The sequence below is a fragment of the Bacillus luti genome, assembly GCF_009739945.1.
GTDB classification, from domain to species: domain Bacteria; phylum Bacillota; class Bacilli; order Bacillales; family Bacillaceae_G; genus Bacillus_A; species Bacillus_A luti.
Window position 1 is genome coordinate 4,119,746 of the sequence record NZ_CP040336.1, and the last position, 115,343, is coordinate 4,235,088.

Annotated in this window: 112 protein-coding genes and 11 pseudogenes; 29 read left to right on the top strand and 94 right to left on the bottom strand. The window is 35.3% G+C overall.

Annotated elements, in window-relative coordinates; all coding sequences use genetic code 11:
- Positions 1–20 precede the first annotated feature (20 nt).
- A complete protein-coding gene (locus EUC40_RS20890; protein WP_156576463.1) occupies positions 21–662 on the top strand; it encodes an FMN-dependent NADH-azoreductase in 642 nt (213 codons plus the stop codon).
- A 73-nt stretch (positions 663–735) separates the two neighbouring features.
- Here EUC40_RS20890 and dhaK read toward each other — a convergent pair whose 3' ends face one another.
- On the bottom strand, positions 736–2,487 hold the full coding sequence (gene dhaK, locus EUC40_RS20895; RefSeq protein WP_156576464.1) for a dihydroxyacetone kinase subunit DhaK: 1,752 nt from the start codon (positions 2,485–2,487) through the stop codon (positions 736–738).
- A 178-nt stretch (positions 2,488–2,665) separates the two neighbouring features.
- On the opposite strand from dhaK, the gene dhaS reads away from it, so the two are divergent.
- Together dhaS and dhaQ are read left to right on the top strand one after the other, a co-directional pair.
- Positions 2,666–3,232 carry a dihydroxyacetone kinase transcriptional activator DhaS gene (gene dhaS / locus EUC40_RS20900; protein WP_156576465.1) on the top strand — a complete coding sequence of 189 codons (567 nt, stop codon included), beginning with the start codon at positions 2,666–2,668 and terminating at the stop codon, positions 3,230–3,232.
- 19 nt (positions 3,233–3,251) lie between these two features.
- Entirely contained in the window at positions 3,252–4,250 is a 999-nt protein-coding gene (gene dhaQ / locus EUC40_RS20905) for a DhaKLM operon coactivator DhaQ (protein WP_156576466.1), read from the top strand.
- Between the two features lie 99 nt (positions 4,251–4,349).
- Here the strand turns inward: dhaQ and EUC40_RS20910 are convergent, their stop codons facing one another.
- Entirely contained in the window at positions 4,350–4,988 is a 639-nt protein-coding gene (locus EUC40_RS20910; RefSeq protein WP_156576467.1) for a VanZ family protein, read from the bottom strand.
- Between the two features lie 267 nt (positions 4,989–5,255).
- On the opposite strand from EUC40_RS20910, the gene EUC40_RS20915 reads away from it, so the two are divergent.
- The gene (locus EUC40_RS20915; protein ID WP_156576468.1) at positions 5,256–5,696 is read left to right on the top strand and encodes a hypothetical protein; all 441 of its coding nucleotides are present in this window, start codon (positions 5,256–5,258) and stop codon (positions 5,694–5,696) included.
- Positions 5,697–5,737: 41 nt separating this feature from the next.
- Here the strand turns inward: EUC40_RS20915 and EUC40_RS20920 are convergent, their stop codons facing one another.
- The 7 genes from EUC40_RS20920 to EUC40_RS20950 all read right to left on the bottom strand — a co-directional run bounded on the left by EUC40_RS20920 (position 5,738) and on the right by EUC40_RS20950 (position 12,483).
- Positions 5,738–6,109 carry an ATP synthase subunit I gene (locus EUC40_RS20920; protein WP_156576469.1) on the bottom strand — a complete coding sequence of 124 codons (372 nt, stop codon included), beginning with the start codon at positions 6,107–6,109 and terminating at the stop codon, positions 5,738–5,740.
- 38 nt (positions 6,110–6,147) lie between these two features.
- Complete coding sequence (gene pssA, locus EUC40_RS20925; protein ID WP_156576470.1) at positions 6,148–6,732, bottom strand: CDP-diacylglycerol--serine O-phosphatidyltransferase; 585 nt, start codon at positions 6,730–6,732, stop codon at positions 6,148–6,150.
- On the bottom strand, positions 6,725–7,183 hold the full coding sequence (locus tag EUC40_RS20930) for a MarR family winged helix-turn-helix transcriptional regulator (protein ID WP_088232686.1): 459 nt from the start codon (positions 7,181–7,183) through the stop codon (positions 6,725–6,727). The genes pssA and EUC40_RS20930 overlap by 8 nt, the downstream gene beginning before the upstream one ends.
- A gap of 155 nt (positions 7,184–7,338) precedes the next feature.
- Complete coding sequence (locus tag EUC40_RS20935) at positions 7,339–8,778, bottom strand: 6-phospho-beta-glucosidase (protein ID WP_156576471.1); 1,440 nt, start codon at positions 8,776–8,778, stop codon at positions 7,339–7,341.
- 94 nt (positions 8,779–8,872) lie between these two features.
- Positions 8,873–10,765, bottom strand: a complete 1,893-nt coding sequence (locus EUC40_RS20940) for a beta-glucoside-specific PTS transporter subunit IIABC (protein WP_156576472.1) — start codon at positions 10,763–10,765, stop codon at positions 8,873–8,875.
- Positions 10,766–11,063: 298 nt separating this feature from the next.
- Positions 11,064–11,912 carry a BglG family transcription antiterminator LicT gene (licT, locus tag EUC40_RS20945; RefSeq protein ID WP_156576473.1) on the bottom strand — a complete coding sequence of 283 codons (849 nt, stop codon included), beginning with the start codon at positions 11,910–11,912 and terminating at the stop codon, positions 11,064–11,066.
- 214 nt (positions 11,913–12,126) lie between these two features.
- Entirely contained in the window at positions 12,127–12,483 is a 357-nt protein-coding gene (locus EUC40_RS20950) for a DUF4259 domain-containing protein (protein ID WP_156576474.1), read from the bottom strand.
- A gap of 371 nt (positions 12,484–12,854) precedes the next feature.
- Here EUC40_RS20950 and EUC40_RS20955 point away from each other — a divergent pair, with 371 nt between their 5' ends.
- Both EUC40_RS20955 and EUC40_RS20960 read left to right on the top strand, forming a co-directional pair.
- The gene (locus EUC40_RS20955) at positions 12,855–13,121 is read left to right on the top strand and encodes a YmzC family protein (protein WP_156576475.1); all 267 of its coding nucleotides are present in this window, start codon (positions 12,855–12,857) and stop codon (positions 13,119–13,121) included.
- 152 nt (positions 13,122–13,273) lie between these two features.
- Positions 13,274–13,384, top strand: a complete 111-nt coding sequence (locus EUC40_RS20960; RefSeq protein ID WP_000505679.1) for a YjcZ family sporulation protein — start codon at positions 13,274–13,276, stop codon at positions 13,382–13,384.
- 647 nt (positions 13,385–14,031) lie between these two features.
- Here EUC40_RS20960 and EUC40_RS20965 read toward each other — a convergent pair.
- Positions 14,032–14,277, bottom strand: a complete 246-nt coding sequence (locus tag EUC40_RS20965) for a hypothetical protein (RefSeq protein ID WP_000013663.1) — start codon at positions 14,275–14,277, stop codon at positions 14,032–14,034.
- A gap of 198 nt (positions 14,278–14,475) precedes the next feature.
- Here EUC40_RS20965 and EUC40_RS20970 point away from each other — a divergent pair, with 198 nt between their 5' ends.
- Positions 14,476–14,601, top strand: a complete 126-nt coding sequence (locus EUC40_RS20970) for a YjcZ family sporulation protein (protein ID WP_000540377.1) — start codon at positions 14,476–14,478, stop codon at positions 14,599–14,601.
- Positions 14,602–14,893: 292 nt separating this feature from the next.
- Here EUC40_RS20970 and EUC40_RS20975 read toward each other — a convergent pair whose 3' ends face one another.
- The gene (locus EUC40_RS20975) at positions 14,894–15,472 is read right to left on the bottom strand and encodes a hypothetical protein (RefSeq protein ID WP_156576476.1); all 579 of its coding nucleotides are present in this window, start codon (positions 15,470–15,472) and stop codon (positions 14,894–14,896) included.
- 141 nt (positions 15,473–15,613) lie between these two features.
- A complete protein-coding gene (locus tag EUC40_RS20980; protein WP_156576477.1) occupies positions 15,614–16,441 on the bottom strand; it encodes a hypothetical protein in 828 nt (275 codons plus the stop codon).
- A 607-nt stretch (positions 16,442–17,048) separates the two neighbouring features.
- Between EUC40_RS20980 and EUC40_RS20985 the strand changes: the two genes are divergently transcribed.
- From EUC40_RS20985 to EUC40_RS20995, 3 genes and pseudogenes are all read left to right on the top strand, one after another.
- On the top strand, positions 17,049–17,549 hold the full coding sequence (locus EUC40_RS20985) for a cupin domain-containing protein (RefSeq protein ID WP_071710709.1): 501 nt from the start codon (positions 17,049–17,051) through the stop codon (positions 17,547–17,549).
- A 174-nt stretch (positions 17,550–17,723) separates the two neighbouring features.
- Positions 17,724–17,846: pseudogene (locus tag EUC40_RS20990) on the top strand (IS6 family transposase); the annotation flags it as partial.
- 297 nt (positions 17,847–18,143) lie between these two features.
- Positions 18,144–19,235, top strand: coding sequence for a low temperature requirement protein A (locus EUC40_RS20995; protein ID WP_071710710.1), 1,092 nt, complete (start codon positions 18,144–18,146; stop codon positions 19,233–19,235).
- Between the two features lie 434 nt (positions 19,236–19,669).
- Here the strand turns inward: EUC40_RS20995 and EUC40_RS21000 are convergent, their stop codons facing one another.
- Together EUC40_RS21000 and ltrA are read right to left on the bottom strand one after the other, a co-directional pair.
- Positions 19,670–20,176 (bottom strand): hypothetical protein, encoded by a 507-nt coding sequence (locus tag EUC40_RS21000; RefSeq protein WP_071710711.1) that lies wholly within the window; start codon positions 20,174–20,176, stop codon positions 19,670–19,672.
- Between the two features lie 386 nt (positions 20,177–20,562).
- Positions 20,563–22,209: a group II intron reverse transcriptase/maturase gene (ltrA, locus tag EUC40_RS21005; protein ID WP_001097732.1), complete on the bottom strand. Its 1,647-nt coding sequence runs from the start codon at positions 22,207–22,209 to the stop codon at positions 20,563–20,565.
- Between the two features lie 817 nt (positions 22,210–23,026).
- Between ltrA and EUC40_RS21010 the strand changes: the two genes are divergently transcribed.
- Complete coding sequence (locus EUC40_RS21010; RefSeq protein WP_156576478.1) at positions 23,027–23,503, top strand: CcdC protein domain-containing protein; 477 nt, start codon at positions 23,027–23,029, stop codon at positions 23,501–23,503.
- Positions 23,504–24,387: 884 nt separating this feature from the next.
- Positions 24,388–25,320: a collagen-like domain-containing protein gene (locus EUC40_RS21015; protein WP_156576479.1), complete on the top strand. Its 933-nt coding sequence runs from the start codon at positions 24,388–24,390 to the stop codon at positions 25,318–25,320.
- Positions 25,321–26,017: 697 nt separating this feature from the next.
- Here EUC40_RS21015 and EUC40_RS21020 read toward each other — a convergent pair.
- From EUC40_RS21020 to EUC40_RS27340, 4 genes and pseudogenes are all read right to left on the bottom strand, one after another.
- Positions 26,018–26,227 (bottom strand): hypothetical protein, encoded by a 210-nt coding sequence (locus EUC40_RS21020; protein ID WP_156576480.1) that lies wholly within the window; start codon positions 26,225–26,227, stop codon positions 26,018–26,020.
- Between the two features lie 317 nt (positions 26,228–26,544).
- Complete coding sequence (locus tag EUC40_RS21025) at positions 26,545–27,489, bottom strand: acetyl-CoA carboxylase carboxyltransferase subunit alpha (protein WP_156576481.1); 945 nt, start codon at positions 27,487–27,489, stop codon at positions 26,545–26,547.
- A 32-nt stretch (positions 27,490–27,521) separates the two neighbouring features.
- Positions 27,522–27,968 (bottom strand): MarR family winged helix-turn-helix transcriptional regulator, encoded by a 447-nt coding sequence (locus tag EUC40_RS21030; RefSeq protein ID WP_156576482.1) that lies wholly within the window; start codon positions 27,966–27,968, stop codon positions 27,522–27,524.
- A 382-nt stretch (positions 27,969–28,350) separates the two neighbouring features.
- Positions 28,351–28,464: pseudogene (locus EUC40_RS27340) on the bottom strand (transposase); the annotation flags it as partial.
- Between the two features lie 139 nt (positions 28,465–28,603).
- Between EUC40_RS27340 and EUC40_RS21040 the strand changes: the two are divergent.
- Positions 28,604–28,933: a 6-aminohexanoate hydrolase gene (locus EUC40_RS21040; protein WP_156576483.1), complete on the top strand. Its 330-nt coding sequence runs from the start codon at positions 28,604–28,606 to the stop codon at positions 28,931–28,933.
- Between the two features lie 282 nt (positions 28,934–29,215).
- Here the strand turns inward: EUC40_RS21040 and EUC40_RS21045 are convergent, their stop codons facing one another.
- From EUC40_RS21045 to EUC40_RS21065, 5 genes and pseudogenes are all read right to left on the bottom strand, one after another.
- A complete protein-coding gene (locus tag EUC40_RS21045; protein WP_156576484.1) occupies positions 29,216–29,395 on the bottom strand; it encodes a hypothetical protein in 180 nt (59 codons plus the stop codon).
- 523 nt (positions 29,396–29,918) lie between these two features.
- A pseudogene (locus EUC40_RS21050) lies at positions 29,919–31,075 on the bottom strand (IS4 family transposase); the annotation flags it as partial.
- A gap of 132 nt (positions 31,076–31,207) precedes the next feature.
- Positions 31,208–31,503 (bottom strand): annotated as a pseudogene (locus EUC40_RS21055) (IS4 family transposase); the annotation flags it as partial.
- A gap of 172 nt (positions 31,504–31,675) precedes the next feature.
- Positions 31,676–32,266 (bottom strand): HAD-IA family hydrolase, encoded by a 591-nt coding sequence (locus EUC40_RS21060; RefSeq protein WP_156576485.1) that lies wholly within the window; start codon positions 32,264–32,266, stop codon positions 31,676–31,678.
- 322 nt (positions 32,267–32,588) lie between these two features.
- Positions 32,589–33,155 carry a PRK06770 family protein gene (locus tag EUC40_RS21065; RefSeq protein WP_156576486.1) on the bottom strand — a complete coding sequence of 189 codons (567 nt, stop codon included), beginning with the start codon at positions 33,153–33,155 and terminating at the stop codon, positions 32,589–32,591.
- A 339-nt stretch (positions 33,156–33,494) separates the two neighbouring features.
- Here EUC40_RS21065 and EUC40_RS21070 point away from each other — a divergent pair, with 339 nt between their 5' ends.
- The 4 genes from EUC40_RS21070 to EUC40_RS21085 all read left to right on the top strand — a co-directional run bounded on the left by EUC40_RS21070 (position 33,495) and on the right by EUC40_RS21085 (position 35,262).
- A complete protein-coding gene (locus EUC40_RS21070; protein WP_071710717.1) occupies positions 33,495–33,836 on the top strand; it encodes a PadR family transcriptional regulator in 342 nt (113 codons plus the stop codon).
- Positions 33,829–34,311 carry a hypothetical protein gene (locus EUC40_RS21075; RefSeq protein ID WP_156576487.1) on the top strand — a complete coding sequence of 161 codons (483 nt, stop codon included), beginning with the start codon at positions 33,829–33,831 and terminating at the stop codon, positions 34,309–34,311. The genes EUC40_RS21070 and EUC40_RS21075 overlap by 8 nt, the downstream gene beginning before the upstream one ends.
- Positions 34,308–34,835: a permease gene (locus tag EUC40_RS21080; RefSeq protein ID WP_156576488.1), complete on the top strand. Its 528-nt coding sequence runs from the start codon at positions 34,308–34,310 to the stop codon at positions 34,833–34,835. Before EUC40_RS21075 ends, EUC40_RS21080 begins: the two co-directional genes overlap by 4 nt.
- Before the next feature lie 226 nt (positions 34,836–35,061).
- A complete protein-coding gene (locus EUC40_RS21085; protein WP_156576489.1) occupies positions 35,062–35,262 on the top strand; it encodes a hypothetical protein in 201 nt (66 codons plus the stop codon).
- 120 nt (positions 35,263–35,382) lie between these two features.
- Here the strand turns inward: EUC40_RS21085 and EUC40_RS21090 are convergent, their stop codons facing one another.
- Positions 35,383–36,858 carry an MDR family MFS transporter gene (locus tag EUC40_RS21090; RefSeq protein ID WP_156576490.1) on the bottom strand — a complete coding sequence of 492 codons (1,476 nt, stop codon included), beginning with the start codon at positions 36,856–36,858 and terminating at the stop codon, positions 35,383–35,385.
- Positions 36,859–37,001: 143 nt separating this feature from the next.
- Between EUC40_RS21090 and EUC40_RS21095 the strand changes: the two genes are divergently transcribed.
- A complete protein-coding gene (locus EUC40_RS21095) occupies positions 37,002–37,577 on the top strand; it encodes a TetR/AcrR family transcriptional regulator (protein ID WP_156576491.1) in 576 nt (191 codons plus the stop codon).
- 49 nt (positions 37,578–37,626) lie between these two features.
- On the opposite strand, the gene EUC40_RS21100 is transcribed toward EUC40_RS21095, so the two are convergent.
- From EUC40_RS21100 to EUC40_RS21115, 4 genes are all read right to left on the bottom strand, one after another.
- Complete coding sequence (locus EUC40_RS21100; protein WP_156576492.1) at positions 37,627–38,286, bottom strand: NAD-dependent epimerase/dehydratase family protein; 660 nt, start codon at positions 38,284–38,286, stop codon at positions 37,627–37,629.
- A gap of 19 nt (positions 38,287–38,305) precedes the next feature.
- Positions 38,306–38,944 carry an SDR family oxidoreductase gene (locus EUC40_RS21105; RefSeq protein WP_156576493.1) on the bottom strand — a complete coding sequence of 213 codons (639 nt, stop codon included), beginning with the start codon at positions 38,942–38,944 and terminating at the stop codon, positions 38,306–38,308.
- Between the two features lie 68 nt (positions 38,945–39,012).
- On the bottom strand, positions 39,013–39,924 hold the full coding sequence (locus EUC40_RS21110; protein WP_156576494.1) for an alpha/beta hydrolase: 912 nt from the start codon (positions 39,922–39,924) through the stop codon (positions 39,013–39,015).
- A gap of 26 nt (positions 39,925–39,950) precedes the next feature.
- Positions 39,951–41,084: an NADH-dependent flavin oxidoreductase gene (locus EUC40_RS21115; protein ID WP_156576495.1), complete on the bottom strand. Its 1,134-nt coding sequence runs from the start codon at positions 41,082–41,084 to the stop codon at positions 39,951–39,953.
- Between the two features lie 285 nt (positions 41,085–41,369).
- Here EUC40_RS21115 and EUC40_RS21120 point away from each other — a divergent pair, with 285 nt between their 5' ends.
- Positions 41,370–41,915 carry a TetR/AcrR family transcriptional regulator gene (locus EUC40_RS21120; protein ID WP_156576496.1) on the top strand — a complete coding sequence of 182 codons (546 nt, stop codon included), beginning with the start codon at positions 41,370–41,372 and terminating at the stop codon, positions 41,913–41,915.
- A gap of 171 nt (positions 41,916–42,086) precedes the next feature.
- On the top strand, positions 42,087–42,974 hold the full coding sequence (locus tag EUC40_RS21125; RefSeq protein ID WP_156576497.1) for a DMT family transporter: 888 nt from the start codon (positions 42,087–42,089) through the stop codon (positions 42,972–42,974).
- A 110-nt stretch (positions 42,975–43,084) separates the two neighbouring features.
- Here the strand turns inward: EUC40_RS21125 and EUC40_RS21130 are convergent, their stop codons facing one another.
- Positions 43,085–43,855 carry an alpha/beta fold hydrolase gene (locus EUC40_RS21130; RefSeq protein ID WP_244322169.1) on the bottom strand — a complete coding sequence of 257 codons (771 nt, stop codon included), beginning with the start codon at positions 43,853–43,855 and terminating at the stop codon, positions 43,085–43,087.
- 173 nt (positions 43,856–44,028) lie between these two features.
- Between EUC40_RS21130 and EUC40_RS21135 the strand changes: the two genes are divergently transcribed.
- On the top strand, positions 44,029–44,922 hold the full coding sequence (locus EUC40_RS21135) for a hypothetical protein (RefSeq protein ID WP_156576499.1): 894 nt from the start codon (positions 44,029–44,031) through the stop codon (positions 44,920–44,922).
- 26 nt (positions 44,923–44,948) lie between these two features.
- Here EUC40_RS21135 and EUC40_RS21140 read toward each other — a convergent pair whose 3' ends face one another.
- The 12 genes from EUC40_RS21140 to dcm form a co-directional block, all read right to left on the bottom strand.
- The gene (locus tag EUC40_RS21140) at positions 44,949–45,194 is read right to left on the bottom strand and encodes a hypothetical protein (RefSeq protein ID WP_156576500.1); all 246 of its coding nucleotides are present in this window, start codon (positions 45,192–45,194) and stop codon (positions 44,949–44,951) included.
- 345 nt (positions 45,195–45,539) lie between these two features.
- On the bottom strand, positions 45,540–46,829 hold the full coding sequence (gene dnaB / locus EUC40_RS21145) for a replicative DNA helicase (protein WP_156576501.1): 1,290 nt from the start codon (positions 46,827–46,829) through the stop codon (positions 45,540–45,542).
- A complete protein-coding gene (locus tag EUC40_RS21150; protein ID WP_156576502.1) occupies positions 46,826–47,686 on the bottom strand; it encodes a DnaD domain-containing protein in 861 nt (286 codons plus the stop codon). Before EUC40_RS21150 ends, dnaB begins: the two co-directional genes overlap by 4 nt.
- 748 nt (positions 47,687–48,434) lie before the next feature.
- The gene (locus EUC40_RS21155) at positions 48,435–49,271 is read right to left on the bottom strand and encodes a restriction endonuclease (protein ID WP_156576503.1); all 837 of its coding nucleotides are present in this window, start codon (positions 49,269–49,271) and stop codon (positions 48,435–48,437) included.
- A gap of 14 nt (positions 49,272–49,285) precedes the next feature.
- The gene (locus EUC40_RS21160; protein WP_156576504.1) at positions 49,286–50,437 is read right to left on the bottom strand and encodes a hypothetical protein; all 1,152 of its coding nucleotides are present in this window, start codon (positions 50,435–50,437) and stop codon (positions 49,286–49,288) included.
- Positions 50,438–50,586: 149 nt separating this feature from the next.
- Entirely contained in the window at positions 50,587–51,654 is a 1,068-nt protein-coding gene (locus EUC40_RS21165; protein WP_156576505.1) for a DNA sulfur modification protein DndB, read from the bottom strand.
- Positions 51,647–52,729, bottom strand: coding sequence for a DNA sulfur modification protein DndB (locus tag EUC40_RS21170; protein WP_156576506.1), 1,083 nt, complete (start codon positions 52,727–52,729; stop codon positions 51,647–51,649). Before EUC40_RS21170 ends, EUC40_RS21165 begins: the two co-directional genes overlap by 8 nt.
- A 268-nt stretch (positions 52,730–52,997) precedes the next feature.
- Entirely contained in the window at positions 52,998–53,765 is a 768-nt protein-coding gene (locus EUC40_RS27345; protein ID WP_244322170.1) for a DUF6339 family protein, read from the bottom strand.
- 2 nt (positions 53,766–53,767) lie between these two features.
- Positions 53,768–54,613: a hypothetical protein gene (locus EUC40_RS21180; protein ID WP_156576507.1), complete on the bottom strand. Its 846-nt coding sequence runs from the start codon at positions 54,611–54,613 to the stop codon at positions 53,768–53,770.
- Complete coding sequence (locus EUC40_RS21185; protein ID WP_156576508.1) at positions 54,600–56,480, bottom strand: hypothetical protein; 1,881 nt, start codon at positions 56,478–56,480, stop codon at positions 54,600–54,602. The genes EUC40_RS21180 and EUC40_RS21185 overlap by 14 nt, the downstream gene beginning before the upstream one ends.
- 55 nt (positions 56,481–56,535) lie before the next feature.
- Positions 56,536–56,766, bottom strand: coding sequence for a hypothetical protein (locus EUC40_RS21190; RefSeq protein WP_156576509.1), 231 nt, complete (start codon positions 56,764–56,766; stop codon positions 56,536–56,538).
- A gap of 223 nt (positions 56,767–56,989) precedes the next feature.
- Entirely contained in the window at positions 56,990–58,273 is a 1,284-nt protein-coding gene (dcm, locus tag EUC40_RS21195) for a DNA (cytosine-5-)-methyltransferase (RefSeq protein ID WP_156576510.1), read from the bottom strand.
- A gap of 340 nt (positions 58,274–58,613) precedes the next feature.
- On the opposite strand from dcm, the gene EUC40_RS21200 reads away from it, so the two are divergent.
- On the top strand, positions 58,614–60,002 hold the full coding sequence (locus EUC40_RS21200; protein WP_156576511.1) for a Sau3AI family type II restriction endonuclease: 1,389 nt from the start codon (positions 58,614–58,616) through the stop codon (positions 60,000–60,002).
- 374 nt (positions 60,003–60,376) lie between these two features.
- Here EUC40_RS21200 and EUC40_RS21205 read toward each other — a convergent pair whose 3' ends face one another.
- Positions 60,377–61,387, bottom strand: coding sequence for a DUF3427 domain-containing protein (locus tag EUC40_RS21205; protein ID WP_156576512.1), 1,011 nt, complete (start codon positions 61,385–61,387; stop codon positions 60,377–60,379).
- Positions 61,388–61,845: 458 nt separating this feature from the next.
- Here EUC40_RS21205 and EUC40_RS21210 point away from each other — a divergent pair, with 458 nt between their 5' ends.
- Complete coding sequence (locus EUC40_RS21210) at positions 61,846–63,330, top strand: MutH/Sau3AI family endonuclease (protein ID WP_156576513.1); 1,485 nt, start codon at positions 61,846–61,848, stop codon at positions 63,328–63,330.
- A gap of 326 nt (positions 63,331–63,656) precedes the next feature.
- Here EUC40_RS21210 and EUC40_RS21215 read toward each other — a convergent pair whose 3' ends face one another.
- The 3 genes from EUC40_RS21215 to EUC40_RS21225 are packed head-to-tail and all read right to left on the bottom strand — an operon-like array spanning position 63,657 to position 66,908.
- Entirely contained in the window at positions 63,657–64,625 is a 969-nt protein-coding gene (locus EUC40_RS21215; protein ID WP_156576514.1) for a tripartite tricarboxylate transporter substrate binding protein, read from the bottom strand.
- Complete coding sequence (locus EUC40_RS21220; protein ID WP_078206476.1) at positions 64,622–65,299, bottom strand: response regulator; 678 nt, start codon at positions 65,297–65,299, stop codon at positions 64,622–64,624. Before EUC40_RS21220 ends, EUC40_RS21215 begins: the two co-directional genes overlap by 4 nt.
- 19 nt (positions 65,300–65,318) lie before the next feature.
- Positions 65,319–66,908: an ATP-binding protein gene (locus EUC40_RS21225; RefSeq protein ID WP_156576515.1), complete on the bottom strand. Its 1,590-nt coding sequence runs from the start codon at positions 66,906–66,908 to the stop codon at positions 65,319–65,321.
- A 223-nt stretch (positions 66,909–67,131) separates the two neighbouring features.
- Here EUC40_RS21225 and EUC40_RS21230 point away from each other — a divergent pair, with 223 nt between their 5' ends.
- The gene (locus tag EUC40_RS21230; RefSeq protein WP_000035835.1) at positions 67,132–68,454 is read left to right on the top strand and encodes an MFS transporter; all 1,323 of its coding nucleotides are present in this window, start codon (positions 67,132–67,134) and stop codon (positions 68,452–68,454) included.
- Positions 68,455–68,627: 173 nt separating this feature from the next.
- On the opposite strand, the gene EUC40_RS21235 is transcribed toward EUC40_RS21230, so the two are convergent.
- The 24 genes and pseudogenes from EUC40_RS21235 to EUC40_RS21325 form a co-directional block, all read right to left on the bottom strand.
- Positions 68,628–69,104, bottom strand: coding sequence for a DUF6985 domain-containing protein (locus tag EUC40_RS21235; protein WP_156576516.1), 477 nt, complete (start codon positions 69,102–69,104; stop codon positions 68,628–68,630).
- Between the two features lie 325 nt (positions 69,105–69,429).
- Positions 69,430–69,773, bottom strand: a pseudogene (locus EUC40_RS21240) (hypothetical protein).
- 70 nt (positions 69,774–69,843) lie between these two features.
- A pseudogene (locus tag EUC40_RS27545) lies at positions 69,844–69,951 on the bottom strand (WXG100 family type VII secretion target); the annotation flags it as partial.
- Between the two features lie 27 nt (positions 69,952–69,978).
- On the bottom strand, positions 69,979–70,272 hold the full coding sequence (locus tag EUC40_RS27350) for a contact-dependent growth inhibition system immunity protein (RefSeq protein ID WP_244322208.1): 294 nt from the start codon (positions 70,270–70,272) through the stop codon (positions 69,979–69,981).
- 82 nt (positions 70,273–70,354) lie between these two features.
- Complete coding sequence (locus EUC40_RS21245) at positions 70,355–71,005, bottom strand: Yip1 family protein (RefSeq protein ID WP_156576517.1); 651 nt, start codon at positions 71,003–71,005, stop codon at positions 70,355–70,357.
- Between the two features lie 270 nt (positions 71,006–71,275).
- The gene (locus EUC40_RS21250; RefSeq protein ID WP_156576518.1) at positions 71,276–71,728 is read right to left on the bottom strand and encodes a YrhA family protein; all 453 of its coding nucleotides are present in this window, start codon (positions 71,726–71,728) and stop codon (positions 71,276–71,278) included.
- Positions 71,729–71,885: 157 nt separating this feature from the next.
- Entirely contained in the window at positions 71,886–72,458 is a 573-nt protein-coding gene (locus tag EUC40_RS21255; protein WP_156576519.1) for an imm11 family protein, read from the bottom strand.
- A 146-nt stretch (positions 72,459–72,604) separates the two neighbouring features.
- On the bottom strand, positions 72,605–73,273 hold the full coding sequence (locus tag EUC40_RS21260; protein WP_156576520.1) for a hypothetical protein: 669 nt from the start codon (positions 73,271–73,273) through the stop codon (positions 72,605–72,607).
- A gap of 589 nt (positions 73,274–73,862) precedes the next feature.
- Positions 73,863–74,384: a SecY-interacting protein Syd gene (locus EUC40_RS21265; protein WP_156576521.1), complete on the bottom strand. Its 522-nt coding sequence runs from the start codon at positions 74,382–74,384 to the stop codon at positions 73,863–73,865.
- Positions 74,385–74,412: 28 nt separating this feature from the next.
- Positions 74,413–74,553: pseudogene (locus tag EUC40_RS27355) on the bottom strand (hypothetical protein); the annotation flags it as partial.
- Between the two features lie 109 nt (positions 74,554–74,662).
- Positions 74,663–74,854 (bottom strand): hypothetical protein, encoded by a 192-nt coding sequence (locus EUC40_RS21270; RefSeq protein WP_156576522.1) that lies wholly within the window; start codon positions 74,852–74,854, stop codon positions 74,663–74,665.
- An 11-nt stretch (positions 74,855–74,865) separates the two neighbouring features.
- Positions 74,866–74,949: pseudogene (locus EUC40_RS21275) on the bottom strand (DUF4176 domain-containing protein); the annotation flags it as partial.
- 22 nt (positions 74,950–74,971) lie between these two features.
- Entirely contained in the window at positions 74,972–75,640 is a 669-nt protein-coding gene (locus tag EUC40_RS21280) for a hypothetical protein (RefSeq protein ID WP_156576523.1), read from the bottom strand.
- A gap of 221 nt (positions 75,641–75,861) precedes the next feature.
- The gene (gene cdiI / locus EUC40_RS21285) at positions 75,862–76,242 is read right to left on the bottom strand and encodes a ribonuclease toxin immunity protein CdiI (protein ID WP_156576524.1); all 381 of its coding nucleotides are present in this window, start codon (positions 76,240–76,242) and stop codon (positions 75,862–75,864) included.
- 467 nt (positions 76,243–76,709) lie between these two features.
- Positions 76,710–76,856: pseudogene (locus EUC40_RS27360) on the bottom strand (integrase); the annotation flags it as partial.
- Between the two features lie 316 nt (positions 76,857–77,172).
- Positions 77,173–77,628, bottom strand: a complete 456-nt coding sequence (locus EUC40_RS21290; RefSeq protein ID WP_156576525.1) for an SMI1/KNR4 family protein — start codon at positions 77,626–77,628, stop codon at positions 77,173–77,175.
- Positions 77,629–77,646: 18 nt separating this feature from the next.
- Positions 77,647–78,099 (bottom strand): YrhA family protein, encoded by a 453-nt coding sequence (locus tag EUC40_RS21295; protein WP_156576526.1) that lies wholly within the window; start codon positions 78,097–78,099, stop codon positions 77,647–77,649.
- A gap of 141 nt (positions 78,100–78,240) precedes the next feature.
- Positions 78,241–78,813: an imm11 family protein gene (locus EUC40_RS21300; RefSeq protein ID WP_156576527.1), complete on the bottom strand. Its 573-nt coding sequence runs from the start codon at positions 78,811–78,813 to the stop codon at positions 78,241–78,243.
- 42 nt (positions 78,814–78,855) lie between these two features.
- Positions 78,856–80,511, bottom strand: a complete 1,656-nt coding sequence (locus EUC40_RS21305; RefSeq protein ID WP_156576528.1) for an AHH domain-containing protein — start codon at positions 80,509–80,511, stop codon at positions 78,856–78,858.
- Positions 80,508–80,870, bottom strand: coding sequence for a DUF3958 family protein (locus tag EUC40_RS21310; protein WP_156576529.1), 363 nt, complete (start codon positions 80,868–80,870; stop codon positions 80,508–80,510). The genes EUC40_RS21305 and EUC40_RS21310 overlap by 4 nt, the downstream gene beginning before the upstream one ends.
- 40 nt (positions 80,871–80,910) lie before the next feature.
- On the bottom strand, positions 80,911–81,186 hold the full coding sequence (locus EUC40_RS21315) for a TIGR04197 family type VII secretion effector (RefSeq protein WP_156576530.1): 276 nt from the start codon (positions 81,184–81,186) through the stop codon (positions 80,911–80,913).
- Between the two features lie 162 nt (positions 81,187–81,348).
- Positions 81,349–81,645 (bottom strand): WXG100 family type VII secretion target, encoded by a 297-nt coding sequence (locus EUC40_RS21320; protein ID WP_000918588.1) that lies wholly within the window; start codon positions 81,643–81,645, stop codon positions 81,349–81,351.
- A gap of 132 nt (positions 81,646–81,777) precedes the next feature.
- Positions 81,778–81,867, bottom strand: a pseudogene (locus EUC40_RS27645) (ornithine cyclodeaminase); the annotation flags it as partial.
- Positions 81,868–81,964: 97 nt separating this feature from the next.
- A complete protein-coding gene (locus EUC40_RS21325) occupies positions 81,965–82,594 on the bottom strand; it encodes a hypothetical protein (RefSeq protein WP_156576531.1) in 630 nt (209 codons plus the stop codon).
- A gap of 297 nt (positions 82,595–82,891) precedes the next feature.
- On the opposite strand from EUC40_RS21325, the gene EUC40_RS21330 reads away from it, so the two are divergent.
- A complete protein-coding gene (locus EUC40_RS21330; RefSeq protein WP_071710756.1) occupies positions 82,892–83,677 on the top strand; it encodes an ABC transporter ATP-binding protein in 786 nt (261 codons plus the stop codon).
- 181 nt (positions 83,678–83,858) lie between these two features.
- Here the strand turns inward: EUC40_RS21330 and EUC40_RS21335 are convergent, their stop codons facing one another.
- The 6 genes from EUC40_RS21335 to EUC40_RS21360 form a co-directional block, all read right to left on the bottom strand.
- Positions 83,859–84,239: a BA_1872 family lipoprotein gene (locus EUC40_RS21335; protein WP_000771852.1), complete on the bottom strand. Its 381-nt coding sequence runs from the start codon at positions 84,237–84,239 to the stop codon at positions 83,859–83,861.
- Positions 84,240–84,433: 194 nt separating this feature from the next.
- Positions 84,434–85,405, bottom strand: coding sequence for an ABC transporter ATP-binding protein (locus EUC40_RS21340; protein WP_156576532.1), 972 nt, complete (start codon positions 85,403–85,405; stop codon positions 84,434–84,436).
- Entirely contained in the window at positions 85,398–86,390 is a 993-nt protein-coding gene (locus EUC40_RS21345; RefSeq protein WP_156576533.1) for an ABC transporter ATP-binding protein, read from the bottom strand. The genes EUC40_RS21340 and EUC40_RS21345 overlap by 8 nt, the downstream gene beginning before the upstream one ends.
- 27 nt (positions 86,391–86,417) lie before the next feature.
- The gene (locus tag EUC40_RS21350) at positions 86,418–87,269 is read right to left on the bottom strand and encodes an ABC transporter permease (protein WP_071710759.1); all 852 of its coding nucleotides are present in this window, start codon (positions 87,267–87,269) and stop codon (positions 86,418–86,420) included.
- Between the two features lie 6 nt (positions 87,270–87,275).
- A complete protein-coding gene (locus EUC40_RS21355; protein WP_071710760.1) occupies positions 87,276–88,226 on the bottom strand; it encodes an ABC transporter permease in 951 nt (316 codons plus the stop codon).
- 147 nt (positions 88,227–88,373) lie between these two features.
- Positions 88,374–89,963, bottom strand: a complete 1,590-nt coding sequence (locus tag EUC40_RS21360) for an ABC transporter substrate-binding protein (protein WP_156576534.1) — start codon at positions 89,961–89,963, stop codon at positions 88,374–88,376.
- A gap of 287 nt (positions 89,964–90,250) precedes the next feature.
- Here EUC40_RS21360 and EUC40_RS21365 point away from each other — a divergent pair, with 287 nt between their 5' ends.
- Entirely contained in the window at positions 90,251–90,589 is a 339-nt protein-coding gene (locus EUC40_RS21365) for a hypothetical protein (protein WP_071710762.1), read from the top strand.
- A 156-nt stretch (positions 90,590–90,745) separates the two neighbouring features.
- Here EUC40_RS21365 and EUC40_RS21370 read toward each other — a convergent pair whose 3' ends face one another.
- The 11 genes from EUC40_RS21370 to EUC40_RS21415 form a co-directional block, all read right to left on the bottom strand.
- The gene (locus EUC40_RS21370) at positions 90,746–91,723 is read right to left on the bottom strand and encodes an ornithine cyclodeaminase family protein (protein WP_156576535.1); all 978 of its coding nucleotides are present in this window, start codon (positions 91,721–91,723) and stop codon (positions 90,746–90,748) included.
- 163 nt (positions 91,724–91,886) lie between these two features.
- Entirely contained in the window at positions 91,887–92,939 is a 1,053-nt protein-coding gene (locus EUC40_RS21375; RefSeq protein ID WP_156576969.1) for a proline racemase family protein, read from the bottom strand.
- 239 nt (positions 92,940–93,178) lie between these two features.
- Positions 93,179–93,640, bottom strand: coding sequence for a VOC family protein (locus EUC40_RS21380; protein ID WP_071710766.1), 462 nt, complete (start codon positions 93,638–93,640; stop codon positions 93,179–93,181).
- A 430-nt stretch (positions 93,641–94,070) separates the two neighbouring features.
- Entirely contained in the window at positions 94,071–94,373 is a 303-nt protein-coding gene (locus tag EUC40_RS21385) for a hypothetical protein (protein WP_244322172.1), read from the bottom strand.
- A gap of 302 nt (positions 94,374–94,675) precedes the next feature.
- Positions 94,676–95,878 carry an L-2-hydroxyglutarate oxidase gene (gene lhgO, locus EUC40_RS21390; protein WP_156576536.1) on the bottom strand — a complete coding sequence of 401 codons (1,203 nt, stop codon included), beginning with the start codon at positions 95,876–95,878 and terminating at the stop codon, positions 94,676–94,678.
- Between the two features lie 58 nt (positions 95,879–95,936).
- The gene (gene glaH / locus EUC40_RS21395; RefSeq protein WP_071710768.1) at positions 95,937–96,875 is read right to left on the bottom strand and encodes a glutarate dioxygenase GlaH; all 939 of its coding nucleotides are present in this window, start codon (positions 96,873–96,875) and stop codon (positions 95,937–95,939) included.
- A 314-nt stretch (positions 96,876–97,189) separates the two neighbouring features.
- Positions 97,190–97,318 (bottom strand): hypothetical protein, encoded by a 129-nt coding sequence (locus EUC40_RS27455; RefSeq protein ID WP_280115248.1) that lies wholly within the window; start codon positions 97,316–97,318, stop codon positions 97,190–97,192.
- Between the two features lie 93 nt (positions 97,319–97,411).
- Positions 97,412–97,765, bottom strand: coding sequence for a DUF3870 domain-containing protein (locus EUC40_RS21400; RefSeq protein ID WP_071710769.1), 354 nt, complete (start codon positions 97,763–97,765; stop codon positions 97,412–97,414).
- A 32-nt stretch (positions 97,766–97,797) separates the two neighbouring features.
- Complete coding sequence (locus EUC40_RS21405) at positions 97,798–99,240, bottom strand: aldehyde dehydrogenase family protein (protein ID WP_156576537.1); 1,443 nt, start codon at positions 99,238–99,240, stop codon at positions 97,798–97,800.
- Positions 99,241–99,259: 19 nt separating this feature from the next.
- Positions 99,260–100,579, bottom strand: a complete 1,320-nt coding sequence (gabT, locus tag EUC40_RS21410; RefSeq protein ID WP_156576538.1) for a 4-aminobutyrate--2-oxoglutarate transaminase — start codon at positions 100,577–100,579, stop codon at positions 99,260–99,262.
- Between the two features lie 17 nt (positions 100,580–100,596).
- The gene (locus EUC40_RS21415) at positions 100,597–102,021 is read right to left on the bottom strand and encodes an amino acid permease (RefSeq protein WP_156576539.1); all 1,425 of its coding nucleotides are present in this window, start codon (positions 102,019–102,021) and stop codon (positions 100,597–100,599) included.
- 308 nt (positions 102,022–102,329) lie between these two features.
- On the opposite strand from EUC40_RS21415, the pseudogene EUC40_RS21420 reads away from it, so the two are divergent.
- Positions 102,330–102,520, top strand: a pseudogene (locus tag EUC40_RS21420) (YflJ family protein).
- Positions 102,521–102,651: 131 nt separating this feature from the next.
- On the opposite strand, the gene EUC40_RS21425 reads toward EUC40_RS21420, so the two are convergent.
- The 3 genes from EUC40_RS21425 to EUC40_RS21435 all read right to left on the bottom strand — a co-directional run bounded on the left by EUC40_RS21425 (position 102,652) and on the right by EUC40_RS21435 (position 106,669).
- On the bottom strand, positions 102,652–103,605 hold the full coding sequence (locus EUC40_RS21425; protein WP_071710773.1) for a TRM11 family SAM-dependent methyltransferase: 954 nt from the start codon (positions 103,603–103,605) through the stop codon (positions 102,652–102,654).
- 158 nt (positions 103,606–103,763) lie between these two features.
- A complete protein-coding gene (locus tag EUC40_RS21430) occupies positions 103,764–105,380 on the bottom strand; it encodes an N-acetylmuramoyl-L-alanine amidase (RefSeq protein ID WP_156576540.1) in 1,617 nt (538 codons plus the stop codon).
- A 239-nt stretch (positions 105,381–105,619) separates the two neighbouring features.
- Complete coding sequence (locus EUC40_RS21435) at positions 105,620–106,669, bottom strand: M42 family metallopeptidase (RefSeq protein WP_156576541.1); 1,050 nt, start codon at positions 106,667–106,669, stop codon at positions 105,620–105,622.
- 126 nt (positions 106,670–106,795) lie between these two features.
- On the opposite strand from EUC40_RS21435, the gene EUC40_RS21440 reads away from it, so the two are divergent.
- On the top strand, positions 106,796–106,975 hold the full coding sequence (locus tag EUC40_RS21440) for a hypothetical protein (protein WP_149176410.1): 180 nt from the start codon (positions 106,796–106,798) through the stop codon (positions 106,973–106,975).
- 21 nt (positions 106,976–106,996) lie between these two features.
- On the opposite strand, the gene EUC40_RS21445 is transcribed toward EUC40_RS21440, so the two are convergent.
- From EUC40_RS21445 to EUC40_RS21455, 3 genes are all read right to left on the bottom strand, one after another.
- Entirely contained in the window at positions 106,997–107,323 is a 327-nt protein-coding gene (locus tag EUC40_RS21445; protein WP_001277350.1) for a nucleoside triphosphate pyrophosphohydrolase, read from the bottom strand.
- Positions 107,324–107,340: 17 nt separating this feature from the next.
- Positions 107,341–107,661, bottom strand: a complete 321-nt coding sequence (locus EUC40_RS21450) for a hypothetical protein (RefSeq protein WP_071710777.1) — start codon at positions 107,659–107,661, stop codon at positions 107,341–107,343.
- 65 nt (positions 107,662–107,726) lie between these two features.
- Positions 107,727–108,515 carry an enoyl-CoA hydratase gene (locus tag EUC40_RS21455; protein WP_156576542.1) on the bottom strand — a complete coding sequence of 263 codons (789 nt, stop codon included), beginning with the start codon at positions 108,513–108,515 and terminating at the stop codon, positions 107,727–107,729.
- 312 nt (positions 108,516–108,827) lie between these two features.
- Between EUC40_RS21455 and EUC40_RS21460 the strand changes: the two genes are divergently transcribed.
- On the top strand, positions 108,828–110,207 hold the full coding sequence (locus tag EUC40_RS21460) for an O-antigen ligase family protein (protein WP_156576543.1): 1,380 nt from the start codon (positions 108,828–108,830) through the stop codon (positions 110,205–110,207).
- A gap of 135 nt (positions 110,208–110,342) precedes the next feature.
- On the opposite strand, the gene EUC40_RS21465 is transcribed toward EUC40_RS21460, so the two are convergent.
- Together EUC40_RS21465 and EUC40_RS21470 are read right to left on the bottom strand one after the other, a co-directional pair.
- Positions 110,343–112,835, bottom strand: coding sequence for an S-layer homology domain-containing protein (locus EUC40_RS21465; RefSeq protein ID WP_156576544.1), 2,493 nt, complete (start codon positions 112,833–112,835; stop codon positions 110,343–110,345).
- A 563-nt stretch (positions 112,836–113,398) separates the two neighbouring features.
- Positions 113,399–115,237: an S-layer homology domain-containing protein gene (locus tag EUC40_RS21470; protein ID WP_156576545.1), complete on the bottom strand. Its 1,839-nt coding sequence runs from the start codon at positions 115,235–115,237 to the stop codon at positions 113,399–113,401.
- Positions 115,238–115,343: the final 106 nt, after the last annotated feature.

The following is a 115,343-nucleotide window of genomic DNA, read 5'->3' on the forward strand; positions in this document are numbered from 1 at the left end:
TTAAAAAAGGGGAAATACAAATGAATAAAACACTTATCATAAACGCACATCCTAAAGTGGATGATACATCATCAGTCAGCATTAAAGTTCTTAACCATTTTTTAGAATCTTATACAGAATTCATTCCTAATAATGAAACGATTGAACAGATTAATTTATATGATGATGTAGTACCAATGATAGATAAAACTGTTTTAAGCGCATGGGAAAAGCAAGGAAATGGACAAAAGTTAACTGATGAAGAACAAAAAGTAACAGAGCGTATGTCCGAAATTTTACAACAATTTAAAAGTGCAAATACGTATGTTATCGTATTACCTTTGCATAATTTTAATATTCCATCAAAGTTAAAAGATTACATGGACAATATCATGATTGCACGCGAAACATTTAAATATACTGAAACTGGATCAGTGGGACTACTTAAAGATGGAAGAAGAATGCTTGTTATACAAGCAAGTGGAGGAATCTATACAAATGATGATTGGTATACAGAAGTGGAATACTCTCATAAATATTTAAAAGCAATGTTTAATTTCCTTGGTATTGAAGATTATCAAATCGTTCGTGCACAAGGAACAGCAGTACTAGATCCAAATGAAGTATTACAAAATGCGTATAAAGAAGTTGAAGAAGCAGCTTCTAGATTGGCTAACAAATAAATTTTTCACTGGATGCATGATGGTTATAAATAAAAATCCCCTCCACCATAAGGCAGAGGGGACTTTCTAACTTCTATTTCAAACTACCCGCAATCTCCGTAAAGATAACTCCAAGTGCATGTGCACCTGCATCTGGATATCCTAAGCTTCTTTCACCAACTGTACCGGCGCGGCCCATGCGAGCTACGATTTCTTTCGTGTACTCTGCGCCTTTAACAGCTGCTTCTGCTCCTTTTTCAAAGGCAGTTTTCATATCTTCTTCGCTTGAAGCGCTGTTTAACCAAGAGTCTACACATGGAGCAAGTGCGTCAACAAGTGTTTTATCACCAACTACCGCTCCTCTACCGAACGATCTTTCACCGATAGATTGTATGCCTTGCAGTGCTCCTTGCAACATTTCAGCGAACTCTTTCACTGTTAACTCACGTTTTTCGCCTGCTGCTTTACTAGCTGCGCGGAATGCACCGCCCCAAATTGGACCAGATGCGCCGCCGCAATGTTCCATAATAATCATCGAGCAACCGTCAAGGAATGATCCAATCGTTACGTTCTCTTGATCTACAATGGAATGCCACTCACGTTTTAATTGCTTAAATCCTTTTGCCACACTCATTCCGAAGTCGCCGTCACCTGCATGTGTGTCTAACTCACAGAACGGTACTTCATTTTTAATAATAATGTCGCTCATTTTATCAACGAGATAAATCATGTTGTTTAATGTAATAACATTATCTTTTATAACAGCGTGCTCTTCCGCTGTTTCTAGTTCAAATGACACTTCCTTCTCTTCTGTCTCTTCAAGCACATTCACGTACTCAACACTTTCAACTGGTCCATCTACTTTAAACGCTGGTGTATTACATTCTTTCGATAGTAATGTTTTTAGCTCATTATCTAATTTCATTACTGTTAAAGACATACCAGCCATATCGATACTCGTCATATAGTTGCCAACGAATACTCTATTGATTTTAATGTTTCTAGCAGCTAGTTCTCTCGTAACTGCATTGTTAAATAAGTAAAGTTCTTGCAGTGGTGTTCCGCCAAAACCGTTAACTAGAAGCGCGATTTCCTCGCCATCTTTTACTCCTAAATCTTTCATTAAATCATTTGTCATACGGTTCGCTAATTCATCAGCTGACAGCATTTTTTCACGCTTAATTCCTGGTTCACCGTGAATACCTACGCCGTATTCCATTTCATCTTCCGCAAGTGTGAAAGTAGGTGATCCGCTCGCTGGAACTGTACAAGACGTTAACGCTAAACCGATTGTGCGCACGTTAGCCGCTGCTTTTTCCGCTACAGCTTTCACCGCTCCTAAATCCATACCTGCTTCCGCTGCTGCACCGGCAATTTTATGAACTAAAATAACGCCCGCAACGCCGCGGCGTCCTACTGTATACAGGCTATCTTCTACCGCAATATCATCGTCCACTTTTACATAGTCGACTTCAATTCCATCTTCCTTCGCTAAATGCGCTCCGTTTTTGAAATTCATAATATCGCCGCTATAATTTTTAATAATTAATAACGTACCTTTTTTACTAGCTGTCTCTTTAATCGCTTGATACACCTGAATTTGTGAAGGAGAAGCAAACACATCTCCGCACACTGCCGCATCTAACATTCCTTTTCCGACTAGGCCTGCATGTGCTGGCTCATGACCACTACCGCCGCCACTAATTAACGTTACTTTGTTTTCGTTCATTTCTTTCTTCTTAATCACTTTATATTTTTTCAAAAGCTCAAGCTCTGGATGAGCCATAACCATTCCGTTACACATTTCCATTACTAATGTTTCTGGTTTGTTTATAATCTTTTTCATTGTAGTTCTCCCTCAATTCCTTTAATATATTGTGATATATTTGAAATCTTCTTCTTACTACTCATGTTAAAATGAAAGCGTTTTATAGTAAACGGACAAAATGGACAATCTGTCTAAAGACACCGCTCTCATTTATGGGTAGGATTTTCATATTACTAACATTCTAGGGATGATTGAGATGACCTCTTCTATAATTTCTAAAAAGATAATCGCGAACTCATTGAAGTATTTAATGGAAACAGAGTCATTCCATAAAATATCAGTGAGCGATATTATGTTACACTGTCAAATGCGTAGGCAAACTTTTTATTATCATTTTAAAGATAAATTTGAACTATTAAGCTGGATTTATAGAGAAGAAACGAAGGAAAACATTATCGACTTTCTCGACTATGAAACGTGGGAAAACATTTTCGATTTATTATTTGATTACTTTTATGAAAATCAAAAATTTTACCGAAACGCTTTTAAAGTCATTGAACAAAACTCGTTTAATCACTATTTATTTGAGCATACGAAAAACTTATATATGAAGATTATTGATGAATTATCTGCGAGCTGTGGATTCAGTCTTTCTGATGAGACAAAAAATACGATTGCCTCTTTTTATAGTCACGGCTTCGTTGGAACGATAAAAGATTGGATTGAAAGTAAATGCGAAGTAAATCCATCCATTATGTCTTCTCTCATGAAAAATATGATAAACAATCAATTACTACTATTACTGGAGCAATCAGCAAAGTAATTAAAGGGTGGCAAAAGCAATGAAAAAGATTATGAATGATGTACAAAATATCGTTCAAGATATGCTGCATGGCTTTTATTTTGAACATAATGACAAAGTAAATTACGACGAAACACATCACATCATTTATGTAAAAGATATCGAAAAACTGAAGCAAAATGTTGTCATCATAAGCGGCGGTGGTAGCGGACATGAACCTGCTGATATTGGCTATGTAGGAAAAGGAATGCTTACAGCGGCAGTAAACGGTAGCATTTTCACTCCGCCTACAGTAGAACAAATTGTAGCGGCTACTCGCCTCATGCCAAAAGAAAAAAGTATACTATTCATCATCAAAAACTTTAAAGATGACGTTGAAAACTTTCTAGCGGCGAAGCAAATCGCAAAAGAAGCAGGAAGAAAAATTGATCACATCATCGTAAATGACGACGTTTCAATTGAAGATGATGCTTCCTTTAATAAAAGAAGACGCGGCGTCGCTGGCACTGTTTTCGTTCAAAAAATACTTGGTGCGGCGGCTCTTGAAGGACATTCTTTAGAAGAACTAACAGCACTCGGCCGTTCTATCACTGAAAACTTACACACATTAGGAGTCGCTCTTTCACCTGCCAATGATCCAGTGAAAGGAAAAGCTTCATTCACATTAAACGACGATGAAGTATTTTACGGCGTTGGTATCCACGGCGAAAAAGGTTACCGTAAAGAAGCACTATCCTCTTCTGAAATATTAGCGATCGAACTAATGAACAAACTAAAAAGCATTTATCGCTGGAGAAAAGGAGACAACTTCGCCATTCTCATTAATGGACTCGGTGCAACACCATTAATGGAACAATACATTTTCGCAAACGATATTCGCCGTTTGTGTGAACTGGAAGGATTGCAAATTACATTCGTAAAGGTCGGTACTCTTCTAACTTCTTTAGATATGAAGGGTGTTTCGCTTAGTTTGCTTAAGGTAGAGGATTTGGCTTGGGTGAAGTGGTTGAAGGCGGATGTTGGAGTGGGTAGTTGGTAAGTAAAAATTATGATGATAAAAGCCTTTAGCTATAACGAGTTAAAGGCTTTTTGCAAATTGAAATATTGCACGAGCATTAAAACGAAATTCGTAATCACCTCACTGAATGATGACAGGTCTTCCAAATAAAGCTGGATGATAAATTAACATCGCACCTACAAATGAACACACTAAACAAAAAATAGCCTCGTATTTTATAACTAGAGAAGAGTTTGTATCAAGCTTTTTCCCCTCTCTTTTACATATCATTTTAAATAAAACTCTATATAATACATACCCAACCATCGCCCCGAGGGTGTTCGTAAATAAATCATCAATATCTGTAATTCTATTATTTAGTAATTGATTTAACTCAATTGCCAATGAAAAAAGAAATCCCGCACATACGGTGTTTTTCATTTTTCTAAAATGTGGCCAAATAGTCGGTAATAAAAAACCTAACGGCATAAACAGTACAATGTTCAAAAGATACGTAGTACTACCTGCCGTATCAAATAGAGTCAAGTTGATTTGACTTACACGAATCCACGTTTCATAGTTACTTATATCCCATACAGTCGCGATTTGCGTCACCCTATACACTAACGAAAGGTAGAATAGAAAAACATAAACCCATAGAAAATGCCAAATAGATATAGTTCTTTTCACTTTAAAATAAACTCCAATTTGAAACATAATACAAAAAATAATAGTAAAAAAATAAGTATACAAATAACTAATCAAAACTTCTGTATGCATGTAGAATCCCCTAACTTTACATCTTCATCTATGACTTTGTTGTTTATAGGATAGGAGAAACTTTTAAAATAAAAAGTGGGGTAAACATAAAATTTTTCTTAAATCTTCACATGCAACCCTTATAGTATTTTCATCCATACAGTATATATAATCATATGAATCGTTTGTTCAGTTAAGATATACTTATTCTGACAAGAGGAAAACAGTAAGCATGAATGAAAAGGTACTTGATGAAATAAGAATTCGTAATGCGTGGGTGAATAAATCATGTTAAAGAAGCTAGAAAACCTTATCACTTCAGTCAATTTTAAAGAAGCTGAAAAATTATTTAAAAGCAACTGCTTTGAGGACTTCTCAGAAAAACTACTATATATTACTTACGAAAACAGTAGTATTACGAACTATAGTTTTATAAATTATTTATTACTGAAAAAAGAATCAAGTGATTTACATGACCTTGCATTTGATTTATTAGTAAATCCTCTATGCCATATTGAAGGAGCATATCACTCCGCTTTATATCATGCTAAAAGATCAGTAGAGTTAACAAAAGAAGAAAATGTAGATAGTTTATTACAATTACTATTTCTTCATTCCGTACCAGATAAATTGATTTCTGATAAAAAGGCTATTGAAATTTGTAATAAAATTTTAGAGTTGGATGCTTCTAATGAAGTTGCTAAAGAAACTATTAAGGAACTAGATTAATTAGGGGATTTCCATATGGAAATCCCTTAACTTTCTCATATTTATCCCTTCTCATCCCTCATACTGTAATACCCCAAATTAATAATAACCAAGAAATACCCACCCATAATTCCAGCTGCAAATGTCCACATGTACTCACGGTGTTCAATTTCATACATAATAATCGCGCCGAGTATTGCCGCTGCAAACCGATTCATCATGCCGAGCATCGGTGCTTTTTCTTTTTTTACAATGCTATTTCCGAATTTTTCGATACGCCTTCCTAAAATCCAGGCGCAGTACATACTAACTAAAAGGCCGATGCTTATCCCTATAAACTGGGCTGAAAAAGGTGTCACAAGCCATCCTAATAACATCACCCCTAGCAAACAATACATTTGTATGTTGAATGATCTTAGTGCCATACGAATCATGTTGTGCTCCTTATCTTTCTCCTTGTATTTCCGTATCATCAATCCCATCTTTCGGACTTCAAACTTTCCGATATATCTTTTTTAAAATGAGGGAATTTGATTTTACTCACCATTAAATACGCGAGTATGCATGTACCAAACGCCACGGAAACTGGATTCTTTAAAAAACATAAAATGAGGAGACACATTGCCGCGAATGGAATTGGCATACCGATGAATGTCGGAAGTTTACTTTGTTGCGTGTTAAATCTCGCAAGCCGAAGCATTCCGCACACACTATATGCAAGCGCGCACATCATCCCAATAGACTGTAAATCTTTTAACGCGACAGTATATGCAAGAATAGACGGTGCTACACCAAAGGTAACTAAGTCCGCAAATGAGTCTAACTCTCCGCCAATTTCTGAAACAGAACCGAGTTTCCGAGCGACCATGCCATCAAACAGATCAAATATCATACCTGTAATAATGAACATAACTGCACCGTACATATCGTGTGCGAAAACAGAATAAATGGCCAATATTCCACAAATAAAATTCGCTATCGTCATCATATTTGGTATGTAACTCATCACACGCTTCTCCTCCTTTCTACTCATTGCTTCATCTAGGTTCTTACTCATTACAATCAAGATCCTTCTGTTTTTCTTCCAATATCACTTTATTTATTTTCGTTAACGTATCCGTCATTTGTTCTAAAGCACCGATATCGATTTTTGAAAAATACTTCTCAATTAATACATCATCTAACTCAGACAACTGCTCCATATACTTACTACCGTTTGGACCAAGTGTAAGGAAATACTCCCTTTTATTGTTAGGATTAACTTGTTTTGAAATCATCTTCTGTTTTTCCAATTTCGATAAAACTTGGCTCACAGCGCTTTTCGATATATTAAAAGTAGTCGCAATGTGATTTGCTGTCGTGTTTTCATTTAAATTAATATGAAATAGCATACTCTCTTGCTGTCCTGTAAGACCGTACTCATCTTTCAACTCCTGAAATAGTAAAATGTAGAATTCATTATAAGCTCGGTTCATTTCATTAATTATTTCTTTATACGTTCTAGTCATAGCACTCTTCCTCCATGCTGTTATTTCGTTTTAATAGTTAAGTTCACTTAACTTAACTATAGTATACTGTTTTGTTTGTGTAAAGGGAAACCTCCCCCACGTTTTTACCATCACACAAAAAAGAAGACACCTATTAAGATGTCTCCCTTTCATACTTAAGACTCCAAGCTCTTACCATTCGTCGCAATTACTTCTTTATACCAATCGAAGCTTTTCTTCTTCGATCTTTTTAATGAACCTTTTCCTTCATTATCTTTATCAACGTATATATATCCGTAACGTTTTTTCATTTCTCCAGTAGAAGCACTTACAAGGTCAATTGGGCCCCAGCTTGTGTATCCGATAATATCTACTCCATCTTGAATTGCTTCTGACATTTCGATCATATGCTTCTCTAGATAATCAATACGGTATTCATCATCCACTTCGTCTTCACCATTTAATTGATCAATTGCACCAAGACCATTTTCAACGACAAATAAAGGTTTTTGGTAACGATCATAAAGTTGGTTCGCTGTAATGCGGAAACCTTTCGGATCAATCGTCCATCCCCACTCTGATTTTTCCAGATAAGGATTTTCAACAGAACCGAATACATTTCCACTCGTTATACTTTTTAACACTTCTGGATCGGTACTTGTTGCTCGGCTTGCATAATAACTAAATCCAATATAATCAACTGTATGCTCTTTTAAAATTGCCTCGTCTTCTTTTTCCATTTCAATTGTTACATTGTTATCTGTAAAGAAGCGCTTTGCGTATCCAGGATATGCGCCTCTTGCTTGTACATCAATGAAGAAGAATGATTCACGATCTTGTTCCATCGCGCGTTGGATGTCATCTGGATTACATGTGTACGGATATGTTGCACCAGCCGCAAGCATACAACCGATTTTTGCATCTGGAATGATTTCATGACATGTTTTTACAGCTAACGCACTTGCGACAAGCTGGTGATGCGCTGCTTGATACTGAATTTGTTTTTTATTGTCCCCTTCTTTAAATGCTAGACCTGCTCCCATGAAAGGTAAATGTAAAAGCATATTAATTTCGTTAAATGTCATCCAATATTTCACTTTATCTTTATATCTACTAAAAATCGTTTTTGCGTACGTCTCGAAGAAGTTTACAAGCTTTCTACTTCTCCAGCTTCCATACTTTTCTACTAAATGAACAGGTACATCGAAATGAGCCATCGTAACGACTGGTTCAATGCCATGCTTCAGCAGTTCATCAAACAAATCATCATAAAACTGTAATCCTGCTTCATTCGGCTTTTCATCATCACCATTTGGGAAAATACGTGTCCAAGCAATAGATACGCGTAACGCTTTAAATCCCATCTCTGCAAACAGAGCGATATCTTCTTTGTAACGATGATAAAAATCAATCGCTTCGTGTGACGGATAAAACTCCCCTTCTATCGGTGTAAAAGAATGAATATTTCCTTTCATAATGTCCCAGCGGTTTTCACCAGTTGGCAATAAATCAACCGTCGTTAATCCTTTTCCGTCTTCTAAATATGCGCCTTCAACTTGATTCGCTGCAGTCGCTCCACCCCATAAAAATCCTTTTGGAAAAATAACTTTAGACATATAGAAAAACTCCTTTATATAAGAATGAACGAGGAAAGGTATTGCAAGTTTTACAGAATACCTTTCTTCGTATGAACCTGTATGAAATGTACTACTATTTAACTCCTAACTTTAGTAAGGAATCTCCTGCTTGAATCTTTTCTACTTCTGTTTTTTTAATACTATATTTATCATAATTTGTAACAACAACTGGTGTTGTCACAATATAACCCGCCTTTTGAATTTCAGCTATATTAAACTCAATAAGTAACTGACCTTTTTCTACTCTCGCTCCTTGTTCAATGTGAGAAGAGAAAAATTCGCCATTTAATTTCACAGTATCCATTCCAATATGGATTAAAATTTCAGCACCTGAATCCGCCGTAATTCCTATCGCATGATTCGTCGGGAAAAGTGCCGAAACCGTACCTGAAACGGGTGAAAACAACTTTCCTTCTGAAGGTTCAATCGCAACTCCTTCACCTAACGCACCCGATGCAAATGCAGCATCGTCAATGTTTTGAAGCGGCATAACGGCACCATGGAAAGGACTAAGGATTACTTCATCATCGCTTGATGCAGCGATTTTCTCACTTGCCTCAGCTATTTCTGTAGATGTTTTCTTTTTCGTAAAACCGAATAAATAAGTAAGAATAAAACCTACTATTAAAGAGACAACCATCGCAATAATTGCGCCCCAAAATCCAGCTGTAATCCCATCTTTCGGACTAATGAATGTCGGAAGCGTAAATATACCAAGTCCACCTGTCATATAAACTTGTGTACCAAATACGCCAAGTATTGCGCCGCCAACTCCTCCAGCAATACAACTCATAATAAACGGCTTTTTAAGAGGAAGTGTAATACCATAAATCGCCGGCTCTGTAACGCCGAAAATACCTGAAATAAATGCTGGAATACTAAGTGTTTTTAACTTCTGATCTTTCGTTTTCATCCAAACGCCAAGCACAGCACCAATTTGAGCAAATGAAGCAGCAAATATAAGTGCGAGTATCGGATCAACGCCGTTTACTGCTAAATTGTTATAGCCAATCGGAACGACGCCCCAATGAAGGCCGAATATAACAAGTACTTGCCAGAAAGCACCGAGTAAAGCACCCGCTACTAATGGGCTTGCATTATAAAGCCAAAGTGTCGCCTGTCCTAAAAACTGCCCTGCCCACGTCGCAATTGGACCTATAACAAGAAATGTAACGGGTACAACGATTAGTAACGTTAAGAATGGTAGTACAAATGTTTTCACAACATCCGGAATCACTTTCTTTAAAGACTTTTCTACCTTCGCTCCAAAATAAGCAGCGAGAATAATTGGAATAACTGATGATGCATAATTCATTAAAATAACTGGTATTCCTAAAAACGTAATATGAATGGGTGATTCAAACATCGTTCCTACAAATAACGTATATAATGGCTCACTTGCTTTTAAACCGGCTAAAGCTGGATAAACTAAAGCGCCCCCAATTGCCATACCAATGAACGGCGAACCTCCGAATTTCTTACTTGCTGTATATCCTAAGAAAATCGGGAAGAAATAAAATAACGAATCGCCAACTGCATTTAATATTTGATACGTTCCTGACTGTGTACTTAACCAACCTAACGCTACAAATAGTGCATTTAACCCTTTAATCATCCCTGTTGCAGCTAGCACTCCTAAAATTGGAGTGAAAATGCTAGAAAGAATATCTATAAGACTACTCTTTTTCTTCTCACTCGCATCTTCTTCCTCTGTTTCTTGAAACCCTCCGGCAACAATAACCGCTTTATACACGTCGGATACATGGTTACCAATTACAACTTGATATTGTCCGCCGCTTTTCATAACAGTCACAACATCTTCCATATTTTTCAGTACTTCTGTATTGGCTTTCCCTTCATCTTTTAACTGAAATCGTAAACGCGTTATACAATGTACGACGCTATTTATGTTTTCTCTTCCCCCAACATGTTTCAATATGTCTTTTGCCAACTTTTCATACTTCATAATCGTTCCCCCTCCTTACAATCATCCCATTTATTATTTTTATAAAGTGAAACTTTAATCAGTGGGGGGGTTGTTCGTCCCCCACTGATTATTAGTTGAACCAATCGGGCTTTTACGGGCAGTTGATCTCCCACCTAACTTCTTTGCCCTAGCCAAACTTTTAGGTGGGAGTCTTACTGCCCGTTAATGCGGGATAAAAGAAAAAACCTAAACTAACCATAACGACGTGATACATACGAATCACTCCATTACAAGTCAATTTAGGTTTTGCCTGCCAAACAGTAACAATCCCGTTTATTCAATTACATAATTCATTGCGTTTCGTTACACGATGAATGTGCAACGTTACGTACACTTTTTCATCTTTTGAAAGATGGCTATTATGTGCTTTTTGTAAGTATGCTTCAATTTTTTCTGTACAACAATATGCCTCTTCATACTTACTTTTCACTTGCTCGTATAAAAAATCATCCTCTGCCGAATGCAATTCCTTCTGCATTAAACGCTGGGCAAAGTATCGTAAATGCGTTACGAACCGACTATAGTTAAATGAATTTTCATCTAAGTTCATTTTATAGTGGTACTTTACAACATTTAAAATATCTTGGACGATTTTCGTCATTGCCACCGTTTGCTGCATCGCCGGCTCCCCTTGCTGCGCATTAACGAAATGCAAGGCAATTGATCCTGCTTCATCTTCAGAAAGTCTAAACCCAGTCTCTTCTTCAATGATGTTCAAAGCTTGTAGACCAATTTCAAACTCTTTCTGATAGAATCTCTTAATCTCCCAAAGCAAAGTATTTTTGAGATCCATTCCTTCTTTATGCCGAGTTAAGGCGAAACTTAAGTGATCCGTTAATGTAAGATAAATATAATCACTTAAAGTCCCCGGCAAAACTGTCTTAGCAAATTGAATAATTCTCTCTGTAATCTCTAAATTCTCTACAGGAATTTCAGTTAGCAACCTAGCAAGCTTCTCTGATAATTCTCTCGTTTCTAGAACAAAGGTCTTTTCTACCCTAGACTCATCAATCGTATCGCCTACTTTTTGCTGAAACCCCAAACCTCTGCCCATAAGTACAACTTCTGTCTCATTATCCTTCATCGTACAAACAACATTGTTATTTAAGATTTTATGGATTCTCATATTGTTCCGCCTTCTTCTTCTTAAAGTCACAAAAGGTAATAAAAAAACCTAAACTGATTCCAAAAGCCACACTACACCCGTAGCCTTTAGGTCAATTTAGGTTTTGCCTGCCGAACAGTAACAATCCTTTTACTTATTATCTTACCTTTATTATACACAAAGGGTAAGCGGTTGCAATGATAATTTTTTGAATATTTTTTTACAAAGAAAAATACTAACAGTTGATCAGCTTTTGCTTAAATGTATGTAAAACATTCTTTCTCTCTTCATACTCTTCTTCACCGGCTTCTTCCCAAAGTTCAAGATCAGCGCCACGTTCAATTAATGTAATCGCATTACTGCGAACTTCTTCTTGAAGACAACCTTTCTCAAGTTGTATTGCCGCAAGACCAATGTATACTAAAGACATTACTTCTAACTCTTCACCTATATCAAACTCATCTACATACTCTTCTAGAACAAGCTTCGTTGCTTCTTCCGCGCTGTTACCTTCTTCTAAATACTCAATAAACTGATCTTTTACATCGCAAGTTGTATCATCATCAAATAATCCAGTTCCCCAAGCACCCATATTCCACAGCTCCTTCTTTACACTTTTCTACTTCAATGTTAAATACAGTAGCAAGTCATTACAAGACTAGTTATGCCTATCATTATAGTTTACAATTACTATAGGAGATGCATATACTTCACCACATTTATTATTCCGAATAATTAAACACAAATGATAAAAATTCCATATAGACCCATTACTGGTTAAAATGTTATAATTACATTACCCTACATAGTTCCTCATATCCGGACTGAGGAACTAGCGTCTTATTAAGTAATGCGCATAAATTAAATAAAAAAGACACTTTACAGTGTCTTTTTTATTTATATCCTCATAAGAACTATCTCTTCTATACACAAAATCTATTACATGACAAAGGAGACTAGAAAATGGAACATCCTGTTGCAAGAGAACTGCGTTTCATACGTGTGTGCCTTATCATCTTAATCATTGTCATTGCATTTTGGGATCGTGAGAAAACTGTGGAAATCAATGATCACGGTAGCGACCCTATCTTAAATACCAGCAACATGACCCAAGTTGGCGATAATACATTTGCCTATAAAGACGAATCTAATCAAATTAGAATATTCAAGTTTGATCCGGCTACAAATGAAATAAAGCTAATAAAAGAGTTTTATGCTAACGAATATTAATGAAATTACATTAGACAGAAGGCACCTCACAGTGTCTTTTTTATTTTTAAAAGGACCTGCTCACATTCATGCGTCAAACATAAAGTAAATGGAATCCGTTAAAAAACATGAGTGACCCTTTGTTTTCCCCTCTTATTAAAGGAGGAACTATTATGGGATTTGGTGGTAGTTGCGGCGGAGGCTGCGGTTTTGCTGGAGGATTTGCATTATTAGTTGTATTGTTTATTTTATTAATCATAGTTGGAGCTGCTTGCTTCTGCTAAACAAACTATCGGAAAAGACACTCTTATATGGGTGTCTTTTCTTTGTAAACTACAAAGTATGAGAAATGAAGCATTTAGCTATAATTACGACTAAGGGCTTTTTTGTATGTAAATAAAAAAGGGAGCTGACTTTATGGAACATAATAAAAATGGAATGCTTGCTTTAATTGTTTTGTTTGTAGGACTAGCATTTTTTGTTATTGGCATGGTTTATCATTTATGGGGAACGGTTTGAAAATAAATATTAATCTACTTAGAAGAAATTCAGACGCAACATCCATATCTTCATCTCATTAAACACCAATAACCATTTCTCTAGTTATGAAACCCTTCTTTATGCTTGAGGGGTTTCTGCTTTAACCCAATTATAAAAAAAGGCCCCATCACTGGGGCGCTCAAAAAATAATATAAGTAAATGAATTAAAACAAATAACAGACAACTACAATATATACTATATAACATCATATAATCTATATATATGCAACATTACATGAAATTCTTTATTATTACATGCTATACTAAAATAGGAGTCGACAATCGTTATTTTCTTCTTATTTTTAAAGCAATAGGGATATACCTTCTTAACTCATTTGGATTGTACAAGTAAAAGAAGACATCTTACTAGATGTCTTCTTTTCTTATATTTTTATGAATTTTTTTGAGTTGATGCTCTCCAAGCACGAAAAGATGTTGGGCGTCCAGAATGAGCTCTTTGCTTCGCAGCAGCAACAGCTGGTTTTTCTTCAATAGTCTTTGGTTTTTCTTCCACAATTGCTGATTTTTCTTCAAGAGTATTCACAGCTGTTTGTATTTTTTCCAACTGCTCTTTTAAAGCTTGTTGTTCAATCTTTAAATCTGTAAGTAAACGTAAAATCATTTCAGAATTAGCCATAAAGATCCTCCTTCCCCCAATACACAGAATAAAATACAATATGTAAACGATGAAACACCGGTGACAAAAATAAGGTCGTCAATTCTTTTAAAATTCGTGACACCTTTATTTTTAAAAAGGACCTGCTCCATTCATCCGTAAAAACATAAAGTGAATTAAATCCATTATTAAATGGTCTTTATGGAAGGAGGAGTTAATATGGGCTATGGCGGTAGTTGTGGTGGTGGCTGCGGTTTCGGCGGCGGATTCGCTTTACTTGTTGTACTCTTTATTTTATTAATCATCGTAGGAGCTAGCTGTTGGGGCGGCGGATTCGGCTGCTAAGTAAAGGCACTCTTGAGAGTGTCTTTTTTTTGTTTCATTTTTCCCCTCCGATCTGTATTAGCTCTTTTTAAAATGTAAGATTTCTCATCTCATAGTAGTAAATGATTTATTTTCATATCGTTATATTTTTGCGAACGGTAATAAAGAAAAGACACCCTAAGGTGCCTTCCTCCGACTTGATAACCACTTTAATTTTAATAATATGTATTGGACTCCCATCCACATATTATTTTATCATGTTAAGTTACTTCACACATTGAGAAATGTTGTTCAAATCTATATTTTAATCGAACTATCTAGTCAAAGATTCCTCCAACATTCCTTCTAATTCCTTTTTGATTTCTTCAGGTTTCATCTGGTCAACTGGTTTATAATTCCCATTAGCATCATAGTTAGCCGAATCTTTCTTAGGATCATATGTAGATGTTGAACCTTGTCCTGGAGAGGAAGACGGAACTGAGTTGCTATTCCCTTTATATTTTTCAGTAAGATCTTTTTTATTTACTTCATCCATATCAGAATAATAATTTGACTTAGTGTATTTTTGGTCATCATTTATAACTAACTCTTTATCATAAACATTCATTTTGTATTTGTCATCGCCATAGGTAACATGTAGAGTGTCGTAAATGCATTTGTTGTCATTCCCACATTCAATTGACAACCCATCAAGTTTAGTAATAGCATCTTGTATTACTTCGTATTTTTCCATTGTTTCTAAATTGGAGAACTCCTCGTCTACAGTTAGATTAATGTTCACTGGAGTTAGGCCTTCCTTTTTGCCACCTGCTTTGTAACTAGCTTCTTCAATATACGGTGACAACTTGCTTTCTTGTAATTTCTCTGTAGCATCTTCTTCTACGATTTTCATGTCCGCGAAACATCCAGTTAATATAAGACATGTAGCGGCCAATAATATGCCAATAAATCCCTTTTTCACACACATCACCCCTAATTTTATTTATGTCTGATAATAAAATAAAAGCACCCTTTCGAGTGCGTTATTATTAATTTACTTGATTACACCACCAGAAACTCCGGACATTGCCATAATATCAATTATCTTATCTGATACAGTGGCTTCTTTTCCGCCTCCATAGTAGGCGTTTAATGCATCAATAAACCAATATGCGTCGGCTGTTACCGATCTACCTGCAGATTTCATTGATTCAATAACTGTTTGAACATATATAAATTTGTCATCAAATGATAATTCAACCCAATCTCTACCAGTGGCATTCTTAATCTTTTCTATTTCTTCATTAGCTGAAGAGGAAGTGTCAGTTGAAGGTGGTGTAGTACTGGTTTCAGTTTTGACGGGTTTAACAGGTATCCCATCTTTAGCACTTGCATCGTAAATGATATTACTTTCAATATAACTTTTATCTTTATCATCTAAGTGCAGCTGATCTCCAACTGATGTATGATAATATGTGTAATATTCGTGTTTCTCTGTTCTCAATACAATACTAAACACTTCGCATGCAACGCCTTGTCCACAATATAAATTTCCCGCGCCATCTTTCCCTTGCGGTTTTCCGCCTTGTTTTTCAATGATTTTACCTATGGATACCAAGTATTCATATTGTTCTTTAGGTTGTAAGTTATCAAATGAATCGTTAAGGGAAGCTACAATGTCATAAGAATAATATGGATTTTCAGCATTTGGATCTGTATTTTCTAGTTCTTTATACATTACGGATTTTAGATAATTTTTAATTTCTTTATCCTTTGATATTTCGGAGACGATACTATCCAAGTTCTTAGTAGTATGTTCTGGTCCACCACAACCTGATAAAACTAACATTGCTGTGATAATAGTTAAAATGGTTCTTTTCATAGTTGTCCTCAATTCTTGTTGTTTTTCCTGGATGCAATTTGCAAAATGTAAGATTTCCTGAAATATCATAACAGACTTAGTTACAATTATTTTGTCGTATTTTGTCGGAGGGTAATAAAAAAGACACCCTAAGGTGCCTTCCCCCGACTTGATAACCACTTTAATTTTAATAATATGTATTGGACTCCCATCCACATATTATTTATGTTAAGTTATATTGTTCATTGAGAAATATGATCCCAATCTATAGCTTGTTTGCTTTCTGAAAGGTGATAAGCGGTAATTTAATTTTTAATTATGTTTTGAATGTATACTTTTATTTTGTATTTTGAGGATATCAGGGGATCTGAATGTTAAATAATATTTAAAAGTTTACTTTCACTTAAAATCGAGCGAAGCGACAACCGTTTTAGGAAGAGAAAATGAAATTGTGAGATTGAAAAAATGTTAAAGGTTATAGGAATCTCCGATTAAGTCAAAAACAAGGAGAAAGCTTAAAATCACAAAATTTACGTGTTTGGTATTAAGAAGGTTCTTTAATCCTCTACGTAGAATTATTTGTTTAGATTTTTATTTTCCATTCAAAAAATCAAGGAGGATTTAAAATATGGAATTAATTAACAATAAAAATAAAGAAGCTTTTCATAGTACTCCAAGCAATCAAAACACATATCATTTTCTAAGTGAAAAAGTGACGGTTTTAGTATCAGGAGAACAAACCAATGGAGAATATGCTATTGCACATGTTATAGAACCCCCAAAATTAGGACCACCACTTCATATTCATAAAGATGAAGACGAAGCATTTTATATTTTAAAAGGACAATTTACTTTCTTTGTGGGGGACCAGATTATCGAAGTATCAGCTGGAGATTATGTATTTGCTCCTCGAGGTATTCCTCATAGATTCGTATCAGGATCAGAACAATCTGAATTTATTGTTACTGCAACTCCGGCAGGCTTTGATCGATTTGTAAAACAATTAGGAACTCCCGTTTCAAAAAATGCACCTCTTCCTGAAGTGAAGCCACCTTCTTTAGAAGAACTTCAAAAACTTGTAAAAGTTTCAGAGACTTTTAATATCACATATCCAGATTTGAAAATATAACTCAATTAAGTTTTTTTAGGTAATCTCTAGTATTTTATTGATAGAGATTACCTATTTTTATTAAGGTTATCGCTAATAAAGGTTCTGGTGCAAGAAATCTATAAAACTTGGACATACTGATACTAGTACTCTAAAAAAGGACGTGATCAGTATGGAAAAGCAAAGTCTATTTAAGTGGAACAAGATCATCGTTTTATTAAAAAACGTGTGCGTTTCAAGTCTTTTAGCACAGCTACATCCATTCTTGCAGGAGTAGAAGCAATGCATATGATTAAAAAAGAACAGATTGATTTATAGGATCAGTCTGTTCAAAAACAGAAAGAATTTATCCATCAATTATTCGGGCTAACAGCATAAAATACAATTCCGCTAGAAATATATGTGCTATATTCTCTTTTAGTTTATCTTTGCACCAGAACCAATTTAATGAAGTGTTTACTACAAAAGGCCTAGGATGTAAGGATTTCTCATTAGTTTTCTTATTATTGGTCCGAGTTTTTCAAGCTATGACAAATGCTCTATGTCTGTATTATTTTCTCTTCCAATTACTATATGTTTTTAGCATACTATTAACTATAAGGAGGGAGTGTAGAAATGGAAGAAAAGAAAGTGACGTGGTTAGAACTCTTTTATGATTTGTTATTTGTGGCAGCGGTGACGGCTGCGACTCATGTTTTACTCCATGTTGAAGATGGTCATATCCATGCAGAGTATTTAGTAAAGTTTGTCCTAATTTTTATTCCAATCTGGTGGGCTTGGGTAGGGCAAACCATCTTTATTAACCGGTTTGGAAAAGATTTATTTCATCAACGAATCTTTTTGATCCTGCAAATGTTTTTTGTCCTAATAATGACATCAAGCTTATCCGCTGATTTTGATCCTTATTATCTTTCTTTTTTAATTGGCTATATTGGCTTAAGGGCAGTGACTGCAATCCAATATCTTATTGTCCAGCGTATAGAAGAGGGAGCTCGAAAAAAAGCAGCACTCTTTTTAGGAAGATATTTTTGGATTGGAATCGTTATTTCATTATTCTCCGTCTTTTTTGATTCTTGGATTCGATATGCTGCGTTGTATTTAGGAATTTTTATCGATATTATTGTCCCACTGCTTGGAAGAAAGTGTTTAGAAAAAGTTCCTACAAATACAGCTCACTTGTTAGAGAGATTTGGTCTATTTTCCATTATTCTCTTTGGAGAAGCACTTATAAGTACTCTTGTGGTCATTCAACCTAAACAAGGAAATTGGGATTCAATAAGCTTCGCGATCATTTCATTTATCCTCATTATTTCGATGTGGTGGCAATATTTCGATAACATGGAGAAGAAACTCGACAAGTCTAGACAAACTTCCGGTCAAATTATTATTTACGGTCATCTGTTTATTTTAATGTCTTTGAGTATGGTTGCGGCATCCATTAGACTATTATTTTTAAATGAGGTCTATTATTCTTTTATCTTATATTTTGTTTTTGGTTCTGCATTGCTCTATTTCCTATCAACTACAATTGTTTTCCATCAATACAGGTTTGAAAAACACCGTTTGAAAATTTATCATTTATGCTTGTTTTTAGGGATTTTAGCAGTCTTTTTTGTTATTAATTTGGTTGTAGTAGTACCAAATATTGTGATAATAGGGCAATTAACCCTATTTTTTATCATCTATGCTAAATTAACAACTACATAAATAAAAGCATCAAAAAAAACAGTATCAAAACTTGAACCGCACCCCAATTGTTAGACACAGTCTAACAATTGGGGTGCGGTTTTTTATGACTAAATTTAATTCAGAACAGAAAATAAATGCTGTAATACGTTACCAAAATGGAAGATTCGGGATTAATTAATCGGGAACAGGAATGGAAAACAAAATACCTTTCATTGACTGAGGAAGGAAAAGAGTTTTTTAGGTTACTTAGGGGTATTTCCACATGCCCATCAACTTAAGAGCTTTATAACACCCCAAAACAAAAAAAATTGACATTTTCACATGAAGATGTCAATTTTCTCGTTTTGGAGGTATTTGTATTTCTTAACTTGATAGCGATGTGGCGGGTCCTCTAAATCAGCATCTCGAAAATAAAGGGACATGCTGAATTAAAAGGAAATAAATTCAAGTAATTACCACCCAAGCCAAACAGTGCCTTGGTGCCATGAACCATCTGTATTTACTAGAGTTACAACATAGTTTCCTGCTTTCATAGGACCAAAGTAATTATAAACATAATTACCACCACTCATTGGCCCTCCTGTTACATTATGGGTTACGGTGTTTCCTGATGATAAACTTTTTACTACAACTTTAAAATTAAAATTTTTATTATTTTGAATAGCTACTCCAATAGTTTCGTTGTCTGCTACAGATACAGTTTTTTTCACTTGAATTGATGTAGAAAAATTATAACTACCGGAATATCCCCAATCAAATGCTGCAGCTGCTTTTTCTCCAATAAGATTATTTTTATCAGAAAAATTTGGTACAAATGGTCTTTCGACTTCATTTGTATTTTCAACTATACTTTCAATTCTATCTGACATAGGTTTTACTGTATCAGCTGATGCTGCACCAATCCCCCCAGTTAATGCAATACCTGTTGCTAATGCTCCGACTACTAATTTCTTGAACATAAAAAATCCCCCTTTAATAGTTTTGTAACTCATACATCAAATGTATCATTTTTTACAAAAAAGAAAATATTTAGAATTTATAGAAATATTAGTTTAATTATTAAAAATATTCAGTCTTAAATTTATCAAAGTTTACACTCATAAATTACTGTAAAATAATGAAATTTCCGTTTTGGGGATACTTGAAATTACTAGCTTGATAGCAATGGGGTACCGCCAACATTTTGGAAAAAAATCACGCTAAGCAAAAAAATAAGCCATCCATTTGGACAGCTCATTTAGTCGGGTAAGCGGGGGGCATCGCTGCCCCCAACTCCCCTCAGAACCGTACGTGACAGTTTCCCATCATACGGCTCAAGCCTTCTTTTTATCCGATTTCAGTCCCTTTAGTATAGGCAAGGTAAGTGAACTAATTTTAAGTTTAAATTAGACAATATGAGGTGTTGCGGAACAGGCATGTCTTTTACGACTACCTTTTCCCCGTTTTGTAGTGGAGTTTTGCAGATAGCGCAGCGGTAACCTTGTTTTCTAGCCAGCTTCATTCTATCCATCGTGTTTTCCGTATCAAATACCTTACGGTCTCTTTTTTCCCAGTATTCTTTCAATGTTGGGTCATCAGGACTATTTTTGAATTTCACCATGTTGTGTCTCTCAATCTTAATCCATGACATATGTAAGAGTTGGATATTTGTTTTCGGGCAGGTTGGTGTCCAAGCATTTCCACCATGATGTGGATGCCTGTAATATCTTGCATATATCCATTTCCACGACTTCTTTGGATGGAGCTGTCGAAGATGTTTGCCGATTCTCCAATAGATATAGCTATCCATTGTACCAAAGATTTTCTTAGAAACGACATGTTTCCAGTATTGCCCGTATCCTCTGATAATAGGATTAAGCACTCGGATGATTTCTCCGATGGGTTGACCCCTCATGACACGTAAAGTATCTCCAATTTTCTTCTTCGCTTTCTGTCTACTGCCCTTACTTGGTTTGATGAACAGTTTATTCCCCTGTTCAGTTTGGTACTGCCGAATCAAGAATCCTAGGAACTCAAATCCTTCCTCAATATGTGTAACCTTCGTCTTTTCAGGGCTTAATTCCAATCCCCTGTCCTTTAAGTAGGGACGAAGTCTCATATATACAGAGAGTGCTTGTTCTTTTGTCTCCGTTAAGACCACAAAATCATCTGCGTAACGGATAAGGGTAAATTTGCAAGCAGGATTCATAATATAACTATCATTAGCTTTATAGTTTTTCTTGTAAGTAATTCCCAAGGTTTCTTCCATTCCATGAAGGGCAATGTTAGCGAGAAGTGGCGAGATAATTCCTCCTTGCGGAGTACCTTCTTGCGTTTCCGCGAAAAAGCTTTGCTCCATGTATCCCATCTTGAGCCATCGCTTCAATAGTTTTCTTCCTGGGAAGTAAGAAGTTTGTTTGAGTATCCACTCATGGTTGAGATGATCAAAACAGCCCTGAAAATCTCCTTCAAATATCCATTTCTTCTTTGTGCCCCCGTTGATTCTATTGAAAATGCTTCGTATGGCATCATGGGTACTTCGCTTAGGACGAAACCCGTAAGAAATAGCTTCAAATCTGGCTTCCCACTGTGGTTCAAGGGCATTTCGCACTATATTTTGATATACCCTATCCTTTATAGTTGGGATGCCCAACGGTCGCAATTTTCCGTTTTTCTTCACAATGTATATACGTTTTGCTGGTTTTGGTCGGTGTTGTAGCGTATTTAACTTTTTGAGTTGCTCATAGAGAAGATTTCTTTCTCTGCGACTCAAGGCTGTATGTTCATCAACACCTGCTGTTCGCTTTCCTTTATTCTGCTGTGTTACTCGTCTAATTGATAACAGTAAGTTTGCTTCGCTTCTCATGAGTAAGCGTTGAAGTTTTCTTACCTTTCTTTGTTGCTGTAACTGTTCGGCACGGTAAATTCTTTGTCGTAACTTCGTCACATACATCTGAACTGCTTTCCAGTTTGTATACGAGACGTGCGCCGACGCTCGTTCTGAGGTGTTCATAACTGCACGCTCCTATTCGTCAGAAGATAACTTACAAATGTATTTCCATGTTGAAGACCTATAAGAAGTGGGCTCCCTTTCAGGCTTGTCATGGGTTTGTCCGTAAGGACGACAATATCCGCTCAGTTATACATATTTCTATGCTTTCCTGTTTCCTTTCGGCTAGCGGCTTTTGCTTTCTCTTATATCCTTTACCCTCTGCCACATCGTTTGACTTTACAGTCATCCTACTGCTTGCGCAGATGACATAGGGCTTACCAAGTTTCACATTCCACAGATACGACAGGGTTAGGTGGACTCTTTACTCCGGATAAGTTGCGGGATGCAACGCGGCAGTATTATGAGAATGCCTTTCCTCTTATCAAGACCTGGGTAGAGCTGTACATTATCCCAAGCTAACGATTACGAAGCTTACGAGCCTTCACTCTCGTTCACCGTACCTGTCTTCTCCTAGCGGTATTCCGAGTCATGTACAGACTCTCTGTTTCCACATTTCCTCATGCAACCCACGAGCCCGTTACCAAGTCCGCAGTTTCGGATGGAGATAGACTTTGCATCTAATCTAGTAGCAGAAGCTACCCTGTGGGAATGCGACTTCTTGTCGCACCATAATTCTCGTTATCGTTAGTAAACCGACCGTAAAAAAGATTAGTATTTCACTAATCTTTTTTCACTTTATAAATTGGGAATTCCCCCCATCCTAATCAACCACTCTCTTCTTGATGAATTGGAAAACATAATATACAACAAATATATTTACAGTTTATGGAATGACATGTATATCAATATTCAGAAAATTGTTAAAAGGGGGATGTATATGCAAACTGTTATGCCGTCTTATTTGTTTTTATTTTTTGGCGCGCTCATTTTACTACGTAGGATTCGTTCGATGTATAAACCAATCAAGGGAAGTGGGGTGCGAATATTTTTGCCACTTATTTACTTAACATTTGGACTTTCATTTTTTCTCCAATTAGGGCACCCGACGTTTTTCGAATTATGCGTAAGTGTTGTTTTAGGGCTTGTCTTTTCGGTGATTATTATCATTTTGTCAGATTACGAAATCAGAGAGGATGGTAACATTTATGCAAAGAAAAGCTGGAAGTTTGTCGTGGCTTTTATTCTAATGCTTCTTTTACGTTATTTTATCCGACAAGACATTACAACAGTCGATTCAGGTACACTTAGTCTGTTATTTTTCACTTTTATCATTTGCTACATTGTTCCGTGGCGAATTGCTTGCTATATAAAATTCAAAAAAGTGCTCGAACAAAAGAAAGAAGTTTTCTATTAAAACATAGAAGGTTTTAATAGAAAACTTTGTATAGTCCATTTACTTAGTAACAATGGAAAAGGGCTTATTGGACTCTTCCCCCTAGTAAAATTTTGATTGAGTATAATATACACACCTAGCTAACATAAGCCTTTATTATCCGGATTTAATATATTTAGAAGACTATTAAAAGTCCTCCAGATTATTTAATTGGGGGACTTTCATGTCCACATAATTCTTGTTCTTAGAAGTTCTATCCTTTATGTTCAGGATGGAAATCTAATGGGTTAGTTCAGATTACGAAGGTCAGGCGTAGTGTTTAATATAGAGCTGGAGTCGGAGGAGAACAATGGAAGGAAACAATATCGTTTAGAGCAACCGAATAATGATTCCATCTCCCGCCGAAAAACCTATAGCCATAAACTCTTTCGTGCCCAACAGTCGTCAAAAAAAACCAGAAATTATCTTCGTTTCTAAGCCACAGATACGTGAATCGAAATATACAATTTTGAAGACCCCAAGGGCTCTGGGCATAGAGTGGCATTTGTCGTATATATACCATGATTCCAGGTTCACTCCTTATTGAAATTAGACTTATAACTAATTTTATGCTCAGGGTCAAAGCTTAGATTGGATGTATGCCTAGTAGCCTACTTAAATTCAATTTACTTTATGGTTTTACGCATGAATTGAGCAGGTCCTCTTGAAATAAAGAAAAGACACCCTAAGGTGTCTCCCTTCGACTTGATAACCGCATTTTATTTATTGGAGTATTAAATTAACTTTCTATGAATATGATGTATATTCTCACTATTTATTAGATAATCCTGGATAAACATACAGGAACAAAAGCTCACTTTACATTATATATAATGAATATGGTAAGTAAAGGAGTCTGATTGTTTATGTCATCAAAAAATAGATTTAATCCTTGTGATATTTCTTGTGCGTTTCCGGTTCCTATTCCAGGAGAACAGGGAATTCCAGGTCCGGCAGGACCTACTGGACCGACTGGAGCAACAGGTCCAACTGGGGTAACAGGTCCAACTGGAGCAACAAGTCCGACTGGAGCAACAGGTCCAACTGGAGCAACAGGTCCAACTGGGGTAACAGGTCCGACTGGAGCAACAGGTCCAACTGGAGCAACAGGTCCAACTGGAGCAACAGGTCCAACTGGAGCAACAGGTCCAACTGGAGCAACAGGTCCAACTGGAGCAACAGGTCCAACTGGAGCAACAGGTCCAACTGGAGCAACAGGTCCAACTGGAGCAACAGGTCCAACTGGAGCAACAGGTCCAACTGGAGCAACAGGTCCAACTGGAGCAACTGAGGGCTGTCTTTGTGATTGCTGTGTTTTCCCTATGCAGAACGTTTTACAACAACTTATTGGGCAGACTGTGATTCTTGCCACTATTGCAGACGCACCAAATGTAGCCCCTCGTTTCCTTTTATTCAATATTACTTCCGTAAATGATTTTTTAGTTACAGTCACAGATCCAGTTAGCACTACAACTTTCGTGGTCAATATTTCTGATGTAATAGGAGTAGGATTTTCACTAACAGTACCCCCACTAACATTACTTCCACCTGCCGATTTAGGATGTGATTGTGATTGTCGTGAACGACCGATTCGACAATTACTGGATACGCTTATCGGATCCATAGTGAATCTTTTAGTAAGTAATGGTTCTATTGCAACAGGCTTTAATGTGGAACAAACAGCTCTTGGCATAGTGATAGGTACTTTACCAATACCTTTAAATCCAACTACACTCTTTAGATTCGCTATTTCAACTTGTCAAATTACAGCTGTGGATATAACTCCTACTGTGACATAGTTCATTTCTATCAAGAGGTCAGGAAGTCTTTGTAGAATTTGCTTCAAACTAAAATGGAAAGCTTACTTAATGGTCATTTTCATATATTGCTGGAACGATATTATGTTAATAGATTAAGTAAAAACAAGAAGAGATCCAATCGGCGCTCTTCTTATTTTGGGTGAAATTTCACTTCTTTGTTTTAGAAATGCTTTCTTTTATGATGAAATCAAATCATAGTATATCTAGCGTTTTCAAGTACAATGGAACTACGACCTTGTTGACGTCCATCGTACTTCTCAAAAGCCCATTAGATATCGTTACATACCAATTGTAAAAAGAAAATATTGATGTATTTCCTTAAAAAAGACACCCAAAGGTGCCTTCATTGATTGGTTAATCTAGTTTGATTGTATTACTTATTAGAATTGTATATGTATGTTAATACGACTATAATAGCAGAAATAATGAATACTGTAGCTTTGAAATAAAGTTTGATCATTTTGTGATCTTTCCTCCATTAAAGCGCCCGATTGCGGAAGATCAAGAAAATGATTATGATTGCTGCTTATATCTTGTTGAACTAACGCACCCGTTACTTTAAGTGAATTGATCCACAATTTTACTGGGAATTTACCTAAAAAAGCTGAATTAACTTAATAAAAAAAGGACTCCCTTTTTGGCAATCCAATTCATTCAGTGTCACTTTGGTTAAAGTCTAATCTTCTCGGTTCGCAACACTGTCATTAGCCTCATCGGCACCTTCGCCGACTACGTTACCCATCGCTCCTCCTGCAACAGCTCCTGCAACGGTACCAAGTGGACCAAGAACCGAACCCAAAGCAGCGACAGCGACAGCACCGACACCAGTTCCTACCGCTTCGCCAGCATCATTATCGACACGGTTACGTTCGTTTTTATCAGTCATTCATCTCACTCCTTATTTAGAATAGGCAAGTGCTTTCCAGCACAATACCTTACATATTTTTCCCTATAAGGACAGATGTATGCGAAGTTTAAATCTGTCCTTATAACTTTACAATCCCCAAAAGTGCCTCTCTCTACTTGATCCATACAAGCTTTTTCTTGCAGCACAAATTGAACAAATTTTCCTTTTCCATACCGATCACACATCTTTTGTCGAGTAATAGTATCAGCATATCCCAGTTTAAGAGGTTACTTACAAAATATTTAGAATTTTTTTTGCGAGAATCCTCCGAAATGTAATACGGACTTTAAATACTTTCATTTATAATTCTCTATTTGTCTATACTTTTCGTATCGCTGTTGTATAAGCTCTTCCGAGGATAATAGTATCAATTTTTTTAGAGATGATTCGATTACAGATTCAATCATTTTTGCCTGTGATTTTATATCATTTTGTGCTCCACCTTTAATTTCAGGAATGATTTCATCAATAATTCCTAAATGTTTTAAATCTTTTGCTGAAATTTTCATATGTTCAGCAGCTTCTGGAGCATACTTAGCGTCCTTCCATAGGATAGATGCTGCTCCTTCTGGCGAAATTACCGAGTACCATGAATACTCTAACATATGGATATGGTTACCGACACTAATGCCAAGAGCTCCACCACTTGATGCCTCTCCAATTACAATACAAACAATTGGCACTTTAAGTGTAGCCATTTCAAATAGATTTCGAGCTATCGCTTCAGAAATTCCACGTTCTTCAGACCCTATCCCTGGATAGGCGCCTATTGTATCAATAAATGTAATAATAGGGCGATTAAATTTATCAGCTTGTTTCATAAGTCTTAGCGCTTTTCTATAACCTTCTGGATGTGCCATTCCAAAATTTCTTTCTATACTTTCCTTTGTATTTCTACCTCTTTGATGACCAATAACCGTAACGGGCATTCCTTTAAATTTTGCAATACCACCTATCATTGCTTTATCATCACCATATAATCGATCACCATGAAGTTCGAGAAAGTTTGTAAACAATAAAGGTATATAGTCCAATGTCGTGGGTCGGTTACGTAGCCTTGCAATTTGAACTCGTTGAAAAGGTGTAATATTAGAATAAATTTTATCTTGCATTTTATTTAAACGTTTTTCTAATTCATGAATTTCTGACGATAAATCTACATTATTTTCTTTCATAATTTTCTTTAATTCATCAAATTTCTCTTTTAATTCAATAATAGGACGTTCAAAATGCAAACTCATTTTATCCTCCAAATGTTATGACTTACCTCACTCTAATCAAAAGGCTTAGAAATAGAATCAATAAATAATTCAAAACCATCCACAACTATTTTTTGTTCTGATTCTGATAAATTATTGAGAATACTTTGATAAAATGTAATGGATTGCTCTCTTAAGCAATTAACAGTTATGTGACCTTTTTCTGTGAGGTGCAGAAAAAGTTCTCTTCTATTTTTTTCATTTACTTCACGATAAATAAGCCCCTTTTTTACTAACTTATCTACCAATCTACTTACAGTTGAAGTCTCTAATCTAAGTTTATTGGATAGTTGCCAAACAGTTAGTTTTTCCACCTCTAGTTCCTCTAACGCCATCATTTGAGAAGTTGGTAAAGGTTTTTCAAATGGTCCATTGGGCAAATTTTGAGATTCAAAAACCCCAGTTAATACAATCATTTTCTTAATATCTGTTCTTAGTTTTAAGGCATCTTCTCTTTTCAAAAAGGTCACCCTCCTACAACTATTGTATCATACATCAATTGTATTATACATGAATATGATCTTTTCACAAGCTTAACGTAAGCCAATATTACAACATGGACGAGATATTTCTTCTTGTTAAAATGGTATAAGTGGATTGTTTTCTACAAATGGCAAAACATCAATTATGTATCAGGGGCCTTTATCGGGTACCGCTCATCGAAATCAAGCTAAGAAAATAAAACTACCCCAAAAACGAAATTTTGTGATAACTTGTAACGAAAAACTCATATTTTTTTGGGGGAATTCTAAATTCTTAAGTTGATGGGCATGGGGTAGCACCAACAAAATGTTGTTTTTTCTTCAAAGCTTTTATTGCTTCACTTAAATAAATAGTATTCTACATACTAATTGCATTAATTAAGAGGTTTAGTGCACTACTTCTTAGAAGTTGATCTTGTAGCGCTCTTTCTCATAATTCACTATGTTTTCCAAAGAAAATAGTGAAAGGCACGGCGATGAATACATTTACAAAATGACAAAACTGTAAGAATACACGAATGTTTGTAAGAAAGTTCGATGTTTTCCTTTTTCTTTTTTTATTATAGTGAAAAAGAAGAAAGAAATATTCTCTTATGTAGGAAAGGAAGATAATAATGATTGATCTATTAAATAAATGGATGTTAGAAAGTACAGGTAATTTCAATATCGTTGTAGGACTTACAGCACTTCTATTTTTGGGTTCAGTAATTGCACTTATTATTATTTACAAAAAAATTGGTAAACCAGATGAAAGAACAAATGCTATTTACTTTAAAATTATTTCTTGTATGTTTACTACTCAAATTCTAATGAATGCTATATTTATTTCTTTAGTTGGTAAAGATATCGAGAATTTCCGTCAAATCTTTATATTATTTGAAGCCTTTGTATTCTTCGTTGGAGCTATTTATTCGTTTAAATTATATAGACAAGAATTTAAATAATTTACTTGTAAGAAACAATAAAAAACAGTAGTGATTTTATACACTACTGTTTTTTTATTGTTCATTTTTAAATGTAAACTTTTCATTTTTAGTTAATTGTATATGTAAAATGACAAATAAGTTATTTAATTTTATATCTAGAAATACAATAACCATCTATCAGTCACTTTTGATAGATGGTTACTAAAGATATTTAAAAACCGTTGTTTTTCTTCTATTCTATGATTTTTTAGAAATAAAAAAGTTATTTAATTATGGAAGGCCCCCTTTAAGAATGGCCCCTTACTTTTTAAAAATCGTTGTATTTTCTATACGAATTGAATCAACTTCACCACAATTTAAACAAAATGAGTAAATCTTATTAGAGCCTTTAAATGAACCTTTACTTGGCTTTACAGGTATATAATCTGTAGCTTCTGTAAATTTATCACTCCCACATTTCTCACATGTTTTATTTTCCAATAAAATACCCCTCCTAATTACACTTAAAGAATATTGTTATTTTTATTATACAAAAACACAGTAAAAAACGGAACAAAAACCCAATCCTTCCTCATTCTTTCAAATAACTTTATCTGTTTTTAAACGACTTTATTGTAAATTAAATAACTTTATTATTTCTACACAGTATATTCTATACATATGAGGTTAACATAACGCATCATTATCAGTAGTAACCAAATCTCAGAAAGTCCTTCATATCAATAGTTTCCTGGCTTTCCGTTCCCTTCTTTGTATGCAAGATTTCATACATTCCTGTCACAACAGTATTTGGGAGCTCAAAGCGTTCTTGTAGTCTGCATGAGATCCTGCATATTCTTAGCGTATAAAATCTGCGTTTTGCCGTCAGTACCCCATGCCCATCAAGCTAAGGTTGGGTATTCCATGAACTTCCGTTCTTGATGCCCACATGCCTGATATTTTGTTTATTTGTTTTTAAAAATATGCATTCCAAATAAACCTTGATTAGGTGTATTTTTAAAAATTATGCAGTTTTCCGCTTTAGATTGGATACAGTGCACTGATAAACAATGCCTAAAATATCAAAGACTGTCTTTTTCTCATATCTATGGGATTTCCGTCCGTTTTTCTGTAAGAGGTCAAACAGACGAAGGAAAATTTTTGATACTTCTTGGGTGTCTTGTTGGATAGCCTTATATACTAAGCATAGATGATCTTGAATCATATAAATTGCTTTATATTCACTTAATTCTTTTTGTTTTTTTGTAGTAACAACTGTCGCATTTTGAACATAGTAGAAGAAGAAAGAAAAATAGCGATTAACTGTCCATAAAGATGACATTCTAGACGCTCTCGCTTAATATTGTGACAATGTTGGATACCAAAAAGAGACTTCCATGTTTTAAATACAATTTCTATTTGCCAACGTAGTGAGTAGATATCATGGACCTGTTCCATCGGAACAATTTCCCATGGTATGTTGGTAATATAAACATTGATTTCTGTTAAACGTTTACTTCTTTCAGAGTATGTGACTCCTTTTTTCTTTTCAACATAAGATTGCTATTTCCTACGTTTATGAATTTGAGTTGATGTAAGTCTGTATATTACAAGTCGTGAGGGTAATTTTTGTTGTCCAACATAGGCATTCCCAATTTCATAAGTATCTCCTGGTTTTATTTGATGCATGATATCTTCAAGGTCAAGTAAAACATATAAAGATTGCTTCTTAACTGTCCCATCCCGAAAGAATTCTGGCGATTCATTTTTTACATATACTCTATTATTTAATTTCAACCGTGAAACATAGAATACCCCTCGTTGATCCATCTGGTCTAAATCTTTTAGCGAAAAATATCCTAAATCTCGAATACATAAATCTCCTGGGCATAAGGTATCTAAACACTCTGTACCAAAGGTTTTATCATTATTTTTACCTGGTTCCATTTGAAAATTGAGGAATTTCCCACTATGTAAATCATACTCTAGTTGAATCTTAATACCGGCTGTTTGTGCACATCCTCCTGAACCAGGATAAATAGGAGCTAAATGATTGGGTACTTGAAAAATAGTAGCATCTAAAATACGTATACGTTGAAAATAGGAAGTGTATTGGTTTGGAATTTGAGATGAATCGTTTAGTTGGCTTTTAACTAAACGAGAAAATACACACTGTAGGAATAAAGTGAAACTTTAATCAGTGGGGGTTTTCTTCATCCCCCACTGATTATTAGTTGAACCAATCGGACTTTTATGGGCAGTTGATCCCCCACCTAACTTCTTTGCTTTCGCTGCATTTTGAGGTGGGGGTCTTACTGCCCATTAAAGCGGGATAAAACAGCGCATCGGTTAAAACGTTGATTAAGTCCTTCTGGACTCATGAGTGTAGTTGTATTCGCATAAAGTTGGCTACATAACCGAGTGAGAGAATCGCTTGCTACATGTTGACTGATCCAAATACATAAAGTAGCCAAATCTCGTGCCCCATATTTACTTTTACGTTTTACAAAACCTGTTTCCTGTGCAAGTTGTTGAAGGATATCGGGGGATAAATGTCGCTGTAGCTCTTCAGCAAACAAATGAAATTCATCTTGAATCGAAAGAATCATAAAAAACGCCATCCTTTCTGTATATTTCTACAAAAGAATAACGTTTTCTGTGAATTATGGATATAAATTTATCTTAGGTTGATAGTGATGTGGCGGGATCCTATTTGAATTAAGTTAATGGCTAGAGACATTGAGCCCATAGAAAAATCGAGGTATAGCTCCTTTATATCATTTATTGTTGATTATGCACTTGTCTTAATGATGGAATATCTGTATTAAAGAACTCCAAGTAGTCGTGTAAATGGTAATCTGCTACATCACTTTGTCCTTGATACATGCAGGTTACAATTCCTAATTCTTTTGCAGGTAACAAATCTAGTTCCCTGTCTCCAATAGCTAGGTCAATTCTGTGTTTCTGATGCAAATGAATATATGATGCTGGATTAGGTTTGCGAGGAAAACCATCATCAATTGTAACCATATCTACAAAGTATTTGTCCCAGCCATAGTATTTTAAAATTTCTAAAACGCCATCTCTATGCTTATGTGTCATGATTACATTCTTATCTGCGAACTTTAAGATCTCTTCCACACCATGAAATGGTTTCATATCTTTTGGAGACAATTTTTTCTTTAATCTTTTAATCTTTTCTTTCTGATCGCTAGAGATATTATAGTAGTCCACGGCATGGGAATATGAAATTTTCAACTTTTCATAAATTTCTTGTTTGTCTATCGCTTCTTCTAACACTAAAGAGAGCATTTTCGTATAAGCAGGATATGTATCAAATAAGGTTCCGTCAAAATCCCATAGAATATTCAATTAAATCACCTTTTCTGTAGTTATCTTGACATAAATTCGACAAAAAAAACGTAAACTCCTTTTCCAAACATATTACTATGTTCCAGTTAAGGTAAAGAATGTATAGACACGCTAAAATAAGGAGTTTGCACAGTTTACTTAAAATCTTCGTTTTGGGGCAATCTCAAATTCTTGACTTGATGAGCATGCGTCAGTACCCCATAAAGAAAAGACACCATAAGGTGCCTTCCTCTTGCTTGAGAATCACATCTATTGTATTGAAGAAATTTAGAAAAGGTACATACAAAAAGGTAAGCCGCTAACCATAATCTATAGATGTTTATTATTCTCCAACATGCTGAAGATCTCCGGATTTAATTAATGCGGCTGTTACTTCATCACCGAAAGTATTTAGAGAGAATGTTTGCTCGTCTAACGAATCCATTTTTGTAGCTTCACCTATCTTGCCGTCTTGAAGTTCCCAGAAATAGTTATGTTCTTCTACGATTTTACTAAAATCCCTATTTACCCATCTTTCAGTGATTGCTAATAGTTTTTCTTTATTCTTAAAATCATTTTCATTTAAAATGCTTCTTACTTTCTCTGCATTCTTTTTAGACATAGGAGTTGCGCCCCGTCCGTCACTCGCTTTTACCTTTTGATGAGTCATGCTATGCATAGCTGAAATAACTTCTTCTTCAGTAGCACTTTTAGTGATGTGAAGTTGTGCATTTGAACCTTTAATCTCTGCTTCATTCGATGGTGTTTCTTCTTTATTAGACTCTGCAAAAGCATGCTCCTCACCACCCATTGGTACTTCCGCAAACTGTAACATCCCATAAGTCATACCAGCTGCAAGTACTATCATCCCTATAATAGATCCTAACCAATACGTTAGCTTCTTGTCCATACTCACTTCTCCCTATACTTATCCGAATATCTTACATAAAGAATATCATATATAATTCTCCTTTTTATGGATATGTGAGTTTTTATTTATTAAACATAAAGTGCTGTAATAAACATTACAGCAACTTCCAGTGGCTTCATAAAATATGAACCAAGGGAAGTTCCATTTGAATATACCAAAATACAGGATTTCACTCGAATATTTGAAAAAGCGTTATTGTGAGTTTCTCTCTCGAAAATCACAATTTTTAAAATTGACATAGCACTTCATGCACCATATACTGTTAACAACAGTATACTGTCATTAACAGTAACATAATCCATTCTAGGAGGTCTATTTATGAAACATACAGGAAGACATACAGGTGCATTTCTTTTGTTATTTTTAGCAGAAGGTGATAACTACGGCGGTCAGCTACTTCAGAAATGTGAAGAAGAACTTCCCGTCAATCCAATTGATAGTGCCATTTTGTATCGCACGCTAAAGAAATTAGAAAACGAAGGTGCAATTGAATCTTACGTAAGTACAGATCATCAAGACAAACCGAGAAAGATGTACAAAATTACGTCTGCTGGAAAGGAACAATTAGCAGATTTTCAAATGGATATCGAAGAAAAAATGAAGAACTTATCCTTTTTCCTAGGCAAATATAAAGATTTAAAGGAATCCGATCATGATTAACGGCGTGATCCTTTACACGTTAGCCATTCTTCTTACGGGGATTTCTTTTATGAAGGACCGTACTAAAACGAAAGACGCTCTCATGAAATCGTGGAAAATATTTCGAAACCTTCTCCCTGCCATGCTTTCCATCATGCTTTTCGTTGGCTTATCGCTTTCAATCTTAACGCCATCTTTCATCTCTTCTATCATTGGAGAACAATCTGGATTGTTAGGTATTGTTTACTCTGCACTCCTCGGTTCTGTTGCACTCATCCCAAGCTTTGTCGTGTTTCCTCTTGGAAATACGTTAGTCCAACACGGTGCAGGCCTCCCGCAAGTTGCGGCACTTATGTCTACACTCATGTCAGTAGGACTTACAACTTTGCCAATGGAACAAAAAATATTCGGGCGAAGCTTTGCTTACGCACGTAATGTATCTGCATTACTCATGTCTCTCCTATTCTCCTATATTATTTGGGTGGTGATGGTATGAACGAATTAAAAAAATATCGTTTCTTTTTCATCTTACTACTGGGGCTCTTTGTCTTAACTTTTATAAACCAATCTTTAGGCTGGACTGCATTACAACTAACAGGCAATAGCATTTTAGATATGCTGTTTCTCCTCCCTCCTGTCCTCGTATTTGTAGGATTACTTGATCAATGGGTGAAGAAAGAAACGTTAATAAAATATATGGGCGAAAAATCGGGCATATATGGTATCTTATTCTCTCTATTATTAGGAGGCATTGCAGCTGGTCCCCTTTACGTCGCCTTTCCAATCGCAGCACTACTATTAAAAAAAGGTGCGAGCATTAAATACATCGTATTTTTCTTAGGCGTTTGGACAACTGCGAAATTGCCAATTATCGTATATGAGTTTTCTTCATTTGGAGCTACTTTTACACTTATTCACATTGGCTTCGGTCTCGTATTCTTCTATGTAATGGGGATTATTTTTGAGAGATTTTATGATCAAGGGCAGTTGCTAAGGTATGATGTTACGGAGGAAATGTAAGATTAACAAACATTGGATAACAGACGCAGAAGATCGAACTGTCATTGAAGCATCTTTAATTTCAACTACTTAAAAGGAGGTGTCCCACGAGTCATTTTTTGACTATGTGACACCTCCTCTTTATTTTAGAAACATTACCATAACTTTAATTCGATACAGTATAATAAATGTATAATACAAAAAATTCCATATACTTATTTTGTAATACTTTTTGGAGGTGATTATCTTGAGTAAAAACATGAATCTACTTCTTCAAATAGTAATTGGAATTATCATTATGATCGCACCTATTATCATCATAGGGTTGATGTATGATGGATCGACAGCTATGGGCAACTTATTAGTTGCAGAATTTATAATGAGAATACTATCCCTTATTATCGGCCTTTTAGTTATTAGTAAAGCTTTATATCGTTATTCTCAATAGTTCTTCATACTAAAAAACAGACAATACATACACCACATTTCCCTTGGTTGCTTGAACAATCGTTACGAAAGAAATATAAAAAGACATCTTTACGATTAAAGATGTCTTTTTATATAAACTTTAATTTTCGTTCTGTAAAACCCCGGCTACTTCTACTCCCTTTTTCTCTTCTTTTAAGAATAGCGATACGATAAAAGCAACCACAATAAAGATTAATCCAAGTGCAAATGCACCTTGGAATCCTGATGTTAAGCCATTTAATTTCTCTACTGGATCCATTGGATTTACGGAGCTTTCCATATAGCTAGTTGTTCCTGAAGACATTTTTGAAATAAAGATAGCCGTACCAATTGCGCCAGCTACTTGCTGCAGTGTATTAAACAGTGCTGTTCCGTGCGGATATAGATCTGGTGTTAATTGATTTAAACCGTATGTTTGTGCTGTCATGACAAACATGAGTCCAACCATTAATACGCTGTGCATGACAATAATTTGTACCATTGATGTGTCAGGTGTAATGCCTTTAAATAAGAACATTGCAATACCTACTAACACAATGCCGGGAATGATAATAACTTTCGGACTAAATTTATCAAATAATTTACCTGCGACTGGTCCCATTACGGCACTAATCATACTGCCTGGAAGCATAATTAATCCTGATTTAAAGGCTGTAACGAGTAAAACGGTTTGCAGAAACATCGGTAATAAAGTCATCGTTGAAAATAACGACATCATCACAATGACGATTAATCCAACTGATAATGTAAACATCGGAACTTTAAATGCACGTAGTTCTAAAATCGGATTATCGATTTTTAATTGTCGCACGATAAAAATACATAGTGATACAAGCCCAACAATTAAAGTGCCGTACACTTTCGGATCAGACCACCCTAAGTCACCTGATGCACTAAAGCTATACACAATCCCGCCGAAGCCTAACGTTGATAAAAGAATAGATGGATAATCTACTTTCGGCCTTGTTAACTCTGAAACATTTTGAATGTACTTCATTCCAATTACAATGGAAATGATTACGATTGGAACGACAAAGTAAAATAACCAGCGCCAATTCAATGAATCAACGATTACTCCAGATAATGTAGGACCAATTGCCGGCGCTGACATCATAACGAGTGCGATTAATCCCATCGTGGCACCACGTTTTTCAGGTGGACAAATGATTAAAATCGTATTCATTAATAACGGTGAAATTAATCCAGTCGCTACCGCTTGGACAATACGACCGACTAATAAAACGGCAAATGTCGGTGCGAATCCAGCAATTAATGTACCGACTAAAAACGTTACCATTGCAATCAAAAACATTTGTCTCGTTGTAATCCATTGCTGAAGTAGCGCTGTAATCGGTACTAAAACACCAACCACTAACATGTAGGCTGTAGAAAGCCATTGGATCGTTGACGCTGTTACGTCAAATTCTTTCATTAATACAGTTAACGCATTACCAAGTAACGTTTCGTTTAATAATGCAACCATTGTCCCTAAAAGTAACGCAATTAAAATGGGGGTATGCTTCATATTAGAAGTATCAACTTTGCCATTTGCAGGGCTCTTAGTTGTTATATTCATATATTGATTCTCCTCCTGTTTTTTTACTCCAAAAGCTTTATTTAAACCGGAACACATGTAATATAATATACATATGTAGATTAAAAAGGGAGAATCAATTTTCAGCCATTGTATATTTAATCTACAAAAAAGGAGAATTGTAGATGAATGATAATGAAAAACAACTTGATTTACGTATTAGACGTACACACAAATTACTATGGAATTCCTTATTTGAATTAATGACGCAATCAAAACAGAAATATAGTACCATCACGATTAACCAAATTTGTGATCGCGCAATGGTACACCGAACAACCTTTTATAAACACTTTGAAGATAAAGATGCTTTATTAGCCTTTGGATTTAAACGATACAGCAAGATGATTGCTGAAATACCCGTTTCAGATCGATTAAGTAAACCATTTCAAGTAATGGAACAATTTCTACACCATGAAGAACTCGGTAAAATATTAGAAACGCAAATGTCTGATGAACAATTTATTAACCGGACTCAGTATTTAAGTCACGAAACGAGAAAACAAGAAATAGAAGCGTTACATCAACTGCGCAAAAATCATACGATGCCAAATGATTTAATCATTGAATTTTATTCAGGGGCAATCACCTCATTAAGCGCATGGTGGTTTAAAAATGAAAGAAAAGTTTCTGCTGCTGAAATGGATAGGTATCTCCATCAACTTATTAATCGGGATATTTTTCAGTTTGAGAAGGAATAATTTCCCCATCAAAAAACGCCTATATGAAATAGGCGTTTTTTTGTACATACTATATACCAATCCTCTTCAAATCCGCACCTTCAATAACCGAATGCGAGTATCCCTCTTTCCCAACTCGTACCATCGCTCTTCCTAATTGTTCTGAAGTTATCACACTGCCGAATTTCTTCAATAGTGGATTAAAAGGCTTCATCACATCGTACATCAATTGATATAATTTCGTTTTTGATTTCACACCATTTGCCGGGATAATGAATCCTGGTCTAAACATATACGCAGCTTTGAAAGGTAAACGTAATAGCTCATTTTCCGTTCTTCCCTTCACTCTCGCCCACATCGTACGTCCTGATTCTGTACTATCTGTGCCGCTACCAGATACGTAAATGAACGTCATGTTTGGATTTAACTCCGCTAATGTGTGTGCGGCGGATAACGTTAAATCATACGTAACTTTTGTATACGCCTCTTCCTTCATCCCTTGAGAAGAAACACCTAAACAAAAGAAGCATGCATCAAATCCGGTTATTTTCTCTTCAACAGGCGATAGGTCAGCCACATTTGCAAGCTCAATTTCGTTTAGTTTTTCATGCATCGCATTCGTACGTTTTCTACCGATCGTTACTACTTCTTTCACTTCATCATTTAATAAACTTTCTCTTAGTGCACTCTGACCGACCATACCTGTCGCTCCAAAGATTATAACTTTCATTTGCATCCTCCTTTATATGTTAAAGAAAAGCTGGTTTATCACCGTCTGTATTCGGTTTGTTTACACCTAAGTTTCCGCCAACATGTAAATCAGATGATTGTGCCAATTTAACAACGAACGCTGCGACACTTTTACGTGATACTTCCGTTCCTTTATACGGCTCACCTTTTTCCGTAATTTCATATTCAACTTCATCATAATCCGTTAACCACGCTGGTCGCAACACGGTGTAATGAAGGTTGGAAGCTTCAATTACATCAGCAGATTTTCGGTACGGCCCTAAATATTGACCAATCGTACGGTTATTCCATTTCCCGAATTCTCCTGGTACTTCATCATAAATGCCGAGTGAGCTAATGAAAATAAGACGTTTCACTTCCGTCCCTTCCATCGCACTCACAACCGTTTTCGCCTGCTCTTCTAAATCGTCACCAGCTAAATTTGCATACACAACATCTTGATTTACCATCGCTTCGTTTAACGTTTCACGATTTAGAACATCGCCTTCCATAATGCGTACGCGATCAGAAGCATATTGCTGTACTCGATCTGCATTTCGTAAATATAACGTTAACCTTGCATCCGTTTCATTTAAAAATAACTCAATCGCATTACGCGCAATTTGTCCGTTCGCTCCAAGAATTAATACGTTCGTCATCTTCAAAAACTCCCTTTCTTATTTTGTATAAGGCAGTAGGAGGTATTTCTACTGCCTCACATCATTTTTTATTTAAGATTTTCTTTAAAGAATGTATCTAATTTTTCAATCGCTGGATTCACGTATTCCGGCACATCGTATAATGCAACGTGTGTCGCACCATCCACGATGAATAATTCTTTATTTTTACTCGCAGCTTCTTCCACTACTTCCTCACTGAAATAGCGCGTATCCGCATCACTACCTGCAATTGTTAAAAGCGGTTGTGTTAAAAACTTATTAATATGGCTAAAAGGTGAGTATGTTGCAATTTTAGCAAAACTTGTGAATACTAGACGGTTCGGTGCATTTTCATGACGGCCACGTTCTTGTACATAGTACTCATGCCCTTCCGCCATCGTCCCAGTCATGCTTTCATCTAACTCTTCTGGTACATACGAAATATAATACGTATCCGCACCATTCGCTTCGTTCGTGCGTTGACCTGATACTTGTTCTAATAGCTTAATTTGATCTTCTGCTGGGATAACGCGGCCAAGCCCTTCTGTAAATAGTGAGCCAATATCAACCATACTTACTGTTGCGACTGCTTTCATACGACGATCCGTTTGCGCAGCTGCTACTGTATAACCTCCGCCAGCGCAAATACCTAGCGCACCGATTTTATCATTGTCTACATATGATAATGTCGTTACATAATCTACCGCTGCACGCATATCTTCTGTACGAGCATATGGATCTTCAAAATAGCGAGGTGTTCCTTCGCTCTCCCCTTGGTTTGATGCATCGAACGCTAAAGTAATAAAACCTAATTCAGAAAGCTTATTCGCATAAAGACCGGCTGCTTGTTCTTTCACGCCTCCACCTGGATGAGAAACAATGATTGCTGGATACTTTTTCGTTTCATCAAACTCCACTGAAACATATAAATGACCTGCTAATAATAACTCGTTATTTTTGAATGTAACATTTTGTCTCATAATAAAACCCTCCAATATTTTTTATATTAATCTTCGATAGTAAACCATGGACCTGAAGCTTCAATTACATGCCACAGTTTTTCTGGAAGCTCTAGCTCACTTACTGTTGATTTCTGAATCGCTGTTTTCAGTTCCTCTTCTTTTCCGTTCTTAACTTTTTCGATCCAGTCTGGATTCATAATTAACGCATGACCAATTGCCGCAAGTGATACTCCTTCTTCTAAAGCTAACGCTGCATCAGCTGGCGTTACGATAGAACCAGCTACCATTACAGAAACTCTTCCGTTTACATGTTCAACGATTAACTCCATGTATGTTTTCTCGCCCTCGCTATCAACTGGTTTAGAAGTAAGCGCACTCGCTAACGAAGCGTGAACATAATCAACATCTAATTCAATAAGACGATTCATTAATTCGTACGTATCTTTCATTCTTAAAGCACCTTCTTGTGGTTCATCAGGTGAGAATCTGTAACCAAGTGCGAACGGCTTAGTTGCATACTTTTTAATAACTGACTGAATTTCACGAACGACCGCTAACGGGAAACGTAATCGATTTTCTAAAGAACCGCCCCACTCATCTTCACGTCTATTAAAGAAAGGTGAGACGAAGTTTTGTAGTAAAAATCCGTGTGCGCCGTGAATTTCAACGCCATCAAATCCAGCTTCAATTGCTCTTCGCGTCGTTTCTCCAAAGTCGCGAATTACTTCTAAAATTTCATTATGCGAAAGTTCCCTTGGTAATACAGAAGGCGCAAACGGAGATGCTTCTGTTTCTAAAGCACTTGCACTTACTACATCCCCGCCTGGCGTGAAATCAGGTAATGCTTTATTTCCTGCATGGAAAATTTGAAGGATAGCAGGAGCCCCGCCGCTCTTAGCCGCATCCGCCAATTTGCGTAAACTTGGAGTGAACGTATCATCATAGGCTGCGAATTCATTTGTAAAACCGATACCATTCGCCTGCACATGCGTACATCCCGTAATAACAAGCCCTACTCCGTTCACTCTTTTCTTGTAGTAACTTACTTCTTCATCTGAAATCGTATAATCATCATTGCCAGCCCAAGTTGTCATCGGTGCCATCACGACTTTATTTTTCAGGGTAACGCCAGATTTAAATGTAAATGCTTCAAATAAGTTGTTATATTTCGGATTCATAATTGACCTCTTTCTCTTTGTTTTTCATATATAAAATTTTCATTATTTTGTTATTTTTTCTTTTGAAGAAAGTTGCTTAGAGCACAAAATTTAACTGCTATCCCCCTCTTTCATTAAGAAATGACACTCGAAAGAATTAATGCACATTGATGTATTATCTCTCCCTTGTGTATAATATAAAATGAAAAAGAGATGCTTTCAAACGTCAATTTTAGTGAATTCACGCATTAATGCACACTTCCATCAAAATCGTGTATTAATTCTCAAGAAAGTTTGGTGAAGACAATGGAAAAGGTCGATAGAAGGATCATTAAATCAAAAGAAGCAATAAAAAACGCTTTCGTTGAACTAATGGCCGAAAAAGGATTTGATAAAATTACAGTAAAGGATATTTGCGCCGAGGCGAACATCGGAAACAGAACGTTCTATCTACATTACCTCGATAAATTTGATTTACTCGACAAACTCGTTGTAGAACGTATCGAAGCACTAAAAACACTGTGCGCTCCCCTCCATGATTTAAGCTTTAGAGAAGCATGCATCGCTTGGTTCGAAAACATGGAACAGCACTACTTCTTCTTTTCAACGATGTTAGCCGGAAAAGGAGCTTCCGCTTTCCGCAAACATTTCTTCGATTACATCATCGAACAAATAAAAGACGATATAGATATTAAAGAAGGCATAAACAAAGGATTTAGTGAAGACATGATCATCACATTCTTCGGCTACGCTATCGTAGGCGTCGTGGAGACATACTTTATGAAGGGACTTCCTGATCCGCCGGAAGTTGTCGCGGAACAGCTTGGCTTGTTGTTAGATCGGAACTTTTAAATGAAAAGAGGCTGTTTTATAAACCGATTGAACCGGATTATAAAACAGCCTCTTTCTTATGGAATAAAACGTCGATAAATTTAAGTTACAAATATTCAGAATTAATATTAAAATAAGTAATGGGTATAGGGGTATGGGATTTTAAATTTTATACATAACGAGGGAATAGAAATGAGAACTCAATTAAAAGCGGATTTAGGGCTACTACTAGTTACATTTTTTTGGGGTGCATCCATCCTACTTACAAAGCTTGGACTTGATGATATAGAAGAATATAATTTAATCGCATTACGATTTATTATCGCTTTTCTTTTATCAGGTTTAATATTTTACAAACATTTATTCAAGATCGATTTTAAAACTGTAAAATATGCATTCATACTCGCTTCTGTCTTATTTATCGTGTACATTTTTGCGACGTTTGGTACAAAGTATACGAGCGTATCTAATGCAGGGTTTTTACTATGTCTCACAGTTATTTTCATTCCGATACTATCAGCTATCTTTTTAAAACACATTCCGGAAAAGAAAGTGATAATAGGAATTGTTTTAACGATAGTCGGAATCGGCTTATTAACATTAACGAGTGAATTCAAGATCGGTAACGGCGATATATTTTGCATACTGTCCGCCCTATTTTATGCGATTCACGTCATCATTACCGGAAGCGTAACGAAACATGTGAACTCCATTGCACTAGGGGTAGTGCAGCTCGGTTTTGTCGGCCTATTTAGTCTTATTTTTTCATTCATAATAGAAACACCAAAACTTCCTAGCACAATCGACTCATGGCTCATCATATTAATCTTAAGCATATTCTGCACCGCAGTCGCATTCATCGTGCAAGTGATCGCCCAGCAATACACGACGCCTACACATACAGGACTTATCTTCTCATTAGAACCTGTCTTTTCCGCAGGATTCGCTTTCGTTTTCACAGGTGAAACACTTACAGGAAAAGGATACTTAGGCGCGACTCTTATATTAGTAAGTGTGTTAATTGCTGAGGTAGATTTTAAGGGGGTATTGAGGATTGGTTTTAAGAGGAATGTGGAGTAATTCATTGGCATAATCCAAATTCTAACTGCAACATATCGTACTATACCTTTTATTCAGCGACAGGAACTTTATTTCCTGTCGCTGAAATGAGTTAATTCTCACTATAATCGTTATATTACTAATTCCTCCACAACCTTTAGAGAACGACATTCAATTTCCTTGAGAAAACTCTCGAATACATCCATAAATTGTTTAGGCTCATGTATGTGAGCAACGTGCCCGGCATTTTTTAATTCTATATATGTCACATGAGGAATCCAATAGTTTATATTGTATAGCGTTTCTTTATATAAATGATCATGCTCACCCATCACCCATAAAACGGGTTGCTTAATCGACATCAACATTTCTTCCGAATCAAATTCCATTTGGATTCGTACTGCTTTTTCAAATACATTCGGATGTAATAATTGTCCATACTTATAGAAAATAGATTGCGAGTCTTCAGGTATTTCTTTTCTATTTGGATTTTGAAGCATTGCATATTGCTTTAACCAACTTTGATTTGTATATTCACTCTTCCGCGTTAAAAGTTGCGATAGATTCGCTTGAAATTCTGACGGAACATTACAATATCCACCCGAAAAAGTTAAACTAGCTACTTTTTCAGGATACTTATTCGCAAATGCTAAAGCTGGCAAACATCCAAAACTAAGGGCACATAAATGCGCTACTTCAATACCTGCCCGCTCGTATTCACTATTTAATTGCTCAACTAAAACCTCTAAGGAAAAAGGCACATCCTTCCCTAAAGTATCCAAACCGTACCCGGGGAAATCATACCACCAACAATCATATGAAGACTTCAAGTATTCATACTCTGTTTTGAATGCATTTCTATCCCCTGTTATCCCATGTAAAAATACAATATTGTCTTTCATAAACATGAACCTCATTTTCTTCCAATATACTAACCATCTTAATATTTTTATATTAAAATTGTTTAAAAATCAATACACCCTTTTATTTTTATAATTTATATAAGGTAATTTGACGAATATAAATATACGTTATATGGTAGAAAAGGAAATAAAAGAGAAAAAGAGGGGTATTTATGAAAAAAATGAAAGTCATCTTCACACTCGCCACATCACTACTACTTTTGCAAGGCTGCAATAACACTACGAGTAAAGCGAATGAAACTACGAATTCTAACACTGAAATGCAAACTATGAAAAAAGAAAATGAATCCCTAGAAAAAACAAATAAAGAACTAACAAAAAAGATTGCCGATTTAGAAACGAAAACAGGTAAAGAACAAAAAACATATGAATTAGATAAAAAATTAGCACAAAAAATCTATAGTATTTACACAGGCTCTCCTTGGGATAATAGCCTTGAGGATGCTGGTTGGGAATTTAAGAAAAACTCCAATACAAAAGGTACAATTAGCACAAATCGCGGCGGCGGACAAGTCATACAAATCCTTTCAAATTACGCGATTATGTTCGAAGTTGGCGGTTTAGATGCACCAACTATCAGTAACCTTAAAGTCATTGATTTGAATACTGAAAAAGTAATGAATGAATATCCAGATCAGAACGCTAATGATAGTAAAGAAAATAAGAAAGAAGAAGCTAAAAAGTCATCTTCAAAGGTTGATAAGGAAAAATTGAAGAAGCAGTTGACGGATAAGACATTTGTTGCTCCTTCACCAGAAGAATCCGGATACAAAGTGAAGGAAGTTATGGCTGCAGTGGAAGATTATTTGATTTCTAATAAAAGCAACCCTGGGGACTATCAAGTAGATGTAGAAGATACAACTGATGATGGTAATACACTACTTGCGTTAAGACAAGATAATCACGCTGGAGCTGTAGTCGTAATGAACCGTTATGTACTAGATAAAAATGGTTATGTCTATGAATATGATTTCCTTGAACAAAAGGCGAAAGATACTCCTTTAACAAACATATATATTAGAGACCTTTTAAATCAAAAAGACTAGGAAACTAGTCTTTTTAATTTTCGCTATTATTTACGTCTTTCTTTGTAATACTCTTTATCATAGACTTTATCGTATTTTGCTCGTCTTCTAGCATCTTTTTTAATCTCGCCTTCTTCTCTAGCTGCTTTAAGTCTAACATTTCCCCAAGCCCACATTCCGATACCAACTAGAACTAACAAAAAAGCAATTGCTATGTAACCATCAAGTAAAAATACTAGTGCAAAGAAAAAAAAGACTACAGCAACCAATTTGAGTTTCACATGACTAAGCATCCCTATTCTCCTTCTTCCATTTTTTGATATATTAATATCATACCAATAAAGTGAAACTTTAATCAGTGGGGGTTTTCTTCATCCCCCACTGATTATTAGTTGAACCAATCGGACTTTTATGGGCAGTTGATCCCCCACCTAACTTCTTTGCTTTCGCTGAATTTTGAGGTGGGGGTCTTACTGCCCATTAAAGCGGGATAAATTACAATAAATAACAAATATTGTTTTTAAACATACACAAAAGAAGGGTAGTTATGTAAGCACCTTACACAACTACCCTTCTTTATTGTAATTACAACTTTTACATATGCTATTCCACATCCGCATCATCCAAACGAATATGCGCTACTTTCCATTCTCCACAAACTGCCCATACTCCTTCAAAAATCTTAGTTTAAAACTGCCCACAGGTCCATTTCGATGCTTTGCCACATGAATCTCCGTCATCTCTTTCTGCATCGTTTCCTTATCATAATAATCCTCTCGATACATAAGCATAATGACATCCGCATCTTGCTCAATTTGTCCTGTCTCTCTTAAATCAGATAAAAGAGGGCGCTTATCTTGACGCGACTCTACAGAACGAGACAATTGCGACAACGCCACTACACAAACATTCAAATCACGTGCTAATAACTTAAGCTTACGAGAAATCTCACTAATCTCTTGAAATCGATTGCCCTTATGCTTTTGATCACCTGTAATAAGCTGCAAATAATCTACTATAACTAAAAGCTTCTTATCACCGTGCTTCCTCTTTAACTTACGCGTTTGCATCCAAATATCTTGCACCGTAACCCCTGCATTGTCGTAAATTTCAAGTGATAATTCACCAATCTCCGCAAACGCCTGACTCACCTTTTCCCAATCTTCCAGCGCAAAACGGTGCTTCGGATTTTTCAACCTACCTCCTGACACTTCCCCTACACAAGACGCCATCCGCTTTAACAATTGCTTACTACTCATCTCTAACGAAAACAATCCAACCGCCGCTCCAGACTTCGCCGCATACATGCCAACATTTAGCGCAAACGCAGTCTTCCCCATAGAAGGACGCGCACCAAGAACGACAAAATCACCTTCCTGCAATCCGCACGTCATTTTATTTAGCGATGTATAACCAGTCTCAATCCCCGTAATCTCTTTTGCATCTTGATGCAGCTCCTCATACAAACCAACTAACGCATCCTTCAAATCAAACTCACATACACAGTCCTTCTCCTCTAACTCGCAAAGTGCCGTAATCGTCTCACCAATAATTTTCTCACTCTTCTCCGCAATAAGACGCTCTCCCATCTTGTGCCCGAGAACACCAGCCTGATACATTTTCCAGGCACCTCGAACAAGCCCCTCATAATACGAGAAGTTGGCAGTAGTAGGCACACCATCCATTAACCCTATAAAATACGCCAGTCCCCCGATCCCCTTCAAAAACTTCGGGTCCACTCTAGAAGTGAACGTCACAAGATCAATCGGTTGCCCCTCATCTTCCATCTTTCGCATTAACTGAAATATAGACTTATGCACCGGCATAGAAAAATACTGCTCCGTCAAACGGCACTCCTTAATAAGCTCTCCATCAATTAATAGAGAACCTAACACCGTCTTCTCCGCCTCCACATTTTGAATACTCATGGCCGCCACCCACGCTCCGCTAAAAAGCGCTGCAACTCTTCCTCTGACGGCACACTCTTCTCCCACTCCTCACACTTCGCCAAAAAATGCTCCGTCTCCCCCGTACTAACAGACGACCCCTTCTTCCGGAAGCTCGCCATATCCGCATCAACCTCAGATACTTTCGTAAACCCTTTCCCGTGCCACCCCTTCAAAATTCCCTTCACATAAGCAACCGTCCGCTTATTATTCTCAAACGCAATTTGAAGAGCCTTCAGCACAAGATCCTCTGACAAATCATCCATCCACGCACTCAATTCCTCTACCGTATGAGGAGACAAACTACCGAAATGTTGCTCAAAAAAAGAAAACACGCGACCTCCCGTTTCTTCCTCTATAACCTCTTCTTCCTCTGCCTCCTCACAATCCGGCTCTACATCATCCATAGCCAAATCACCAGGCATACCGAAATGCGCTAACAACATCGGAACATTCATCTCCTCCTCCGCACACTTCTGAAGAAACATATGTACAAACTCCTTATTCTTCACACCCTTAAGCTCACGAAGCACACACTTCTCCACATTCGTATTCGTCACCGGATTATAACGAAGCCAATTCAAAACGAATAACTCCCGAGTATCCGCATCATAAAGAACCTTCCCATAATCAACAAACCGCTGCACAAGCTTATCAACAGTCTCCCTGTTATAACCCGTCTCCATCTCAGCTAACCGCTTCGGAAAAGGAAAAATCCCACACTGCGTCGTCTTCGAACAAGTCAACAAATACACATAAAAATACCGCTCCTCCGGCGTCAAATCCAAAACAAAATCATCCTGCCAAAAATTCACCTGCACATTACGATACACCGCCATCCAAATTCCTCCCGTCCCCATTCAAAATGTAAAAGCCCCTTTGTAATATATATAGGCGGGAGGTTCGGGTTTTGGGCGTGTTATTTCAAAATTTTTTTGACTACTACTACGGTGTTTGTAGTTGTTTTTGTTTTTGTTATGTTTTTTCTTAGTGATTTATTACTTGGTAGGGGCTTGTAAGGGGCTTCGGAGGGGTTAGTTATCGGTTACTTCAGAAAAGTAATAGCATGCTGATAGTCTTTCATAGCGGATTTTATCTTTTTTGATTTGTAGGCAACGTTTTGAGAGACTTAGAAGACAAATAAAGTAAAAGAAATACAAATTTCACCTCTAAGGTTAAGAGCGCTAGTTCGAGTTCGGTAATAACATAGTTATAGAAACCTTATCAAATTGGCATTTAATAAGGTTTCATGTATGCACTCTTACATTTTACAGAGCGTATGAACAAAATTTTTTTACCAAGATTAATTCCAATTTTTTGTCTTAGTACTGCCTTAGCTTAACTAAGTATTTTTGCTTTTTTGATACTTATTATAAGAAATACAATATCTTTTTGTACCAAAGGAACAAGGAAACGTCCATTCTATATACTATTTGAACAGTCACTAGTATTTAACATTTATACATCTTACCTAAACATTACATACACCCATTCTCTATTTTTGGTAAATAATCCCTCGAAAAATCCTCATGTACAATCCATTGTGGTTTATAAAAATATACTTTATATGAATACTTTTTACATTTATTATAAGGTCACATTCAACAGAAACTCTACAGACTTCAGCCCTACACAGTTTTCCTCACTACAAATTAAATCAAGCATAAAATTAGATTCTATAAGGCAAACTTTATTATCCTGAGCAAATTTCTTTGCTTCTTCAGTAAAACCTACATAGCTAAAAAAAATTAAGCACACGGGATTATGTCTAGTATTAGGATAAATTTCTCTATCAAACCTTATAAAAAGAGAATCACCTATTAATTTTCTAATATAACTTGTATCTACTAAAGTGTTATAAAATTTCACTTGTGATAAAAGAGAGATTTTTCGAGGTAATAGGAACTCTAACAAAAGATTATTAGTCTCCTCTCTAAAAATATATTCCCCGATAATATCAACTCCTAAATCATTTGAACTAGCAGTAACATTAATGTTACTATACTTAAAATCCTGTAAAAATAATGCACAGAATTTCTCATATATAGTATGTCCATTTTTCCATTTACTAACTTCGCCTAATTTGTCTTCTAACACTCGTTTTAATCTACCATTAACACTGCTACCAAGAATAGAATTTTCAATATAGTAAGTAAGATGATCAGATATTAAATTCACCTTGCTTCTACCACTTGCTTTTCTAATCTCACCTTTAAGAACTTTAACAAATTCGAGAAACTCCAAACTATTAGTATCTGCAATTGTAAATATTATTTCATCTGGTTCTATATTTAATTTTAGTTCTTTAACTATTTCCTGCCTTTTTTCAACCAGATAATCCGAGAGCTCTATTTTTCCATCATTGAAATTCTCCATTATATATTTACTTATCTTCTTTTTAATTGGAAGTATCAATCTTTCCATAGCAATCTATCAACTCATTTAATTAATTTTTTCTTTACCTTAAGCATTTCGATGCTCTCTGTTACTATTTTATTTATTCTTATGAGCTCTTCCTCTATATTAATTATCCAATCAGCTGTTAATGGTGTTACAGTCAATTCTTTTTGTATCGCCTTTAATTTAGCTTTCCATTGTTCTTCTTGAGATATACCCGAGTCCTCTTTCATACTCTCATATATTGTAGTCCATTTAATTGTTCTATCATTTTGTGTTAGACTAAATAATTCCACTTTTACATCTTCTAGATTGTTACTATTTTTATTCACAATATGAACCAAAGCATCTCTGAATTGCTTAGTATTAAGCCCATCCTTGTCAGCGCTTTCAATAATTGAAGGCATATCAATTAATAATTCCCTTTTTAAATCTGAATCGGGATACAAATCTAACAACGTCTCTTCATCAAACGTCCACTCAAACTCTAATTTCTCTTCCACCAAGCCAAAAAAGGCTCGCAATTCCTTATTTTTGTCTAATCCTTCAAGATATCCCCAATATCTATCTAAGAGTGTGTCACTAATATTATTTATTTCTTGAAAAAAAGTATATCTTAATATTGATTTTCTTACATCATTACTAGACATGCCTAACTCTAAAGATGTTTCCCTTATAATTGCGGCAAAAGATTTATTCCCATTTCTAAGTTTGCTTGTACACAATTCATATAAATGCTTTGCTTTAGATATGTCACTCCACTGTTTTACAACCATAACATTTGCAATACCCTGTGTAACTTTTAAATCCATTTCAAAGTTATCACTATCCTCTTGCTCTTCTTTTACCGCTAGTAAAACAGGAATTTCACTGTCTTCATTATAACTATCTATCTTACCACTCTTTAAACAGGCTAATCTATTGTTCCCTTCCACAACTATATATTTAGCATCTTCACTATCAAAGTGTGACCTCTTTTCCCCTGATAATGTATCAATCTCTCTTACCACAATACGACTTACCCATTTAATATTCTGCTGCATACTTGTTAAAAGTTCCTTTGCAGCCCTTGTTTTAAAAATTTTGTTTTTTATTCGCTCTTGTGTGTCATAGGATGAATCTTCACCAAATCTAGGATTAAACGGGTCTAGCAGTATATCTTTAATCTTAATTTCTTTATTAATTAAAATCACTTAATTCCACCTCTTATTACAAGAATTTAACTCTGATTACACTTTCCCCTACAAATTATATAACCTGCATTTTCTTTATTTATTCGTGACAGTTCCGCGTTAAATTATTTTGTACCATTAGAATTTATCATTCTATTTAATGTACAGTTTTAAGAAGATGTTTGTTGCTCTAAGACCTCTAATAAATCTCTGTAATTACCATCTACAAAAGCTTTAAATTCATGACGTGTTCCCGCCCTAGCAACTAACATATACGGTTGCCAAATAGAATTTCTTACTGACCAATCTATATTATTTAACTTATCTACTTCTTCCTCCCATAAATCAGCCCACTCTACTCCCTCATCATTATTCACCATTATTTTGCTATGCAAGTATAAAGCTATCGCATATTGTATTGATTCATGACCTAACACATACTGTATAACGTCTCCTGGTACCTGTGGAAAAACGTCAAATAAATTCGTAAAAAACTTATCTAAGAAAACGATTATTTCATCATATTGCTGCTTTATCAGCTCCTCTTCCCTTTTACTTGCCGTTTTTTTACCAAAAAACAAAAAACTAATAATCTTTTTCAGCCTAACACTTGTACAAAATTGATTGTTTTGTGGTCTTACAATTTTACTTTTAACAAACTCTACTTCTGCACCCCTTAGTGGTCGACAAAGACTATATAATTCTTTAGTTAATATATTGAGAATATCTCTTGTATCAAAATTAGTAACCAATGACATTGATATTCTCTTTGAATTAGAATTTATATCTGCAAATAATCTTCTTTCATCTTCCTTAGACAAGCCGAAATATAGTTGTAAAGTCATATAACTCTCTAAAACTTCTTCCCTCCTATCCACACTAACCCCCTTATTAGCAATAAACCTTTCTAAGCTTTTTATACGATGTTGCCCATCTATTATGACCAATCTTGAATCTAGCGGTAACTCTAATTCCATTGTTTGTTTATTATAATACGGAGTAGGATCTTCATTAAAAGAACACACAATGGCAGGTAAATATATTCCAATTTCAGAATCTATACCATCTATATATTTAGTTAAATTAGGTAACCTACTATAATTCAGATCTCTGTTAACTGTTGAATCTATCCGATGAATATTTAAAATATCCTTCACTTTGATTTGAGTTGTCATCATAGCCTTATCTTTATTTGAGTTAGTCACACCTATATTTCCTCTTAGTTTCACATTAAACATTTGCCTCCACCTTTCTAAACAATTCCTCTAAGTGATTAGCAATATTCCTACTCGCTCTAGAGCCACTTGAAAAGTTATACTTTTTTGTAGAGGGATTGAAAGAGATCCCTAGTTGCTTAAAGATTTTGTTTTTCTGCGACCAGTCAAATCCTTTAATTACCTTTTCAAACAAATACTCCATTGAGATTCCTGGTGTATTAGATATTATGTTATAAATAAACTTTGCTAAACCAATAATGACTTGAGGAATAAAAATCACATATTTATTTCGATCTACAGCAAATTCAGGTGCATATTTTACCAATTGATTCAAAAATTCTTCTGTATTCTTTTTATAAAAGCGATAATTTTCGTTATTAATGTACCCCTTTACGCCATTTGAATAAAATAATCCATCATTTAGCGTAATAATTACACTATATAATGTAGATGCGGTCATTAACTTTTTCCGAGTGCCTCTAGATCGAATTTCAAATCTTTCAGTTGCTATTGAAGGGTGACTAAAGATAATTTCCTTCGCCAACTGACCTACTAGATCCCCTTCCTTATACATAACTAATAATGTATTACTTACTTTAGATGCTTTTGTATTTACATCTGTGAATAATTGCCGTTCCTGCTCAACAGTTAAGTCCGTAAATATCTGTAAAGTTAAAGGAAAACTATTTAGTTTTTTTAGCTTTTCCCTACTAAATACATCTTCCCTACTGGACAATCTACTTTGAATAGACTCGAAAGCTTTAATACGATGCTGTCCGTCTAGTATCACTAACTTATCATCCATTCCTAAATTGAATTTATTTTCCGTAAACTCTCCCACACCTCTGGCTGAAAAAATTAAAGGCGGAAAGTAAATATCGTTACCATCCAGACCATATTGAATATATTTAGATATTTCAGCCACATGTATTTCATTCCTCTCCCTCTGAACACTTTTATCAATTTCTAAAAATTTCAGTACATTATCCACTGTACATTGTAAGGATATAACATTATGTCCAAATTGATTACCTTTAATCCCATTTAAAGATATATAGTGAGGCTTAGCCGAAAGTGTTGTAAAATCTATCCCCATTTGAAATTCCCCCTTACTTATTTTTAGTTATTTTCACGTCTGTGGTTTCTCTTATAGTCATTATAACACTTTTAAAGATATTTTTATCTAATTAATCAGAATTTTTAAACTTCAATATAGCTATTTTACATTTTTTCACTTTCAAATGAAAAGGTTGGTTTAATCCCTTCGATTCAACCAACCTTTTCAGATTATTTTTTTCTTTTGTATATCATTCTTCCTTATTCATAAAGAATAAAAATTAAATTCACCTACTCAATAACTATACCTAAACAGAAATAAGTTTAATATGCTCCAACCCTAAATGCTCCACTAAATGTTTGATTACCATCTCTTCTACTTCTTCTGCACTTAGCATATCTAAAATCATTGCACCACCTAAGATATTTAAATATCTATTCGCTTGAACAAAAAACTCTCTCTTCACTTTACATCCTTCTTGTTCAAGATATTTAATAGCTCGCAATATTCCAATAGTAATATTACGATTAGAGGTAAAATTACTAGAAAAAAACACTATCGCTCTTGCAGAAAAGTCTTTTTCACAAAAGAAATCTGTCAACCAAAACGGATTTTCCTGATTCTCTTCATCATAAGTCATATATCCAACCCACCAAAGTCTTGCTAATATATGAACAAAAAGAGAACGTTTTACTCCATGTTTAAAAAACATAGCTGTACTAATTCTATTATCATTCTCTTCTTGCAATTCATTCTGCAGGCGATAATAAGCAAATTCACGAAATGGAAGATGAATAAGCCCCGCCCATAGTCTTTCTTGTGTGGCTTGTGAATAAGTTAAATGTTTTAGAGCAGAATACACTAGCTTTACATTTTCACGATCACTTATGACATAATCTTCATTAAAGCTCAACTCCGGCATTTCAAACTCTATATTTGACTCAATTACTCTGCCTTCATGCGAAAAATACTCTCGAAACCACGTATCATCTTTTTGGTAATAAACCCCTTTATAATCATTAAAGTTCATTCGTAAATCTTGAAGCGTATCCTCTGAAATAAATTGTAACTTCATCCTCAATCCCCCAGCCTATGAAATTTCTCTATTTCTTCAAAACTAGTTTTCAGTGGCTTTTGCAAAACTAACTGTGCTGCGGCTAAAGCTGAAAGGCTATCACTACCTACATCACTTATGCTATGTCCATTTTCTCTAAATAACCTCTCTATCACTTGATACCATGTGTATTCTTCATATTCTTCTTTATTTTCAGCAACTCGAGAAAACACCTCTAAAAGGCAGGGCATAATTATAAGAGAAAGAATAGTATTTTTTAACATTGAATTTGCCGATTGTTCATACTGTTCATATTCAAATTCAGGCAACATAATCCCTATATTATGAGCATGTAACTCTATTTCCATAATTTCTTTCTCTTTAGATTTATAAATTGAAACAATGGATGGCAAGTTCATATGCTCTATATTCTCTTCTAACAACATTACTTCAATCGCATTACCAATCGCCAAAAAGTTTCCTTTTTCAAAATTAATGGAAGTATCTTTGTACCACTCATTCAATAATTGATTCGTATAATTTGAAATCTTTTTTTGCGCAATGACAAAGGAATGCACAAAGACTTTCCCTCTTAAATAATGGTTTTTTACAGAAATTAGAATAGTTTCTCCTTTGGATAAATAAGTCTTTCGAAAACTTGTCTGTGGACACTCCATATGCACCATAAAAGTAGCCATTTCATTTTCAATTAGATTTTGTATACCCTCATTTTGCAAAATAAATTGCCCTTTTATCTTTAATTCTCCAAAAGAATCATCTACTTTAAATTCCACTTCAAAATCAGAATGATAGTAATCATCATTTTCTTTATATAATACAGGATACGGATAGGAATTACTTATTTTCATAAACAGCTACCCCCATTGCGCAATATTCCGAATAATCAATTTCAACTTCTAATTCTAACACCTTGTTTTTATTTTTAGATTTAAAAATCACTGTATTCGTAGATATACTCTCAACAATTACAGATTCATTTGTAAAGAATGCATTTTTAATAGGTAAATTCAGTTCACTTTGTTCACCAATCACAGTAAACTCCAATTTCCCACTCCGAATGCCTTGATTAGGTATAATTTGAAATCTATATTTACCTAACAATTTATCAGTACATAAATATTTATGCTGAGAAGATACCTGAACACTTTTTACAGTTTTTTTTGTTTTCACTTCTCTTTCTTCTTTCTTTCTATGAAAGTGACCCTTTTTATCTGTAATTTCATTGCCTTGTTCAACAAGGTCCTCCTCCCCAGCACCTACTAACTGAATCAATTGTTCAATATCACTCTTCTTCTTAGATTCTGGTTTCTTTTTAGATGGCCCTTCTATTTTTTTAGAGAATTTTATTGACTTTACTCTTGAAGAAATAGATTCTCTTTCCTCTACCCCTGAATCTAACAATAGACTCTTATTTGGTAAAAAATCACTTAGCCCTACAGCATCCATTACATCTGTGTTTGCCTTTATATATGTATCTCTTACAGTACTTCTAATAAATTTTCGTAAATCTTTCAAAATTTTCTCTGCAAGCTTTGGATCCTTACACCTTTTCGGTTCCCATTCATTATGAGCTGGATTTTCCATCTCTTTAAAAACCTTGTTCATATTTTCCCCTGTTATTCTTAATAATCCAGTAAACGAAATACTACCACTTACATTTTTTTGCTCATAAATATGCATACCTGTTTCCCTCGTCATTAATACCCGTCGATTCAACCCTTCGCCATCTACTAAGTATAATTCCGCTTCGCCATTCGCAAAAACACTGCCATCTTTATATTTCTTAGCTGGATATAAAAAGCTCCTTACTTTATCCGATTCCAATAATTTATAGTAATTCTTTAACACCCTATTTTCTTCTGTATCATCCAATTTAGAAATAAGCTCACCAATGTTTTTATCATCAATTGTAAAACCATCTATTGTAACAATTAATTTCTTCTCATAGATAGTAATAAAAAAGTTATTTACTACTGAGTACTTTATATCCTCTTTCCAATCACCCTTAGGATTAAAAGATGCAACATAAATATCAGTTCCTATTTCTTCCCTTTGGAAAGACGGATCTAGATTTAATAGACCTTCTATTGCATTAGAACAATTATCATTCGTATAATATCCTTTCCCTAAAGTTATCTCATCATTTTCTTTTTGGAACGACATAATATTAGAAACACCAATATGAGACTTATAGCCATCTATAGCATAACTCGAATAAAAAAGTGTACGAATATCTGATACTAGAAAAGGTGCCGCCTTTCCAATTCCAAAACTACCGCCAGAACTATCTCCTTTATTTGATGAACCCGATTCTTTAATTAAAGAACTCCATGGAGAGCCAATTTCCGCCGTTTTCGCACCCTCTAACCCTTTTGTATTAAAATCGCTAATTCTAAGAAAAGGGATTTGTTTCTGTTTAATAATACTTAAAGCTTGATTACTAAAATCCTCACTTTTTTTATTTTTCCCTTCCCATGTCTCCCTACATTTATTAAACACTGCATATATCTCTTCTTCTTCAGGAAAATCTTCCAACATAAAATAAGAAAAATCCACAGTCACTGGCTCACTTTTATCTTTTATAGCATCTAAAACATTTTGAATTACCTCTCTAGCCAACGCGTTTATAGCATTACCACGAAAAATTTCTAATCCAGCATCATTTATAGAATTTATATTCCCACCAGAAACAGACGGAAAATGCCAATAAGACATACAACAACCCCCATAATTACTAATCTCTCTACAACCTCATATTTTACAAACTTATCTACAGCTTAAATCCTTTATTTTTTTGAAGATTTTGAGCAAATTTATTTTTCATAAGTTGCACCTCTTGCTCAATTGCTTTCGTGATTTTCCTAACATCTTCTGCTGTATATTCATAGTTGTGCGTATTAGCACAATTGCCCAGCAACTCTATCATATTCAATATTTTATTTGTCCTTGCCTCAGCAATTCTTTTAAAACGCTCATGCTTAGTTTCCGAAATCTCAGCCATATTTAACAACCTCCTCATATATTTATCTGTTAAATATACAATATAACGTTTTCAAAATTAAATCAATAATATATACTCTATATTTTTAAAATATAGAGTATATATTATTGATTTATAAGCCATTATTAAAATATTAGTGATAATATCGAATTCTGAATCTCCATATGACTAGTATAAATAAAAAAGAAGTAGATTAAATATTTAATCTACTTCTTTTTTATTACTAAAACCAACTCAACTGCACAAAATCCTTCATCTTCTCCTCTTCCTGATTAATCTCTAAAATCCTTTGCCCCATTTGCTTCACCAAATCAACCACTAAGGCATTTCCCATACAAAAGTATCTGTTTCTTTGTGGCATTCCTGTATTCGTCCAGTCCATTGGGAAGCCATTTAACAACTCACATTCAACTGGCGTTAAATATCTTAGTCTTTTTGTATAAGGATCTTCAATTACATGGGAACTTCTATTACATGTTCCTTCACTTGTTAACATTGTACGTCCAGGCTTATCTAAATCATCAGGGAAAGCCATTCCTCCCTCAGAATAGAAATATTTATGACCTGTCGCCTTTGATACTCTTTCTTCTTTTTTAGGACCTTTAAGATACTTCAGTTCCTCAAATTCCGTTCTTCCCTTTTTGTTAACCTTATCCATTTTCAAATAATATGATTCATCTGCAGGACCAAATTTATCATATACTTTTTGAACAACTTCACCTAAAGTCTCTGGATTTTCAATTACCGGAACTACTTCTTCCGTATATACTTGTCCATCCATCATTACGCCGGAATTATAGTATTCAGCTTTAAATGTATCAGAAACCTCAATAATATCGACCGGCAACTCAAATTGTCCTCTTTTTTTGTTTTCCTCAGGCGCTTCATGCACTTTAAAAATCGGAGCGAAAAATCCATTTTCACACAATATCTCTAACGGCTTCATTTTACTTTGAACAGATGTGAAATGAGATTCTTTTAAGTACGCAAAAATAAATACTCTTCGTCTTCTTTGTGAATTCCCATAATCCGCAGCGTTAATGACTCTCCATTCCACTACATAACCTGCATCTCTAAAGCTAGCCAGCATAATAGAAAAATCACGACCTCTTTGTTTTGCTGGTGACTTCAATAATCTATCTACATTCTCTAACAAAACAAATCTTGGCTTGCGAGAATTAACTATGTTCATTATCTCCCAAAAAAGAACACCTTTTTTCCCTTGTATTCCTTTTTCATTTGATAAAGTACGTGCTACAGAATAGTCTTGGCAAGGGAAGCCTCCTACTAATAAATCATGCTCAGGTATTTCCGGCCAAGCTTCAGCTATATCTCTATTTACATGTATTCCTTTATTTTCAAAGCGAGTTGCATAACAATTAAATGCATGTTGTGCTTTAGTTGAGGGTTCCCACTGGTTTCCCCAAAGAACTTCAAAGTTTTCGTTTGCTTCTAGTCCTAATCTAAAACCTCCTACTCCCGCGAAAAGTTCTACTACTTTCACCATAAATACACGAACATCCTTTCGGTATTTTATTTATCTATGCTTCATTATAATAAAAAGTGAGGAAAAGATCAACTATAACATTTCAAGAACCGTACTTTTTTGTATTTCCTTGTTTGGCCTGTACCAATTAAGAAAACTATTCGCACTTTATCAATATTATAAAGGACATAACTCATATTGAATAAATTCAATATGACTGTTATCTAATAACATAAACTGTCTTTTCCCTCTTATAAATTTTACTTATATAAATTTGAAACAGCTTTTTATTATAGCATAACTTTAATATGTATTGTTTAAAATCATACACCGCAGCACTGGATACAGAAAGGAGATTATTATGGACTACACTACAATAGAAGAACTAATGAAAAAAGCAAGTGAAGCTGAAGGAAAAACATTTGGTGAAATCGATACAACTGACCGACTCGCAAATGCAAAATCAAAAGGTGGGCTAGGGCAAGTAATTGAGGAAAGCTTCTTTGGATATGAAGTAAATTCAAACGCAGAAGCTGACTTTAAACACCTTGGTATTGAACTCAAAGTAACTGCATTTAAACAAAATAAAAACGGTTCATTATCAGCCAAAGAACGGCTAGTCTTAAATATTATCAACTATATGGAAGAAGTTCATACACACTTTGAGACATCAAGCTTTTGGAAAAAAAACGAAAAGCTACTACTAATGTTCTATGAATGGGTACCTGGCGTAGACCGTAAAGATTTTCATATTACAAAAAGTCTTCTGTTCACCTATCCTGAAGCTGATTTAGAAATAATTAAACAAGACTGGGAAACCATCGTAAATAAAATTCGTGCTGGCAAAGCACATGAATTATCCGAAGGTGATACAAACTATTTAGGAGCTTGTACAAAAGGTTCCAATAAAAATTCACTTCGCTCACAACCGCATTCTGAAATTCCAGCAATGCAAAGAGCTTTTTCATTAAAACCTTCTTACATGACAGCACTAGTTCGCAGATATCACCTAAACGAAGAACTAGTAAGTTTTACAACAAAACATGAACTAAAAGAAAAATCTTTAGAAGAAATCCTTTATTCAAAATTTGAAAATTACATAGGCTTAACTGATCAAGAAATCGCTCAAGAATTATCTATCGAGTTCAAACCTACAACCAAGAACTTTGTTCCGTTACTAGTAAGCTCTTTACTTGGTATTAAAGGAACTCGACTCGATAAAATTGAAGAATTTGCAAAAGCCAATATAGAGTTCAAAACAATTCGTTTAGAACCAAACGGAAAGCCAGAACAAAGCATGTCATTTGAAACAATTGATTTTCATCAATGGACAAATGAATCATGGGAAGAAAGCGAAATTCGAGAACGCTTCTATCAAACCAAATTTTTATTCGTAATTTTTGAATTTAACCAAACAAAAAAAGAAAACCCAAACCGTAAACTCTACTTTAAAGGCATTAAGCTTTGGAACATGCCTGTCCCTACAATAGAAAAAGAAATACGTGAACTATGGGAAGAAGTTAATGAAGTTATAAATGAAGGTATTCAAATTGAATATAAAAAACGTGGTGATAAAGAAGTTGAAGTAAACAACTTACCCAAAATGACTTTCAACGGTGTTACACATATTAGACCAAAAGCTCGCAACGGTGCAGATAAAGTAACTTTACCTGATGGTCAGCACATTACAAAGCAGTGTTATTGGTTAAATAATTCGTACATAGCTGATATTATTGCTGATAAGAAGTAATACGACGTCAATTTTATTGTTGGAGGATTCATCATTCATATTAAAAAGGCAGATATCACTTTCCCCTAAAAATATCTGCCTTTTATTCATTTGTTACTACTTCACAAATAGTACGTCTAAAGAAAAATAGATACTTAAAAACAGGGGATAAATCATCTTATTAATCATTTTGCCAAGCCAGTTCGTAATTGTTAAAAATAATACTATATCCAAATATATATTTTATTCCACAAAATCACTGTTCAGAGTTATATCTTATTGATGTTCTTGCAACATTATTTTATCGAAACATTAAATGATAAATTGTAATAAGTCCAAATTCACTATTTACATATATCACACCAAACAATATAAAACTCAAGATATGAAACCTTTCAAAACCTCGCTGAATACTGTACTGATCTCAAATTAAGCTTCTTATTTAAATTACCCTCTATTTTATAAAATTTACCGCTGTTAGTTGCACTATTGTATTCGTATACTCTAATTAATTGATAAGAATTAGAATGTTCTTCCGAAAAAGCAAGTTCATTGGGAGAAATGAAGAAATCCGAATTGATACCACCCTTTGTAGTTTTAACTTCAAGATAAAGCGGTGAGCCATCTTCTTTAAAGGATCGGATATCATATCCTGCACCATCCCCTTCTACAACTGATGTATGTATAATCTTTTCTGCTAAATCATGACGTCCAGCATTGATAAATTGTGTATGTATGTAATCGAAAACAAGTAATTCTCCTAGCAAACCAATTTTTTTATTTTTTTTATTACTAACTTCAAAATCATTCTTTTTGGCGCTAAAATTATTTTCCCGTTCTTGGCGCCCCCTTTTTTCCGGTTCACTTGTTTCAAGTAAACTATTTTCTTTTACATCATAAGACATAGATAATTCTTTTACTAAAGTTAAATCTAATGCAGTGCAATCTTCATTAGTAGCAAATTCAAAGTCTAAAAGCTGCCACTTAAATAAAACTGGATGTTCTTTTTCTAAATCATGAGCTAGATAAGCAAGTCTCCCCATATAAGTAAATGGTTCTGTTTTATTTGTTTTTGGATTGATTTTTCGAGTTCGTAAAAATAAGTATATATTATGTTTTTGATGATCATGGCTAATAAAATCTAAGATTTGGGGATGTTTTAACCCTTGTTTCTTTTGCGATTGCCATGTAAGAACTCCCTTTTCTGTAATACTTTCTTTGAATTCTTGACCTAATTTATCTTGGCCAAAAGTTACAAAGAAAACATATTCACGTGGACGATCTGGAATTTTCACAATACCATGAATCCCCCATGTACCAGCACCAGCTGTAAATGGTGTAACACCATCAAAAACATTATATATATCTTCACGGGTATACTGATTAAGTAACTCTAATTTTTTCAACCTTCCATCTCCTTTTCCTATAATAAACTAGTCTTTACAATATAGAGCTAACTCACTATAAAACTATTAAATTAATAATTCCCCTATGTACCTCTTGCCTAGGGTACACCTTATTCCTCCTATTTTTAGACGTATAAAATTTTTTCATATTTTATAGCCCACTCAAAACTTTATATCGAAATAAAATTATATTAAAATGATTAGATGAATTTCCATCAAATAATATTGAACACCAATTTAGTATCTAATTTTTTATATTGGCTTTTTCACAACCATTGTTCTGTATATTATTTCCTCTTCTTTATCTAAATACATAATATCCCTTTTATAAAGAATAGTAAATAAACTCTCCTATTCCTTTAGAAGGAATAAATTTAAAGTTCTTCATAACATTTAATTACCAATAAGATGAAATACTGTATTATATATACATAGAACATAAAAAGGAGTATTCTCTCATGGCCTTACATAAATTCACACGAAAAGAATTAGATAAAATTTTTCAAAACGCTGTAGGTAATACACTTGGAGACTGTGATGTTAACAATGTGTTTGCAAAGACTATTAAATCACCTAAAATTACCGGCATTGCTGGAGACGTTGTAGAACAATCTATTTTAGGCTACCCACCTGATACAGATAAAAAACCTGATTTAATTGTGGACGGCATTGAAACAGAATTAAAAACAACTGGTATTCGTAGACCTAAGAAGAATAGTAGAACCAAAAAAATGTCTAACACTATTTATGAGGCAAAGGAGCCTATGTCAATTACAGCTGTTTCACCTGAATCAATCACTGATGAAGAATTTGAAACCTCTAGCTTCTGGCATAAATTAGAGCATCTATTATTAGTATATTATCACTACGACTCTCCAGAAACTGTAACAGCTGCTGAATATGCTAAATTTTTCATTGAAGGTTACCATTTCCACACATTTTCAGATGAAGATAAAGAAATTCTAAAAAACGATTGGCTCATTGTGCGTGATTTTATTCAGCATTTAAAAGATACATACGAGGACCCAAAAGCTGAATATCCTCGAATTTCTTCTGAATTACGAAAAAGTTTAATGCTGATAGATACAGCACCTAAGTGGCCTAATCCTCCTCGTTTCCGTCTAAAACGGACTACCGTATCAACTCTAGTACAAAAACATTTTGGAGATAAATTTGAAAAGCTGGATGATACATATTTAAACTTTAAAGAACTTGATAATAAATTACATAATCTTACCCAAAAATATAAAAATAAAACGGTTAGAGAACTCATGAAACAATTCAACATTCTACCAACTAAAAAAGGCTCCGCACCAAACTCTATCTCTGAACAAATCATTGTAAAAATGTTCGGTGGTACAGCGAAAAAACTAAGTAAAATTGAGTTATTTAATAAGATTGGAATTGTTCCAAAATCCATCGTACAAACTACTAAAGGTTGCCATACAGAGGATGTTAAATTTTGTAAAATAAATTTCGAAGAATGGACTGATCAAAAAATACAATTTGATGAATCCTTTGTCTATAACTACTTTCATGAAACACAATTTTTATTTATTATTTTCGAGGAACCTTCTGCAAAATCTCCATTACTAGATAATAAGTTCCTTGGATTTAAGCGACTTTCTATAGATGATACAATTATTGAAAATGCTCTCAAACCTGTCTGGGAACAAGTTCGTTATTTAATTAATAATGACAAACTAGAAGAAATAATTGATTTAGATAAAAACAATGAACCTATTATCAACAAACGTTCCAATACTGTAAAAACATTGATTAATTTTCCTAAATCAACAGAGAATTCATTTTTCATTCGTGGAACAGGCAGTGACGCATCAAAGAAACCACTTGTCATTAACGGTATCAGCATGTATCAACAACAACTATGGCTTCGTGGAGATGTTATTGTTTCTATGCTTAAAAATATCGATTTTATTTAAGTGATTTTTAAATTTAGTATTTATTTGAACGGCTATAAATCATTTAATAAAGATTTTAATTTCACCATCCTTTTTACATAATGTTATCTAAGGAATTTGCATAAAAAGCTTTAAAATATTATAGATTGATAGAGCTTGGATTATTGCAAGATTTCTTCCATATCTTATTTATAACATTTTGCCATAAATAGATTGCCAAGTACCATCTTTCATACCTGGCAATCTATTTAAAATATAAACCCTTTTCAGCAATATCCATTAATATTTTGATGCTCTTCATCACTAAATAACTCATTCTTGTCACCTAGTACTCCATCTTCTTTTAATTAATCACTAAATTTCACCATCCCCCCATACCACCCACTACTCTCCTCCAAAAACACCTTCGTCTCTCTACTATCCTTATAATAAGAATTCCAACCCCGCTCCCTCAAAATCCCCTTCCAACTATCACTCTCAACCATCTTTTTAATAACACGATCCCAATAAACAACCTCTTCCTCTGTCATATCTTTCGGTCCCATAATACCTTTCCAGTGCTGGAATACAACATCTATTCCTTGTTCTTTCCATGTTGGGATTTCTGGTAGTCGGTCTAGTCGTTTTGGTGCGGATACGGCTAGTATTTTTATTTTGCCGGCTTTGTATTGCTTTTCGGCTTCGGATAGGGTCATGGTTGCGGCTTCTATTTGTTTGTTCGTTAGGGCGTTTATGATTTTTTCTTTGTTTTCGTAGACGAAGAATTGTAGTTCGGCAGGGTTTATGCCGAATGCTTTGCTTACTTGTATGAATGATAGGTGATCGTCGTTTCCTAAGCCGGGGGCAACGCCGATTTTGAAGTTTTTCTTGTCTTGTTTTAGTTGTTCCATTAGTTCGTTTACGTTTTCTATGGTGCTGTCTTTTGCTACGACAACGACTTCCCAGTCCGATGCGAGTGTTGCGAGTGGTGTGAAGTCTTTATATTTTAATTTACTGTGGCCTAGTAGGTTGTTCGTTATGAGTAAGCTTGAGTTAATCGCCAGTACGTGACCGCCTTTTTGTTTCATATATTTCCATCCGACGTCACCGCTGCCACCTACTTTGTTTGTGACTTTGATTGGTTTTGTGAAGATTTTTTCTTCTGTTAGTGTTTTTTGCATTGCCCGCGCTGTTAAGTCCCATCCTGCTCCTGGAACGTTCGGCGCAACGATTTCTACTTCTTCTATGTTTAATGTATTCGTTTGAGTTTTTTCCGAGGAACAACCAGCTATTACTCCTGTCATGATCCATATACATAGTAATAATCGTTTTTTCATAGTCCTCGTCCTATTCGATATTTTCGTTCTGGTCGTCCGATAATGCCGTATGTGTACTCTACTGTGCATTCGTTTGTCGCTACTAAGTATTCTAAATATCTTCTTGCGGTTGTTCTGGAGGCCCCCATTTGTTCTCCCATTTCTTCTATTGTAATACCCTCTTCGAATCCTTTTATAATTCCTTTCACTTTTTGTAGTGTTAATGGATCCACACCTGTCGGTAAGTTTTTCATATCTTGTATTTGCGAAGTACCGAAGAAGTTATCGATGAGTGTTTGATTCACTTCATTGTTACTATGTAATAGTTGCTTCTTTCTTTTATAGTCTTCAATTGTGCGGACGAATTTTTCTAATGTGACCGGTTTTATAAGATAGTTGCTTACGCCGTTTCGAATTGCTTTTTCTAACATATGATTTTCATTCGCCGCAGTAACCATAATGACGTCAACGTTTGGAAAGTCAGCATGGATTTTCGGCAATAAGTCTGTACCAATTCCATCTGGTAAGTAATTATCTAATAGAAGTAAGTCGATTTCTTCCTTTTGTAGTAGTTCCATCGTTTCTTTCGCGTTCAATGCTTTTCCAATCACTTTTACATCCTTTATTTTTGATAAAAACTCTTCCTGAATTTGCGCGACGCGGAAATCATCTTCTGCAATTGCGACCTTCAACATATGCCCATCCCCCTGTTTGTTATGTACTTTCTCTCAATGTTTTCGGAAGGTAAATTGTAAAAATAGCTCCCCCATTTTTCTCGTTTTGAATTTCAATTGTCCCTTCTAGTACATCTACCATTTCTTTCACGTTTGCTAGTCCGTAACCACGATCATTTCCTTTCGTTGAAAATCCTTTTTGAAAAATGGTCGCGATTTTTTCTGCTGGTATCCCTGCTCCACTATCTATCACTTCAAACACAATATCGTGCCCAATATCCGTAACAAAGAAGGAAACATTCTTCTCCTCTTGCCCACTCACCGCATCAAACGCATTATCGATTATGTTTCCAAGTATCGTAATAAGGTGTGAAACTTTTATATGATCTGGTAACGGATGAAGCGCACTATCTCCTTCAATATGAAAATCAATTTTCTTTTCAGACGCTGTTGCGAGTTTTCCTAATAAAATAGCTTGTACTTTCGCATCGTGAATTTGATGGAATAAAATATGATTTTGGCTTTGATGAATATTAGATTCTTGCTGGATAAATTCAATTGCTTCTTTGTAATGCCCTAACTGCAATAAGCCAGATAAGACGAAAAGCTTATTTGTAAATTCATGCGTTTGAGCACGCAAGTCCTCTGAATACTTTCTTACCTCAGATATTGTGTTCACAAGGTTTTGCAGTTCTGTTTTATCTCTAAAACTACATACAACTCCTACCGTACTGTTGTTTTCAAGTATCGGTGTCATGTTTAAAATAAACACTTTATCTTGAAATGCAATTTCTTGATCATTTTCTAGTACTCTCTCCATATGAAATTCCGGTAAAACTTTGGAAATGTGCTGCTGCATATAATCGCCATTTACATGAAGCATTTCTTCTGCTGATGTGTTCATCATCGTAATAAAACCGTTTTGATCAATGGCGATAATCCCTTCTTTTATAGATAGTAGTATTGCACTTCGTTCCCTGTATAACGCTGCGATTTCATTCGGCTCTAAACCGAGTGTATCTTTACGAATGCTACGTGCTAAAAGAATGCCGCCAACAATTCCGGCTAATAAGACCGCTACGGAAAAGAGGATAATTTCTTTCGTTCTGCTCAGTATGTTAGATTCAATACCTTTTATTAAAAACTCTACCGTCACAACGCCTACAACTTGATCGTAGTCTCCGTTCTGAACAATAATCGGTGCTTTCGCCATTAAAGCTGGACCACTTGCACCATTTCCTTCGAGCGTATAATAACCACCAAAAGTGAGTGCTTCATAGTTATATGGATTGTTACTCTTTGTACCAATTAACTCCGAATTAGAATGCGAATACATAATCCCGTAACGATCTTCCACAATTACATAATCCGCACCAGCTTGCTCACGAACTTGTTCTGCAATGGATTGAATGGTACTTTTGTGCTCGTTATATTGAAAAGCATCTTTTATAGCTGGCATAAAAGAAAGAGATTTAGCTGTTTGCAGTGCTAGCTGCTCCACTTGGCGCTTCGTATCAACGGACTGAATGTAAACAAATATTCCTGCTAATAGGAGAACGACAAATAAAATTAACGTAATAATTAAGCTTACTATTTTCGTTTGCAATGACACTTTGCGTGATTTCTTCATATTCCATATCCTTTGATAAAATATTCAAAACTATCAATCTCCTTTTTCTATTATTATGACAAAACTGAAAATGAAGCAACTATTAAAAATATCCATGTACATAAAGTACAAAAAGAATAAAATTGTCATAATATTGAGATTTCAGACAAAGGACAGTACAATTCAACTACAATGAACACGCTTTCATATTATTTTTTATTTATAAGCAAGAGGAGGAATGATTATGGCTCAAGCAAAATCTAATCGAGTTGCCGGCAATATTTTCAAAGGTTCTGTCGGTAATTTAATTGAATGGTACGACTGGTACGTTTACTCTGCTTTCGCTGTTTATTTTTCAGCAGAGTTCTTTCCTAAAGGAGATCCAACGAGTCAGTTACTGAACACAGCAGCTATTTTCGCAGTTGGATTTTTAATGCGCCCTATCGGCAGTTTATTAATGGGGCGTTATGCGGATCGGCACGGACGCCGGGCAGCATTAACACTTTCGATTACGGTTATGGCGGGTGGTTCTTTAATTATCGCCTGTACACCTAGTTACGAAAGCATTGGGATTATGGCACCAATTATTTTAGTTCTTGCCCGTTTACTACAAGGATTATCACTTGGCGGAGAGTATGGAACTTCCGCAACATATTTATCTGAAATGGCTAGTAGTGGACGCCGCGGTTTTTATTCAAGTTTCCAATATGTAACGCTCGTTGCTGGACAAATGGTTGCGTTAGGCGTTCAAATTGTTCTTCAACAATTACTAAGCGAACCAGATATGAAAGCTTGGGGATGGCGCATTCCGTTCATTATTGGAGCGATGGGTGCAGTAGCTGTATTATGGCTTCGCCGCACGATGGATGAGTCGGAGCAATTCTCAAACATAAAATCACAAAAACGCGAAAGCGCAGGAACCATTAGCGCTCTTATGAAACATCCGAAAGCAGTATTAACAGTAGTCGGCCTAACTTTAGGAGGCACTGTCGCTTTCTATACGTACACAACATATTTACAAAAATTCATGGTAAACACAGTCGGTCTTCCGAAAGAAGTTGTAAGCTGGATTAACTTTGTTGCACTACTTATTTTCGTCGTACTTCAACCGATTGCGGGGCTACTATCTGATAAAATTGGACGCCGCCCACTATTAATGGCTTTCGGTATTCTCGGAACGTTACTAACAGCACCGATCTTCTTCTTCATGGAAAAAACGACAGAACCAATCGTAGCATTTTTACTCATGATGGTCGGTCTCATTATCGTTACTGGCTACACTTCCATTAACGCAATTGTAAAAGCAGAACTCTTCCCAACTGAAATTCGCGCACTTGGCGTAGGTTTACCATATGCACTAACAGTTGCGATATTCGGCGGAACAGCTGAGTTCATCGCATTATGGCTAAAGAGTATCGGAATGGAATCACTATTCTACTTCTACGTAGCTGGATGTATCGCGATCAGCTTTATTACGTATTGGCGTATGGATGAGTCATCGAAGACTTCGCAGATTGAGGCGGAGCTTGGTGGTGGGGATACACTAGCTAATAATAAGTCTAGTTAAAATTATGTATTCTAGTATCTTCGTTTATTTGAAAAAGCATAATTCACTAATATGCAATTTAAAAACCTCTACTTATATGTAGAGGTTTTTGTATGACGAAAAAACACGTAGTTCCATTGTTATTTTACAAACCCAGCTTCTGTTCGATATAGTGACAGCACATAATTTGAAGTTTAAATAACGATGTCTTGATAACCAACTTCTACAACTTGCTCATTTTCAAATTTTACCCCGACACCGTCCTCTTCCCAGGTACAATTGAATATTAATCCCACTCTTCTAATTCCATCTTCAAAATCTGGTAATATAATTAATCCAACAGGTTCCACCAATTTCCCTAGTTCTTGAATGGTTGTTATAATCGGCGCTATTTTATCAGCAGATTCATCACCTACCATATCTCTATATTCCATATATTCTTCTTCATAATACTCGAATATTGCTTGTTCAGCTTCTTTTGTAAGTTTGTTTATATCAGTAATGAACTTCCTATATGCTTCTTCTTGAACTTTAGGAATTAAATCATCTTCTTCTCCATCAATAGTTAAAGAAACTATTTTTTCCTGCCCAAAAATAGTTATCTTTTGTTGTCCGCTCCAATATAAATCGTGAACAATTTCACCAAATAATTCATGGTTTATTTTTTTCATAATTTTATTCTCCTGAATTTTTTCTCGATAACCAATTACGCCCATATTCCCCGAATAAAAAAACATAAACTCATGTTAAACTTTTCTTATTCTTTAGGAACACAGCTATTACATTTCCATTCTTATCAATAACTACTCTCAAATTGTTAATACGCCTTCAATTAGCTGTAGCACCAATAGATTCTTTGAAAGTTTGTTCGCAACAAATAGTATGATTATAAATTTTAAAAATAAATGTTATAGTCACCCAAAATAAAAAGCATGAGCTATCTAGCCCGCACTTAAGAAGAGTCTTAATTTAAATGTTTTTATAAAAATTAATTTTTTAATTGTTATTTTTATACATTTTTTTTGCGCTTGTCCCCATATCTCAATTAAATCTCTAAGTTCAGTTGTTTCTATTTTACATATATTAGGATCATGATTAGAATATAAATCGACTAGTAGAGTTTCTTCTTTTTTCACTTGAACTGCACATAGATTACCTTGAAATTCATTATATTCTTTTATATTGTTTAATACTTCATCGATTTGTTGTAACCACCATTTAATGGGAATCCCTTGGATATCATCTTCTAAAAATGTGGCTACAATTTCTATTTCTTTAGGTAATTCTATTTTTAAAGAATCTTCATCTTCATATTTTGTTATTTTATAATCATATTTCATTTTTGGCACCTCACCATCTTTAGTACTTTGGATAAACAGTTATAATTTTATCATTAATAAGAACAAATCTAGGATGACCTATAGCATACTTAATATTTTCTTTTGTTACTGTATCATCTAGTGAATTGAATCCTTCTACAATCCCTCCGATAACTTGCCCAGAACCAACATAAAGACCGCCTATTACGGGCGGTCGATTTTTTTATTAAGTGTTTTTTAATGCTTGTTTTAGCGTTCTAACTGTTTGTTCAAGCCATTCTAATGGTGTTATTTCTAATCCTTCAAAATATATCCCATCTGTAGAAAACTGTATGTACTCATTTTTTTCTTTATCACTATAATCACTTTGAATAAATTCAGTTAGAAAAATAATAGCGTCTTGTAAATATTCCGTACTTTCTTCTTCAAGTAACTCTTGGAGTGCTTCTTCGTAAAATGTATCTTGATGAAATGTTGCTGCTAAGAACTGATAAACCGGATCTTCTGGATTTTTTTTAATAGCATATATTTCTTTCCTCTTATTTTGTGCTTGTCTCCAAACCTCAATTAAATTTCTAAGTTCATAAGAAGCAAATAAATTATTAAAGGATTGTAACCCCTACTATAAGAAATACTATTATTACCAAAGGAAGAATGATAATCATAAAGGACACTATTATTGTTAATAATGCTTTCCATGCTGAAAATTGGTGTGCTTCTCCTAAACATTTTAAGGAAATAATGATTGTCCAAATTCCAATAACTACATCAATTATGGCAAAAATAATAAACAAAATCGTTAAAGTTATGCTACTATCCATTTTCGGTGTCTCACTCGTAAAGTTTTCTATCCCAAACAAGAAAAATGAAGGCAACCAAACTAATATAAGAGAATAAACGTAAGGGATATAAGAATAGGCAACCGAGTAACGTGTTTTTTCAAAGGTACCTTGTCCACCAAGTTTTTTTGCCACCCAATTAAATAACGCTGGTAGCAAAAAATAATAAGTTAAGAAAACAACGAAAGTACCGAATATAACTATTGAGATTATTGAAAATGGACTACTTATTGAATCCGCCACATTTTTAGAAGATGCTCGATCTAAAGTCTGTACGAAGGAGCCTAATAAAATGAGCAAAAACACATTCTTAGGTTTGGATATAAAAATTTCTTTCATTGTATCACGTGGTTTTGTCCAAATGGAGAACCAAGGATTAAGTGCACGTTTAAATTGATTTTCTGGAGTTTCCATAAAAAAACATTCCCCTTTCTTAAAACATATCAAATACAAATTCCTAATTATCCCAGTTATGTACATAGAAATATTAAAGCATAAATAGTCGATTATTTAAATATAAATATTCAATCATTTAATTTCATCTGAAACTTAGGGGGAGTGCTTCTTAGCAATTACCTCTATATTGTCTTGCATTTTTAACTATGGGCTGAGTAGTTACTTTCATTTTTGAGTACCTCACATTCTTTAATACATTGGATAAACAGTTATAATTTTATCATCCTATTAAAGAAGGGTTATTTTTAACGCTTCCTCCAGCATTGTATTAAAATCATTATATGTGTTCATTACCGTACCTGATGGTTTATCAAGTTCTAAATAAGTACCGTCTGATAAGCTTTTACAAAACCACGCAATATTTGAATCGCCAAAGAAAAGATACTCTTTTTGAAATTCATTTTCATACCAAATCTCATTGGTTTCTATAAAGCCGCAAATTGATTCGTCCCTTTCTGTATCTAACAAATAAGAGTCAACTCCATAAAGTACTAGCCCGTTAAAATCTAATCCATTTACAGTTTTAAGAAACTCCTCATATTCACTCGGTAGGCCAACATTAAAACTCTCTTTCATGCGTTCTCTTAATTTCTGAACTTCACTATCCGTTGCGGGTGTATTCAGTTTATCATTAAAACTTTTCTCTATTTTTTCAATTTCTAAAATTAGATTTTTCCACATATAAAAAAACTTCTTTCTAAGAGTATTTATTCTCCTCTAGGATAGGTATTATATTTGGGTATAGACCAAGTTATATCTGCACTATCTCCATCTTGTAAGTATCTAGTTAATGTAAACCATTGCTTCAACTTCTATCAGTTATTTTAAGGACTTTCTTTTACATGTCCGCTTTTGAATCCCATACCTCTACAAATTCAAAGCCTTTTAAATCACTCTCTAAAACTACATTTCTAAATTCGTCAGACACTAAAACAGTAGAGGAGTGTAATCTTTGATTTAAATAGGTTTTAAATATTATCTGCCCTTCAACTATATTAGGCAAAAATGCGTATTTTTCGAAACCTATTATTAATCCTGTACTTAGTTTTTCAAAAACTGCTTTATTGTAGTCAATTGCATCAATTGTATTTAAAACGTTTATTAGGTAATAAACTTCACCTGTAACATCATGGGTTAGCGGAAGGAACTCAACATTATTACAAATTAGAGGTTCTAATACCTCCTTTGCTTTTCTACTAACCATTGGCGTGCCAAGTTCCCCCCAGAACATAGGACAATCACTATGGTTATCTCCTTCTACACATTCAACAAGAATTTCTCCCCATGAATCAGATAGCTTTATTGCCAAATCAATTTTTTCATCGAAATATTTTTTACGGTCTTCTTTCAAATTTAATAGTTGAAAAGATTTATAGTTATCAAATAAACTTTTTAATTGCCAAATTTTCATTTTTACTCTCCTTTGTTATTTTTCTATCCTTCCTTTATCTAAATGTAATTCTATATTCATGATGTTGCTTCTCCCTTTTCTTTTCCGTAGTCTTTACTGACTATAGGAGAACCGTGATTATATACTGAATATTCAATACATAATCTTTAAAAGGTTTCATGTGTTCTCCCTCCATCTTCTATATGCTTCCTTAAATAATAATACCTATGGAATTCCATAATGAAATGAAACAACATAAACGAAAGCATGGAGTATACACACATTAATACAATCGCTACCATCTTTTGTGTTGCAAAACCAAGACTGATATTAGCAATGAGTTGACCCAATCCTACAAAAGCCAATACTCCGAAACCAGAATTTTTTTTCGATGACTTTGATTTTTTGATTGGTCCCTGAAGTTTTTTTATATGATTTTTATAATAATAATTCAAAGCAAAAATATACAAACCAACCGAAAAAATAAAATAGATTGGAGTTTGTAATCCTAACATTCCATATGCAAACTTTTGGGTTATAACTAATAATCCTACTGAACATACGATGCCAAATACCCCGCGAAATAGAGTGTATTGTAATTGCCGTTCCCGAGGATTTATAACAATCCATATTGCCCATACATTTAAAAAAGCAACTGGTGGAACTATTATGTACATATATATCGGTTGAACAGGATTCGCGAAAGCAGGCAAAAGCACAAATATATCTGCTATTCCAATAACAAGAGTAATTATAGTTGATCTTATATCATTTACAGCATAAAGAGCCATATAATGTGCAAAAGCTTTCTTATTAAAATCTAGACTTTTTTTCATGTTAATTAAACCACCCCGCTACTGTTCCAATCGGTAAAAGTTTCATAGCTATTTATTCTATTTTTTCTTAAATTTATCCATAATATTATGAGCAACTATATTCCATAGTAAAGAAAGTACGGTAACAAAAAGTACAGCTAAAGAAAAATAAATCCTATCCTTCCATGTATCATGTACAATCACGCCCAATATAATCATTATTAACGCACCAACACATATAACTATTTTTGAAAATTTTTGCATTCTATTACCTCGCTTCCTTCTCAAACTAAAATGCCCCCCACCCCGCCATAACCGTTAGGTGCGGTTGTGGAAAACCCTGATTCTTCACCTGCGCGGAATCTATAACCATACCTACCTATTATAATCTCACCTTTGACACTTGTATCATAATCACCTAATACAGCTATATAATCAGGTCTCTTAATTTTAGTAAGTTCCGCTTCATATGTTTGCAATACTATCAACATTTCAAATGTCCTTTATAGATTCCTTATCTAATTTTTAACAATAAATCCAAACTATGTATTTAAAAAAGTAAAAGCGGACTCATAAGAGTCAACTTTTACTTTTTATTTTTTAATATATCTTATGAAAGATTTAAAATTAATTCTGCTAAACTATCAAAAATAACTTCGAAGCTTTTGCTTTCATAATCTTCTAATTTCACTTGTCCATTTTCATTATCTACAACTACCAAGAGACCATTAAATTCCATACCAATAGGAATATTATTCAGTTGATTATTATGTGCGCCTTGGTATCCTTGTAAAGATACATAAAAATCATGCAGTTCAATTCCTGGTATAACAGGATTTAATTCAAAATCATAACCTAAATAATTGCCTCCTAAGTCTAAAAACCAATAAGAGTTATAATATTCTTTAATTGAATTATGTAATTGTATCCCCAAATCTTTTTCTATATTAGAAAAATCATGAATTATATTTTTCTCTAAAGGTTTCCAGAATACGTACCCCTCTGTATCTGGTTCTCCTTCATAGATAAAAGCCTCTGCTTCTTCTATCCATAAAGATTTTGGCAATGAATTATTACAATCTTGCCACTCTCTAATTATTTTATCAAAACAATTTTTCATTTCATTTTTCATTTTTTATTTACCACCTAATGTATGATGTTCAATAAATTTCTGAAGCATTTCTACATATTCTGCATCTTTTTCCCCATGCTCCAATCGCTTTTTCTGCGTTATGAATCCCTTCAAAACCAGGATGTAGTCGCAGCGAAACACCAACAGCTTGATCACCACCAATATGGTGATGAACTAATTTAGTTCCACGTAATCCGGTAAAATCATATTGTGGAAATTCCCCTCTAAATCCTTAATGATTTATTCATATTTTGAATTCCCCTATCACATAAGTAATATCATTTCTTATTAAATTTACTGTGTATCAGTTCAAAGAATTTATTTGCACCAAGTGAAACTGCGCCAATAATAAGAACACCAATAATAAAATAAATCTTTTTAAATAAGTTGTAAGGAGATAAAATAGCAACTACAAGAAGTATTATAATTGCAACGAATGCAACTAATTTTCCAACTTTAAATGCTTGCATATCAGCTTTCCTCCTTCTGGATAAAAACAGCCAATATAGTCATACATCACAGGTTCTTTAACCATAAGTTTTTGTTTCCTTCCATAAATCACAATACTTAACATTCAATAAACCTCTTTAAAAGGTTTCATGTGTTCTACCCCCATCTTCTATATGCTTCCTTAAATAATAATACCTATGGAGTTCCATAATGAAATGAAACAACATAAACGAAAGCATGGAGTATACACACATTAATACAATTGCTACCATCTTTTGTGTTGCAAAACCAAGACTGATATTAGCAACGAGTTGACCCAACCCTATAAAAGCAACTACTCCAAAACCAGCGTTTTTTTTCGATGACTTTGATTTTTGGATTGGTTCCTGAAGTTTTTTTATATGATTTTTATAATAATAATTCAAAGCAAAAATATACAAACCCACTGAAAAAACAAAATAGATTGGAGTTTGTAATCCTAACATTCCATATGCAAACTTTTGGGTTATAACTAATAATCCTACTGAACATACGATGCCAAATACCCCACGAAATAAAGTATATTGTAATTGCCGCTTCCTAGGATTTATAACAATCCATATTGCCCATACATTTAAAAAAGCAACTGGTGGAACTATTATGTACATATATATCGGTTGAACAGGATTCGCAAAAGCAGGCAAAAGCACAAATATATCTGCTATCCCAATAACAAGAGTAATTATAGTCGATCTTATATCATTTACAGCGTAAAGAGCCATATAATATTCAAAAGCTTTTTTATTAAAATCTGTATTTTTTTTCATGTTAATTAAACCACCCTGCTACTGTTGACCAAGTTTTTTTCCTTTCCCCTTCAATACATAATGAGTAAAGTATGCATTGGTTAATTTCACTAAACATATTATAAGATTTTATTATGAATTTTCAAACATTTAATCTTTCTATTGAATGTTAGCATATAATCAATTCTAATCATGAAACATTCTACCTTTTATAATGATTTTGGGTAAGTTATAAATAGTCTCTACCTATTAATATTGTATAATTCAATAAATTTATTAAGACTGTCTTCTAATCTCTTAATTGTGTTTGGATACTTTTTTGAATAACCCTCACACATTTTTTTTAAATAATGATAAAGTGTTTGATAATCAATTATTACCTCATCACCACTATATAATGCAAATTCTACACCTTCAAATGAATCTCCATTGGCAATATCATACTCATCCAAATCTCCTGGAAAAGTACATGCGCCATATTCCTCTCCAAATCCTACTCCTTCACAGACTGAATTGATTACCTTTAAAAATCTTTCATCATCTACCATATTAAACACTGCTTGTATAGGAAAATGAGTTAAATCTAGTAAATCCTCATCTTTTAATCTAAATTCTCTTTGCATACATATCTCTCCTCGTATATCTTTAATTTATTCTGGAAAAAAAGAGAGATTTCTCCATCTTTATGGTATCTTCTCCAAGTTATCTCTTTACTGTCAACACCTGTCCATTCTCTTGAAAGAACCCCATCACTAGTTTTTAATTTAGCATCATTAGCTGCTTCAATTCCACGGTTAATAAATTCCTTATCACTTATAATTTTAGGATCATAAATGTTTTTTGTGAATACTTTATTTCCATACTCTCCTGTACCATATTTAACTTAGGCATATTGTATTCTACTGTTTTTACACCTGGAATTTTTGAAGGTGATTCACTGACTATTTTTATATCGTTTTTAAAGAACTCTTCACTGTTGTGTGCTCCACCAATACCTCTCCTTCTTGGAACAGAGGGGTCTATGTTTTTAATATGATTTTCTAATTTAGGAGTCGTTTTAAAGGTATTATCGACTTCTTTTTTCTTCGCTTTAAACTTTCAAGTGATTTAATGATGAATGTTTTTGATACTTTTTACCTATTTCTGAATCTGTAAAATCTAAATAACCTTTTTGAGTTACCTCTACACTAGAATGACCGAAAATACGTGATAACGAGGCCCATTCTCCACCATTTAGAGTCTGATCATAGCTTTTCAGCGTTTTAGTCGATAAGTTTTTACTTGAACAGTACAGCATAAAATTACCTAGCTATAATTCAAATTCAGTCAAAACAAAAAACACCGCCTCTCATTAGTTTGATTTACAAACCAATAAAAACTTCCTCTTAACTGTGGGATACATATTAAAAAGACTTATGCGTAATTCACATAAGTCTTACTTTTCTTACTCATAATTAATTATTATTTGTCTTCGCAATCACATAAGCTAGAAAACAATTCTTAAAATGATGAACCAATAATGCACTACTCTAAAAAAATAGAATTGATATCTATTAAATATAATAATCGGGATTTTCTTCCATTTTTATTAAAAATCCTTCTAAAGAATCCTCTATTTTCGTTGAACCATAATATATAGGACATTGACCTAATTCATTTTCCTGCTTAAATTTAATTGTTAAAAAGCTAATCTCTGATACTTCAAAAAATACTAGTGATTCTTCATCATCGACATCGTCGAAATTAGGATTATATTCATAAATATCTTGTCTTAAACGAAAATCTGCAACAGAAAATGGGTCCATGAATCTGTTAATAAGAGTCTTATTAGTCTTTAAAAATCCATAGCCAATTTCCTCATAGAAACGTTTTAATTCTTTTGGAAATTGCATTTTCAACAAATCTTCTGCTTCTGCTATCTCTTCTTTTGGTAAAGGATAAAAAATAGGTGTTTGATTAGATTTAATACTCTCGTCTGCTACAATGTGTTTCTTCAAAAAATTAAACATGTTTTAATTACCTCCTTATTACAGAAGGGCTGTCTTCAATGCTTCCTCAAGCATTGTATTGAAATCATTATATGTGTTCATCACTGTGCCAGATGGTTTATCGAGTTCTAGATAAGTACTGTCTGATAAGCTTTTACAAAACCACGCAATATTTGAATCGCCAAAGAAAAGATACTCTTTTTGAAATTCATTTTCATACCAAATCTCATTGGTGTCTATAAAGCCGCAAATATGTTCATCTTTTTTTGCTTCTAGTAAAGAAGAATCAACTCCGTAAAGTACCAGTCCATCAAAGTCTAAACCATTTACAGTTTTAAGAAACTCTTCGTATTCCCTCGGTAAATCAACATTAAATTTCTCTTTTACATGTTCTCTTAATTTCTGAACTTCGCTATCTGTTGCTGGTGTACTCAGTTTATCATTAAAACTTTTCCCTATTTTTTCAATTTCTAAAATCAGATTTTTCCACATATATATTTCACCATTGCTTCAGCTTGAATCTGTTCAAAAATTTCTTTCTCATTTCCCTCATAATTGTCTAACATTCTTAGGATTTCTGAAACTTTTGTGTCCATGCTGTTAACTCCTATCAGTTATTTTAAGGACTTTCTTTTACATGTCCGCTTTTGAATCCCATACCTCTACAAATTCAAAGCCTTTTAAATCACTCTCTAAAACTACATTTCTAAATTCGTCAGACACTAAAACAGTAGAGGAGTGTAATCTTTGATTTAAATAGGTTTTAAATATTATCTGCCCTTCAACTATATTAGGCAAAAATGCGTATTTTTCGAAACCTATTATTAATCCTGTACTTAGTTTTTCAAAAACTGCTTTATTGTAGTCAATTGCATCAATTGTATTTAAAACGTTTATTAGGTAATAAACTTCACCTGTAACATCATGGATTAGCGGAAGGAACTCAACGTTATTACAAATTAGAGGTTCTAATACCTCTTTTGCTTTTCTACTAACCATTGGCGTGCCAAGTTCCCCCCAGAACATAGGACAATCACTATGGTTATCTCCTTCTACACATTCAACAAGAATTTCTCCCCATGAATCAGATAGCTTTATTGCCAAATCAATTTTTTCATCGAAATATTTTTTACGGTCTTCTTTCAAATTTAATAGTTGAAAAGATTTATAGTTATCAAATAAACTTTTTAATTGCCAAATTTTCATACCTTTTACTCCTTTATAATTCAATTAGTAAAATAATTAAGATTATTTAGGTTGATTTAGTTTTAAACTACCGTCCAATAACCTTTCTCTTATATTCTGCAAAGCTGCAACTGCATCTGCTTGATTACCCCCAAAGCGTTTAACTTCGCTTAATACTCTGTATACTTCTCTTATATACTCTGGACTATGATTACCTATATGTAATGCTTCAGTAGTTACATAATCGTTCACTTTATATGGTAAAAATACCCCATTAGCAGCAGAATCATGATGTATTCCAAACTCTTCTAATAGTTCTTGTACCTGTGCCGCCCTTTTATCATTCCAAGGTCCTATGTGATGTGCCGCATTAGGATATGGCGGTGGTTCAATTCCTGCTTCTTTAAGTTCTGCACGTAACTTTTGAGATGCTGTATACGAATCGGGATAATCATTTTTTACATCTACTCTATCAAGAACTTTATCTGCATAATCCTTTATTACTTCTTGAACATCTTTGACCCTACTTCTTCCACCAGTTTTGGAAAACATAAATGTATCACGGGCTTCTTGTAACATTTCAGAAGCTTTTCTCTTTGCACTTCCAAAGCCACTAGCACCTGCGAATGCAAAGCGTTCTGTCAACGGTAATTTATTCGCAACAGAAGAGATTCCTGTAGAAAACTTTGCTAGATTTACACCTTCACCGAGTGTAGTTACTTTTCCTACATTGCTTATCCCTTTATCCCCAATCCATCCTAACCCAAATTCCATAAAAATACTTGTTCCCCATTTTGTACGACTTTCCGCATCACCATGCCAAACATCATTCATAAATGAATCCGAAAAAGTATTACACATAGTATATGCCGTCTCTAAGGGATGACCTATAGCATACTTAATATTTTCTTTTGTTACTGTATCGTCTAGTGAATTGAATCCTTCTACAATCCCTCCGATAACTTGCCCAGAACCAACGTATATACCATCCCAAATTTTTCTGAGCATAGATTTTTCAGTGGGGGTATCATACATTGTACCTTCTTCGATATTATCATCTGATAAATTATTATTTACAAAATTGTTCGCTTCGCGTGCCTTAGCTTCTGTCATTTTTTGAATTGAAGTCGTCCACTCCATATTCAACCCTTGTGTACTAAATGTACCACTTGCAGGACTAAAGCCTTTTCCACTTTGAACCTCCGCCAAACCCGTCGCAATACTAGCGGCTAGTTGGAGTGCCGTATCATAATTACTACTAGAAGTATAATTAAATTCATATAGATGTTCTAATTTTTCTTGCAGTTTTTGCCTCATGACAGTAAAAAGATTTACCATAGCGTCCATACCTGGGATTGGCATAGTTTGATTGAGTGCTTCTGTACTTGCTATCATTCGGTCAATTTCTCGAATTTGTTCTAACACTTCTTGTTCAATAACATCAGCCTGAGCTACCTGTGATTGAAATTGACTTGGAAAAGCATCGTTCTGACGGATTAGTTCTTCACATAAGTAAATAATTCCTTGCGCTAAAGGACGAAAGGTTTGTACAAAAAATGCTTTTGCACTACTATATGTTTGCCCTTGTAGAACAGTATCAATTGCAAAAGCGTCAATCGACTGAATCGCTTGTTCCATACCTTGAATGGTAGCAGTACATACAGCATTCATGCTTTGAGTTTGGCTTTGTACTTCTCCTAAATACATATTTAAACTCATGCATTGACCTCCCTTGCTAATTGTTGTTGTTGATAGGAAAGGTCGTTTTCTAAATCACTAAGGTTTCGTCTTTCTTTAAGCAACGTTTCTTTTTTGTTTTCCAATTCAAATGTGACTTTTCTTTCAATATGTTGTGCCTCTTGATATGTATTCATAAAAAACTGAGACATTTCTCTATCACCATGCCAAGTTCCTAAAATACGATCACACAAACGATGGTTTTGATTCTTCCATACATGAAAATCTTCTTCTACTTTTTCCTGTTTTTGAATCGCAGATTGATTTCGGTCCTGTTCTTCAAATACACTTCGTAACTTTAGATTTAACTCTTTAATTTGATTTTCAATATCCCGATCCATCTTTTTCCTCCTACTATTTTACTTTACGTAGGTTGTCACATTAGCGAAAAGTGTTGTGAAGTTCGTTATCCATTCTCTCAAATTCATTAGATACTGAATGAATATTATCAACCGCTTGTTGAAAGGCAGCGGAAAATTGTTTCGTCAAGTCTAAAACTTGCTGATTCGCTTCTTGTGCTTTGAAGTTAACAGATAATGTTGTACGCGTCGCCTTTGTTATGGAACGACTTGTTGCACTTTGAATCCTATCAGAGGCTGATCCCATTTTCGTAGCAATTTGCGTTGCTGTTTGTAAATTACTTTGAAATAGTCCCATTCTTTCAAACCCTTTCTATAAGTTTTCCAAATGCATCAAAGAAATCTCATTAAATATATATCCCTATCAATATCACTCGCTCTAGGCACGCAATCAAATGAGCCATACACTATAAGCTGTATGGCTCATTTGAAATGCTTGTTATATAGAGTATGACAATTTTTATTTCAAACCGAAATTACGTGATAATTCTTCATCATGAGAAGCAACAGCTTCTGCAGTTTTATTAAGCTGCATATTAATTTCTTGTAATAGCTGTGCGAAGTTTTGTACTTTTGGCTTTAATTCATTGAACTGTTGATCAAAACCTTCGAAAGCACGACCTTCCCATTCTCCTCTTAATTCATTTTGTAAGTTTTGTAATTGACTTAAAATATCCTCAATTTGATTTGCACCTTGTCCATATCGAGCCGCTTTCGATTTAAGCTCCTCTGGTGACATACGAATTTGTCCAGCCATTTTCATTTCCCCTTTAATACATAATGAGCAAAATATAAATTGGTTAATTTTACTAAATATATTATAAAGTATTATTTTGAACTTTTAAACGTTTTATCTTTCTGTTGAATATTAGAATATTAATATTCAATTCTAATCATTAAACATTATACTTTTTCTTGCTTTACAAGATTTTATGCAGAAAAGGCCACCAAAAGGCAGTCCCTCAAAACTCAATCCTATCTCCATCAACTTAAAAATTTAATAGTGTCCTCATAACAAAATTCTGTGTTAACTTATAACAAAAAAAGAGGAGCCATCTCCTCTTCATAAATAAACACTATTTAATTTGTTCCTTATACTCATGGTTAACAACTACATACCATTTTCCTGTATCAAATTTTTCTTTATTAATCACGTAAACTTTACTTTCTCTCATTACCTCCCCTGGTTTTAATCCCTTAGTAAGAGTAGAGGTCTCGCCTTTTTCAACCGCATAAGTACTAGCTGCCAACACATCACTTTGGTAAGCATTATCATTTTCATCCACTAAATCCACTGATGGTAAAACGGCTAATTTCATCGGTTCGTTTGTGATGTTTTTCCCTTCTGCTTCTACAACAATAAAGACATGCCCATCTTCAGGTTTTTGGAATCCTATACTTTCTTTACCAACCTTATCTCTTTCTACAACTCTTTTTACAGTTACATCAAATTTAGGTGTATGAAAATCCTTGTTTACAGCATACTCTTTTTCTTTTATTTTTGATTTCTCTTTTGTTTGTTCTGTATTTTTCTGCTTTGTATTCTCTTTCGTTTTCGCCTCATCAGTTGTTTGCACTTTCTTTTCTTCTTGTTTAGAATTGGTTTCTTTAGATTCTGAAGAAGTTTTGTCGGATGTATTGCCGCAACCAGATAAATTGAATACTAAAGCGCCACCTAAAATACATGTAGTAAATTTTTTCAACATCTCTTTTTATCCCCCAATAACACGATATGTAAATTCCTTACTTATCATAGCAAAAAATACCATCTTAAATTGTTGCATCTTGTCGAATGATTAAGAATAATCCAGTTACTCCACGTCCTCTTTTATTATAAAGTTAAATATAAGTCTATATTGGGGTAGCATCAACATAGACTTATATGCTCTATAAAACCTGCTATAATAGGTTTTTACACCATTAGCGTACAATTTTTGACTTTCGGTAATGTGACCATTTGAAGGATAATTGAAATATTAAGAACAACTAATAGAGGTGTTTGCGTGGAATTATTTGAGTATTATAAAAAAAGAGGGAAGTTTAAGTGTTTAATTGGAACTGGGCTTTTTCTTTATGGATTAATTGGTATGTATAATACTTGGGGTAATATTAATTGGGGACCAGTAATCTTAATTATTATAGCTTCTCTTGTATTTTTTAGTATTGGATTTTGGCAATTAAGAAAAGGAAATTTACTAGAAAAAAATATAGTTAAAAATGATTTAACATTTTGGGATATTGATACTTATGTTTTGTTAGAATTACCCGGCAATAATAAACATTTAGGTTTATATACTCCTGATGGAAGATATGTAGCAGGAACAAAGATGATTTCTTCAACATTACCTATTTTAAAAAATAAAGAAGTTTTTGGATTGGAAGCAAGTGATGGAGAAATTCTTGCATATTTTCAAAGTGAAGTTGAAAATTATGATTGGGCTATTTATGATTCAAATTATAATTGTGTAGGTATGTTTAAAGAAAATATGATACAAGGATTTGGAATGGTACGTGGTTCTTTGATGAATGAAAAAGAGATAAAAATTTCTGAGATAGAAGTGGAATTTGATTTTTTCGAAACGTCTTTTCATACAATGGATGATCGTATATTAATAAACTGCAAGAGGGGATATATGCCTTTAGAATGGAATGAAAGATTTAGCTTAAATGTACCGATTATTAAATTAGGTAATAATATTTCTAATGCTGAAAAAATATTTGGTTTAGGTATTCTTCTTTATATTTTAGAAACAATTAAAGTAAGAAAAAGTAGGATTTTTAATGATTAGAATTAAATATTTATATTACAAAATTTATTGAATCTTTTATTAGGGATTACATCGCCGAAAGTACAATGTTGTATATTTTAGAATTATTTTACGTTTACTTCTTGAAATTGATGAGCATTTGTTATGCGAGAACCAACTGGAAACGGAAACGGCAAGCGAGTATACTTCGCTTGCCGTTTTTTCATAGCTTCGTATGTATTTGAATGCCTTTCGCTTTCTCTTCTTCACCCTTCACGCGTACAATTAAATCATATGATCCGGGTTTTGGCGCTTCAAAAGAAAGCAAACCTTCTTTTTGAGAAGTAACTTCTTCTTCATAAATGACCTTATCATCTTTTGTGACTTGCAATAAAATCGTACCTTCTTCAACTGCTGCCTCATAAGGAATTTCCACATTTCCTTTTTCAGCTTTAAGCGTTTGTACATCGTAATACCCCTGCAAAGAACCAATTGTTAAAGTCGTTTCGCCATTTTTTTGAACCTTTGTGACTTTTGTTGCTGTGTTACATGCGCTTAACAATACAACAAGAGTGAAAATGAGAAATGAGCGAAGTAATTTCATAGAGAGTCCCCTTCCTTTAAATATATTAAGGATAAAATATACAATCTAACATATCATTACAATTATAGTTGAAAAATAAGGAAAATTATATGACAAGAGATGCAAATATAAACAATCACTGACCATTAATCTACAACCAATCCCACACCCCAATAGAAAAAAAAAAGCACCAGGTCCCCCCGATGCTTTCTCCTCTAAAACAAATGACAAGCCACTTGATGCCCTTTTGCAATCTCCACCATTTTCGGTACTTCCTGCGCGCATTTTTCAGTGGCGAATTTGCAGCGCGTTCTGAATTTGCAGCCGGATGGTGAGTTGAGCGGGCTTGGAACTTCGCCCTCTAGGATGATTCGTTCTTTGCCTGCGTTTGTTGGATCTGGTTCTGGCATGGATGAGAGTAGTGCTTGTGTGTATGGATGTGCCGGTTTTGTGTATAGGTCTTCGCTGTCGGCAATTTCTACTATGTTTCCTAGATACATGACTCCGATTCGGTCTGATATGTGTCGCACCATAGATAGGTCATGTGCGATGAATAAGTATGTGACGCCTGTTTCTTCTTGGATGTCTTGCAGCATGTTTACGACTTGTGCTTGGACTGAGACATCGAGTGCTGAGATTGGTTCGTCACATAGGATGAAGTCAGGTTTTACAGATAGTGCGCGCGCGATGCTGATGCGCTGTCTTTGGCCTCCGCTAAATTCGTGCGGGTAGCGATATAGGTGTTCTTCTTTTAGTCCAACTTTTTTGAGTAGGTCTAGAATGATTTCTTTTCTTTCTTCGGCTGTGTAAGAGCCATGAATGTTCATCGGTTCGCTAATAATTTGGAATACGTTCATTGCCGGGTTTAATGATGCGTATGGATCTTGGAAAATGATTTGCATTCGTTTTCGATATTCTTTTAGTTCACTTTCTTTTAAATTCGCAATATCTTGTCCGTCGAATAAAATGTTCCCTGAAGTAACGTCGTGTAAGCGAATGATGCTTCTTCCTGTCGTTGATTTTCCGCAGCCAGATTCCCCTACTAGCCCGAATGTTTCACCCTTTTTTATTGTGAAGCTTAAGTCGTCTACTGCTTTTAATTGCTCTGTTTTTCTGCCGAATAGTCCTTTTTTAATAGGAAAATACTTTTTTAAGCTCCGTACTTCAATTAAGTTTTCTTCACGCATGGGAAACACCTACTTTTTCATCGTTTAACCAGCACATAGAGCGTCTTTCGTTCCCGATTTCAAAATATGGCGGACGTTCTGTTTCACAAATGTCCATCTTATGCGGACAACGCTCTGCGAATGGGCAACCTTTCGGCGGATGTAGTAAGTTTGGCGTTACACCTTGAATTGGCGCGAGTCTTTCTTTCACGCCGTTCGATATTTTCGGCAAGGAGTTTAATAACCCTTTCGTATATGGATGGTTCGGCGATTGGAAAATATTCAGTACAGGTCCTTCTTCCATAATAAGCCCGCCGTACATTACAATCACTCGCGTACAGTTTTGCGCGACGATTCCAAGGTCATGCGTGATGAGCAATAACGACATATTCGTTTCGTTTTTTAAGTTTTTCATTAAGTCTAGTATTTGCGCTTGTATCGTTACATCAAGTGCTGTCGTCGGTTCGTCCGCAATGAGAAGGTCTGGATTACAAGACATCGCCATTGCGATCATCACCCGCTGTTTCATTCCGCCGCTTAGCTCATGCGGATATTGTTTTACCCTTTCTTCCGGTGAAGAAAGACCGACTTGTTTTAACAAGTTAACCGCGATGCGCTCTGCTTCTTTCTTTTTCACTTTTTGATGCCTTATAATGACTTCTGTCATTTGTTTTCCAATTTTCACAACTGGGTTTAATGCCGACATCGGATCTTGGGAGATAAGTGAAATTTGATTTCCTCTAATAGAGCGTAATTCTTTTTCTGATTTAGAAAGTACGTTTTCATTTTGAAAAAGAATCTCTCCTTCTTTCACTTTCCCCGGAGACGTAACGAGAGCCATAACGGATTTTGCCATAACGCTCTTTCCACTTCCAGATTCGCCAACAATCCCAACGACTTCTCCTTTTTTCAAACTAAATGAAACGCCGCGAACAGCTTCTACTTCGCCGCCCTCTATGAAAAAAGAAGTCTTTAAGTTTTTTACTTCTAATAGTTTTTCAGACACGCTTTTCACTCCCCCTCACTTAAAGCATTAGTTCTCATGATGAGCCCCTTTTGGTGCGAAAGCTTTTTTCAACGCTTCACCGATCACGTTAAAACTTAGTACTGTTAATAGAATAAGGAACCCTGGGAAGAGTGTTAAATACCAAGCTTCACCGATATATCCTTGCGCATTATTTAGCATGCTACCCCAAGAAGAATCTGGTTCTCTAATACCTAATCCTAAGAAGCTAAGTGATGATTCCATTAAAATAGATGTCGCAATTGTTAATGTCGCGGCAATTATAATGGTCGATAAAATGTTTGGAATGATATGTCTTACAATAATCATAAATGACTTTTGCCCTGACACTTTTGCATATAACACGTATTCACGCTCTTTTACCGATAACGTTTCTGCCCTTACGATACGCGCGGTGTCCATCCATGTCAGTAATCCAATAATAAGAACAAGCGTTGTAATTCCTGGTTTTAAATACGCATTTAATAACAGCATTAAAAAGAATGATGGAATCGACATTAACACTTCAACAATTCGCATTAAGAAGTTGTCTAACTTTCCGCCAAAATATCCACTAATTGTTCCGACTGCGGTCCCGATTGTAATAGAAACAACCATCGCTAGAAAACCAACCGCAAGCGACACTCTTCCTCCATATAATGCTCTCGTTAAGTAATCCCTTCCGTAATCATCCGTGCCGAAAGGATGACTCATACCCGGTTCTTGTAAACGATCTGGAATCGACATTTTGCTAGGATCGTATGGTGATACGAATGCAAAAATTGATGCGATCGTTAAAACCGAAAGTATAATAACTCCCATTACTACAAACTTATTTTTTGTAAAACTACTTTTTATCGTTTGAAATCTCCTATTATTCATTCCAAATCACCCCCTCATTCGAATGCGCGGATCTACTACGCCATATAAAATATCAGCAATTAAATTACCGAGAATTAACATGAATGATGATAATAATGTGATTGCCATAATAATTGGATAATCAAATCTAAAAATAGCATTCACCCCGAGCGAACCTAGTCCCGGCCATGAAAATACTGTTTCCGTAATAAATGCTCCGCCTACTAAACTTGGAATGGATAATCCGAAAATTGTAATGATCGGGATTAATACATTTCGAAGTACGTGATTAAATAAAACTGATTTCTTCGAAGCGCCGTACGCATATTGAATTTGTACGTAATCTTCTTCTAATTGCTGAATTGTGCTTGAACGAATATATCTCATATAAACAGAGACGTTTTGGAACGCAAGCACCATGCAAGGTAAAATACCGTGCTGGACAATATCCCAAACAGAATCTTGACCGACTGTGCGCATACCCATACTCGGAAGAAGATTCAACTTTAACGAGAATAAGTAGATTAATAGTAAAGCGAACCAAAAGACTGGCATTGAGATTCCTACATAAGAGATAAAATTCACAATGCGATCAAAGAACGAATTCTTTTTCACCCCTGTAAGTAGTCCAAGCGGGATTGCGATTACAAAGGAGACGACTAAAGATGACCCCATTAATCCAATTGTTGCGGGTAATCTTTCTGTAATAAGTTCTAAAACAGGACGATGATTTTGAAGTGAATATCCAAAATTCCCTGTTAAAATATTTTTTAACCATAAAATATATTGCACGTAAATCGGTTGATCTAGTCCTAAACTTTTGCGAATACGCTCAACATCAATTGGGCTCATATTCGGCGTTACAAAGTTTCGAACCGGATCGCCCGGCGCTAGTTTTATTAATAGAAAAGAAATAATAGAAATAACAAATAAAAGCGGAATTGCATTTAAAAGCCTCTTTGCAATTACTTTATACACAAACTTCCCCCCTCAGGATAAAGTGAAACTTTAATCAGCAGCGCTTTCACCTAACTTCCTCGCATTCGCCGAATTTTGAGGTGGAAGTCTTACTGCCCATTAAAGCGGGATAAAGAAGCTGATTTTCACCAGCTTCTTTATCGTTTCTTATTTCACTTCATAAATCTTCGATAGATCTTCAAACATTGTAACTGGAATTGCTTTTGCTTCTTTTAATCCATCAAACTTTTTATCTACTGCAATCACTGCTTTCGGATATGCGATTGGAAGATAAGGTAGATCTTCTCTCGCTGTATCTTGGATTTTATGGTAAAGCTCTGCGCGTTTCGTTTTATCTGTTTCAACTGCAGCTTCTTCCCATAATTTATCGAAGTCAGCATTTTTATAACGTGCATAATTGTACTCGGCATTACTTAAGAATAAGCTCTTATATGAATCTGGCTCTGGTCCCATTATGTAACCACCGAATGTAATGTCATATTCTTTATTTTCTTTATCTAAGCCTTTTTCACTTGCTGCACTAGCATCTAATGCATTCAGTTCAACTTGTAAGCCAATTTCTTGTAATTTTTGCTGTGTATAAAGTGCTAAGCTTTCCATAATTTTATTATTCGTTACATACATAACGCGTACTTTTTCTTTATCTTTCACACCAGCTTTTGCTAATAAATCTTTCGCCGCTTTTTGATCATACTTATACTCTTTAATATCTTTCGCATAATACATAGCGTCTGGCGTTAAGATTGAATTTGCCGGTTCTGCAAATTGACTAGAAACGAATGCTGAGTTAATCATTTCTTTCTTATCTAAAGCATGTGCAATTGCTTGGCGCACTTCTTTCTTCTTCATAAGATCTGTATTATTGTTATAAGATAAGTAGAATAATCTACCTTCTGGGAATGTCACCATTGAGAAGTTCCCTGTGCTATCTAATTTCTTAAAGTCTTGTGGCTCAATCATCTTCATATTGATTTGACCATTTTGAAGTGAAACATTTGCCGTATTACGGTCTTTTACAACGCGGTACACGATAGAATCTAATTTCGCTTTACCAGCAAAATAATCATCGAATCGCTCTAACGCAACATATTCATCCGATTTAAACTCTTTGAATTTAAATGGACCTGATCCTACAGGCTGTAGGTTTTTCTTACTCTTCACTAAATCTCCTTCACCTTCAAATACATGTTTCGGAATTGGGAAGAAATCATTCATAACCCCTTCGAAAGATGCACTTACTTGTGGTAATACGAATTGAGTCGTTAGCTCATCCACTTTTTTCACCTCAAGCGGCTTTCCTTTAAAGATAAAGTTTTCACGGCTTGAACTATTTTGCTTCTCATCTAAAATTGATTGGAATGTAAATGCAATATCATCTGATGTAATTTTCTTACCATCATGCCATTTCAAATTATCCTTTAATTTTAAAGTCCATGTTAATTGATCCTCTGAAGGCGTAAAGCTCTCAGCAAGAACAAACTTTTTCTTACCGTCTTCCATATGGTACAGCGGTGCATATAACGCTTGCTGCACAGTTAATGACACACGATCATTCGCATAAAGCGGATTCATCGTATCTGGATTGTCACTAACGCCAATTGTTAACGTCCCTCCATCTTTCGGAGTCCCTGACGTACTAGTTCCCGCTTGCTTTGAAGAATCTTTCTCCCCAGAACAAGCCGCTAATGCAATAAGTAATATTAGGACAAATGGTAATGCAAACAACTTCTTTTTCATAATTCGACCCCTCTCGACTATTTACACCTATAAGAAAACTCGGAATTAATACCGAGTTTTCTTATAGGTTTTAAAATACCACTACCTGTATGTATTGTCAAACTTTTTCGCCAAGGTAGAAAGTTTGAAATCTACCAATTGAATCCTTGCGATAAACTATATTTATGCGGGGCGTAAAATAAAAAGACCACGAAAAAATGGCCTCGCAAAATGAGTTGAAAAACTAGCAGTCTACAGAAAATTTCTCTAGAATGGGATTAAATACAAGAAATATTTAGGAGGTTACCATGACATTTGATGAATTGAAAAAAAACAAACCAACAACCCTATGGATCGAGAGTGATGAAGATGGGGAGTTTTTCACTGAAGAAAAGATAAGTGCAACAAATAAAGTTCTCGACTCTTACATTAACAATTTAGAGCAATTGGGAGAGAATCCAACCGAAGCCGCAATCATGCAAATCGTTGAAGAAGTAGTTATTAAAATAAATGAATTAAATATCGAACATGACCAATTTATCGAAACTATGGAAAGAGAAGATCTCTATGAATTTATCGATACAGCAGCACAAATAGCTGGCTTAGAATCCGAAGAAGATATAACTGAAGAATGGCGAGAATGGTAAACAAGCTGTACCTCTAATTATTAGAGGTACAGCTTGTTTCATACGCCAATTGAATTAATAATTTGATATCTGCATAGAATTCACATATTCCAACATAATATCAATTTGATTTTTATCAAGAGGATCTAATTATAAATTCTAGCACACTCATCTCCCTCAAAACTCAATCCTACTCCCAACCCCACGCTCCACCGCTTTCTCATACAAATACTTCGCAACGATAATATCTACTACTGCCAAACCAACTGATTTGAAAATAGTAATCTCTTCATCGTTTTCGCGGCCGGCTTTTTCTCCGCTTATAATTTGACCGAGTTCGGCGTGGAGATTGCTCGCTTTAAATACACCCTCTTTTATCGGAACTTGAAGGTCTCCTGTTTCTTCTAGTGCTGCTTCTTTTGATTCGACTACTACTTTGTTTGCGCTTGTGATGGCGTGAGATGGTAGTTCTTGCATGCTTGGCCTGAATGAACCGACGGCGTTTATGTGGACACCTTTTTGTAGTTTTTCTGAGAAGACTGGTGTGGATGCGTTCGTAGTTGTGACGATGATGTCTGCTTCGCTTATTGCTTCATTTGGATCTCTGTAAACGTATGCTGGTTTACCAAATTTCTCTTGTATATGTTGCGCAAATGCATACGCTTTTTCTTCTGTTCGATTGTATAAAATGACTTTTTCAATATCTCTAACCGTAAATACAGCTTCCGCAATTCCTTTCGCCTGTTCCCCTGTCCCAATAATGCATAAAGTTTTTGCATCATGACGAGCTAAATGTTTCGTCGCTACTCCTGATAAGGCGCCTGTTCGGATCATCGTTAAATACGAACCTTCTAAAAGTGCGAGTGGTTCTCCCGTTTGAAAGTCTGATAGCATTACAACCCCGTTTATCGTTTTCTTTCCTATCTGTTTGTTCTGCGGGACTACTGTTACTACTTTTAAACCGAGTGCTTCAAGCCCTTCCGCTACTGAAGGCATAATTAATGCCGTATTTTGTTCGCTTGCAAATGGTAGTGAGCCGCGAATTGGTGTGATTGTTCTTTCTGCGGAAAATTCTTGTAAAGCAAGCGCCGCGTATTCAATAACTTCATTCATATTTACTAAGTTTCGTTGTTCGTTCGCGCTTATGACTAACATATCTTTCCATCCCCTCCTTCTACCCCGTATTAACGGGCAGTAAGACTCCCATCTAAAAATTCAGTTGGACAAAGAAGTTATATGGGAGATCAACTGCCCGTAAAAACCCGATTGGTTCAACTAATAATCAGTGGGAAACCCCTCCACTGATTAAAGTTTCACTTTACCCTAACAAAAATCCCCGATTCAAAACATCTCTCGGATCTACGACAAATTGATGAAATCCTGTAATAAATGCATTCCCAGTTACTTTCGGAACGACAGCTTCATATGTATCTACCGCTGTTACCGACAATACTTCTCCCTCAAATTTCCCGTCAGTAATGCATTCATGGATAAAGATTTCTCCTTTTTGCAGAGCGTCTTTTTCAAAAAGGGTTGCGATTCTTGCGGAAGTTCCTGTGCCACAAGGAGAGCGGTCTACTTGCCCGTCAGCGAAAATCGTTACGTTTCGTAAAGTAGCGTCTTTTTCTTTCGGTTCATCTGAAAAAATGACGCCGTATATTCCTTTTAAATCTTCTTCAAGTGGATGTTTTACTTCCATTTGGCTTTCAATATAGTGCTTAATTTTACCGCCCCACGCTTGAATAGCAGATAAATCTTTGAAATCAACCTTCAAACCAAATTCTTTACTATCCACTACCGCATAAAACGCTCCGCCAAATGCGATATCTACTTGAAATTCGTAGTCATCTATTTTAATAGGAAGGTCTTTTTTATATACGAACGAAGGAACGTTTTCGAATGATACGGACTCTACTTCGCTCCCGTTAAATTTCGCATACGCAATGACTTCCCCGGCCGGGCTATCAATAATGAACTTTTGTTTTTCACCTGTCACTTTAAACATGCCTGTTTCAATTCCTACTGTAACGACAGCGATAATGCCGTGACCACACATCGTACTCCAGCCTTCATTGTGCATAAATAATACGCCAAAATCAGCGTGCGCACTTGCGGGCGGAGTAATGATACAACCGTACATGCCGTGATGACCTCTCGGTTCATACATAAGAATCTCACGAAGGTGATCCAAATGTTCCATACAGTATGCACGCCTTTCTAACTGCGTTTCTCCCTTAATTTCTGGCACGCCGCCCGTAATAATTCGAAGCGGTTCCCCAGCTACGTGCGCATCAATTGTCGTGTATATTTTACTAACCTTCATTTCTATCTCTCCCCTATATGTTGATACTATTTTTATTGCAAGTATCATGCCAGCGTATAAGGGCGAGATTTGTATACTTTTTTCAAAAAAACATACACTACTGTCTATTTTTTTATACAGTAGATAGTCGGTGATTATTAATCTCCAATTAGTCCCATCCTCACTAAACCTCAAAACAAAAAATCCTCCGAAAACTCAGAGGATAATTCAAACTATAGCTTTTCCACTTTGATAAGGTTATAGTTCCTTTTAAAATAATTTGACGGAATTTAAATTAAAAGCCAAATTTATTCTTCATCCTCCAAGCTTTCCCACTCACTTAAATACATGACATCTTGTTTTACGTTTTTCTTTTCAGGAAGTAAACATAGAAATTCTAAAGAATTGCCATCCGGATCATAAAAATAAAGATTTGCGGTAGGTGTCCAAGTTTGAACCATAGGCTCGGAAGGTTCAAGACCAAAAGCGGCCCTTGGGTTTATTCCTTTATTCAGAAGCCATTCTCTTGCATGAATGATTTCTTCATAGTTAACCTTGAATGCAAAATGACTTGTATGGAATGCTTCTTCCGATACCTCCCAAACGCCTAGCATCTGTTCCTTCTTATTTTCTTTATCAAACCAAAAGAATGCTACACGGCGTTCTTCAATAGTGCGAGCATGAAATAATCCAAGTTTAGTATAAAACTCTTTTGCTACTTCTAAATTTTTTGTTTTAACATGTGTTTCATATAAAGTACCTGGAAACAAAGCATATCCCTCCTTTATATTAAAAAAATTCTTACTATAAATCCTATTTTAAGAAGCTAAAAATAGAAGTGCTATCGTATTTTTTCAACTTTGTAGCCCTAATGCTTAACAAAAATTTCTCGTTTTCACTCCTAATAACCACCAACATTCAAAATAAAAAAGCCTCCGAAACATCGGAGGTATATATTTTAAGTAAACAGGCTAATTAAAACGAACTCTCAATTTATGAAATATTATACAATTTCCATAAAGTGAAACTTTAATCAGTGGGGGTTTTCTTCATCCCCCACTGATTATTAGCCTTCACCAATCGGACTTTTATGGACAGTTGATCCCCCACCTAACTTCTTTGCTTTCGCTAAATTTTGAGGTGGGGGTCTTACTGCCCATTAAAGCGGGATAAAAAGTTTGATTACTTTCTACTATTTAACTATTCCCCTTTACGATAGTACCCATTTGCAATATATACATATAACATTCCGAAAGGGGCAATAAGCGGGCTAAGCATATAAAGCATTAAAATCTTAAATGCCTTCCACATCAACATAAATAGCAATGGTAAAATAATAAAATGACCACCCATAAGTGTATTTATCAAGTCATCCCAAACAATTGTTGCAAAAGGAAATAAAAGTCCAGCCAATACAATATATATTGTCAGCGAAAATGAAACCTCATTTACATATAGTAAAAATCCGGATACAGCCATTGAAATAATATATGATTTTACCAAATACTGAGTATCCACCCCATAAAACATTTTTCTGATGAATTGTATCATTTCGGAAATAGCACCTCCTAACATTTCATTTTATTCCTTATTTTAACATATAAAAGCCACTTATCGATATTTTAGTTAGAATTTTCAGAAATAATTTTAAAGAAACAACTAAAAAACTATTGATTTTCGAAATGAATTTTCATTAAAGCATTCAACAAACTCATATGTTACGAAATAAAGAGGGAAGCTATTTTGACAAAAGGTTATCAAAATAGCTTCTTATCTAACAGATTAAATTTTTCATAAAAATCTAATCAAACTCTAACCGCCACTACATCCGGCACTTGCCTTACAATCTCCTCCCCAATCTTTATACTTGCCGTTGCCGCCGGGGATGGTGCATTACAAATATGCAGCGAATTGATGCCAGGAATAATGCAGAAGTCATCAACCATATTGCCGTTCGATAAGATGGCTTGTGCCCTTACACCTGCATGCGTTGGGACGATATCTTTTTCTGTTAGTTCTGGTATGAGGCGCTGTAAGCTTTTTAGGAATGATTGTTTACTGAATGAGCGCACCATTTCTTTTATGCCTTCTTTCATGTTTGGCATTGCCATTTTCCAGAATCCTGTGTATGTCATTGTTTCCATGAAGTCTTTTATGTCGAAGTCTTTTTTCGTGTAGCCTTCGCGCTTGAAGCTTAATACTGCGTTCGGTCCCGCATGTACGTCTCCGTTTATCATTCTTGTGAAATGAACACCTAGAAACGGGAATTCTGGGTTTGGAACTGGGTAAATTAAATGTTTTACGAGATGGCGTTTTTCTGGGACGAGTTCATAGTATTCACCGCGGAACGGAACGATTTTCATATCCGTTAATATACCTGTCTTTTTCGCAATGCGATCGCTATGTAAGCCGGCGCAGTTAATGAGAAATTTCGCTTTAAATGTGCCTTTGTTCGTCTCAATTGTTACGACATCTTTCTTTTCTGTAATACGCTCTGCGGCTGTTCCTAAGTGTACCTCACCGCCGCATTCTTGAATCAAACGAGCAAATGCATAACTGACTCCTTTATAATCAGCGATCCCGCACGAAGGAACACGGATTGCGCCTAGTCCTTTTACATGCGGTTCGACTTCTGCTAATTGTTCTTTATCTATTTTAGAAATATGTAAACCGTTTTGTAAGCCTCTTTCGTATAAATTATGTAAAAGAGGAAGTTCTTCTTTTTCTGTCGCGACAATGACTTTGCCGCACATGTCATAAGCGATGTCATTTTCTTCACAAAATTGGACCATCGCTGCGTTTCCTTCTTTGGCGAATTTTGCTTTATAACTCCCTGGTTTATAGTAAATACCCGAGTGAATGACACCGCTATTATGTCCTGTTTGATGATGTGCTAGTTCCTTTTCTTTTTCAATGATTGCGATTTTTGCATGAGGGAACTTTTTCGTTAAAGCCATTCCCGTTGAAAGACCAACGATTCCTCCGCCAATAATTATAAAGTCATACATCCTACTTCCCCCTTAATAGTATAAAAGGCAGGTCTCTTTGAAAGACCCGCCGTACATATTATTTAGAAAAACAACCGCGTTGACGCATGAGTTCTCTATATAAATCTTTATTCTTTTCGAATGCCGCTCTGCCGTGCATCCAAAATAAATTGTTTAAAAGAACTAAATCACCAACTGGTAGTTTTAATGCATGTGTTGCCGGTGAGTTTTCAACTGAATACGATAAATCTTTCAGATAGTTTGCTTGTTCAATATTATCTGGATACGCAAACTGATCAATAAAGCAAATACATGGTGCGTTATTTACATCAAAAAACGTTTCACGATAGACGATTTCTTGCGAGTTTTTACTTGGTGGTGCTTTATACGTAATTTTAACAGATGCAAGCGAATGATCTCTAAATTTTTGAAGATCTTCCCAATCGTCTAAATGTAGTAAACGAGATTCTCCTCCTACTGCATTTTGCTCTTCAATTTTCATCATAAGAAGCCAGTCAGTTGGCTCATCAACGAATGTTCCATCTGTATGAAGTGTAAATAATCGATACGCTTGACGGAGATACGAATCACTACTATCCGTATCTTTCACATTAAATCTAGCATAATACGTTCCTGTCATCGCATCAAAGTTCGGCGATCCGATTAAATGTGTTAACGCTGTCGCAAATTTCACGTAATCTGCTGGATCTATCGTTTCACCTTGTACGCCAATTGTAAATCCGCCCGTTTCACGGTCATGAATAATGCCGCGAATGTTATCCATAAACGATTGCCCAAAAATCTTTCTCATACTATCTGCAAGATTAAACCGAGAATACGGAATGTATTGGAGTGACTGCTCTGAATGCTCTTTTACCTCTTCAAAAAACTGCTTAAGCAACTGCTGATTTAATACGATATGATATAAACGTTTATGCTCCGGATGAGGAACAATTTCATATCCCTCATATTTCTTTGCAAACTTCCTCTTCGCACTTTGTTCTGTAATAATCGACATTTCAATTCCTCCCTAAATGAAATATGAAGAACGTATTGACGCTTTTTACAGACAGTTATCCTTATCTTCTTATGCTGAGATTCGGTCTTACTGCCCTAACAACGAAAAAGCCAGTCATATATATCCGCGACAAAGCAATCGCAGATACATACAACTGGCTCATAATTACGAGTGTTCTTTAATCTCTTAAAGTACAATAATAATAGACAGTTCATATGAAAATATGTGTAAAGCAGGAAAACAAGATCGAATTTAGAGAAGGCTAATTTCTCGAATGGATCTTATTGATTAATTAAATAATAATTCAAAATATTCTAACTGTCAATTCGTTTTTTCTTATTTTCTCTACAAACTTTACACATTTTACAAATCCCCTTACTTTCCGCACAGCCTCTTTTTTTCATCTCTTGTTTTACAACTTGCACTTCGTTTACCTTTTTCATATTCCTTGCCTCCTCAATAAAAATAAGCCAGTCGTATCCCGTTAACGGAAATACAACTGGCTCTCGTTTATAGCTATACAAACTAGACAGTTTTTATGGTGTTGTTTCCTCGTACTCTCCCTCGAGCTGTTCATCATTTAAATAACTTACATATTGGCGATGTAAATCTTTTACCGCACTGACGATAGCATTTTGCGCTTTTCCTTGATAATGGTCCGTAATATCTTGCACAATTTCTTCAATACCATCTTGCAAACTATGTCCTCTCAACATTTGAGCGACGAAGTCTCTACCGTGCTCTGTCGCAAGCGTACATGACGCTTCAATAATGACATGATATTTATGATCTGCCTCAATTGTAATTGTTAATGTTTCATACATACTGCGAACAGCCATCCCTTTCGGAAGTCTCGAGTGTCCTGCCATAAAAAATGTCCCTTTACGCATATTTCATCCTCCGTTACTATGTTTTTTAGCACTTATACTTGATCTACGTATACTGTCTTTATTCTCGTGTAAAATTCTTTCGCCGCTTTTCCTTGTTCACGCGGGCCAGCACTAGAGTTTTTCATTCCGCCAAATGGAACTTGTGGTTCTGCTCCTGCAGTTTCTGAATTCACATGAACCATGCCAACTTCCATATCATCAATAAACCTTTGCGACAAACTTAAATTGTTCGTACAAATCGATGCACTTAGTCCGTATTCTGTATCGTTCGCTACAGAAACTGCTTCTTCATAACTATTCACTTTAAATAAACATATAACTGGGCCGAAAATTTCTTCTTTTGCAATGCGTGCATCTACATCTACATTTTCAAAAATAGTCGGTAACACGTAACAACCGTCCTGCAATTCTGCTTCGTCCGGCACGCTGCCTCCATACAGTAAAGAAGCCTCTCCTTTTCCTACTTCAATCATCGATAAAACAGATTGCTGCTGCCCCTTGGAAACACATGGGCCCATAAATGTATTACTATCTAGCGGGTCCCCAACTGTAAGAGCTTCCGTGCGCTGCAATAGTCGATCGCGAAACGCTTCATAAATACCCTCTTCTACAATGACTCTACTTGTTGCGGTACATTTTTGCCCCGTGGACATAAACGCACCTTTTATCGTAATCGTTACCGCCTTTTCAATATCGGCATCTTTTAATACCACTAACGGATTTTTCCCGCCCATTTCTAATTGCACTTTTTTCCTCGTTTCAACGGCTGCTTTCTGAATGATATTTCCAACGTGATTAGAGCCAGTAAAGGATACTGCTTTTATATCCGGATTACCCGTTAACTCTGCTCCCACTTCAGATCCTTTGCCGAACACACAGTTTATAACACCTGCCGGAATACCAGCCTCATGAAACGCACTTACAAGATGGTACACCGATTTTGGCGTCACTTCAGCCGGCTTAATGACAATTGTATTTCCGTATATAAGTGCCGGCGCCATTTTCCACGCTGGAATCGCAATGGGAAAATTCCACGGCGTAATTAATCCGACCGGGCCTACTGCTACACGTTTACTGTAAAGCATCGTACTTTCATTCGCAGACGGAATGATCTCTCCAATCGGCTGATTCGCTTCCCCCGCATAATATTCAAGAATGCTAATTGCCCGCTTCGTCTCGCCTATCCCTTCTGCAATCGTCTTTCCTTCTTCATTCGTTACATCTCGGCCAATTTCCTTTACCTTCTCTTTTAAAATAGCTGCCGCTTTCCATAAATAGCTTGCTCTTTCTTGAAACGATAACTTTTGCCATTTATAAAAAGCTTCTTTCGCTGATGCAATTGCCACTCGTGTATCTTCTACTGAACTAAACGGGAATTCGCCTAGCACTTCCCCGTTATGCGGATTATAATTTTTCACGTATGCATTTGTGGAAGGCTCTCTCCACTCACCGTTTATATAATTGAAAAACTTCATTCCCCTGCCCCCACCATTTTTATTTTGATAGTTTTGCAATTGCCGCTTCTAAAATAGTAAGCCCTTCTTCCAACTGTTCATCTGTTATAACGAGAGGTGGTAAGAAACGAAGTACGTTACTATAAATACCTGCACTTATCGTAATAACCCCTTTACTATGCGTTTCCTTCATAATCGCTTTCACTTCTTCCGTCGCTGGCTCTTTCGTTTCTCTGTCTTTTACAAGCTCGATTGCAGTCATTGCGCCGATACCTCTCACATCACCAACTAGTTCGTATTTCTCTTTCCAACTATTAAATACTGTCATCATACGTGCGCCAATTTCAGCAGCGCGATTTACTAAATTCTCTTCTTCTATTACATCTAAAACAGCTAACGCAGCTGCGCAAGCAACTGGACTTCCAGAGAATGTACCTCCAAGTTGACCAGGACCAGGTGCATCCATTAGTTCCGCTCTTCCTGTTACTGCGCTAAGCGGCATGCCAGCAGCAATTGATTTTGAAAATGTCATTAAATCAGGAGCTACGCCGAAATGATCCATTGCAAATAAGCTTCCTGTACGAGCAAAACCAGTTTGAATTTCATCCGCAATCATTACAATTCCGTACTTATCACAAATAGTTCGGACACCTCGCATAAATGTAGTCGTCGGAACGATAAATCCACCTTCTCCTTGAAGGGGTTCCAAAATAATCGCTGCTATATTATCACTTGCGACTTCTTCTAACATAAAACGTTCGAAATACGATAAAATTTGTTCGTCTACTTCTTCTTGCGTCAATCTTTCGTCAGCACGGTAATAATACGGATATGGTAATTTATACACTTCGGATGCGAACGGCCCAAATCCATGCTTGTACGGTTTCACCTTACTTGTAAGTGACATCGTCATAAGTGTACGTCCGTGATAAGCTCGTTCGAACGATACGATTGCGCTTCTTCCCGTTGCCTTTCTAGCTATCTTCACTGCATTTTCTACTGCTTCAGCTCCGCTATTAGCAAACATCGTTTTTTTCTTAAAATCACCTGGCGTTAATTCATTCAGTCTTTCAGCTAACGCAATATAACTTTCATATGGCGCTACGTGGAAACAACTATGAATAGAAGATTCCACTTGTTCTTGAATCGCCTTCACTACTTTCGGATGACAATGCCCAACGTTTTGCATACCAATTCCGCCCGCAAAGTCGATCAGTTCATTCCCATCTATATCTGTAATAATCGCTCCCTTTGCCGATTGCACATACAGCTCCGTAATATTGTATGGCCCTTCTGGCACCGCATTTTTTCTTCTTTCATGTAATATGCTAGATTTTGTAGTAACAATATCTTTCAACATGGAACATACCCCTTTTCTTATTCTTTTTCTATGCTAATTTCCGAATCTTTTATAATCGTAAAATCATTCAACTTTTGCTTATCTAACTTTCTAACTCTTAGGAAATAACTTATGATTACTAGGGTAGTAGCTAGTAATGTCATGTAAAACTGCATGCGCATATCTGCGATAAACGCCTGCGAAACAAAGATCGTAACAATCATTAAAAGCGTTGCATATGTGAGATAAGGGAATAACCACATTTTCACTTTTAGCTTTCCAGCCCCTTCTAGTTCCCTTTCTCGTCTTAACTTCACATGCGAAACGGCAACGAACATATACATAAGCATCGTTACTCCACCTGAACTATTCGCTAAAAACGCAAACAGTTTGTCAGGAGATATAAATTTCAACATCGCACAAATAAATGCAAATACGATACTCGCATAGATTGCGATAACCGGCGTTCCTCTACTATTTAACTTTGAAAAGGCGGATGGAGCGTCACCTTTTTTCGCAAGTGAAAATAACATACGCGAACTCGTATATATACCCGAGTTCATAACGGAAAGTAACGATAAAAATACAACACCATTCATAATTTCTGCGGCTGCCGGTACTCCTGCCATATTAAATAAACTTGCATATGGAAGCTTTAATAACTCCTTATCCGTCCACGGAATAAACATAACTAAAATTGTTACCGATCCGACGAAGAAAAGCATAAGGCGCCATACTACACTATTAATCGCTCGTATAACATTCTTCTCTGGATTTTCCGATTCCCCGGCCGCAATCGCTGCGACTTCACTTCCTGATAACGAGAACGAAATAAACACAACGCTCAGTAAGACAGGGACAATACCTTTCGGGAAGAAACCACCGTGTTCTGTAATAATAGAAAGACTCGGTCTATCCACCCCTGGAACGAGACCAAAGAACATCGAAACTCCTAAAATTAAAAACGCAACAATCGCCACAACTTTAATAAACGCTAACCAATATTCAAACTCACCGTACAATTTTACTGAATATACATTCGTCATCGTCATTAAAAGGACCATACATAAACTCGCAATCCAAGCTGGAATGGAAGGAAACCAATTGTTAATCATGACGCCTAAAAGCACCACTTCGATTGCGATAATAATGACCCAGTTAAACCAATACAACCATCCGATCGTATACCCTGCCCACGGCCCAATTGCCTTATTCGCATACGTTGCGAAAGAACCGCTATCAGGATTTTCCGCCGCCATCTCTCCTAGCATCCTCATCACGAGCACAACCATTAAAGCACCGATAATATAGGAAAAAATCGCCGCAGGTCCTGATGACTGAATAATCGTCCCGCTCCCTACAAACAAACCGCCCCCGATAACCCCGCCAATCGAAATCATTGTTATATGCCGCGTTTTTAAATCCTTTTGTAACTCCTTTTTCTCTTTAGCCAAACAGTTCACCAACCCCTCCATTAGCATGAACGTGCGCCACAATCCATTGATAACGCTTTCTCAAAATCCCCTCCTACGTTTTAAGAAAAAATAAAAAGAGCCAGAAAAACAACGCATACAGCTGCATTGAATTTTACTGCCTCTATCCTTATGGCTCGTCCTCCTGCTAAGGAAGCTCGAGTGGGAAAGAAGTTCCTCTATTCATTTCAAACATACATCCGGGCTTACAGGGAGGCTAATCACTGTCATCCGATAATAAGTTAATCATAATATAAATAAACTGAATATTCAATATTAATTTGAGGTGAAATTTCCAAATCACCCCAACATATACTGTTCAAAAGCAAAAGGAAGTGATCTCATGTACTACGGAACAAAAGGCTGGTACGTAGCCGAACTGAAAAAATTAGGCGTTCGTTACTATGAAGGACGAAAGCTAGAAAGCTACCGCGGGCACGTTTTACGCAATTTATTAATCGCACAACAGGAAAAATTAAAAGAACAGTAATTTACTAACAAAACAACTCTTGGAATATATCGGCTATCCGGCTAGAACTTTCAAATCATCCATCTAACCTCCCAACCAATCCCACATCAATACAAACAAAAAAGGTCACCCAAACGGGTGACCTTCCTTTCTTATTCACAAACAAGAATTTGTCTAGTAAATGATCCTTTTCTTGTAATACAACGATCTGTAATTTCAAATCCTGCTTCATGAATCATATCGTCCATTGTTTCCATCGTAACAACGACTACTTTTTTAGCGATGCGGCGCGCGCTTGAAAGAATAGAAAGCTGATCTTCTGGTGTTGCGTGCGTAAATAAGTCGTACGGCATATCGATAATGGCAACATCATAGTTTTCAGTAATCTCCTCGATTGGACCTTTTGTTACCGTTCCTTCAAAGCCGAAATGTGCGATGTTTTTTCGCGTTCCAAGAACTACAAGTGGATTAATATCTCTACCAACAATGTTAATTCCCATAGAAAGAGCTTCTACTACTACCGTTCCAATACCGCAGCACGGGTCAATCGCTCGTACTCCCTCTGGATTTGGCACAGCAATATTTGCAACCGATCTCGCGACACGTGTGCTAAGAGAAGTCGAATAGCTATGCGGTTTTTTGATGTGATGATACCAAACTGGTTCACTTTCTACATAATGTCCGAAATACCAACGTCCTCCAAGAGGAACAATCCCGAATACGCGCTCTGGATTACGAACGTCCGCTTCTCCTTCAATATGCATACCAAGGTCTCGTTCAATAAGACGACGCTCTCCATATTCAATCTTATTTTCTTTCCCAAGGTCATTTATTTTAACGAAGATAACTTTGAACGTCGCTCCCGCCAAGTCAATTTGTTCCACTTGTTTTAGGATGCTTTCTAAGTCATCTCCTTCATACATAACTTCAACGCGTTCTTTAATAAACGCACTTCTACTCGGATCAATCTTAACGTCACTTTTCAAAATATTAACGTGGGACTCCATTCCAAAGAACGAGCGCATTTCCAAATAACATAAAGCACGCTCCTCCTCGCGAAATGCATACGTATATATACATGCAGGTGTTTTACTATGATTATTCAATCTATGATCATCCTTTATCAGTTTAAATTATTATCACAACTACTCGAACGTTTTTTCATATAAAATTAAATGATATCACATGCCCGAAATAAAGAGAAACCTTTATAATCTGTTTCATAAATAAAAGAGACTGCCTATTGGCAATCTCTTTTTAAATATTAACGGAAAGAAGATACGTTATTACCCATTGCTTCGTAGTAATCTAAAATACCTTGATAAATCGCTTCCGCTGCACGTTGTCTCCATTGTTCTGAAGATAGCTTTTCACCTTCACTTTTTGCATCAATAAATCCTAGTTCAGTTAGAATAGCTGGCATTGTATTATATTTAATTACATAGAAGTTATCTGTTTTTACCCCTCTATTGTTCGTCTCAAGGGCATTAACTAAACGTTTTTGTACTTTTTCTGCCAGTATACGGCTTTCTTCTTTGTTTGGATTTGGTGTTGGTGTTGCTGATCTATAATAATATGTTTCGGTACCTTCTACTGAGTTGTTATATCCATTAGCATGAATACTTACGAAAATGTCACCATTATTTTTATTAGCAAATTCTACACGTTTTCTTAAAGAATCGCCAGAATCAACTCCCGGGCGTGTATCATCTGTACGTGTTAATAACACAGTAAATGGTGTTTTCTTTTCAAATAATTTTTGTACTCGTAATGATGTATCTAATACAATAGCACTTTCATCCATATTTACACCAAGATGTCCTGGATCTTCTCCACCGTGACCTGGATCAATAATAATCGCTTTACCTTCTAAGAAATTACCTTGTTTCACTGGGTTTAGTTGGTTTTTATCAAGCCATTGGAATCCACTATTTGTACGGATACGAATCCAGCTATCTTTCTCTTCAATAACTGTTACTGTTTGTGCCGCACGTTTCGCTAACACTTTAGAAGAATGTGATGCTTCTGCATATGTTGTAAATTCTTCTTTAATCACTTCTGTTTTCTCTTTTAAAGGTGTCCATTTATCGCCTTTACTCGTTACAATTTTAATCCATCCATCTCGCTCTTCTTTTACTACCACTTTTTGTGGTTCATGTTGCACGTCAGTAATTCCTGATGATAAAGATGGTTGGTGATATGTAATGAACTTACGATCAATATACATTTCTTTCTTTGTATCTTCTGGTTTACTAATATCATTACCATTTTTCTTTAGCTTGTCCGCTTTATACGTCATTTGTGCTGCTTGTTCACGTGGTATAGAAAGATCCGGACTCCAAGTTTTCGCTCCTGTACCAGCGGAAATCTCTAACGCTACTAAAATATTTGCCGCTTCTTTACCGAAGTGATTTTCTAAATCAGTAAATTTATTCGTTATTGGGGCTTTTACTAAATCTTTTAATTTATAAGATTTCACAAGCATAGATGCCATCTCAGCACGCGTTACTTTCCCTTCAGGATCGAATACACCTGCTCCTCGTCCTGCAATAATACTTTCTTTTTCAATTGCCGCAATAAATGGAGCTGCCCAATGATTTTTTGAATCATTAAAAGATGGCTTCGCCGCTGGATTAACTTTTAAGCCAATTGCTTTCGCCACAATTGTCGCTGCTTCAGCACGTGTTAAAAGACCTTGTGGTACAAACGTACTGTCCGTCATACCGCTAATTACATTTCTCTCTACTAAATAGTAAATTGCATCTTTTGACCATGCATTGTCCGGAACATCTGTAAACTTCTTCGTTTCTGCTAAACTACTAACTGGATAAGCTAGTAAACTTGCCGCTAACATACCAGCAGCTATTGCTTTGTACTTCATAAAAAATAAATCCCCTCTCGAAATCTCACATTATACAATTCTCTTAATCAAACTAATATTAAAAATATTAACTGGTAAATAACTCCTATAATAGTTTATAACATTCTATCACTGTAGTAAATACGTTTCCCACCCTTATTATTAAATGTGGATATATAAGGAATAATAAATATAAATAAAATTCAAAAAAGCTGATCAAAAATACTATTTTCAATCAGCTTTCTTTATTCTCTATGAAATTAGCCTTCAATTAAATTAGACATTACATACGCATATATAAGTGCTTCTGTATGCGCAATCGAGCTTTCATGCGTACGCTCAAATGCATGAGAAGAATCAATACCCGCTCCAATTAATGCATGTTTCACATCAAATCCAGCACGAATCGCAGCTGATGCATCAGAGCCGTAGAATGGATAAATATCTACTTTATATTCAATATTGTTCGTTTTCGCAAGCTGTACTAAATGTTTACGCAGTGCATAATGATAAGGACCACTAGAGTCTTTCGCACAAATCGATACTGTATATTCGTCAGATGTTTGTCCATCACCTAACGCTCCCATATCAACAGCTAAATATTCAACCGTTTCTTCTGGAATGTTAGAATTACCACCGTATCCGATTTCTTCATTATTAGAAATTAAGAAATGAGTTGTATATGGTAATGTTACGTTTTCATCTTGTAATCTCTTAATTAATTTTAATAGAATCGCAACACTTACTTTATCATCTAAATGACGTGATTTTATGTATCCACTCTCCGTAATTTGAACTCGCGGATCAAATGAAACGAAGTCGCCTACTTCAATTCCTAATTCACGTACTTCATTTACCGAAGAAACACGCTCATCAATACGAACTTCAATATTTTGCTCATCACGTTTCGCTTCACCTGCATCTTTATATACGTGTACAGATGTTTGATGCATTAAAATCGTTCCTGTATACGTCTTACCACTTGATGTTTCAATTTCGCAATATTCCCCTTCTACAGAGTTCCAGCGAAATCCACCAATCATAGAAAGGCGAAGACGACCGTCAGGCTTAATTTCTTTCACCATCGCACCTAACGTATCAACGTGCGCTGTTAATAAACGGTGCTGTGCATCATTTTTTCCTTTTACCGTAATAATAAGAGCGCCTTTATTGTTACGCTTCGTTTCTACGTTCCACTCACTTACATAGTTTTCAATAAAACGAATGATTTTCTCTGTATTTCCAGATGGACTCGGAATAGAGACAAGCTCCTTAATAAGTTCCATCGTTTCTTTCGTATGATGTGCCATCGTCGTTTCCTCCTCATTTTCTCTACTATTCAGTATACAAAATTTGCTAGAAAACCTCTACTCATATAGCTTAATTTTCTAAATTATAGTAAAATTCACTTTAGTATACAAAAGGAGTTATGACATATGAATATATCAAAAAAACATGTACACATTGCACTCATTTGGTTTTTAGCATCATTATTTTGCTTACAAGTTTCTTACGCAGTTCATACTACTACTTCTATTACAATCGGCTGGATAGTAACAGCTATCTTCTTTATCATTAGTTTAATCGCAACAAAAAAGCATAGCATTACTCACTAACGCTATGCTTTTCCTATAAAACTATTCTTCTGAAACATCTAATAAATAAATCCCTCTTTCAAATCCACCGCGCTCTATTTCCTTTTGCTTACGAAGACGTTCTACATCTTCAATCGATGCACCTTCTGCACGCGCTAATGAAATAATAACTTCCAGTGCATCTGCAAGAGAATCTAGCGCATGTTCACGCTCTTTCATAGAAGCAAATTCACGAATTTCTTCCGTCCCAATTTTCGCTAACGCTTGTATGTATGCTTGCCCTGTTAACTTTTGTGCTGTATACGTTTTTCCAGACATTAAAATCTTCTCTGGAACACGATCTCTTACTAACTTGTTATACGCTGACATCATTCAACCTCCTATACTTAGAAACACCCAAGCTCTGCTTTATAAAATAACCACTCTTTTTTGACGCAAGCACTTAACATATCAATTCCTGATCCATGCGCCCTTACTGCTGGAAAGAAATAATGCTCTGATTCTTCTTTCTTATCGCCGTATAAAGTCTGGTACGCATCAGGAATCGCCTCTTTTTTCACATCCCGTTCTTTCGTCACCTCACCTGAGAAAGCAACACTTGGATGTCCTTCAAAAAATAACGCAGTTCGCACTGCCATAGATGGTGTACTATGCAGAGCATAATATGCTATTACAATCATGCCGATCACACCGATAATTTTCTTCATATATTACTCCTTAAAAAAAAAGTGCTAACACAATTATACTAAAATGTGTTAGCACTTTCTCCACTTTATTCACCTTTAAATGTAGGTAAACGCTTTTCTAAAAATGCAGCAATGCCTTCTTTATGATCCGCTGTTTGTCTCATCGCATATTGGCCACGTTTTTCAAGCTGCAATGTTTGTTCTAAATTAGAGCGATTTACTTCACATAAAATTTGCTTCGTTTGAATCATCGCTTTAATCGGTTTTTGTGACCATTCACTAATTTTTTGCTTCACAGCCGTTTGGAAATCCTCGCCGATTACTTCATCAATTAAGCCGATATCAAGCGCTTCGCTCGCCGATAATTTCTTTCCTTCCCAAATAATTTGCTTCGTCACATTTTCACCGACGCGCTTTTGAAGGAAGAAATGACCGCCACCATCTGGAATTAAAGCGATTCCAATAAAGTTCATCGCAATAATAGATGATATATCTGCCATCACATAATCAGCTGTTAACGCAATACTTAATCCAAGACCTGCAGTTGGTCCATGAATGGCACTAATAACAAGCTTCGGCATCGTATATAAAGTGACAACGACTTCAGAAATGGTATTCATAATACCATCAAACTTGCTTTCATCATTACTCGAAAGCATCGATTTAATATCCCCCCCCGCAGAAAAACCACGGCCATTCCCGCATAGCACAACAATATGTGCAGAACTCTCCGCTACTTCTCTCAACTTTTGTAATAGCTCTTTTAATGTTGGCTCATCTAATGCATTTAACACCTCTGGGCGATTGACCATAACCGTTGCAACGCGCCCTTCATACTTCACAACAACAGATTCTGTTTTACTTGTTACTTCCATTATATATACCCCTCTTTTCTACATAAAGATTATACTTATATAATTATAGAAAGCAGGTGAAAAACCCTTCTTTTTTTCTTAATTTTCTGTCTAATAATCTCGTAATTTGTATATACGCTCGTATAAAACATACAATTCCGTTGAAAAATATAGCAATTAAAGTCGGTTTACCCATCTATTTCATCTATTTACCATTACAATGAAATGGTGTATTCTTAAGTTTGATATAAAAAAATCAAATATAGAAATTCATTTTCCTTCCTATTATATATAGAAGTGCTGAAATAAAGGAATGAAGAAATGGAGGCACATATGGTTACTAAGTTAAAACAGATGGATAACTACTTCCCGCATTTCCTACTGCTATTCATTGTGTTTCAACCAATTTTAGATTTACTAACATCTTTCTCAATCTATGTATTACACATGAGTGCAACAGTCGGAATCGTAGTCCGTTTCGCCTTTATGCTTCTTGCATTAGGTTATCTACTTCTTCATCATAAACAACCAGGTGCGAAAAAGTATATTATTTACTTATGTCTATTTGGCATTGTACTCGCAATCGGTCTTGTAAATAATTTAATGGTCAAATCTCCTATTTCATTCGGAGAAGAAGTGAAATTTATTTTAAAGAGTATATATCCAATTGTACTACTGTTTGGATATATTATCGCACTGAAAGAACTAAAAAATAACGACTATGCGTTTCATAAAATCATTACCTATTTCTTATATGCAACATTAATTTTGAGTATTTCACTCATTGCGGCGATGGTAACGGGTACAGATTTCCAAAGCTATCCTCATTCAAAGATCGGTTCAAGAGGTTGGTTCTTTGCTGGGAATGATTTAAGTTCTATTTTTGCAATTATGTTCCCAATCGTTGTCTTATACTCAGTTCATAAAACAACATCTTTCTCGAAATTCTATTACTGGATTCCAACTGTACTCGCGATGTATGCAAGCATTATGGTCGGAACGAAAGTAGGATACGGTGCAATTCTTGTTACGCTTGGTGTGGCACTGTTATTCTCATTCATTCAATACATGATCCATCGCAAACAAGAAGGAAAAGGATTCACACATCTTGTAAACACAGTTATTGCTGCTGTCGTATTAGGAGGGTTACTTGCACTTACACCACAAACTCCTATCGCCAAAAATATGAGCATTCATTTACAAATGTATGAATATAAAAAATCAGTACAAGAAGAAAAAGAACGAAAAGAAGGAAAAGTAATTAAAGAAGAAGAACATAAGCAGGGTGAACTAACAGATTCTGAAGTAAAAAGTTTAATTTACAGTGATCGTGACAAGTATTTAAAAGTATACAAACAATATTATAAAGACGCACCACTATCTCAAAAACTATTTGGAATGGGATACGCTGGTAACTATACAACGAAAATAAAGTTAATCGAAATGGATTTCTACGACCTATTCTTCGCATTCGGAATTGTCGGGTTCCTTATGTACTTACTACCGATTCTTTATTTCGGTATAAAGATATTCATTCGTATAATCACAAACTTCAAGAAACTATTTAGCACAAAACACATGCTACTAGCTAGCACACTCGTCCTATCACTCGGCATCGCCTTTATGTCCGGACACGTATTAACAGCACCAGCCGTTAGTATTTTCTTTGCTGTTATACTTGCTTATATGATCGTTGATTTAGAAATTGAATAACAAAAAGAAAGTGCTCCAAAGAGCCAGTTACACTGGCTTTTGGAGCACTTTTTCTTTTCCTATAAATGAAAAAATAAAAAGCGTTCAAAAGTAGCTATTCAGCTACCTTTGAAACGCTTTTTTTATCATTATATATTACTTAATGATGTTTTTAACAGTAATGCTTTCGAAAGCAGCTAATTTGTTATCGTTACTGTCAGTAACTTTAACGCCGTCTTTACCAGGTTTTACTGTAAGTGTTTTAGCAAGTTCTTTGCTGTCTAATGGACGGCTGAACGTGAATACAGCTTTAGAACCATCAACACCTGCTTTTGTCACAGTAATGTTTTTGTCTGTTCCTAATTCTTTAGTAACATCTTTACCGTCAAGAAGAACGATGAAGTCAGCTGCATTAACAGTTTCATCTTTAACAGCTTCGCTGAAAGTTAATTCTAATTTTTGGCCATCTACAAGCTCAGCTTTTTCTACTGTTGGAGCTACGTTTTCAGTAATTTCAACATATAGATTAGCTTTTTCGCCAGCTTTTGCTTCTACAGCTTTCGTGCTATCTTTAACACCGTTTACAGCAACAGCATATTTACCAGTAGCTTCTACTGAATTAGCTTTTAATGTAAGTTTTACTGTAGCACCTTCGCTAGTATTAGCAGTTAATACAGCTTTTTCTACTTTTGCACCTTCGATTGCATAGTTTGCTGCATTTGTAGCTGAAGCACCGTCAACTTGACCAGCAAATGTAATGATTACTTCATTGTTTGTAGTTGTAGGAGCTACGCTGTAAGTAAGTTCTTTAACTTCATTTTTAACTGTACCTACATCAAAAGTAAGTGATTTTGCTTTTGTTGCATTACCAGCAGCATCTTTAGTAAGTCCTGCACCTAAATCAACTGTCCATTTTCCAGTTGCTAATTTTGATAAATCAACTTTAACAACTTTTTTGTTTTTGCTGTCTACTGCAGCTGTAACATCAATGTCAGGTGTTGTAGTTACATAATCCTTAACTAAAGTACCTGCTACTGGAAGTTGTTTAGCATCTAATGTTTCTACATCTTCATTGTAAGTTAATACAAGAACTTGTTTGTTATCTTCAGTTACAACTTCATGCTTAACTAGTTCTGGAGCTACTTTATCTTCTTTAAGAGTAACAACTACTTGTTTTTTGTACTCTTTCTCTAATTTAGCACCAACGCTATCAGCTGTACCAGCTTTAACTGCGAAATTATTAATTCCATCTACTAAGTTAGCTGTTACGTAAGCAACTTTGCTGTTGTCTTTGTCTAGTTCAACTTTTGTTGCTGGAGCGCCATTTACAGTAACACCAGCTTCTAATGCTGTTGCTGTAAATTCTTTAGAGAATGTTACTTTTAATTGGTTGTTAGAAATAGCTTCTACACCTGTTACTTGTGGTGCAGTTTTATCGATCGCTTGTTTTTTAACTTTTACTTTTGCTGGGTTTGGAGAAATTAAGTTACCAGCAAAGTCAGTAGCACCAACGATTGTTACTACAGCTTCAGTGTTTTCTTTAACTGCAGATAAATCGATAGTTGCGAAGTTGTCGCCTGAGTTAAATGATTTTAAAGTTGCACCTTGTGTTCCAGTTACTTTACCGATGTCTTTAACTGGCTCAGAGAATAAAACTTTAGCAGTGTTTACATCTACATATTCTACACCTTTAACTTCTGGGCGAGCTGTATCTTTGTAAGTGATTACTTGTGTAAATTTGCCAGTTTTTACTTTAGCATCAGCTTTTGTTGCAACTGGGTTTACAACTAATACAACGTCTTTAACGTCGTTTAAGTTTTCGAAAGTTACTACAGCAGTTTGGTTATCACTAGAAACAGTGATGTCTGTAGCATCTTTACCTTCTAAAGTGAATAATTTTAAAGCTTCAGCTTTTTTAGCTGCGTCTTTTGTATCGATGCTAACTTCAGTACCGAATTTAACTTCTACTTGTTTAGCATTGATTGGAGTTGCAGAAACAACTTTTGCTTCTGTTTTCTTGTAGTTCATTGCATTGTAAATGAACTGAGCTGCTTCTTCACGAGATACAACTTTGTTTGGTTTGAATGTGCCATCACCGTAACCTGAGATAAGGCCTAGGCTTGCAAGAGTTTCAATTGAAGGTTTTGCAGTTGCCCAACCTAAATTTTCAAGGTCACTGAAAGTTTGCTTATTGTTTTCATCAGCTTTGAAGCCGTATGCGTTAACAAGAATTTGTGCCATTTGTGCACGAGTTAACTGATCTTTTGGTCCGAATTTATTGTCGCCAATACCAGCCATTAATTTGTTAGATTCAGCAGCTGAAACCCATTGAGCATACCATTCATTTGCATCTACATCTGTAAATGAAGTGCTTTTTGAATTAGGTTTAATGTCTTTCGCTTTTACGATGAAAGTAGCTACTTCAGCACGAGTTACATCTTTACCTAAACCGAATGTACCGTCAGTCAGACCTGAGATGATTCCTTTTGCTGCCATTTCGTTGATTGCTTTTGTATACCATTGACCACTTGGAACATCCGGGAATGCATTTTCAGATGCAGATGCAGCAACTGGTGCTACTACTCCTGCTACCATTGCAGCTGTCATTGTACCAGCCATTAATTTGTTAAAAGACTTATTTTTTGCCATTGATCTATTTCCTCCTTGAGAAATATAATACTAGCTTTAGAAATATGTATTTGAAAAACTAGTGATTTACTAAATTCATATATTAATCTACAAACACTTTTTGAAGAATAGTAATTTATCAGCCATAATAAATTCTATCTTTTACCAAAAAGTTAAACCATGTATATAATACGTCATAATTCTTTTTTTTTAAAGGGTTTATTATCGCATAATTCGACAATTTCTTAACATTTGTCGAATTATATCTTTATCAAATTTTCTAATATGTAAACGTATATACATCGTTTGTATTTAATATACAGATAGTATTATAGCATACATACTGAATGGATTGACAATTTATATTCTTTAAAATTATCGACACTCTTCGACATGTATACGTTTTATTTACCTTATTTTGTCGAATTATTTGTTATTTTTTTGAACAAAATGGAATTGTTTTCATTTTAATGTCACTAAATACCACTTGATGCCATCATTTGTTATATTCAACAAACAAAAAACTGATCCCCTTTTTCATTTTTCACAAAATGCATCTAGGTGATCAGTCTTTGTTTACTTTATTAGTGTTTTACGTACTCTACATTTTCTTTTGCAACATATGCTTCATTTACAGCAGGATCATCAGAAATGATTTTAACCCATGCTTGTCCATTTATCGTTTCTTCGCCTGTAATCGTAACAACTTTATTTGGCGATAAGCTATACAGTTTTGCGCCTGACGTACGAGGATCTTTTTTCACTTCTACCTTGTTTGTTACACGTGCAAGTTTATATTTGTTGTACTCTTTCTTACCTAAGTACGAATCAAAACGGAACATATGCCCTGCTACTTTTTTACCCCAGTTTGCATCAGATGCATAGTTCATATTTATACCACCAGATTTATCACCTGTATACGCTGCTGTATAACGCCAATGTCCTGGATTTAAATACCATTCATTCATATATACTTTTGCAGCATCTTCAATACAATCCTCTTTGGAATTGAATGTTTTACCGTTACCAAATGGATTATTATCCGTTGCATTTAAACCAAATAAGTTATTTTTATCTCGTGCAAGATCGCTTGTTCCATATAAACTCTCATGAACTGCTAATGAATATAGGAATAATGCATTTACATTATACTTGCTTTCTACTTCTTTAAACTTCTTTCCTAAACCGATTAATGGAGAATCTGCTCTAACTGATTTTACATAACTATCTAATTGTTCTGCTGTGTACTCTGTTTTAGAGCGTAATGATAAGTAATTAAAATATTGATAGAACGTTTCATTTCCAAATGTCTTTCCATCTATACTCTCCATTTGTTGCCCCGGCTTCATAAAAGCAGGTGCCGCGCCGTATCTATATCCTGTATAGCTCGGCTTCTTTTCAAACTCATAATATCTATGATATAAGTATCCATCATTGGCAACATAATAATATGATTTTTGCATTTCTTTTTCAGGAACTAACGTGACTTCATTTTTCTTCACATAACCTGTTAAATCAGAGAGTTGTATTTTCACACGATCTTCTCCAACTTCTAACACTTTAAATTCTGTTCCATACTCAAGGTATGTATATACTGTTTTTAAATTTTCACCGTAAATATTAATTGTATTTCCATTAACTCTCTTCGCAGTTGCAAAGCCATCTTTAACCCAGACATACTCATTTTCATATTTCACTGCATTGATGCCTTTATTTTGTGCAGCTGTAACAGCTTCTTTATATGTAGTGTAACGCTCTACTACTTTCCCTGCATCATTTAACAACACATAATTCTTTGTTTCTACAGGCGTTTCTCCACCACCAATTTTATCAAGCATTAAGTTTAGCATCGCCGAAGCCATACCTCTTGTTGCTGATAAATGCGGTCTAAACGTATTATCTTCTGGATAACCTTTAATAATCCCGGTAGCTACCATAACTTGTACATGTTCTTTATAGTTAATACGATTCGTATCAGCAAATGTAAGCGGACTTACAGTTACTTTAACATTCTTATAATCTAGCGCCTGTTTTACCATTACGGCCATTTCTTCACGTGTAATCACATCACCAGGTGAAAAAGTCTCCGGACTACGCCCCTTAATAATTCCCGCTCCGAATGCTCTACTTACACCGTCATATAAGCCGTAAGATTTTGGCACATCACTAAAATTCGAATCTGCTTGTGGAAGTTGCAGCGCTTTCGCTATTAATGTAGCAAACTCCGCTCTCGTTATCGCTTTATCCGGTAAATATACATTATCTCCATATCCAGACATAATCCCTTTATTAATAAGAGTGCGCATATGCTGTTCAAATAAGTGCCCTGTAATATCATCGCTCGCCGCATAACTTGAAATAGGCGTTAAAAGCAATGATCCCGTTAATGCAACTGCCGTAATACCCTTTGAAAATTTCTTCACGGTTATCCTCCTCGTAATCTACTAATTTATCATTCCAACACCGATTATATACTAATTATATAAACATGATAAATAAAAATTAACATAAAGCCTTTTAAAAATACAT

Bases quoted from the DNA above. Each gene is read 5' to 3' on its own strand.
- EUC40_RS21310 (WP_156576529.1), bottom strand. From the start codon at position 80,870: ATGGATCGGGATATTGAAAATCAAATTAAAGAGTTAAATCTAAAGTTA.
- pssA (WP_156576470.1), bottom strand. From the start codon at position 6,732: ATGAGTAAGAACCTAGATGAAGCAATGAGTAGAAAGGAGGAGAAGCGT.
- EUC40_RS21115 (WP_156576495.1), bottom strand. From the start codon at position 41,084: ATGAATCCGAAATATAACAACTTATTTGAAGCATTTACATTTAAATCT.
- EUC40_RS20995 (WP_071710710.1), top strand. From the start codon at position 18,144: ATGGAAGAAAAGAAAGTGACGTGGTTAGAACTCTTTTATGATTTGTTA.
- EUC40_RS21280 (WP_156576523.1), bottom strand. From the start codon at position 75,640: ATGAAAAAAAATACAGATTTTAATAAAAAAGCTTTTGAATATTATATG.
- EUC40_RS21460 (WP_156576543.1), top strand. From the start codon at position 108,828: ATGGTTACTAAGTTAAAACAGATGGATAACTACTTCCCGCATTTCCTA.
- dhaS (WP_156576465.1), top strand. From the start codon at position 2,666: ATGACCTCTTCTATAATTTCTAAAAAGATAATCGCGAACTCATTGAAG.
- glaH (WP_071710768.1), bottom strand. From the start codon at position 96,875: ATGTCGATTATTACAGAACAAAGTGCGAAGAGGAAGTTTGCAAAGAAA.
- EUC40_RS21350 (WP_071710759.1), bottom strand. From the start codon at position 87,269: ATGAATAATAGGAGATTTCAAACGATAAAAAGTAGTTTTACAAAAAAT.
- EUC40_RS21440 (WP_149176410.1), top strand. From the start codon at position 106,796: ATGAATATATCAAAAAAACATGTACACATTGCACTCATTTGGTTTTTA.
- EUC40_RS21065 (WP_156576486.1), bottom strand. From the start codon at position 33,155: ATGGACAAGAAGCTAACGTATTGGTTAGGATCTATTATAGGGATGATA.
- EUC40_RS21140 (WP_156576500.1), bottom strand. From the start codon at position 45,194: ATGCTTAGTCATGTGAAACTCAAATTGGTTGCTGTAGTCTTTTTTTTC.
- EUC40_RS21315 (WP_156576530.1), bottom strand. From the start codon at position 81,186: ATGGGACTATTTCAAAGTAATTTACAAACAGCAACGCAAATTGCTACG.
- EUC40_RS21295 (WP_156576526.1), bottom strand. From the start codon at position 78,099: ATGTGGAAAAATCTGATTTTAGAAATTGAAAAAATAGGGAAAAGTTTT.
- EUC40_RS21095 (WP_156576491.1), top strand. From the start codon at position 37,002: ATGAATGATAATGAAAAACAACTTGATTTACGTATTAGACGTACACAC.
- EUC40_RS21165 (WP_156576505.1), bottom strand. From the start codon at position 51,654: ATGTTTAATGTGAAACTAAGAGGAAATATAGGTGTGACTAACTCAAAT.
- EUC40_RS20950 (WP_156576474.1), bottom strand. From the start codon at position 12,483: ATGGGTGCTTGGGGAACTGGATTATTTGATGATGATACAACTTGCGAT.
- EUC40_RS20960 (WP_000505679.1), top strand. From the start codon at position 13,274: ATGGGATTTGGTGGTAGTTGCGGCGGAGGCTGCGGTTTTGCTGGAGGA.
- EUC40_RS21445 (WP_001277350.1), bottom strand. From the start codon at position 107,323: ATGTCAGCGTATAACAAGTTAGTAAGAGATCGTGTTCCAGAGAAGATT.
- EUC40_RS21450 (WP_071710777.1), bottom strand. From the start codon at position 107,661: ATGAAGAAAATTATCGGTGTGATCGGCATGATTGTAATAGCATATTAT.
- EUC40_RS21300 (WP_156576527.1), bottom strand. From the start codon at position 78,813: ATGAAAATTTGGCAATTAAAAAGTTTATTTGATAACTATAAATCTTTT.
- EUC40_RS21255 (WP_156576519.1), bottom strand. From the start codon at position 72,458: ATGAAAATTTGGCAATTAAAAAGTTTATTTGATAACTATAAATCTTTT.
- dhaQ (WP_156576466.1), top strand. From the start codon at position 3,252: ATGAAAAAGATTATGAATGATGTACAAAATATCGTTCAAGATATGCTG.
- EUC40_RS20955 (WP_156576475.1), top strand. From the start codon at position 12,855: ATGGAACATCCTGTTGCAAGAGAACTGCGTTTCATACGTGTGTGCCTT.
- EUC40_RS20910 (WP_156576467.1), bottom strand. From the start codon at position 4,988: ATGCATACAGAAGTTTTGATTAGTTATTTGTATACTTATTTTTTTACT.
- EUC40_RS21400 (WP_071710769.1), bottom strand. From the start codon at position 97,765: ATGCGTAAAGGGACATTTTTTATGGCAGGACACTCGAGACTTCCGAAA.
- EUC40_RS21120 (WP_156576496.1), top strand. From the start codon at position 41,370: ATGGAAAAGGTCGATAGAAGGATCATTAAATCAAAAGAAGCAATAAAA.
- EUC40_RS21220 (WP_078206476.1), bottom strand. From the start codon at position 65,299: ATGTTGAAGGTCGCAATTGCAGAAGATGATTTCCGCGTCGCGCAAATT.
- EUC40_RS21135 (WP_156576499.1), top strand. From the start codon at position 44,029: ATGAAAAAAATGAAAGTCATCTTCACACTCGCCACATCACTACTACTT.
- EUC40_RS21305 (WP_156576528.1), bottom strand. From the start codon at position 80,511: ATGAGTTTAAATATGTATTTAGGAGAAGTACAAAGCCAAACTCAAAGC.
- licT (WP_156576473.1), bottom strand. From the start codon at position 11,912: ATGAGAATCCATAAAATCTTAAATAACAATGTTGTTTGTACGATGAAG.
- EUC40_RS21370 (WP_156576535.1), bottom strand. From the start codon at position 91,723: ATGTTAGTCATAAGCGCGAACGAACAACGAAACTTAGTAAATATGAAT.
- EUC40_RS21230 (WP_000035835.1), top strand. From the start codon at position 67,132: ATGGCTCAAGCAAAATCTAATCGAGTTGCCGGCAATATTTTCAAAGGT.
- EUC40_RS20920 (WP_156576469.1), bottom strand. From the start codon at position 6,109: ATGATTCGTATGGCACTAAGATCATTCAACATACAAATGTATTGTTTG.
- EUC40_RS21325 (WP_156576531.1), bottom strand. From the start codon at position 82,594: ATGTTGAAAAAATTTACTACATGTATTTTAGGTGGCGCTTTAGTATTC.
- EUC40_RS21215 (WP_156576514.1), bottom strand. From the start codon at position 64,625: ATGAAAAAACGATTATTACTATGTATATGGATCATGACAGGAGTAATA.
- ltrA (WP_001097732.1), bottom strand. From the start codon at position 22,209: ATGAACACCTCAGAACGAGCGTCGGCGCACGTCTCGTATACAAACTGG.
- EUC40_RS21155 (WP_156576503.1), bottom strand. From the start codon at position 49,271: ATGGAAAGATTGATACTTCCAATTAAAAAGAAGATAAGTAAATATATA.
- EUC40_RS21250 (WP_156576518.1), bottom strand. From the start codon at position 71,728: ATGTGGAAAAATCTAATTTTAGAAATTGAAAAAATAGAGAAAAGTTTT.
- EUC40_RS21200 (WP_156576511.1), top strand. From the start codon at position 58,614: ATGGACTACACTACAATAGAAGAACTAATGAAAAAAGCAAGTGAAGCT.
- EUC40_RS21040 (WP_156576483.1), top strand. From the start codon at position 28,604: ATGATTGATCTATTAAATAAATGGATGTTAGAAAGTACAGGTAATTTC.
- EUC40_RS21245 (WP_156576517.1), bottom strand. From the start codon at position 71,005: ATGGAAACTCCAGAAAATCAATTTAAACGTGCACTTAATCCTTGGTTC.
- EUC40_RS20930 (WP_088232686.1), bottom strand. From the start codon at position 7,183: ATGACTAGAACGTATAAAGAAATAATTAATGAAATGAACCGAGCTTAT.
- EUC40_RS21185 (WP_156576508.1), bottom strand. From the start codon at position 56,480: ATGTCTTATTGGCATTTTCCGTCTGTTTCTGGTGGGAATATAAATTCT.
- EUC40_RS21340 (WP_156576532.1), bottom strand. From the start codon at position 85,405: ATGCGTGAAGAAAACTTAATTGAAGTACGGAGCTTAAAAAAGTATTTT.
- EUC40_RS21010 (WP_156576478.1), top strand. From the start codon at position 23,027: ATGCAAACTGTTATGCCGTCTTATTTGTTTTTATTTTTTGGCGCGCTC.
- EUC40_RS20935 (WP_156576471.1), bottom strand. From the start codon at position 8,778: ATGTCTAAAGTTATTTTTCCAAAAGGATTTTTATGGGGTGGAGCGACT.
- EUC40_RS21260 (WP_156576520.1), bottom strand. From the start codon at position 73,273: ATGAAAAAAAGTCTAGATTTTAATAAGAAAGCTTTTGCACATTATATG.
- cdiI (WP_156576524.1), bottom strand. From the start codon at position 76,242: ATGCAAAGAGAATTTAGATTAAAAGATGAGGATTTACTAGATTTAACT.
- EUC40_RS21455 (WP_156576542.1), bottom strand. From the start codon at position 108,515: ATGGAAGTAACAAGTAAAACAGAATCTGTTGTTGTGAAGTATGAAGGG.
- EUC40_RS21265 (WP_156576521.1), bottom strand. From the start codon at position 74,384: ATGAAAAATGAAATGAAAAATTGTTTTGATAAAATAATTAGAGAGTGG.
- EUC40_RS21290 (WP_156576525.1), bottom strand. From the start codon at position 77,628: ATGTTTAATTTTTTGAAGAAACACATTGTAGCAGACGAGAGTATTAAA.
- EUC40_RS20980 (WP_156576477.1), bottom strand. From the start codon at position 16,441: ATGAAAAGAACCATTTTAACTATTATCACAGCAATGTTAGTTTTATCA.
- EUC40_RS21125 (WP_156576497.1), top strand. From the start codon at position 42,087: ATGAGAACTCAATTAAAAGCGGATTTAGGGCTACTACTAGTTACATTT.
- dnaB (WP_156576501.1), bottom strand. From the start codon at position 46,829: ATGAGTATTCAAAATGTGGAGGCGGAGAAGACGGTGTTAGGTTCTCTA.
- EUC40_RS27345 (WP_244322170.1), bottom strand. From the start codon at position 53,765: ATGAAGTTACAATTTATTTCAGAGGATACGCTTCAAGATTTACGAATG.
- dhaK (WP_156576464.1), bottom strand. From the start codon at position 2,487: ATGAAAAAGATTATAAACAAACCAGAAACATTAGTAATGGAAATGTGT.
- EUC40_RS21100 (WP_156576492.1), bottom strand. From the start codon at position 38,286: ATGAAAGTTATAATCTTTGGAGCGACAGGTATGGTCGGTCAGAGTGCA.
- EUC40_RS21190 (WP_156576509.1), bottom strand. From the start codon at position 56,766: ATGGCTGAGATTTCGGAAACTAAGCATGAGCGTTTTAAAAGAATTGCT.
- EUC40_RS20970 (WP_000540377.1), top strand. From the start codon at position 14,476: ATGGGCTATGGCGGTAGTTGTGGTGGTGGCTGCGGTTTCGGCGGCGGA.
- EUC40_RS21465 (WP_156576544.1), bottom strand. From the start codon at position 112,835: ATGGCAAAAAATAAGTCTTTTAACAAATTAATGGCTGGTACAATGACA.
- EUC40_RS21170 (WP_156576506.1), bottom strand. From the start codon at position 52,729: ATGGGGATAGATTTTACAACACTTTCGGCTAAGCCTCACTATATATCT.
- EUC40_RS21075 (WP_156576487.1), top strand. From the start codon at position 33,829: ATGATTAACGGCGTGATCCTTTACACGTTAGCCATTCTTCTTACGGGG.
- EUC40_RS21090 (WP_156576490.1), bottom strand. From the start codon at position 36,858: ATGAATATAACAACTAAGAGCCCTGCAAATGGCAAAGTTGATACTTCT.
- EUC40_RS20985 (WP_071710709.1), top strand. From the start codon at position 17,049: ATGGAATTAATTAACAATAAAAATAAAGAAGCTTTTCATAGTACTCCA.
- EUC40_RS21070 (WP_071710717.1), top strand. From the start codon at position 33,495: ATGAAACATACAGGAAGACATACAGGTGCATTTCTTTTGTTATTTTTA.
- EUC40_RS21365 (WP_071710762.1), top strand. From the start codon at position 90,251: ATGACATTTGATGAATTGAAAAAAAACAAACCAACAACCCTATGGATC.
- EUC40_RS21210 (WP_156576513.1), top strand. From the start codon at position 61,846: ATGGCCTTACATAAATTCACACGAAAAGAATTAGATAAAATTTTTCAA.
- EUC40_RS21015 (WP_156576479.1), top strand. From the start codon at position 24,388: ATGTCATCAAAAAATAGATTTAATCCTTGTGATATTTCTTGTGCGTTT.
- EUC40_RS21110 (WP_156576494.1), bottom strand. From the start codon at position 39,924: ATGAGACAAAATGTTACATTCAAAAATAACGAGTTATTATTAGCAGGT.
- EUC40_RS21320 (WP_000918588.1), bottom strand. From the start codon at position 81,645: ATGGCTGGACAAATTCGTATGTCACCAGAGGAGCTTAAATCGAAAGCG.
- EUC40_RS21020 (WP_156576480.1), bottom strand. From the start codon at position 26,227: ATGACTGATAAAAACGAACGTAACCGTGTCGATAATGATGCTGGCGAA.
- EUC40_RS20890 (WP_156576463.1), top strand. From the start codon at position 21: ATGAATAAAACACTTATCATAAACGCACATCCTAAAGTGGATGATACA.
- EUC40_RS20940 (WP_156576472.1), bottom strand. From the start codon at position 10,765: ATGAAGTATGAAAAGTTGGCAAAAGACATATTGAAACATGTTGGGGGA.
- EUC40_RS21375 (WP_156576969.1), bottom strand. From the start codon at position 92,939: ATGATACTTGCAATAAAAATAGTATCAACATATAGGGGAGAGATAGAA.
- gabT (WP_156576538.1), bottom strand. From the start codon at position 100,579: ATGTTGAAAGATATTGTTACTACAAAATCTAGCATATTACATGAAAGA.
- EUC40_RS21025 (WP_156576481.1), bottom strand. From the start codon at position 27,489: ATGAGTTTGCATTTTGAACGTCCTATTATTGAATTAAAAGAGAAATTT.
- EUC40_RS21130 (WP_244322169.1), bottom strand. From the start codon at position 43,855: ATGAAAGACAATATTGTATTTTTACATGGGATAACAGGGGATAGAAAT.
- EUC40_RS21000 (WP_071710711.1), bottom strand. From the start codon at position 20,176: ATGTTCAAGAAATTAGTAGTCGGAGCATTAGCAACAGGTATTGCATTA.
- EUC40_RS21180 (WP_156576507.1), bottom strand. From the start codon at position 54,613: ATGAAAATAAGTAATTCCTATCCGTATCCTGTATTATATAAAGAAAAT.
- dcm (WP_156576510.1), bottom strand. From the start codon at position 58,273: ATGGTGAAAGTAGTAGAACTTTTCGCGGGAGTAGGAGGTTTTAGATTA.
- EUC40_RS21430 (WP_156576540.1), bottom strand. From the start codon at position 105,380: ATGAAGTACAAAGCAATAGCTGCTGGTATGTTAGCGGCAAGTTTACTA.
- EUC40_RS21270 (WP_156576522.1), bottom strand. From the start codon at position 74,854: ATGCAAGCATTTAAAGTTGGAAAATTAGTTGCATTCGTTGCAATTATA.
- EUC40_RS21235 (WP_156576516.1), bottom strand. From the start codon at position 69,104: ATGAAAAAAATAAACCATGAATTATTTGGTGAAATTGTTCACGATTTA.
- EUC40_RS21105 (WP_156576493.1), bottom strand. From the start codon at position 38,944: ATGACGAACGTATTAATTCTTGGAGCGAACGGACAAATTGCGCGTAAT.
- EUC40_RS21080 (WP_156576488.1), top strand. From the start codon at position 34,308: ATGAACGAATTAAAAAAATATCGTTTCTTTTTCATCTTACTACTGGGG.
- EUC40_RS20915 (WP_156576468.1), top strand. From the start codon at position 5,256: ATGTTAAAGAAGCTAGAAAACCTTATCACTTCAGTCAATTTTAAAGAA.
- EUC40_RS21435 (WP_156576541.1), bottom strand. From the start codon at position 106,669: ATGGCACATCATACGAAAGAAACGATGGAACTTATTAAGGAGCTTGTC.
- EUC40_RS21150 (WP_156576502.1), bottom strand. From the start codon at position 47,686: ATGGCGGTGTATCGTAATGTGCAGGTGAATTTTTGGCAGGATGATTTT.
- EUC40_RS20975 (WP_156576476.1), bottom strand. From the start codon at position 15,472: ATGAAAATCGTAGAAGAAGATGCTACAGAGAAATTACAAGAAAGCAAG.
- lhgO (WP_156576536.1), bottom strand. From the start codon at position 95,878: ATGTATGACTTTATAATTATTGGCGGAGGAATCGTTGGTCTTTCAACG.
- EUC40_RS20965 (WP_000013663.1), bottom strand. From the start codon at position 14,277: ATGGCTAATTCTGAAATGATTTTACGTTTACTTACAGATTTAAAGATT.
- EUC40_RS21405 (WP_156576537.1), bottom strand. From the start codon at position 99,240: ATGAAGTTTTTCAATTATATAAACGGTGAGTGGAGAGAGCCTTCCACA.
- EUC40_RS21335 (WP_000771852.1), bottom strand. From the start codon at position 84,239: ATGAAATTACTTCGCTCATTTCTCATTTTCACTCTTGTTGTATTGTTA.
- EUC40_RS21360 (WP_156576534.1), bottom strand. From the start codon at position 89,963: ATGAAAAAGAAGTTGTTTGCATTACCATTTGTCCTAATATTACTTATT.
- EUC40_RS27455 (WP_280115248.1), bottom strand. From the start codon at position 97,318: ATGAAAAAGGTAAACGAAGTGCAAGTTGTAAAACAAGAGATGAAAAAA.
- EUC40_RS21225 (WP_156576515.1), bottom strand. From the start codon at position 66,908: ATGAAGAAATCACGCAAAGTGTCATTGCAAACGAAAATAGTAAGCTTA.